Origin of the sequence: Xenorhabdus aichiensis (assembly GCF_028598775.1) — a bacterium.
Classification (GTDB): Bacteria; Pseudomonadota; Gammaproteobacteria; order Enterobacterales; family Enterobacteriaceae; genus Xenorhabdus; species Xenorhabdus bovienii.
In genome coordinates this window covers 1-115,343 of sequence record NZ_JAQRFO010000007.1, presented here as the reverse complement: position 1 = coordinate 115,343, position 115,343 = coordinate 1, and the positions used below count along the sequence as shown (strand labels likewise).

Sequence of the window (115,343 nt, the reverse complement as noted above, 5' to 3'; positions counted from 1 at the left end):
GGACAAATCTGATGCAAAGCATTGCACCATCATCCATTCACTGAGTAAAAACGGCTGGACGGCATTTGCTGAGGAATTCGGGTTAGATGGTGATGACATTCCCTCATTTCAAAGTCCCAATACATGGACGTTCCCGTGGTTCACGCAGAACACTATTCATGTAGCGGAATACTACGAGGTAGAGGAGAAGAAAGAACTCGTATTCATCTATCAAGACCCGTTATCTGGCGAACCTGTCAGCTATTTCAAGCGCGAAATCAAAGACGTGATCGATGAACTGGCTGATAAAGGGATGGTCAAGATAGGTGAGCGCAAGGTTAAACGTCGCCGTGTCTATAAAACCATTCTGTCATGCTCCGCTGTACTGAAAGATCGTGAACTCATTGCAGGTGAGCATATACCCATTGTTCCGGTATTCGGTGAATGGGGCTTCGTAGATGATAAAGAAGTCTATGAAGGTGTAGTCAGGCTGACAAAAGACGGTCAACGCTTGCGCAACATGATCATGTCATTCAATGCTGACATCGTAGCCCGAACGCCGAAGAAGAAACCGATATTCTGGCCTGAGCAAATCGCTGGTTATGAGCATATGTACAGTGGTACGGATGATTATCCGTATTACCTAGTGAACAAAACGGATGAAAATAACGGAGATCTGCCTACTCAACCGATCGCTTACATGGATAACCCAGAAGTACCACAGGCTAATGCCTATATGCTGGAAGCGGCGACTAATGCAGTGAAATCCGTTGCTACAGTGGGTGTTGATTCTGAAGCGGTGAACGGTAATCAGGTAGCATTCGATACCATCAATCAGCTAAATATGCGGTCAGACCTAGAAACCTATGTGTTTCAGGACAATCTATCTACCGCCATGCGCCGAGATGGTGAGATATACGCCTCAATCGTCAATGATATCTATGATGTGCCGCGCAATGTAGTGATGACATTACCAGATGGCAGCGAGAAAGATGTGCAGGTTATGTCTGAGGTCGTGGATCTAATGACGGGGCAGCGTGCAGTACTCAATGATGTTCGCGGGCGTTATGAGTGCTACACCGATGTTGGTCCATCTTTCCAGTCAATGAAAGAACAGAACCGAGCTGAAATCGGCGAGTTATTGAAATCGGTTCCCATTGAGCATCCGGCGTGGAATGTGTTGCTACTTCAATTCCTGTCATTGTTGGATGGCAAAGGTATTGATATCACAAGAGAGTACGCCACTAAACAGCTTGTTACACAAGGACTCAAGAAACCAGAGACACCGGAAGAGGAGCAATGGCTGGCTGAGGCTCAGCAACAATCTCAGCAGCAACAAGATCCAATGATGGTGGCAGCAATGGCAGAGCAAGAGAAAGCGCAAGCTGAAATCGTCAATGCTCAAACCAGAGCACAAGAGACACAAATCAAAGCATTCACCGCTCAGCAACAGGCTCAAGAATCACAAGCTAATACCGTTTATAAGTTGGCTCAGGCTAGGAACATAGATGAAAAAGCCGTGGTGGACGCTATCAAATTGCTGAATGAGGTTGCTAAACAGCAACAATCCAACATCCCTACCGCCAATACTGGCGAGATCCCTCAAACCATGTGAGAGAGTAATAAACATGAGCGATACCAACGAAATTCAGGCTACTGAAGAATTACCCCTGTCCGGCACTCAGGCGGCGGCATCCACTGAGAGCAATGTTGATAATGCCAATTCAACGGGGCAGAGCGACGGCTTTGAGATTGTCCTGAGTGACGATGAGACCCAGAAACAAGACCCGGCAACTAATGCCCATTTTGCAGCCAAGCGTATCGAACGCAAGCGCCAGCGCGAGCTGGAGCAGCAAATGGAGGCAGTGCAGCGCGGAGAGTTACCGGAGGATTTACGGGTAAAACCTGAGTTACCCACACAGCCAGATATCAATAATTATCTGTCTGATGATGCATTGGCGAAATATGACTACGACCAAAACAGGGCGCTAGCAGCATACCAACAAGCCAATCTTGAATGGCAGATGAATGCGATGGATGCTCGCAGTAATGCAGTAGCCGAGCAAGGCCGCAGGACTCAGGCGTTTACCCAGCAATCAGCACACATTGTCGAGTCAGCAAGGAAACACTATGACGCCGCAGAAAAACTTAACCTGCCTGATTATCAGGAAAAAGAGGACGCTTTCCGCCAAGTCGTACCGCCCGGTATTGATACGGAAATTATGCATCTCTTCCCTGAGAAGTCGGCTGCGATCATGTATCACCTGGGCGCAAATCCAGAGAAAGCGCGGCAACTGCTGACACTCGGATCACAGCAAGCGTTAATCGAACTTACGCGCCTTGCTGACAAGTTAACTATCAAACCTCGCGGTAAGCAAATCTCTGCCGCTCCTCCGGCTGATACACCATTAAGTGGCGATGTTACTGCCGCTAATCGTGACGCCATTCAGAAACAGATGGATGCAGCAGCAAGCAAGGGTGACACGGGGCTTTATCGCAAGCTAAAACAACAGTTGAAAGGAATTTGAAATGGCTTTAAACGAAGGTCAAGTAATCACATACATGGTCGATGAAATTATCGAGACCGTGGAAAACCTTACGCCAATGGCGCAGCGCGTAGATAAGTATGCACCGCCTGCGGGTGATATGCAGCGTTCACAGAATACCGTGTGGATGCCGTTGGAACAGGAAGCGCCTACCCAGCAGGGTTGGGATCTCACCAACAAAGAAACGGGTATCTTGGAGTTGTCCGTTAAGTGCAACATGGGCGTGCCTGATAACGACTTTTTCCAGCTTCGTGCGGATGATCTGCGTGATGAGCGTTCCATACGTCGCCGTATCAAAGCATCCGGTCAGAAACTGGCGAATAACGTTGAGATGGCCATCGCTAAGCAGGCCGTTGAGATGGGTTCTCTGGTAGTGGCAAGCCCTGAACAAATTGGCTCAGCTAAAACGGGCTGGGATTTCATTTCTGAGGCTGAGGCACTCATTTTCTCCCGCGAGTTGAATCGCAGCGCGGGTCTGTCTTTCTTCTTCAACCCGACAGATTACCGTGGGGCGGGTCAGGATCTGGCAGGTAAGGATTTCTTCGGACGTATTCCAGAAGAGGCGTATAAGGCTGGCACTATCCAGAAACAAGTGGCCGGATTCAATGACGTTCTGCGCTCTCCGAAAATGCCCTCTCTGCCAGCGTCAACCGCCACAGGCCTCACCGTCTCTGGTGCGCAGAAATTCAAGCCGCAAGCGTGGATTACTGATGCTGATGGAAACCACGAGAACGTAGATAATCGTACCGCTGTCGTTAAGTTGAGCGGCGCTGGTTTGAAACGCGGCGATAAGATTTCTTTCGCTGGTGTGAAATATCTGTCTCAGATGGCGAAGAACATTCTGACACAAGATGCAACGTTCTCCGTTGTGGCTATAAACGGAAATGATGTCACTATCACACCAAAGCCTGTTGCACTCAGCGACGACAAGTTAACACCGGAAGAACGCGCCTATGCCAACGTGAATATCTCGCTGGCTGATGGGATGGCGGTCAATGTGTTGAACATCAAGACAACGCAAGCCAACATTTTCTGGGCTGATGATTCTATCCGTCTGGTGTCCCAACCGATCCCAGTCAATCATGATCTGTTCTCAGGCATGAAGACAGAATCATTTTCAATCCCTAACGTGGGGCTGAATGGTGTCGTGGCCTACCAAGGGGATATCGGCACATTGTCCGGTAAGTGCCGTATTGCGCTGTGGTACTCCGCGTGTGCGGTTCGTCCAGAGGCTATCGGTGTCGGGTTGGCAGGTCAGAAATAATCACAAGGGGGCTTCGGCTCCCTTTTTATTTTGAGGTAAATCATGCAAAAGATGCTCTACAAATCAGGCGGCGACGTCAATGTCTGGGGAATGATGCTGCAAATCACGGTCATTGAACCAGAGGAATTGGACGAATATTTGGCTGATGGCTGGGTTGAAAATCCCATGGATACGTTGAAACCTGAGCCAGTGAATCTCGGCAAAGGTAAGGTAGGTGAAAATGGGGCTGACAACAAAGGGTGATTTGGTTAATGCGGCATTAAGAAAACTGGGCGTTGCCTCTAATGCCACGCTGACTGATATCGAACCGCAATCAATGGAAGATGCGATTAATGATTTAGAGTTGATGATGGCGGAATGGTATCAGGACGGCGCAGGTATTGATGCTGGTTATCGATTTGCAGAGGGTAATAATTTACCCGCTGACGGTGACGAGCACGGCATGAAAAGTAGCGCTATCAGTGCCGTTATTCATAACCTCGCTGTGCGGATTGCCCCAGATTACGCCATTGAGCCATCAATAAAGATCATCAACACCGCCAGATATGGCAAAGAGCTTTTGTATAAGCAATCTGCCATATCTCGCGCCCAGAAATCACGCTCTGATTATCCAGCACGAATGCCTATTGGTTCAGGTAATCACTGGGCGACTGTTAACGGCTGGCATTTTTATCCGGGAGGCAAACCACATGCCGATTCAACAACTCCCCCTGATGAAGGGGACGGGTAAAGACTACAAAAGCGCTGATTACGTTGATTTGCTCCCTGTCAACATGCTGGCGACACCGAAAGAAATATTGAGCGCATCTGGCTATCTCCGCTCCTTTCCCAGCATCACAAAACGCGCTGATGTTACTGGTATCTCACGAGGTGCCGAGTTCAATACTAAACAGTCGGCTGTTTATCGTGTGTTGGGTAATAAGCTGTATAGGGGGGCAAATGCTATTGGTGATGTCTCCGGCTCCGGTCGGATCAGCATGGCACACAGTTACAATAGTCAGGCGGTAGCGGCCAATGGTGTAATGTCACTTTATCGCTATGACGGTGCGGTCAAACGTCTGGAGAACTGGCCTGCCTCGTCTAAATTCAAACAATATGAAATTGGCTCTGTGCGTGATATTTGTCGCTCTCGTGGGCGCTACATTTGGGCTAAAGATGGCACTGATACGTTTGGTGTAACCGATTTGGATGATGAATCACATCCAGACCGTTATCGTGCATTGTACAGGGCTGAATCACAACCAGATGGTATCATCGGCATTGATACATGGCGCGATTTCGTGGTGTGTTTTGGTTCATCAACGATTGAGTATTTCTCTCTGACGGGTGCGACTGATACACAGGCCGCTATCTATGTTGCTCAGCCCTCATTAATGGTACAGAAAGGTATTGCCGGCACTCACTGTAAAACTGTATTTGGTGACTCCCACGCTATTATTAGTAATCAGGCAACGGGCGCACCTTCAGTCTATATTATCCAGCAGGGACAGGCATCTCCGATAGCTACAGCATCCATAGAGAAAATTCTTCGGGATTACACCGCTGATGAATTGGCAGCAGGCATTATGGAAACTCTGCGGTTCGATGCACACGAATTATTGATTATCCACCTACCGCGTCATGTTTTGTGCTACGACGCCTCAGCCAGTCAGAGTGGTGTGCAATGGTGCATCCTGAAAACTGGCCTGTTTGATGATGTCTATCGCGGCATTGATTTCATGTTCGAGGGTAATCAGATAACGGTTGGTGATAAATGCGAGCCTATGACCGGACAGCTTAATTTCTCTGCATCTGACCAGTACGGGCAGCAGCAGGAGCATTTGCTGTATACGCCAATGTTCAAAGCCGACAACGCACGGGTATTCGATTTCGAGCTGGAAGCCTCTACTGGTGTATCTCAATACGCTGACAGGTTATTTCTCTCTGCAACGGCTGATGGTATCAATTACGGGCGCGAGCAGATGATCGAACAGAACGCACCATTTATCTATGACAAACGGGTATTGTGGCGACGTGTTGGTCGTATCCGTAAAAACATCGGATTTAAAGTGCGAGTAATCACCAGATCTCCTGTCACTCTCTCCGGCTGTCAAATCAGGTTGGAATAATTATGGCTGATAATAATCTCAAAAATCCTGTAGAGATACAGGCGACTCGAATAGATGCAACACTGCTCCCCAGTAATTTCTCCCAGCCCTATTTTCTGTATGTTGTTCAACAGGGAGCTGATTTAGGGAATGTGGCAAATAAGGCTAATCAGGCGGGTGACGGTGCTTATGATGCTCAGGTTAAAAACGATGAGCAAGATATTATCCTGGATGATCATGGAAAAAGAATAACTCGGGCAGAAGAAACGCTAGAAGACCACGAAGTCAGAATCACCAAAGCAGAGGAAGACTTAGCAAAACTTGAAGTTAGGGTTTTGAATATCGAGCATGACGTTGATGGTCTTAAGATAAAGATACAAGACATAGATGGTCAGGTATCTGAAATAAAAGTTGACTATGTATCCAAGAAGGCAACAGCAACTCAAGTTATCTCGTCACCCATCGATGTAAAAAACAACTACCTAATAAATGGCCTTAATGTTGTTGGTCAAAGGATTACTGGCTTTACTGCAATGACAGGATCGGCAAATAAAGGGGCAATTGATGCCAACCAGTCATGGACAGCAGAAGAAACGTATACACGGTCAACAATTCAATCCCTGATGAATCAGGTCACATTATTGGCGCAACGCTCCAAAGGATACGACGACGCACTTCGAGCTCACGGACTCATCGACTAATGACAAAAATAGACACTATCACTGGTTCACAACTCATGCGGCTGTGGGGCGTTTCGTCGTGGGTGGATTATCCGGCTGATTATTATCTCTGGCAGGGGTGTGGTGTATTTGTGGTGATTGAGCGAGGCGAACATGTTGAATTGCATATGGCAATGAAGAAAGGTGAAAGGCATCGCTCCAGTGATGCAGCCAGCGACATTCTTTCACTGATTGGCAATAGGGTTATCCATGCGCCGATCCTTTCAGCATCGAAGCACGTCTGTAATTTGGCGAGAAAATTTGGCTTTCACCTGCAATCAGATGATGTCGTTGAACTCATTGATGGACGCAGAGAACAATTATTTTTAATGGTTAGGAGTTAATTATGGGTGGAATAGTTAGCGGTATCGGTAGTGCTGTAGGCGGGATAATTGGGGGTATTGGGGCGAGCAAAGGTGCCAAAGAGCAGGCTCGTTCGAATGACCGTGCAATGGATAACCAAATGGCTATGTATGAAAAGCAGCTTGAGTTGCTTGAGCCATTTAGGAAAGCAGGTGTATCTGGGTTAGAGGGTTTGCAAGGCATGGCAGGTAAACCCATTGATAGAAATGCTTTAACAGCAGAGTATTTAAAAAGTCCTGAATATCAGATGATGGCAGACCAAGCAAGATACCAACAATTAGCGTCGGCAGAGGCCACTGGCGGTCTTGGGTCATCATCAAACGGTAATGCGCTTGCTGCTATAACGCCTCAGCTTGTTCAGCAGTATCTCGGTAATATGCAAGGGCAACAGCAAGATATGTATAACCAGTTGATGGGCTTAACTAACGTTGGCTTGTCTGGTGCGGGCGCTCAGTCTGCTGCTTCGGCTGGAAATGCTAATGCTATGGGAGCTTTATATGGTCAACAAGGGGCAATAAATGCAGGGAGGAAAGCGCTTCCGTGGCAGATTGCAGCAGGGGCAAACAACAGCATCAATAACGGTGCATCGCAGGATATTAATCAGTTCGGTGGCATGGTTGGCAAAATGTTTGGCGGGATGATGGGGGGCGCGTTCTGATGACTCAACCAATTAACTATTATGAATCTCTCATGCCTGATCTGGCAGGTCAGGCACTAAAGGAGACACAAAATAGGCTCGGTCAATCTCAGTTGACAGGGCTAAACCTGCAAAACCAGCAAATGCAGCAGCAGATGAGCGAACAGCAGGCATTTAGACAGGCGTTACCCGGTGCAATCAATGATCCGCAAAAGTTGCGAGAACTGGCGGTTCAATACCCCTCTCAGTTACAAAATATTCAGGCTCAATTGGGGTTCAGAAGCGCACAAGATGTTGCAGCACTAGATAGCACGGTAAATCAATTGCAATTAGCGATATCGACAGGCGATCCGCGCAATGTGGCGGCAGCTATTGTGCAGAATGCTGAGGTTATTCAGTCTAAAGGTGTTGAGCCTCAGCAGCTAATGGCGATGTATGCAAATAATCCTGAGCAGCTTAATGAAGTTCTCTCGACCGTTAAGCTAGGGACGCTGAGTGCTAAAGACCAGTTTGAAGTGTTGGATAAACGCGAAGGCCGAGAGGTTGACCGTGGGAAGTTAACTGAAACCATGCGGAGTAATCGTGCGTCTGAGTCGCTACAGGCCAGAAATCAAGATATCCAAGTTCGCGGGCAGGATATTAGTCGAGCTAATGCTCTTACTTCTGCCTATGCCCCGACATCAGCAATGCAGAACTACCAACAGTATGCAAACATGCTAAAAGCTGATCCTGAAGGGGCTAAAACATTTGCTCAGGCCGCTGGAATAAATCCATCTGAGAAGAAGTTATTTAAAGTAGAAACTATGCCGGATGGTTCGGTAATGAAATATTATTCAAACGGAGAAGAGGAAAAAGGGAAAATTACCGATCCGATTAAAGACGCTAATATGCGTAAGCCCCTATCCGTGCGGGAGGCTGACGGCATATTACAGAAAGCCAGTGAAGGTTCCAAATCTGCGGCTGGCTTTGCTATGCGCATTGAAGATGGGTTATCAGGCATGGATCAATTAATGAAGTCCAGTCAGATTTCGCCACAAAGAGCGGCATTTATTTCTGCCCGTCTGGGTGATGGAATGATTGCAAATACTGCGTTAAGCCCATCTGAACAAGCCTATTTACTTCATGCCAGAGATACAGTTAATGCCATCTTGCGCAAAGATACTGGAGCGGCCATAACCGATGCAGAGACGAAAGAATATGGTAGGTTATATCTTCCTCAGCCCGGAGAAAGTAACAAAGCTTTAGATGTGAAGAACAAAAAGCTGGAAGCTAGATTCAAAACATTTCGCGGTGAATCTGGGTTGGCTTATGAAGCAATGAAAGTATCGTCAAAAGCGTATGATGCTCAAGAACAGACTGTTGCCGATACCCAACAATCATCTTCATCTGGCGGGGTTAGTGAGGGAGCAACAGCAACCAATCCAAACACAGGACAAAAAATAATATTTAGAGGTGGCAAATGGCAACCAATGTAGTATTACCTGATGGTTTTGTTTTGGATAGCGACAATTCAGTAAATTCAGCTCCCTCACTTCCTGATGGCTTTGTTCTTGATAGCCAGCAACAAGCGCCACAGCAATCTGAACGCGGACTTTTCGGTGATGTTGCAGCCGGAATTGCTGAAACAGGGAAATCACTAGCTCAGGCGGGTGTAAATGTTGCAAATATTATCCCTGATGTTGGTGATGCAGTTGTTAGTGCTGGTGCGTGGGCGGGTGAAAAGATCGGCTTAGGTGATGGAACATACACGCCCGCTACACGATTCGAATTACCCGACAATCTCAAGCCAACAACAACCGAGGGTAAGGTGCTTTCACAGGCTCTGCCATTCTTGGTAAACCCCGCGGGGACTGCATCTCGTGGCGCGGCATTAACCGAAAAGGCCGCCCGGCTTGCTGCTGAGAACGCAGTCGGTGTACTGGCTGAAAATGCAGGAAAAGGCGAAAACGGGAACCTAGCAACAGATTTAATGACGGCCACGGCACTAAGCGCCGCCACGAAGGGATTGTTTAACTTAGCCGGGGCTGGATATAGAGGCATCAAAGGAGCGATGACACCAGAGGCTCAACAAGCGGTACAATTTGCCGAGCGCAACAATGTTCCATTGATGACTACTGATGTTGTCCAGCCAGCGACATTTGCAGGGCGATCAGCTCAAGCTCTTGGTGAGAAAATTCCAATCACAGGAACAGGTGCCCCCAGAAGAGCGCAGCAGCAAGCCAGAGAAGGCCTGATTGAGAATTTCTCTCGTCGTTACGGAGTGTCAAATCCAGAAGCGGTAATGGCTAGTCTGAATAGAAAGTCTGGTTCTGGCGGATATATCAGAGAAGCGGCTGGAAATAGATTGAATGCTATATCTACGGACATGGCGGTAGTTGGTGAAATACCCACAGCCAGATCATTGCAAGCCATTGATAAAGAGGTGGCTTACTTAGGCAGGCTGGGTGATGTTTCAGACCAGGCAACCATCAATCAATTACAAAACTATAGGAACGAAATAGCCAAGGGAGCAGACTTTCAGCACCTAAGAGACCTGAGAACTCAGTTTAGGCAGGATGTTAGAGGGGAAAGAGCTGTCTGGCCGTCTCAATCTGAGGCGGCAGTTAACCGGGCATATAAGGCTATGACCGAAGATATTGATGCAGCAGTGAGGCAAAATCTAGGTAATGAAGCTGTACGCAGGTATCAGCAAGCCACTGAGATATATGCCAGAGAGGCTGTCAGCGTAAATAACACACGGCTTAAAAACGTATTGCAGAAGGGCGAATTGACGCCAGAAGTAGCTAATAACTTGCTTTTCAGTAATAAGCGGAGTGAGGTTGCCAGATTGTATCGTTCTCTGGATGAACATGGACGTCAATCGGCAAGGGCTGCCATTATCGGCAAGGCTTTTGAATCATCCGGTGGAAGCCCTGATAAATTCCTAAACGCAGTCAACCGACTTGGAAATCAAACGGGTATATTCTTTCGAGGTCAAGAACGGCAATATCTCAATGGATTAACTCGCTATCTTGATTCAACCAGAAGGGCAGCAAGAGCCGGAGCAGTAACGCCCACAGGACAAGAGTTGCTACAAGTGGGTGTGCCAGCAGGTATAGCAACTGATGTTGTTGGAACCGGTGGTATGGGGACGGCGGCTTTTGGGTCTTATGGGGCATTAGCCAGAGTTTATGAAAACCCTCGCGTCAGAAACTTTATGTTGCGACTGGCTAACACACCAAGAGGCAGTACCGCAGCCGATGCAATAATAGAGCGAACTCAATCACTGGTTAATTCTATTTTGCAAGGAGAAAGAGCCGAACTGACTAATAAGAATTAACTGATTGTTATTTTAGGAAATCACCTATTTTCACAGCGCCGCTTAACTGCGTTTTTACATCCAAATTTAATACACACAGCAAATCTGCTGGGATTTCGCACGTCTGGAGAACATAAATGTCAGAAATAATACCTAATGTTGTCGTCTCAATGCCGTCTCAGTTATTTACTATGGCACGCTCTTTCAAGGCGTGCTCTAACGGTAAGATTTACATCGGCAAGATAGACACAGACCCAACCATACCAGAGAACCAGATTCAGGTTTATATGGAACGTGAGAATGGTGATTTGGTTCCAGCACCACAGCCTATCATTATCAATGCTGCTGGTTATCCGGTTTATGCCGGACAGATTGCTAAGTTCGTGACCGTTGAAGGTCACTCTATGGCTGTTTATGACAGTTATGGCGCTCAACAGTTTTATTTTCCTAACATTTTGAAATATGAACCTGACAGGTTAAAACAGCAATTATCATCAGATACTGGATATCAGTTAGTGGGAGGATTAAGCGCAAATTATATGCGTGTATATGATACTGTTGCAGATATGCGATCTGACACTGGGTTAATGGTTGACTACCTAGTTAAAACCAGAGGGTTCTATGCTCGTAATGATGGTGGTGAGGCTATTTACCTAATCACCAATAATACATCTGATGATTTGGTTAACCTGAAATTAGATAATGGTCTAACGGCCTCGCTGGAATCAAAAACTAATGTCAATATTTTAAGTGTTGGTGCTAAAGCTGATACGGACATAGGTGGTATTTTATCTAAGCTACAAGATATTGCAGAGGTTAATACTATCCTTATTCCGGCACAGAGCTTTGATTGCAACACAAAGATTAATGTTAAAAAGAATTTTAAGTTTTCAAATGGTGCGCAAATTATCAATAGAACATTGCGTGATGATATGTTTGTTTTTGAGATAGATCATATTGAATTTAGTACGGAAGGATATGGAAATAAGGCCAGAATCGCAGTGGACACCGTACTTACAGGGTGGGATCATGCAGTTTGTTTGGTATTAGGGAAAAATAATTTACGCAATATAACTATTTGCAATTTAAATTTAGTTGGGTGCAAAGGTGATAAATCAGGCACGTCTCTTATGTTACGGGCAGATTTAAGTGGGGATGGTGGGCAGTACGTCGATGAACGCCGTAGATGGAATAGTATTTGCTGGGGTCGATTCAATAATCTTACATTAGGCTTTGGTAAATACGCCTTGCAGATACTAGCAGTTCAACCAAAAAAAGAGGATGTAGTAGCTGAGGGCATGGCAGGTTCAGATGGCGGCTCTTGGATTACATCGTGTCAGTTTAAAAACTTACATATTGAAGGTGCTCAGCATGGCTTCATTTTAAAATGTGTACCTATAGTGCAAGGCCAGTATCCGTACAATACTCAGATAGCAGAGATACAATCTGATTTTGTTCAGCAGTGGGGCGGAGACGCGGTACACGCTGTTTACATTGATGGAGCAGGGCAAAATAAGATAAATTTCTTTGCTTGGGATTATGATGGATACCCTACAAAACCAGAGAAAATGGTCGTAGTTAAAGGTATTGATGGCGGCGATAATATAATTAGTGGGAATGCATCACTCAATTATGTCGAAATGCAATCATATGTCCATAACGTATACAAGTTGGAATATGAAGCGGAAGATTACACCGCCACACTGCACCGTAGAATTTGCTGTTTGAAAAGTATGGGGTCGAAAGGTCTTGTTATAGATAATTCATATTATACATCAGTTGGAATATATTCAGTTGAAAGCTACCCTCAAGATGATTATGCATTTAAATTGAAGTTTAGACCAGGATATTCTTCATTTCAGAGGCCATATGTCATGTGCACAAGCTGTAATAATGCGGATGGAATAACATTGAAGCCACTTTACAATAACCCATCTTCCAGTGTTGGCGAGTCTTATTTTTATTTAATGAAAGCTAATGGGGAGTTAATAAAGCCAAACCAACTAAGTGAAGGCATGATGTTTTTTGTTGAAATAATATGCGTTTAATAAAACATAAAGGCCGAATATCGGCCTTTTTTTATTAGTTACACTCTATTTTTCCTAAATGGTATAGAATGCCATCGTTAAATTTAATTATTGAATATGTACCATTATAATTTTTTACAATATCAATACAATTAATGCTACTTGGAATATCATCATAATATCCTTTAAACTCAAAAAGAGGAAATATTTTACTCATATAGTTTGTTAGACTGCCAATTCGACTACCAACAATGCCTTTAAGAAATGGTATCTTTTGTAATATTTGGTCGGTTATATAAGGTGGTTGCAGGTAACCATAGACATACACCGGACTATCTATGTTTAGGTTTCTGTAATCATAGTACATTGACCTAATTACATCTTTTTCATACTCAACATATGCCTTGCTTGCATTTATATAATTTGTTGATATAGAGAAGAATAATAATACAGGTGGTATTATAGATATAGAAGCAAGTAAGTTTATATATTTATTATTACTTTCTGTCGTCACTAAAATGCAAATAAGCATTATAAGTGCATTTACTCCGATCATTATTCTAGGTTCGTATACTGGTTTTTTTAACAAAAAGAATATGATAAAGGATGAAATGAAAGACAAAGAAAAAAACAAGAAAAACAATACATTTGTTTTTTTTATTTTGCTTAAAAAAATAAATCTTATCAATTTAATAACTAATAAAATAATGATAACGGAGAATATAATTGCAAATTCATGGTTAATTAATATTGTTAAAGTGTCGTACAAATTTGAAAAATTTAATTTTATTGAACTGATTATGCTATCAGATGAAATGCTGATTGATTCAGCCCTATACTTTGCATATCCACCACCAACATAGAATGGTGACACTATAAAATAGTATATAAATAAAGATAAACCACCAGATATAACTCTGGCAATGTTAGTTATTCCACTGCTACTATTACATAGGTAAGATAATAAAATTAAAGCATAGAATACTGGCAGGGATGCCTGATATGTTGTTAATAAGCACATAACAGACAACATCGAAACTATACAATGTACATATAATTTTGCTCTTTCATTAATAATAAAAGGTAATGTAGCGAATAATATTGATAGCGCCATTGTTACAACATCGAAATGATATAGTAGGTTTTGTATATAAAATGGGCTTAAAAACAATAATGACGATGAAATAACTACAGCTATTTTATTGCTTTTTACTATATATGTACAAATTACTCCGCATGATATTGCTGATATAATTATTGCCAATATCTGTGACATAGGTGCTATATCGGTTAACCTACCATCAAAGTTCAATAATTTTATTATTAAGTTTGTTAGTGGTCTACCGTCCAAATCCCAATCGAAATATTGAGATACAACCCTACCATTGTCATCTCTATAGTATGTGCCGAATAAAAAAATAGGCACCATATACAAACATAAAATTATAGATGAATTTTTGCAGTTAGAAATAAAAGAGTTCATCTTACTTCCTTCTAATAATATATTTTGGTCTTTGTTTTGATTCAGTGTATATTCTACCTATGTACTCTCCCAGCACACCAATACCAATAAGCTGAATACCGCCTAAGAATAAAATTGATACTAATAATGATGGATAGCCCGGAACAGGATTATCCCATATCAATTTGTCGATAATCATCCAGATGCCATAAATAAATGAAAGTGCAGCAACACCTAATCCAATATATGTCCAAACTCTTAATGGGAAGGTAGAAAAACTGGTGATACCTTCCAGCGCTAAGTTCCACAACTTCCAGCCGTTAAATTTAGATTCTCCTGCGGAGCGTTCTGCGCGAGTGTATTCAACAACCTCAACATTGCCACCAACCCACGAAAGAATACCTTTCATGAACAAGTTGCGTTCTGGTAATTTTTTTATGTTCTCAACAGTTTCACGAGACATTAGGCGAAAGTCACCGACATTCTCTTCTATTTTTGGTGTGCTGATTTTGTTATGCAGTTTGTAGAACCATTCCGCTGATTTGCGTTTTAGCAAACCATCAGTCGAGCGATCTGTTCGTTTTGCTAATACAACGTCAGCCCCTTCTTGCCATTTCTCTATTAACTGTGGGATAACCTCTATTGGGTCTTGCAAATCAACATCAATAGGAATGACCGCATCACCAGTAGCATGATCAAGACCTGCAAATAGGGCTGGCTCCTTACCGAAGTTACGAGTAAAGCTGAGAGGGATAACTAACTGATCTGATATAGCAAGAGCATTAATTATGCTTTCTGTCAAATCTTTACTGCCATCATTAATGAATAAAATTTCAATATCATATTTTTTTAGTTCTTCATTTTCTCTGACGGTCTTATAGAAAATTGGTATTGCTTCCTCTTCATTGAAGACAGGCACGACCAGTGAGATTTTCATTATTCTTTACCCTTAAAGACGAAAAATTTTGAGTATACAAACCCTAGCACTAAGCTAATCGCAGAGAACGCAATTAATGTTGCTATAGGTTGTATGTTCATCACATCAGATAGATGTCCTGTAAGGTAGCTCAACAGCCCCATAAATGAAACAAACGCAATATATCGCCCTCCAGTGGCTTTTTTTTGGAAGGTAAATTTAGCATTTGCATAAAAAGAAAATGTTACGGCTGCGCAGAAACCAACTAAGTTACTGATTGCTTGAGTTGCACTAAATAGATACATCAGAACAGCGAACAGTAACCAATGGATTAGTGTGTTGATAACACCAATTGACACATATTTTGTGAATAACTTTATCATTTTCAATAAATTATATGAAATTTAACGCACTAGCATATCACTTTAGGGAGAATTTATCACCTACTTAGGTTATTGCAACCCCCTTATACCCTACGATCTCCGCTTTTCTTTAGGTAGTCGCAGGGTTTGATATCTCATCAATGTAGTCAGTGGGCTGGTGGGTGTGACACTGTGTCGAAACTGTGACACAAAAAAGGATGAATGACACAAAAAACGGCAAAATATGACATATCAGATATTGTTAGGCTGGCGTGTACAGTGGCTTTATTAATGATTAGAATGTGCTTATTTTTGTAATACATCAGACTGTTTTTCTGATGTCTGGAGGTTAAGTGAAATTTGAGTTACAAAAGACGGATGGGAATGCCCGCCGTGGCCGCCTGATTTTTGATCGTGGTGTTGTGGAGACGCCTGCATTTATGCCTGTGGGGACTTACGGCACAGTAAAAGGCATGACACCGGAAGAAGTTAAAGAAACGGGTGCTCAGATCCTGTTGGGGAATACTTTCCATTTATGGCTGCGTCCTGGACAGGAAATCATGAAACTGCACGGTGACTTGCATGATTTTATGCAGTGGCACGGCCCTATCCTGACGGATTCTGGCGGTTTTCAGGTCTTCAGCCTTGGTGCGATGCGTAAAATCAAAGAAGAAGGCGTTCATTTCCGTAACCCTATTAATGGGACGCCCGTTTTCCTCAGCCCGGAAAAATCCATGGAAATCCAATATGATTTGGGTTCCGATATCGTCATGATTTTTGATGAATGTACGCCATATCCCGCAGATTGGGATTATGCGAAGCGTTCCATGGAAATGTCATTACGCTGGGCGGCACGCAGTCGTCAGCGTTTTAACGAGTTAGGCAATAAAAATGCCCTGTTTGGTATTATTCAGGGCAGTGTGTACGAAGATTTGCGCGATGTTTCTGTGAAGGGACTGGTCGAAATCGGTTTTGACGGTTACGCGGTGGGTGGTCTGGCCGTGGGAGAACCAAAGGAAGATATGCATCGTATTCTGGAGCATGTTTGTCCGCAGATCCCACAGGATAAGCCACGTTATTTGATGGGCGTCGGTAAACCAGAAGATCTGGTTGAAGGTGTCCGTCGTGGTATCGATATGTTTGACTGTGTCATGCCGACCCGTAATGCTCGCAATGGCCATCTTTTTGTGACAGAGGGGGTGATCAAGATCCGCAATGCCAAACATAAAGAGGATACTTCTTCGCTGGATGAGCATTGTGATTGCTATACTTGTCGCCATTATAGCCGTGCATATCTGCATCATCTTGACCGCTGTAACGAAATTCTTGGTGCAAGGCTGAATACAATCCATAATTTAAGGTATTATCAGCGTTTGATGGCCGGAATTCGTAAAGCCATTGAAGAGAACAAACTGGAACAGTTTGTTGAAGAGTTTTATCAGCGGATCGGCAAACCCGTTCCGCCGTTAAATATATAATTTGGCGTGACTAACCAGCCTCAATATGTGTAGCATATCGGGCTGGTTTTTGATCGAGCCACTGTCGATTTTCGATAACAATATTTTCGGCAACAATGTTTTCGATAACAATGAGGGAAATTTGATGAGTTTTTTTATTTCTGAAGCTGCGGCATCTGCTGGCGCACCAGCGCAATCTCAGGGAAGCCCATATTCTCTGATTATCATGCTGGTTGTTTTCGGTTTGATTTTCTATTTCATGATCCTGCGCCCACAACAAAAACGTACCAAAGAACATAAGAAACTGATGGATTCCATCTCCAAAGGAGATGAAGTGCTGACTTCTGGTGGTTTGGTTGGTCGTGTCACTAAAGTGTCTGAAACAGGTTATGTTGTGATTGCCCTGAATGAGACCACAGAAATAACAGTCAAACGTGACTTCGTCGCCGCCGTTCTGCCGAAAGGTACAATGAAGGCTATTTAATTTTCTGATTTTCCCGAAGGGAACTGCCGTGTTGAACCGTTATCCTTTGTGGAAGTATCTGATGCTGATCGCTGCGATCCTCATCGGTTTGCTTTATGCACTTCCCAACCTATATGGTGAGGATCCGGCTGTACAAATCACTGGCGTGCGAGGCATCGCCGCCAGTGAAAAAACGCTGGACCAAGTCCGTAATGTTTTAGAAAAAGAACAAATCAAGAGTAAGTCCATTGCACTGGAAAATGGGGCAATCCTTGCTCGTTTCAATAATTCTGATGTTCAACTTCGTGCCCGTGAAGCATTGGTTTCCGCATTAGGAGAGCAATATGTTGTGGCATTGAACCTTGCGCCCGCGACACCCCTTTGGCTAAGTAAAGTGGGGGCTGAGCCGATGAAACTAGGGCTTGACCTGCGTGGAGGCGTTCACTTCCTGATGGAAGTGGATATGGAAACCGCACTGAGTAAGCTACAAGAACAGAACATTGATAGCCTGCGTTCTGAATTGCGTGATCAAGGCATCCTTTATTCCTCTGTCCGTAAGCTTGATAACTATGGAGTGGAAGTCCGTTTCCGCGATAATGATGCACGTTCCAAAGCGGAAAGTTATCTCGAACCCCGTCACCGTGATTTAGTCTTCTCCACTGGCGCGAATAGTACGCTGAAAGTCGTTATGAGTGACGATCGCCTGCGTGAAGCTCGTACCTATGCGGTACAGCAAAACATCACTATCATGCGTAACCGTGTTAACCAATTGGGTGTAGCAGAGCCGCTGGTTCAACGTCAGGGTGCAGACCGTATTGTCGTTGAGCTGCCTGGCATTCAGGATACTGCCCGTGCCAAAGAAATCCTCGGTGCAACGGCAACGCTGGAGTTCCGTCTGGTAAATAGCAATGTTGATCAGAGTGCCGCAGTATCTGGTCGGATTCCGGGTGATTCAGAACTGAAGTATTCCCGTGATGGCAATCCAGTCGTATTGTACAAGCGCGTGATCCTGACCGGTGACCATATTACGGATTCCACTTCCAGTACTGATGAATACGGTAATCCGCAGGTGAATATTTCGCTAGACAGTGCTGGCGGCAGTGCGATGTCTAACTTCACCAAAGACAACTTGCAAAAGCCTATGGCTACGCTGTTTGTAGAATATAAGGACAGTGGCAAGAAGGATGCCAAGGGCCGTGCATTATTGGTCAAGCAAGAAGAAGTGATTAACATCGCCACCATTCAGTCTCGTTTGGGCAATAGTTTCCGTATTACCGGAATTGGTAACCCGAATGAAGCCCGTCAGTTGGCGCTGCTGTTGCGTGCAGGTGCTTTGATCGCACCCATCCAGATTGTTGAAGAACGGACTATTGGGCCAACCCTTGGCTTACAGAATATCGAGCAGGGGCTTGAAGCCTGTCTGTGGGGCTTAATCTCTTCTATCCTGTTCATGGTGATTTACTACCGCAAGTTCGGGTTGATTGCGAGCAGTGCTCTGCTGGCTAACTTAGTGCTGATCGTCGGTGTTATGTCCTTGTTACCGGGGGCGACGCTGACGATGCCGGGTATTGCGGGTATCGTATTGACCCTCGCCGTGGCAGTGGATGCGAACGTTTTGATTAACGAGCGTATCAAAGAAGAGCTGCGTAACGGGCGTACGGTGCAGCAAGCGATTCATGAAGGCTACAAAGGTGCGTTCTCCAGTATCATTGACGCAAACCTGACTACGCTGATTACTGCTGTGATTCTGTATGCAGTGGGAACGGGTTCCATCAAGGGCTTCGCGATCACGACCAGCATTGGTGTGGCGACGTCGATGTTCACTGCCATTGTGGGAACACGCGCCGTCGTGAACCTGCTGTACGGCGGTAAGCGTATCAATAAGCTGTCAATTTAAGGAGCACGTTGTGGCACAGGATTACACTGTTGAACAATTAAACTATGGGCGTAAAGTCATCGACTTTATGCGCTGGGACAACGTTGCCTTTGGGATTTCGTTACTGTTGTTGGTCGCTTCCATCATTACGATGGGTGTCCGTGGGTTTAACTGGGGGCTAGATTTTACCGGTGGTACGGTAATCGAGATTAATCTGAGTAAACCCGCCGATCTGGATAAGATGCGCGAAAGCCTCACGAAAAACGGTTTTGCCGATCCGCTACTGCAAAACTTTGGCAGTAGCCGTGATGTGATGGTGCGTATGCCGCCTGTGACGGGCAATGCAGGGCAGGAACTGGGTAATAAAATTATCTCGGTTATCAACGCGAATATCGACAAAGATGCCGTCGTCAAGCGTGTTGAGTTTGTCGGGCCGAGTGTGGGAGGCGAGCTGGCGCAGACGGGAGCAATGGCTCTGCTGGCTGCGTTAATCAGTATCCTGATTTATGTCGGTTTCCGCTTTGAATGGCGTCTGGCATTGGGAGCTGTTATCGCACTGGCGCATGACGTGATCATTACACTGGGTGTATTGTCGTTATTCCACATTGAAGTTGACCTGACCATCGTGGCATCGTTGATGTCCGTTATTGGTTATTCATTGAACGACAGTATTGTGGTATCGGACCGTATCCGTGAAAACTTCCGTAAGATACGCCGTGGCACATCGTATGAAATCATGAACGTTTCCCTGACTCAGACTTTGAGCCGTACGATCATGACTTCAGCGACAACGCTGCTCGTTGTTCTGATGCTTTACATCTTTGGTGGTGAAATGCTGAAAGGTTTCTCACTGGCGATGTTAATCGGGGTTTCCATCGGTACAATATCTTCTATCTATGTTGCTTCTGCACTGGCCTTGAAACTGGGAATGAAGCGTGAGCATATGATTCAGCAGAAAGTTGAGAAAGAAGGGGCGGATCAGCCTTCCATTCTTCCTTAATAGCCTGACACGATCTAGTTCTGATATCGTTTAAACACCCTGTGAGTACTTACTTACAGGGTGTTTTTCATTATCACTTCAAGGTAAACTGTCTTCCCGTTCGGTTAACTGTCAGGAAACAATATGCATTGCCCATTTTGCGCAGCCGTTGATACTAAAGTTATTGATTCCCGTCTGGTAGGGGATGGCTCACAAGTGCGCCGTCGTCGTCAGTGTCTCGAATGTCATGAAAGATTCACCACGTTTGAAATCGCAGAACTGGTGATGCCAAGAGTGATTAAAAGTGATGACATTCGGGAGCCTTTCGACGAAGAAAAATTGCGTCGTGGCATGTTGAAGGCACTGGAAAAACGTCCTGTCAGCTCTGATGATGTGGAAACAGCGATTATCCATATTAAGTCACAAGTGAGGGCAACGGGAGAGCGAGAAATTCCATCCAAGATGATCGGGAATTTCGTGATGGATGCGTTGAAAAAACTCGATAAAGTAGCTTATATCCGTTTCGCATCTGTTTACCGCAGCTTTGAAGATGTTCGCGAATTTGGCGAAGAGATTGCCAGACTACAAGATTGAATATACTGGCTTTCGAAAATCTCAGGCTTTCAAAAAATCAGGCTTTCAAAAACTATGACTCTCGATGAAAAATATATGTCCCGTGCGCTGGAACTGGCGAATCAGGGACGTTTTACGACATCCCCAAACCCGAATGTTGGATGTGTCATTGTTCAGGGTGATCACATTGTCGGTGAAGGTTTCCATTTATGTGCCGGTGAACCTCATGCGGAGGTACATGCTCTCCGCATGGCCGGAGACAAGGCAAAAGGGGCAACGGCTTATGTCACCCTTGAGCCGTGCAGTCACCACGGTAAGACGCCTCCCTGTGCCGATGCGTTGATTGCAGCCGGTATCAGTCGTGTTGTGGCCGCTATGCAAGATCCCAATCCGCAGGTTGCAGGGCGTGGCTTGTATAAATTGCAGCAGGCAGGTATTGCTGTTGAGCATGGCGTGTTGATGGCGCAGGCGGAAGCGCTGAACAAGGGATTTCTCAAGCGTATGCGCACGGGATTCCCTTATTTGCAACTGAAAATGGGCGCGTCATTGGATGGACGGACTGCGCTGGCATCGGGTGAAAGCAAGTGGATTACGTCGCCAGAAGCCCGTCAGGATGTGCAGCAGTTGCGGGCGCAATGTAGTGCTATTCTCAGCTCCAGTGCCACGGTACTGGCAGATGATCCTTCATTGACTGTCCGCTGGCATGAATTGGAGGCTGAAATACAGGCGATTTATCCTCAAGAGCAAGTACGTCAGCCAACCCGGATCATTGTTGATAGCCAGAATCGCGTAACACCACAGCATCAAGTTGTACAGCAGGCGGGGCAATGTTGGTTAGCACGTACTCACCCCGATGAGCAGCAGTGGCCTGGCAATGTCGATCATATTGTATTGCCTGCCTACGGCGGGGGTGTTGATCTGGTTCTACTGATGATGCAATTGGGTAAACGTCAGATAAATTCGGTTTGGGCTGAATGTGGACCTGTTTTGGCGGGAGCATTGTTATCGCTGGGGCTAGTGGATGAGTTAATCCTCTATATGGCGCCAAAAGTGCTGGGAAATACTGCCCGTGGGCTGTTTACTCTCCCTGAGTTACAAAAATTATCGGATGCGCCTGAATTCACGCTGTTTGATGTTCGGCAGATTGGGCCTGATGTGCGTCTTCGCCTGCGGCCAGCGTATTGATTCAAGTTTGGACATAAATCAAGACGCAGAGAAAAAGAATGTGATAAGATCCGCGCCCCTGCGGATATGAATAAGGTATAAGGAAGGCTATGAACGTAATCAAAGGTGTTGTTGCAGCTCCAGAAGCCCGCATCGCCATTGCGATCGCCCGCTTTAACAACTTCATTAATGACAGCCTACTGGAAGGGGCCGTGGATGCGTTGGAACGCATCGGTCAGGTTTCTTCAGATAATATCACCGTAGTCTGGGTTCCAGGTGCTTATGAATTACCGTTAACGGTTAAGGCTCTGACTGAGACTCAAAAATATGATGCGGTTATCGCTTTGGGAACCGTTATCCGTGGCGGTACAGCCCATTTTGAATATGTTGCTGGTGAATGCAGCTCTGGACTGTCCAGTGTAGCGATGTCCAGTGATATTCCTGTGGCATTTGGTGTTCTGACAACCGAAAGTATTGAACAGGCGATTGAACGCGCTGGCACTAAAGCGGGCAATAAAGGCGCGGAAGCTGCCTTGACCGCATTAGAAATGATCAATGTAATCAAAGCCATTAAAGGCTGAATTTTTTAGTTTTAATTAAGGGGAATTTTGTGAAACCTGCTGCTCGTCGTCGTGCTCGTGAGTGTGCTGTTCAGGCAATTTATTCATGGCAATTATCCAAAAATGACATTGCTGATATTGAATTTCAGTTTTTGTCAGAGCAGGACGTAACCGGTGTTGATATCACCTATTTCCGTGAATTGCTGACTGGGGTAGCGGTCAATGCTGCAAAATTAGATGCTTTGATGGCTCCTTACCTTTCCCGTCAGCTTGAAGAGTTAGGTCAGGTGGAAAAAGCCATCTTGCGCGTTGCGATGTTTGAACTAAGCTTTCGTGATGATGTCCCCTATAAAGTGGCTATTAATGAAGGTATCGAACTGGCAAAAACGTTTGGTGCTGAAGATAGCCATAAATTCGTGAATGGGGTGTTGGATAAAGCTGGCCCGGCAGCACGCAAGAAAAAGTGATTGCTTGCCAGGAGTTCCCCATTATAACTCGATGATTTTACACATGAGGCCGGGAAACCGGCCTCATGTGCTCATCGTCAGTCACTTTTTGGAATTCTATTATGGCATGTGGTGAATTTGACCTCATTGCACGTTATTTCAATCGCCATGTCATCCGCCGACGTGATGTGAATCTAGGAATTGGTGATGACTGCGCGCTGATGACCGTTGCAGAGAAACAAGAATTAGCGGTGACAACCGATACGCTGGTTGCTGGTGTTCATTTCCTCCCTGACATCTCCCCGGAAGATTTGGCTTATAAGGCGCTGGCTGTCAACATCAGTGATCTGGCTGCAGTTGGGGCAGATCCGGCTTGGGCATCGCTGGCGTTAACGTTATCTGACGTCAATGAGGATTGGTTAAAACGGTTCAGTGATAGTTTGTTTGAACAACTGAACTATTATGGCATGCAGTTGATTGGTGGGGATACGACAAAAGGCCCCATGAGTCTGACGCTGACGGTACATGGCTTGGTGCCGGCTGGCAGGGCGTTACGCCGTGCTGGTGCGAAAAACGGTGACTGGATTTATGTAACCGGAACGTTGGGTGACAGTGCTGCGGGGCTTGCACTGTTGCAGGATCGCTTTACGGTGGAAGATAGCGCCATTCACAACTGGCTGGTCAAACGTCACCTTCGTCCTCAGCCCCGGGTTTTACAAGGGCAGGCACTGCGTAATCTGGCCTCTTCCGCGATTGATTTGTCCGATGGTTTGATTTCTGATCTCAGTCATATTCTGACAACCAGCCAATGTGGTGCGCGTATTAATCTGGATGCGCTGCCTTATTCGGAGGCCGTGCAGAAATATGCCACACCAGAGCAAGCATTAACATGGGCGCTGGGGGGGGGAGAAGATTATGAATTGTGCTTCACCGTACCTGAACTTAACCGTGGTGCACTAAATATGGCCTTGGCACATACTGGTGCCAGTTTCCGCTGTGTCGGGCAAATCAGGCCGGAATCAGAAGGTATCCGCTATTTCAACAACAATGAAGAAATTGAGCTGGATTTGAAAGGCTTCGACCATTTTAAGACCGAAAAAAAACCGATAGAAGACTGTCAGGCATCACAACAGGCACAGAATGATCAGACGGAGGGAACTCATGGATGATGCAAAACGTCGCTTAAGGATGCGTAATCCGTGGCATTTGCTGGCTACGGGTTTCGGTAGTGGCTTATCGCCGATTATGCCGGGTACGATGGGCTCATTGGCGGCAATTCCGTTCTGGTTGTTGTTGGTTCAGTTACCTGAATGGGGCATTTGGTTGGTTATTCTGCTGGGAACGGTGATTGGCTGCGTGATTTGTCAGAAAGCGGCCGATGCCATGCAGGTGGACGATCCGGGTTGTGTGGTCTGGGATGAATTTATCGGTATATGGATCACACTGATGGCGATTCCCGTTCTCAACTGGCAGTGGGTTTTGGTGGCTTTTGTGGTGTTCCGTATCTTCGATATGTGGAAACCGTGGCCGATTCGCTGGTTCGACCGCTATGTAAAAGGTGGAATCGGCATCATGCTGGATGACATTATTGCGGCAATTTTCGCAGTTATTGTTATTTGGTTGCTGAATTTCTACCCATTATTGCCTTTCTGAATTCTCGCTTTTATCGTTGAGATAAATGACCGATTAGCCACTGTACTCAGTGGCTAATTTATTTTTATCGCCTCGCGTCTACCTATCTTTTTTAGTGCGTAGCCCCACCTGTAACAGCAATATCTGATGTATTTTTCCAGGCTGTTTCAATGGCTGTTTTCAACGCCAGTGTCATCAATTCCAGCGTCATACTTGGTTGATTGGCATATTTTGCCGCCTGTTCTGGCAAATAAGGAACGTGAATAAACCCCCCGCGCACAGAGGGGGTATTCTGAGCCAGATAATGTAATAAGCCATACATAACATGATTACACACAAAGGTTCCGGCAGTTTGGGAAACTGACGCCGGAATACCTGCTGTATTTAATGCATTCACCATTGTCTTAATAGGCAGGCGAGAAAAATAGGCGGCAGGGCCATCAACAATAACGGGGGTATCAATCGGCTGATTGCCGGCATTATCAGGAATTCTGGCATCGTTGATATTAATGGCGACACGCTCTACGGTGATATTCGTCCTACCGCCAGCTTGCCCGACAGAAATCACCAGTTCAGGCTGGTACTTATTAATGGCTGCATAAAGGTCTTCTAAAGAAGTATCAAAAATGCAGGGAAGCTGGCAAATTTCAATATTTGCACCAGAAACTTGGCTACCTTGTAATGGTTTGATGGCTTCCCACGATGGATTGATAGCTTCACCACCGAAAGGATCAAACGCAGTGACTAAAATCGTTTTCATAATCGTTCCGCATTGTTGTTTTATAAGAACATCAGAAAATAGAGTAAAAACACATTAGTAATCAGTAAGGTGCATCCGGTGGGGATCTGAGCCTTGATTACGGCATTACGATCAGGTAATTCCAGCAGAGCGGCAGGGATGAGATTGAAATTTGCCGCCATGGGTGTCATCAGCGTACCGCAATAGCCGGAGAACATACCGATGGCGGCCATTACGGCTGGATTACCGCCATGTTGCAAGATCAAAATAGGAATACCAATACCGGCTGTCACAATAGGAAAGGCAGCGAAAGCATTTCCCATGATCATAGTCAGTAGAGCCATGCCGAGCACATAGGCTATCACCGCTATAAATCGATTATCGACAGCCAGATAATTTTCAGTCAGATGGGAAATGACGGTGCCTACACCTGCTGCTGTAAACAGTAATCCGAGGGTTGCCAGAATTTGCGGTAGAATGAACACGGAGCCGATAGAATCTAATAGACGGCGTGTTTCCTGTATCGGTTGCATGATGTTTTCTCTGGTCATGCGCAATGCGATGATTAACCCAGTCAGGCAACCGAGGGTAATGGAAAATAACGTCACCAACGTTGAATGATTGCCTGCACCGAAAACGGTTTGCTGTAGTCCCGGAATATGGTTAAACAGCAGGACACCCACCATCGTGACAACGGGAATGAGCAGGGCAGGCAAAAATAACCGATTGCCGAGGCGCTCTGCACTTTTCTGTTTTTGTTCCGTTGTAGGCTGATGGTAGTTTCCCAAACGTACTCCACCAAATCCCGCCAATAACGCTATGATGATCACCAGTACACCAACACTGATATGGACGATTTTCTGGGCTTGAGCTTCGTCGCTTATCCAGATAGCCATCAATTGGTAGCTCCAGTTTCCTATCAGGAAGATGAAACCATACAGCCCCCAGAACAGGCCTGTGGTCAAACGGCGAGGATTGGCTCGATCGCGCCACGACATCACGGCGACAATGAGCAGAATGAATCCCGCCAGATAGTAGAGATACTGTAACTGAAACATTATTTTGCGTCCTTGCTAGTCAATTTCATGTGATTCAGGGAAGTAATTTCGCGGGCAAGATGGTAATCAAGGCGATATAACCGAACCGAGTGGATCAGGAAAGCACAGATGGCGGTAGGAATGCCCCACAAGGCAATATGCAGAGGTTCAGTCTGGATACCACCAGATTCCAGCATGAAATTGTGCATGAAAATAATGGCACCGAAGGCGACAAAAATATCCTCCCCAAAGAACAGCCCGGTATTATCAGTTGCGGCGGACATGGCGCGAATACGGTGGCGAACATGATCGGGCAAATGACCATATTGGTTCTCTGCCGCCCCTTCAGCCATTGGTGCCAGTAATGGACGTACCATTTGCGGATGGCCGCCTAAGCTGGTCAGCCCTAGCGCGGCAGAAGTTTCTCGTATAAACAGATAAACAATCAGTAAACGTCCAGTTGTGGCAGTTTTGATATGGGTAATCGAGCGTTGGGCGCGTTCTTTTAAGCCATGCCTTTCCAGAAGGCCAATGATGACCAAAGGAAGCAAAATAGTCAGTGATAGATTCAAGGTATTAAGAAATCCGGAGCCGAGTTTTTCCAGAATTTCGGTGATTGGCATATGGGCGGCTAACCCTGTGACTAGCCCTGCAACCGTTACGACCAAAACAGGATTAAAACGAAGGATAAACCCGATCATAATGACGGCAATCCCGATCAGTGGCCAGAAATTGATGGCTTGCTGCATACTTTGTTTCCCCATTAAATAAACGAAATTGGGTTGTTGTATTGTTGTATTGTTGGATTAATTTGCGGTTATTGTTAATGCATTGTTTTTGTATTGTTGAACAATAGATAGATTGCGATTAAGGATTAAGCAAATTAAATTCGAATTGGATTGTAAAAATGGAATGCAGATCACTTCTTGAATGAAAAATAGTTTATTTCCCAAAAATATTTTGTTAACTGCAACTTGAAATTTATAGGGCATAGATGCTTAAGAATGAAAAACTCATATTAATGATGTGTGGGTTATATTTTTGATAAATGCTTATGTGGTATCGTGAATTTTGCTTTTAGCATTATTGGGATGTAATTTTTAACAGTATCTATTTGTCAGAATTGTGTTTTGGTGGATGTAATTATCTTCATCTTATAAAGGTAATTTGCTTTATTATAAATTTAGATGGATTCACATAATAAATGCAACATCGTTATACGCAATTGGGGATTTTACACGTATTTAATAACCTATATATTAGGCTGGCGCCGCCAGATATACTTTCTTCCTTAAATCAGTAGGCGAAAAATGGCAAGCAGGCGGGTTTGTCTATCATCATTGACAAGCTTTCTGGAAAACCAGTACCGAAAAGTAATATAGAATACTTCGGTGCTGGTTTTTAAATTGATAACTGCAATGAGGCTTACGCTTTACTTGTAGTAAAACGCCGCATCCATATTAGGATGATAACTAGCACAGTAAGTGGCAAACCGTGGAATATCAGGATCACGACGGAAGGTGGTAGCCAGACGTAAAAAGGTGCGACCAGCAACATGCCTATACCGAATCCCGTCATTTGCATCAGTGTCAGCAAACTGAAAATCGGCAAGCGTAAACTTTCCGGTTCACTTTGCGCCCGTGAAATCAGGCTGACTTCTGCTATTCCGTCTCCGATACCTGCCCAGACTGCAAACACGAGCAGCCAAAGCTGGCTGGTTTGTTGGAAAGTAAGGATAAACCCGGTTGACATTAACGCAACGCCCAGAAAAAAGAGTTTCTCCATCTTCAATAAATTGCGGTTGCGCAGCAGGTAGCTGGTCAGACGTGCCCCACTGAATTTTCCCAACGCCCATGTCGCCAGCAGTAAGCCCATTGTGGTACTGGCGTTATCTGGCGTAAGTAACTTAGAAATGACAGGAAAGCCCACGTTATGGGCGGCGCTGCCGAGGGTGTCAGCCAAACTGAGGAACAGCATTCCTGCCAGCATCGGAGCACCACGTAAGCCGCGGATTAACTCACGCCATTCGTTACCCCGTTCCCGCGATGTTTTCTGTTCAGGATGGGTGAGGAAACGCAAAGGAATAATCAAGAATGCGGCCAGCAGGTAGGTAATGATATTGACGATAAAGACTATTTCATAACCATTGCTGGCGACTAACAAACCGGATACCAAACTGCCAAGTACTGCGCCCGTGGCGGCGACGGATGTTAGCCAGGAGTTGGTTGATATGCGTTGGGAAGCGTGTACCCAGTAAGGGAGTTGGCTGTTCAGCCCGATGGCAAACATCGAGTTGCCTAAGCCAATGCCGAAAGCGATCATCGGTAAGATCAGTAACTGCTGTGAAGCTGGTATCACCAATAACAGAGATAGCAGAATGACCCGCAATAAATCGAAACAGACCAGTGGCCAGCGTCCGGCAAATCGCCTGAAGAATGGAGTACCTATCAGGCTGGCAATGATCCCGCCTGCAACACGGCAGGCCAGAAAAATACTGACGTGCATGACGCTATCACTAAGCAGGTAAACATAGGTGGATAGCGCAACCATATTCAGGAATGCACCAAAATCAGATACGAATCGTGCACTGACGATCAGCAAGGCATTTAGACCAGACCAACGCAAATTCAAACTATTTTCCTGGCTTGACATTATTAGCTCTCTTGTTGTTCAGGGCGTTGCCGGAAAGTCACCAGCAACAGATCCCGAAATGCCGTGATTGTAGGAGATATTTGTCGAACATTGCTCGCTCGATGATAAAGTTGTCTGTCATTTATTGCGAGTGTTTCTAGAAACTGTTCCATCGCGGTATGTAGCAAAGGAGGTGCTTCATCTGCGGTTGAGTGAACTTCGGAAATAACAGGTGCGATATTATGGCTTTGGATAAAATGCATAAAGATCCAATCCTGCCCGTCCTGATGAATACCTGAAGTCGTTGGGCTTTCTTTTCCCGCAAATGCCTTAACACGAAATTGATGAATATCAATCGAATAGTGGCAACCTTTTATTAATCGATCTCCTAAAATAGCAATATCCATTGAAAGAATATGCTGCATGATCGGATCGTTAATAAATATATCTTCAGCATAACTGAGTTGATTGGTGCCTTTTTTGTATTCAATGTCATAGGTTACTGATGATCGATATTCAGTATCTTGATTGAGCCGGAAGGGGGTTTCTGTGCCGGGGTGATAATGGTAGCGCAGAATACGCCTCTCCCTGTGGGTATAGTCTTTGAAATTCTGATCCAGAACCAGATTATCCCAATGGCCTTTAAACGTTTTAGTTGCTTCTGAATCACAGGGAATCAATTCACTGAAATGTGGAATATGGCAATAATGTTCGTTTATTAAATTTGCTGAGATATTCGTAATGTTCATCGTGTAGCAGCCTCATGAAATCAGATCAGATTCTGGAATAATGATGGGTTTGACATTTTCTAGCATATTGCTGTGCAACGTATGGGCATGGGATGCTCCTTCGACTTTTGCCCAGCACTTAATCAGATAATGCTCTTCAATTTCTGCGTTGATATAGCAGTCATTGGTATAAGACATACATTCGAGTATGCATGGTTGACTTTTGAGATAGTTAAAGTTCTCGATGCCTTTAAAATGACCGTTTGTATCTGGATACATAACAATCATTGAGTAGTGTTGTGTGGCTTGTTCTGCTTGTTTGCAAGCTTGGGTAAGTTGGAAATCAACTTCTTGATCTTGTATGAGGATGGAAAGATAAAGCTGATAAGGGTTCAGACCTGCAAGATCACGGAAAGCCGAGTTGACAAACAGCCCTCCGAGCCGTGGGTTTATTTCAATCACGACAGGGCCTTCGGAAGTCATACGAAATTCAAGGTGAGCAATTGCATTGTTTAAACCAACGGCGTTCAGGCAAGCTATAGCGTAGTTTTTGATTTGTTCCTGTTCTGATGGTGAAAATGACACGGGTGGAGTAATGAGTAGGTTTTCTAGCACGGTGTTGCTTTTCTCTGTCAGGATCAATTTTTCATTGATCAAGACTGGATATATAGTGTGCTGGTTAATGGCGCACTCAATCGTACCTTCTATGCCATCAATATATTCTTCCAACAGTAGGCTTTTTCCTGGAATGCTAACGTATTTTTCACCTTTAGGCGTCACGCATTCTTGTTGGTTGCCCATAAAATCGGTGTAGTTAGAGTGCGCGTAATGGGCTGTAAGTGCTTGGTAATGAGCCAGTAATTCAGCCCAGTTGTTGCATTTTTTGATAAAGACTGAACCTGCCCCGAACGGCGGTTTGGCAATTAACGGATAGCCAATCAAATTGGCTTGTGAACACAGTTCTTCTTCGTTATTACACAGTGCATGGCGTATTGATCGAATACCATGCTGCTGTAATGTCTGACGCATCAGGAATTTGTTGTTACAGGTGGCAATGGCACTGGAAGAAGCGTGCGGTAACTCTATTTCCTGACATATTTCGGCAACAATACAGCCGACTTGCCCACTGGCAGAGGCATGGCCTGCATGGCATAAAATAGCACGCAGGTTGTAGGTATGACGTAAGGTGTGGACTAGATCCCGTAAAGCATCCTGCGTCATTGATTCCACATAAAAAACTTCGTCACTATCAGCGAAAAGTCGCTCTGTATGCTGGCGTCCTTGAAGGGCTGCCGTAAGGCAAAGTAGCCCCATCTCTTTTGCTGCGGCAAAGTGCGGCTCCCGATAGGTATATCGCGTGATTTCAGCATCGTCGATGTCAACAAACAAAATGGCGTTTGGTTTCATTTGGCATCCTTAAAATAAATAAGCTTTATTCATTTTTTATAGAACAGTGAGAAAAGTGGCTAAAGCCTAGTTATCCAGCCATTCACATTGTTCGTTTTGCCAGTTGATAAAGCGGTAATAACGTTTGCCATTGAGGGTTTCAAAATAGGGCATCTCTTGCGGATGAGTGAACAGAGGAACAGTAAATTTGCCTTTCATATGCGGCAGAACGTATTCCGGTAAGGCGATATTTGAAACGCGACGTTTGAGTCTACTCATGATAGCGATGGCATCGTTGATCGAGGCTTTATATTCAGAAGAACCTGGTGAGAAAGGCATAAAGTGGTAGAGGTAGTAGGGTTTTACGCCCATGCGATACAGATCGATAAACAGCTTGTGGAGGGTTTCTTCGTTGTCATTGATACCCCGCAGGAAAGGCATGTTGGAAAAAACAATCGGTACGGCACTCTGGATGCGGCGAACGGCAGTTTGAAATTCTTCGCTGAGTTCAAATGGATGACAGACATGAACACCGAAGGCATTGATGCGGTATTTTTTTAATGTCTCTATCAGAGCATCTGTAATGCGGTAAGGGTTGAAGGTCAAGGCACGGGAATGAATGCGGATCAACAGGTCATCGCGGATTTCCCGGATGGCGGCCAATGATTCATCCAGCCTGTTATCTGTCAGCATTAAGGGATCGCCGCCGCTCAGGATCACTTCTTCTACTGAAGGCGTATTCTTGATGTATTCGAGGGATTGTTGGAAAGAGCTTCGGCCTGCATTGGATTTGCCGGAATCTACTTTCAAGGTTCGCAGAGCTTCAAAGCAGAATTGGCAGTAGGAGTTACAGGCGTTGACCATGCGCAATATGACCCGATTATCATATTTATGCTGGCAGATGGGCGTTTTCATCTCATCATTGAGCTCCCAGTTTTCTGTTTCTCCATCGTAGCCGTTCAGTTCCTCTTCACTCCAGAATGGAACCACTTGTCGCCAGAGTGGGTTTGCCGTGATGTCGTCAGATTGGCTGGTGGCTAAAATTTGACGGAGGTAGTAGGGGGTGATCTGCATTTTTTGCCCCTGTAAATTTTGTTGGATACGTAAGGCTATTTCGTCACTCCATCCACCACAGGCGGAACGTAAAGCGGCCTCATCACGTAAGGCGTTTTTTTGTTGCCAGCGCCAATCAAGCCAATTTTCATTAGGATTAAAAAGGAATTGTTGTGAATGAGGTACGGCATTGGAATTATTCATTAAATTAACCTTAATTTTTATTTTGTGTTTTTATTAATTCATGTCTCTTTGATTAATAACCATTGAAATTGCATGTGTATTGTCACATTGATTTTTATTAAAATTAATATGATGATTTCAAAAATGAGAAGACAGTCGTGAAATGGTTATATTGAAGATTGATATAACTGATTAGTTTTTTGAAAAATTTTGAGCGGGTTTATGTCAGTAGGGCATTCGAAAAGAAAAATTTGAGCAGGAAAAATTTTGAGGTTGAAAAGGAAAGAGCAGAAGAAAAAAGGATGCGTGGCTGCAAAGAACACACATCCTTTTTTGAAGATTATTTAGCCAGATATTTTTCGATAGCGTGTTGAATTCCAGTGGCATCTAACCCTAAATCAGCTCGGATCTCTTCTTGTGTTCCCTGAGGGATAAAGTGATCAGGCAAACCGAGGTTTAATACCGGAACAGGCTGACCTGTTTGCATCAGCAGTTCATTGACGCCGCTGCCTGCTCCACCCATGATGGCGTTTTCTTCCAAAGTGACCAACATATCATGGCTGGCTGCCATTTCCAGCACCAGTTGGTTATCTAGTGGTTTAATAAAGCGCATATCAACAACGGTTGCGTTCAAGGCTTCGGCGGATTGCAATGCGTCTGGCAGTAGCGTTCCGAAGTTCAGGATGGCAATGCGTTCTCCCTGACGACGAACGATGCCTTTGCCGATTGGCAATGCCTCCAGTGGCTGGAGTTCAGCACCTGTTCCGGTTCCACGAGGATAACGAACAGCCGCCGGGCCGCTCTGATAGTGATGGCCGGTATGCAGCATCTGACGGCACTCATTTTCATCACTGGGTGCCATGATCACCATATTTGGGATACAACGCAGGAATGAGAGGTCGAATGCACCTTGATGAGTCTGTCCGTCCGCGCCAACAATACCGCCACGGTCGATGGCAAACAGCACGGGCAGATTCTGGATGGCGACGTCATGGATCACCTGATCATAAGCACGTTGCAGGAAGGTGGAGTAAATTGCCACAATCGGTTTGTAACCACCAATAGCCAGCCCTGCCGCAAAAGTGACAGAGTGTTGTTCGGCAATAGCCACGTCAAAGTATTGTTCAGGGTATTCGCGGGAGAAACGAACCATACCTGAGCCTTCCCGCATGGCAGGGGTGATCGCCATCAGTTTTTTATCATGGGCAGCTTCTTCACACAGCCAGTCACCGAAGATCTTGGAAAATGTCGGGCGGGTATCTGAACTTTTCGGCAAGGAACCTGTAGCCGGATCGAATTTGGGGACAGCATGCCAACCGATGGGATCTTTTTCCGCAGGTGCATAACCACGGCCTTTTTTGGTCATGATATGCAGGAATTGCGGCCCTTTCAGCTCACGCATATTTTTCAGGGTCTGGGTCAGTGCCAATACGTCATGACCATCGACAGGGCCGATGTAGTTAAACCCTAGCTCTTCGAATAGCGTTCCGGGAACGACCATGCCTTTTAGGTGTTCTTCGGTTTTCTTCAGTAACTCTTTGATGGGAGGCAGGTTGGAAAAGACTTTTTTGCCTCCTTCACGTAGGGTTGTATACAATTTACCTGAAAGAAGATGCGCCAGGTGGTTATTCAACGCGCCAACGTTTTCAGAAATGGACATTTCATTGTCATTGAGGATAACCAGCATATCGGGATCGATATCCCCAGCATGGTTCATAGCTTCGAAAGCCATGCCAGCAGTGATAGCTCCATCACCAATGACGCAGACGGTTTTGCGGCCCTTGTCTTCATGTTTTGCCGCAATGGCCATGCCCAATCCAGCGCTAATTGAAGTGGATGAATGGCCGACACACAGGGTGTCATATTCACTTTCATCTCGCCACGGGAAGGGGTGGAGCCCATTTTTCTGACGAATAGTGTTAATGTGATCACGGCGTCCGGTCAATATTTTGTGCGGATAGGCCTGATGACCGACATCCCAAACTAAATTGTCAAACGGTGTTTTATAAACATAATGAAGTGCGACTGTTAATTCGACAGTACCGAGGCCGGAAGCAAAGTGACCGCTGGAGCGACTGACACTGTTTAGCAAAAATTGACGCAGTTCGTCGCATAACTTTGGCAAAGTGTCTTTGGGTAGCAGGCGAAGTTCTTCGGGAGTTTCCGCCAATGCCAATGTTGGATATTTCGCTATATCAATGCTCATGCTATGCCCGTTAAAATGCTATCCCGTTAGAAGTTGAATATTAAGAACCCTGTTGTTATCAGTGTGTAATTTCTGGGTTCGCCTTATGAGGCCATTTTATTGATTATTGGATTGCTGTTATAACCGATGAATAATATAACCAGTGATTAATATAACTAGTAACTAATATGATCGGTGATTGTTATGGCTCACTTTTTTAACTGTTTCTTTCGATGATAAAACCAGCCAGTTTTTTTAAGATCACGGTGTTATAGGATTGTTTTTCCAGTTCCGTGAGTGCGGCGAGCGCTTCTTCATAGAGATCCCTCGCTTTTTTCTTGGCTTGTTCCAAACCCAATAGCGCAGGATAAGTGCTTTTACCAAGTTGCTGATCGTTCCCCTGCCGCTTGCCGATAACGTCTGTATTGCCAATGACATCCAGAATATCATCATGTACCTGAAATGCGAGGCCAATGGCTTGAGCGTATTGATCCAGCAAAGGGAGTACTTCACGGCCACGTTGCCCAGCACTGTAAGCTCCAAGCCTGACGGCTGTACGTATTAATGCGCCTGTTTTATGCCGGTGGATTTGTTCTAGAGCAGCAAGGTCGATCTGTTTTCCCTCTGCTTCTAAATCCAGTGACTGCCCTCCGCACATGCCAGCAAGACCACTCGCTGTTGCCAGTTCAGCAACCATTGCAAGGCGATCGGATAAGGCAACATTTGGCATATCTTGCTTTGCCAGTATCTCAAATGCCAATGACTGTAATGCATCTCCAGCCAGAATTGCCAGACTCTCGCCAAATTTGATATGGCAGGTGGGCTGACCACGGCGTAAATCGTCGTTGTCCATTGCGGGCAAATCATCATGGATCAGTGAATAGGCATGAATGCATTCTAAGGCGAGAGCAGGGGCATCAAGACTCTCTTTGGAAAGGCCAAACATTTCGCCCACGCTGTAAACCAAAAATGGGCGCAACCGCTTGCCGCCTAGTACCGTTCCATGCAGCATTGCTGTCGCTAATGGGCTGCCCAAAAAAGGTAATGAAGAAAATGTTGCCATCAGCTTATCATTGACATGCTGCTGACAAGTGCTTAATTGCTCTTCAAAAGGAGCCTTATATTGTTCAGACATAAATTTACTCAGCGTCAGGCGAAAATTCATCAAGCGGCGATTGTGCATCATGATCCAATAAAATCTGCACTCTTTGCTCCGCCTGCTGGAGGGTTTTTTGTCCCTGCCTTGCAAGTTGAATACCGCGTTCAAACTCATTTAATGCACTTTCTAAGGGGAGTTTCCCTGATTCCAAGCGGGTGACAATTTCCTCCAGCTCTTTCAGGGAAGTCTCAAATGCTGGTGTCTGTCCGATTTCTGATGTTTGATTTGCTTTAGACATAATGATTTAAGGTATGATTATTTAACGAATTACAGTCAAGCAAGTTCGCTACAGAATTGCAGAGTACCCTACTACACTGGAAGAAATAAATCATTCGTTACCGCTGTTTTTTTACAGTCGATATAGTGAGATTGGTGTTATACTCTACGCCCTATCTAACTGAACATTTAAGAACAATCATTGATATTGATTGTGATAGTTCAACATTGAATGACTACTATATCTTACTATGAAGTTTATCATTAAATTATTCCCAGAAATTACGATTAAGAGCCAGACCGTCCGGTTACGTTTTATTAAAATCCTTGCCAGCAATATCCGCAATGTGCTGAAAACATTATCAGAGGAGATTGCTGTTGTCCGCCACTGGGATAATATCGAAGTTCGAGCTAAAAATGATAACCTTGGTGGAGAAATTTGTGATGCATTAACACGTATTCCAGGTATTCACCATATACTGCAAGTAGAAGAACGAGATTTTCGTGACTTGCATCATATTTTTGAACAAACCTACGAAGCTTATGGCCATTTGCTGCATGGAAAAACATTTTGTGTGCGTGTAAAGCGTCGAGGTAAGCATAGCTTTACTTCCAATGAAGTCGAGCGATATGTCGGTGGTGGCCTGAATCAGCACATTGAATCAGCCAAAGTGAAATTAACGCATCCGGATGTAACCGTAAATTTAGAGATCGAACAGGATATACTGATTCTGGTTAAAGCTCGCCATGAAGGGATAGGTGGTTTTCCTATCGGGACACAGGAAGATGTATTGTCGTTGATTTCAGGTGGGTTTGATTCCGGTGTTTCCAGTTACATGCTGATGCGCCGTGGCTGCCGCGTACACTACTGTTTCTTTAACCTTGGCGGTTCAGCTCATGAAATTGGCGTGAAACAGGTTGCCCATTATTTGTGGAATCGGTTTGGCAGTTCCCATAAAGTCCGTTTTGTTGCTGTTGATTTCGAGCCAGTCGTCGCGGAGATCCTCGAAAAAGTGGATGACGGCCAGATGGGCGTTGTACTAAAAAGAATGATGGTCAGGGCATCTTCCAGGATTGCGGAGCGCTACGGTGTACAGGCCATTGTGACCGGAGAGGCTTTGGGGCAGGTATCCAGCCAGACTTTGACTAACTTAAGGCTGATTGATAATGCTTCTGATACGCTGATCCTCCGCCCTCTGATTTCTCACGATAAAGAGCACATCATTAAGTTGGCTCGTGAGATTGGCACGGAAGATTTTGCTCGTACCATGCCTGAATTTTGTGGCGTTATTTCAAAAAGCCCGACTGTGAAAGCGGTGAAAGCCAAAATTGAAGCGGAAGAAGCCAATTTTGATTTTGAGATTCTGGATCGCGTGGTAAGTGAAGCTCAGAATCTGGATATCCGTCAGATTGCAGAGCAGGCGTGTGAGCAGGTTGTTGAAGTGGAAACAGTCACTGAATTTTCCACCAGTGATGTGCTACTGGATATTCGTGCGCCAGATGAACAAGATGATCGCCCATTAAGTGTGGATGGAGTCGAAATTCAGTCATTGCCTTTCTATAAGTTGGGCACTCAGTTTGGTGATCTGCCAAAAGAGAAAAATTACCTGCTTTATTGTGAAAGGGGCGTGATGAGCCGTTTACAAGCCCTTTATCTGCGAGAGCAAGGTTTTGAGAACGTGAAGATTTATCGGCCTTGATCTGAAATCAGGGCAGCAGAACTGCTTACAGGAATAATATTCTGTAAGCAGCCTATGCAAATCCGGTTTTTATTGTTGATGCTGGTAATTATTGATACCAGGTGGCAATACCAGTTGTGCAGCAACTTCTGCCGCCTTCTCTTTCCCCTTCAGCAGTTCAATTAACTTCAGTGCAAAATCAAAAGTGGTAGCAGGCCCTTGACTGGTCAGCAAATTGACCCTTTCATCAAAATAGACCCGACGGTCGATCCATTTTTCCGGCGCGATTTTATCCTGCATGCTGGGATAACCTGTCATATTTCCGATAGGAAAGAGTTGATGATATTCCAGAACGATGGCAGGAGATGCACAGATTGCTGCAATGATTTTGCCTTGGTTGTGTGCTGTTCGAATTTTTTCTACCACTAACGGGCTATCACGGAAACACTCTGCTCCTTTTATTCCTCCTGGTAAGATAATGGCATCAAAATCTTCATCAACAACATTAATCAAAGGTGTATCGGCAACGATTTTGACGCCACGTGAACAGGTTAGTATGAGGGCACCATCTGTTGCGGCACTGGCTACGGTAACATCAATCTCTGCTCGAACCAGTAAATCAATAGTGATAACGGCTTCGGTTTCTTCACTGCCGTGAGCCAGGCAGATGAGGGCTGAGGCGTTCATATTCCTCCTCCTTGCGTTTAATGCATTGATAAATAATAGCGTTTTCTTTGATGGACAGCCCATAAGCACGGGCTCGGCGTAGTAAAAAACCTGTAATGTAATCTATTTCTGTATGCCGTTGTGCCCGTATATCCTGTAGCATGGATGAATAATTTTCAGAAGTCTGTTCAATCACATTCATAACATAATCAACAAGCATCTGTTTGGTCGTATGCAGATTATCGCGTTCCATCACTTGGTGAATTTCGTCGCACAGTAAATCGATTTGCGCAGTATGCTGCAATAGATTGCCATTTTTACAGTCATAAATTACTGTGAGTGGATTGATAATACAGTTGACGGCAAGCTTGAGCCAACTGATGGTGTGGATTTCATTGTGCCATGCTACATCGGGCAGCGCATAGTGTAAGACATCTGCCAGAAAACTGAATTTATCGGCGTTAGCCGTCGCGGAACCAATATGGGTAATACCTTGCGATTTGTGGTAAACAATGCCATTTTCCTGATAGGAGCCGTGAGTGGTCACACCAAGTAAAATGGGGTTGGGCAAAGGTAAAAATTCTTCCTGTGATCCCATTCCATTGTGTAGTAACAGGATCGGACAATGAGGAGAAAGTTTAGGGGCGAGGTTATTGATGGCATCAGAAACTTGCCATGCTTTTAAACAGACGAGCAACAATTCGCTTTCGGCGAGATGCTTTTCGTCATTGGCAGGAAATTGTTGATCAAATACCTTACCATTGAAATTATCGATACGAACCGAGACAAAAGGTTGTGGAACCCTTATCCATGCTTGAGTGTCGTGATTTTGCTGGGATAAGGCCACAAGCCACAGTTTACCTATAGCACCACAGCCAAGAACGGTGATTTTCATATACTTCCTTGAGATGAGAGGCGCTTTTATGGAGAACCTCGAAACAATGCTGATTTCAAACGGCCTTAAATCAAACGATCTCAAATCAAACGACCTCAAAAAGTAGCGTAAATGCCAAAAGATCGCAGAACCTCCCGAGTATAGATCTTTTGCCAATAATGGAAAGCGGTTATCATGCCAACTTATTGATAAGCAGGAGGTGACTGGTAATGCCATCATTTGATATTGTTTCAGAAGTTGATATGCAGGAAGTGCGTAACGCAGTAGAGAACGCACAGAGAGAATTAACCAATCGCTGGGATTTTCGCAACGTCAATGCGAGTTTTGAATTAAACGAGAAGAATGAATCAGTTAAGATTGCGAGTGAATCTGACTTTCAAGTCAACCAATTGGTTGACATCCTCCGTGAAAAATTTGCCAAACGTGGAATCGATGGTTCGGTGCTCAATGTTGCCGAAAATATGGTTCACAGTGGTAAAACCTATAGTGTAGAGGCAACCTTCCTGCAAGGTATCGATACACCATTGGCGAAGAAGATTGTGAAGCTGATCAAAGACAGCAAACTGAAAGTGCAGGCACAGATTCAGGGTGAACAAGTTCGGGTTACGGGCAAAGCGCGCGATGACCTGCAAAGTGTGATGACACTGGTTCGTGGTGCAGAGTTGGGGCAACCTTTCCAGTTTACTAATTTCCGTGACTAACTTTCGGTAATCGACGGATTTGTTTTTTTGGATTGGCCAAAATATTTAAGGGAAGCAGAGTAATTTCAGTAATTACTAATGCCTCCCTTAATAAATTTCCCATCAAATAAACTTGATTATTTTTATTTAAAATGATTTCCGAGTAGATTTTTATTTTTTTATAGAATGCTATTCATAATATAATACTAATAAATGATGAGGTATAAAGTTAAAAATGCGTGAGTTAGGATGATGACCGAAGTTATATAGTTAGACATGTAATTCTAATTTTAAAAAAGGAGAGTTTATGTCAAAGTTAACTCAGTTGGATTCTCTCAGTGAAGAATCTTACCGTTTAGATCATTTTATTCCGGCAACAGAAACAACAAAATTTAGTTATACATCTGGAAGAGTTGCTTTACCCGTTTATAATAAATATAACGTTAAAAACAAGCCTAAGGTTATAGGCTATTATACTGACTGGTCACAATATGATAGCCGCCTGCAAGGTAATCAAACCCCTTCAGCACGGGGACGAGGTATTGATTTACAACACTTGCTTGATAACCCTTTCGCCTATGATAAATTGATTATCGGTTTCTGTGGGATAGTAGGTGATCAAGGTGAGAAGAAAGCGTTAATTTCTCGGGCAGCACCGAAGTTTGGTCGTTACAATAATGGCGAAGTCACATTTACCGATGAATGGGGCGATTGTCAATCTTATGTAAACTGTACTTTCCCTAGGTGGCAAGACGTTCAGATGCCCAGAGATTTTAATCAGGACAAATCTATGGGAGTGCTAGGTGGGTTGGCAAAAATACAGGATGCAGCAAGGGCGCAAGGCCATGAACTGGTAATGTCATTCAGCGTCGGTGGTTGGACCATGAGTAATGGTTTTTACAATATGGTCAGGGACAGCCAATTGAAATCCAAATTTATTTCCAGTTTGATCGATATCTTTAAACGCTTCCCCATGTTCACTGAAGTAGATATTGATTGGGAATATCCTGGAGCGAAAGGAAACGATAACCCGCACAACTCGGAGGATGGTAAATATTATATTGACCTAATCCGCGATTTATCTTCTGCATTTAAGAACGCAGGACGTTCTGATATTAAAATCAGCATCGCTTGCTCTGCCGTACCAGATATTATGGAAAAATCCAAAATACCTGAATTATTAAAGGTTGGATTATATGGCATCAATGTCATGACCTATGATTTCTTTGGTACTCCGTGGGCTGATAAGTTAAGGCACCATACTAATTTGCGCCGTTATCCTGGCAGTGAAAATAGTGTGGAAAAAGCGGTTGAGTATTTACTTAGTGTTGGTGTGCCATCTCAAGCTATCAATATTGGTTATGCCGGATATTCTCGTAATGCTAAAAATACCAATATTACCAGTTATTCGCCATTATCGGGCAGTTATAGTCCTTTAACGGGTACGACTACTGGAACATTTGAATCCGGCTCAACAGAATGGTATGACACGATATATAATTATCTGGATCTAGAATCTCGTAAAGATAAAAATGGTTTTACCCTTTATACAGATGAAGTTGCGGATGCAGACTATCTTTATAATCAAAACAGTAAATTGTTTATATCACTGGATACACCGCGTACAGTGAAAGCCAAAGCAAAATATGCATTGGAAAAAAATCTAGGTGGAGTCTTCACTTGGACAGCGGATCAGGATAGAGGACCATTGGTGAATGCGGCTCGTGAAGGTCTGGGGTGCCCATTGTTGATTAAGAAAATTGACATGGAGCCTTTCTATTATAAAGGCAAAACCAATAAATAAAGTGTTATGTTTAAAGTATGATATTGGGTAAATTACCCAATACAGGCATAGTACGGTGCTAGGGTATTATTTCCATGCACCGTACTGTTTTATTACAAACAGCGGTGGTTATTTATGAGACAGAACAAGCTGTTCTAATTGTTCTCGGTTGGTCTGTTTTGTATCAACTTTGACATACGCACTGAGTTCTTCTAGTGCGATGACAATATCTTTTACACCCGCCTGTGACAATATTTTCTTTTCTAAGATATCAGGATTATTCAATTGCTCAGGTAAGACAATCCTGATGCTGCTGACATAAGGTGGTTGACGTAGTGTCAGGCTGATAATAAACCAGAGTGCGGTTAGCACAATACCCCCCATAAATACCAATGATGCGCCTTGCAGTTCATAGAGCATTCCACCGAGGAAGCCTCCCAATGCGACACCGAGGAATTGGCTGGTAGAGTAAACACCCATCGCCGTACCTTTGTAACCAGCGGGGGCTTCTTTACTGATGAGTGATGGTAAAATAGCTTCCATAATATTAAAAGCGAGAAAGAACACCTGAATACCTGCAAAAATTCCCCAAAGGTGTGAACCCACTGACCATAAAACTAATTCGGCGATGAATAACAGTCCGATGCAAAGTAAAAATACCTGTTTCATACGGCGTTTTTTCTCTGCGTAGATAATGAAGGGTAAAACAGCAATAAAAGAAATGAGTGTGGTAATTAAGTAAACTTTCCAGTGTTGCTGTGGTGGAAAGCCGGCTTTTTCCATGATGAGGGGGAGGGCAATAAAACTCGACATCAATAAAATATGCAGGCTGAGAATGCCAAAATTGAGTTTTAGTAGCTGAGGGTCAGAGAGTACGCGCCGAAAACTGCCACGGGCAATTCCAGACTCGCGATTCAGTATGTGTTTATGCGCAGACGGTACAGCAAACAAGGTGATCAAGATACCACAACTGGCCAGGATCGCTATTGCTCCAAACAGACCATTTAACCCTATTTGGTGTGTGATGATAGGGCCGACAACAATAGCAAAGGCGAAGGTAATACCAAAGCTAATGCCAATGAATGCCATAGCTTTTGTACGATTCTGTTCGCGGGTAAGATCAGAAAGTAATGCCATGATTGCAGCAGATATTGCACCAGCACCCTGTAAGGCTCTGCCGATAATAATGCCCCAAATAGAGTCGCTCAAAGCTGCAATGATACTGCCTAGTACAAAGATGAGCAGCCCACCGATGATTAGGGGTTTTCTACCGATTCTGTCTGAAAGCAACCCGAATGGGATTTGAAATATTGCCTGTGTTAAGCCGTAGATGCCAATAGCAATCCCGATCAGGGCTTCGCTGGATCCCCGTAACTCCAAGCCGTAGGTCGTTAAAACAGGTAGAACCATGAACATACCTAACATGCGTAGAGAGAAAATGGAACCTAAGCCCCACGTTGCTCGAAGTTCAAGCGGAGTCATTTTATTATCGTTCATGGATACCTCAAAAAATTCGATATGACATTTCACTTAAATGGGAATATGCCACCGTAAAATGCTAATTATCTTATTAGTAATTAAATCATATGGATAAAAAGTAACGTTTATAAATAAACAAGTTGTAAATGAATAAAGAGATAAGGGAAAGGAAAAGAGGGCAGGGGTAGACCTTGCCCTCTTGATATTACCGAACGTAAGTCAACAGAGTTTCTGGAGATGCTGTTGAATCGACAGACATCATGACGCTCAAAGACATGATAGCGACAATAGAAAACATAAATAACTTACGAGCCCAGATACGATCATTAGCAGTTTTATAACCCGATAATGCCATACCTAGCCACCAGATACTCACTGCGGCTGCTACGATGAGGTATTTGTAACCTGCGTAGCCGCTGATTGTCAGCATCAAGGTGGCAACCATAAAGGCCAGGATATACAGGGTGATGTGGTTTTTCGCCACAGAAATACCCTTAATTACTGGCAATACTGGAATGTTGGCGGCCTGATAATCTTTGAACCGAAAAATAGCAATGGCGTAAGAGTGGGGCATTTGCCATAAACTGAAGATTAACAACAGTATCAATGCCCCTGTGTCAAACTGCCCCGTTACTGCACAATAACCAATAACTGGAGGTGCCGCACCTGACAAGCTACCAACCAGCGTGCCGTAAACAGATTTTCTTTTCATGTAGAGGCTATAAACCCCAACATAAATCAAAAACCCGATGAGGGCTAACTGCATTGCTAAGGCATTGGCTGCTACATAGAGCAGCACTATGCCAGCAATACCTAACACTGAAGCGTAAATCAGGCTGATTTTCGGATCGATAAGCCCTTTAACAAGGACCCTGTTTTTCGTTCTCTCCATGATTCGGTCAATATCGCGGTCGATATAGTTGTTAAATACACAACCAGATGCAACTACTAGCGATACCCCGAGCATCGTAGCAAAGAACAATGGGTAATCTATTACGCCCTTGGAAGCGAGTAGAAAACCTCCAACCACAGAAATTAGATTTCCGAAAATAATTCCTGGTTTGGTCACTTGCAGGTATTGCTTAATCATTCAAGTCAACTCTTTAATCAACCATCATATTGATGTTCAGGTTGTACATAATCCACAGAGAGCCGACAACAACGATAGCGATGACGAGCAATGTGAATATCAAAGCGACGAGGTTCCAACGTTCTTCAGACGATGTGTTCATGTGCAGGAAATAGATAAAATGCACGAAGATCTGAATCACAGCCATGCCGATAACTGTAAGTAGGATTGTGCTTTGGGAAGCACTGCCATCCATCACCATCCAGAATGGAATTACGGTCAGTATGACTGACAGGATAAAACCAATCATATAGGTTTTGAAACTGCCGTGGTTGGCACCGGAATGAGAAGTATTTGGATGACTCATTACATAGCTCCCATCAGATAAACGACAGTAAATACACAAATCCATACTACGTCGAGGAAGTGCCAGAACAGGCTCAGACAACTCAGACGAGTACGATTCACTTCAGTCAGACCACGGCGTGCAACCTGAACCATCATAATAATAATCCAGATCAAACCACAAGTGACGTGGATACCGTGAGTGGCAACTAAAGCAAAAAAGGATGACAGGAATGCACTGCGATCAGGGCCAAAACCTTCTGAAATCAGTTTATGGAATTCATAGATTTCCATCGAAACGAAGCCGAGGCCGAACAAGAAGGTAATGAACAGCCACAGGTTAACTTGACCAGCTTTACCTTTGTTCATGCTCAGCATGGCGAAACCATAGGTGATACTGCTGAACAGTAGCAGGAAGGTTTCGACCAGAACAAATGGCAATTCAAAAATATCTTTACCGGATGGGCCACCTGCCGTGCCGTTGGCCAGTACTGCATAAGTGGCGAACAGGCTTGCAAACAGAACCAAGTCACTCATCAGGTAGATCCAGAAGCCAAATATCTTCATGGAGCCTGCGTCATGGTGCCCATGATGCTCATGGGCGGCTGTGTTGTTAAGGGTTTGAGTCGACATTATTTCACACCTGCCTTTCTCAGTTCTTCATAATGCTGATTTTCAGTTTTTTCGACTTCAGCTACAGGAACGTAGTAATCAACATCTTCGTCAAAGCTTTTCACGATCCAAGTGATGATAGTACCGGCGAAACTTGCGATAGCCAGCCACCAGATATCCCAGATCATGGCAAAGCCGAAGACCAAGAGGAACGCACTGATAATGATGCCCGCGCTTGTGTTTTTAGGCATATGAATTTCTTCATATTTAGCCGGACGTTTATGAGCAGTGTCTTTCTCCTTCATATCCCACCATGCGTCGCGAGTCTGGATATGAGGAACTTCAGCAAAGTTATAGAATGGAGGCGGAGATGAAGTTGACCATTCCAGAGTACGGCCACCCCATGGGTCACCAGTCAGATCACGGTTTTGTTCACGGTCACGGATACTGACGTAGAATTGGATAACCTGACACAGAATACCAAGAGCGATTAAGACAACGCCACCCGCTGCAACAACCAGCATAGTGTGGAATGCAGGGTCGATATCTTGACTCAGACGACGGGTCATGCCCATGAAGCCCAACGCGTACAGTGGCATAAAGGCTACGAAGAAACCGGTGATCCAGAACCAGAATGCACGGATACCCCATTTTTCGTTCAGTGTGAAACCAAACGCTTTCGGGAACCAGTAAGCAGTACCTGCGAAGCAGCCGAATACCACACCACCAATAATAACGTTATGGAAGTGAGCAATCAGGAACAAACTGTTATGCAGAACGAAGTTCGCGCCAGGTACGGCCAGCAGAACACCTGTCATACCACCAATGGAGAAAGTGACGAGGAAGCCAACAGTCCACAGCATTGGGGTTTTAAATTCGATACGACCACGGTACATGGTGAACAGCCAGTTGAAGATCTTAACCCCAGTTGGGATAGAGATAATCATCGTGGCGATACCAAAGAAGGCGTTGACGTTCGCGCCAGAGCCCATCGTAAAGAAGTGGTGCAGCCATACAATGAACGACAGAATGGTAATAACAATCGTCGCCCATACCAGTGAGGTATAACCAAACAGGCGTTTTTTCGCGAAGGTTGCTGTGACTTCAGAGAAGATACCAAAGACAGGCAGAACCAGAATGTAAACTTCTGGATGACCCCAAGCCCAGATCAGGTTGATGTACATCATCATATTGCCGCCCATATCATTGGTGAAGAAATGGGTGCCCATATAACGATCCAGAGTTAACAGTGCAACAGTGACTGTCAGGATTGGGAATGCTGCAATAATCAGTACGTTAGTACACAGTACGGTCCATGAGAAGACTGGCATTTTCATCATAGACATCCCTGGCGCACGCATACGCAGGATAGTCACGAAGAAGTTAACGCCCGTCAGTAATGTACCGATACCGGAGAGCTGGAGACTCCATATCCAATAATCAACACCAACCCCAGGGTTGTATAATTTACCTGATAGAGGAGGGTAGGCCAGCCAGCCTGTCTGTGCGAACTCACCTACACCGAGGGAGAGGTTGATCAGTACGACACCGACAACGAATAACCAGAAACTCAGTGAGTTCAGGAATGGGAAAGCAACGTCACGCGCCCCGATTTGCAGGGGAACTACGATGTTCATCAGTCCGACAACGAACGGCATTGCCATGAAGAAGATCATGATAACGCCGTGGGCGGTAAAGATTTGATCATAATGGTGCGGGGGCAGGAAGCCGGCTTCACCTGCGGAAGCAAGAGCTTGCTGTCCTCGCATCATGATGGCGTCAGCGAAACCGCGAACCATCATGACCATGGCAACGACGATATACATGATACCGATTTTTTTATGGTCAACGCTGGTTAACCATTCGCTCCAGAGCCATTTCCATTTACGGAAATAAGTTAAGGTACCGACAACCGCCAGTCCCCCGAGAAGGATTGCAATCAGAGTCACCACAATAATGGGTTCATGTAGTGGGATTGCATCCAGTGTTAATTTTCCCCACATGCCTTTATTCCTCAACACCTGCATGAGCCGGCTGACTCATATGCATATTATGATCCGCAGCTTCACCATGTTCTGTTTTGCCGTGACCTGCCGTACCAAACATACCACCATGTTTCATGTCACCCATGAATTTGGTGATAGTTTCTTGGAACAGCTTTGGTTTCACGCTTGAGAAGTATTCAACAGGATTATTTTGGCTTTTTTCAGCTAAGTCATTAAACGCCTGCACAGTATCCAGGGTTTTAGGTGATGCCTTAACTTTCTGCACCCACTGTTCAAAACTTTCACGATCAGGCGTTGCTGTTGCAGTAAATTTCATGCCAGAGAAGCCTTCGCCACTATAGCTTGCTGAGAACCCCTTGTATGTATCCGGTGTGTTGGCAATCAAGTGCAGTTTTGTCTGCATGCCTGCCATCGCATAAATCTGACCGCCTAACTGTGGGATGAAAAAGGAGTTCATCACAGAGTCTGACGTGATTTTGAAGTTCACGGGAACATTGGTAGGGAATGCAATTTCGTTTACTGTTGCAATGCCTTGTTCTGGGTAGATAAATAGCCACTTCCAGTCAAGGGAAATAACTTCAATCGTTACCGGTTTTTCTTCATAGTCCAATGGCTTATATGGATCGAGTTCCTGAGTCGTTTTCCATGTAATGGTTGCCAAGACGATGATAATCAGAATAGGCACAGTCCAGACGACAAGCTCAATTTTATTTGAGTGTGCCCAGTTTGGACGGTAAGTAGCAGATTTATTGGCTTCCCGGTAACGTAAAGCAAAAATGATTGCCATTACGATAGCCGGAATAACAACGATCAGCATCAGGCCAAACGCTGTCAGTATCAGCGTTTTTTGCTCAACGCCGATCGCCCCTTTGGGATTCATCAATACCATATCACAACCGTTTAGCATTAAAGTGGCTGCGAGTAATGACGACAACCCAATAGTTTTTTTGTATTTCATAAGTCTCATTGAGCGACCCCAGATAACAAAAGCTTTATTGTCGTTTCATCAGTGCGGGCATTCTACGGTAAGGTCACCGGAGTGTAAACAATTGTAATGGAAGCAAGATAGCTTGTAGGCTTTTTATGTTAGAGGGATCACATGTGATGTGAAATTTAACAAAAAGTTAACTTCGGATGGTTATTTTAACCAAGAGTTCAAAATAAGTATTTATTTTAAAATAATTTTCTATTTTCAAAAAGAAAAAATTGACGAAAGTCAAAGAAAATAGGGCTAAAAAAGTGTTTTTCACAATATGATAATCGTTATTTATCGGTGTTGATGAGCAGCTTGTTGCTGCTCATCAGTTAAATTTATTTTAGAAGTTATATTTTATACTGTAAACAATACCATCCTGCAAGAAATCTTCGCCTAATTTGTTATCCGCATAACGGTATTGAATCCCAGTAGTAAAGGAAGGATGTGGAGTCCACCATAATCCGACAGCACCATTGATACCCTCGCGGCCACCGTTGCCGTAGCGCTGATTACGGTTCAACTCAATTTCATTCCAGTTCGTAATACTGAATTTTTCTTGCCAGAGTTGGAAATCGTACCCTGCAACCCAGCCTACGACATAACCGTTATTACCTGAGTAGAAAGTTTGGTCAACATAGTGAAGTGCGACAAAAGGTTTGAACCAAACACCAGCAAGTGTGGTGTTATAGCCCAATCCATAGAGAGTATTTACTTCATGGAAATTGCCACCGTTAGCTTTGCCTGGCAGTGAATAGGTACCATAAACATGGCCATAAAGGTTGAAACCAGTATCGCCGAGATAGAAACGACTTGTGGTTTTGAAAGTGTAGCGCTGGTTATCACCGGGTTGTGCAGTTTTGCTGTTAAATGGATTTTCTAAATCAAGGAAACCATATAGTTCGCCCCAACTGAACCCTGCTCCACCTTCTAGTTCCAAATAAGCAAAGTCATCTTTATGTGAGGTCTGCCCTGTTTTTTGAGTGGTGTGTTTGGTCCAGTCAAGGTAGTTCATGCTGACATTGGCAAAACCCCACTGGTATTCCGCGCTGGCTGATGCAGAAACCAAGGCAGTAGCAACTGCGGTGAGTGTCAAAATATGTCTTTTCATAAATTCCCTTTATATGGTTTTAGGATAAACAAAGATGTCTTGAATGGTTCGGAATAAAATACATTCGGATAATAATATTTGTTAGTGTGAATATAAATGTTCCGCTCTTAAAAAAGACGTTTTCCAAGTCACATAATGGCTGTTTTTTATTTTTATTGTGAAGTTTATCACTAAAATAAGGCAGCCAAAGGTTGAACCCTGCCAACCTTTGGTTTTTAAGAAAATGCATCTAAGATGCTGTAGTGGGTGTTCTGGGAGAACACATTAAGCGAGTTTGGTTTTCCTCAAAGCTAAATAATCCAGCACTCCCCCCAATAGAAGTCCTACAGTACCCATTGCGATACTGAATGAGAATACGGGTGAAATTGCTTTTTGAAGCCCATCGAGGACGATAAAATGAGTGATACTACTGATGATAATTATCAGGCAGCTACAGATTAACCAAATTATAAATATGGAAGCGGCGAGCAGCATGATAATGAAGGCAATCCGATAATAGCTCTTGAATAATGTGCGGGAAATGAAATTATCGTTTTTTTCGGTATAAGTCAGTGTCTTACGGCAGATAAACAAAAGCCACAGACCCGGTAATCCGATGAAAATGGAGAACAGATAAAACATAGGCCAGCCATGAGATTCAGCGAACCACCCTGCAACCGGGCCGACATAAACCCGTCCAATTGCGGCTAATGCAGAAAGCAGAGCAAATTGTGTCGCTGAAAATGATTTATTGCATAAGGTCATTAACAGGGCGACAAACGCTGCTGTTCCCATGCCACCACAGATATTTTCCAGAAAAACAGTGGCCCCCATCACGTAGATGTCTTTGGGAGTGACGGCAAGTATCCAATAACCCAAATTTGAAACGGTCTGGAGAATGCCAAATATCATCAGAGCGCGAAACAGGCTCCATTTATGCATCAAATAGCCGCCATATAGAGCGCCTACAATGGTAGCAGCCAGACCGAGGGTTTTATTGATCATACCGACTTCAGCAGCAGTGAAGCCAACACCACGTATAAGGAACGTTGTACTGAGAGAGAGCGCAAACGCATCAGCAAGCTTATACAGTACAATTAATAGCAGGATAAGCCAGGCATTGTTTCGGCTAAAGAAATCAGATAAGGGTTCGAATACTGCCTGATGTAATGTTTTTGGTGGCGCTGTATTAATTTTTGGTTCTTTGGCAGTAAGTGTGGCATAAACACCAATGAGCATCATACCTGCCATTATCAAGTACATATTCTGCCAGCCAATATAGGTGGTCAGCCACAACGCCAAACCACCGGAAACCAACATGGCTATCCGATATCCCAGAACGGAAATTGCAGCACCTGAACCGCGCTCTTCCTGTGAAAGTAAGTCGGTTTTATAGGCATCAAAGATAATATCTTGGGAAGCGGAAAAAAATGCGACAGAGACGGCTAATGCTGCGAGCCACCATAAATGTTCAGATGGTTTGAGGAAAGCCATTGTGGCAATACTGACGATAAGCAGGAGCTGAGTCACCAGCATCCATCCCCGCCGCCGCCCTAAAAATGAGGGCGAATATCTGTCCATTGCCGGAGCCCAGAGGAATTTAAAGACATAGGCTTGACCAACCAAAGTGAAAAAACCGATGGTTTTGATATCCAGATTTTCAACTGTCATCCATGCCTGTAATGTTCCTCCCGTGAGTGCTAGGGGTAGACCAGAGGCAAAACCTAGTAAAAGAAGGATGTAATAATTGCGTAGTGTGGATAGCTTATTGAGATAATGATTAGTCATGAGCCTCCCAAGAAAACTTTCTGCACATTACCTAACTGGGCAGAGTTTGGCAGAAAGTTTTTTCATCTCCTGTTAGCGAACGTTTTGTTTGATGAAGGTGCTGACTGACAAATCTTGGGCCATGTCTGCGATCACGTCAGATAAGACTGTGTTTACGGCATCAGCAATTTTCGCATTTGTTGCACTTAATGGCCCTTGAACATTGTAGCTAGTGCGATAGTTTTTGATCTGCTGACTGCCATCTTGGGCATAAACAATAATGGAGATTTCTGCTTTTGTAGAAATATCGTGGCGTAGACTCCCTTCCTTAACATTGGCATAAAGCTGATTCACAACGACTTGCAAGTTGGCATTGGCAGGGGAACCAATCATATAGCCGCGGGCTACCATTTGCTTTTCCAGTGCTTCTTGGAGTAAAAACCGTAAATCACGGGAAGGTGTCAGGGTAACCAGTCTGGCATCGCGATTAACTTGGGCCAGTGCTTGAGATTGACGATGATCGACCCCACTAATACTGATTGTGATCGCTTTCATTGTCGGATCTACGGGTGGCAGGGTAATTTTTGGTTGAATTGCCAATGTATTGCCGGAGTTTGCACAACCAGCTAAAAAGAAAAGTGCAAGCAATGAAGTAAATATTTTTTTTAGCATGTAGGTTTTCTCATTCAGTATACGGATACGCGATATATTAATACAGGTAGTATAAACAGTCGCAATCATAGCATTGCCATTGGTAGCGGCATATCCCTAATGAATGCTTGAAACATAGGGAGAAATACCCCAAGTAAATTCTGTTAAAGATATTTGGCTACCCTGATGTTATAACTCACGGGAAATAAACTAGAATCAATTATATGGTTGATAAATAACCTTTGGTGATGAAGGAGAATGGGATGGTTCGTCAGGAAATAGAAATAAAGTTACAGGCGGCATTTAAGCCTTCTCATCTGGAAGTGATCGATGAAAGTTATCGTCATAATGTGCCAGCAGGTTCTGAAAGCCATTTTAAAATAATTGTGATCAGTAATGAATTTGTCGATCAGAGAATGCTTAGCCGCCATCGCTCAGTATATAGTGTCTTAGCTAAAGAGTTGGAAGAAGGCGTACATGCTTTAGCGCTTCATACTTATACGGAAAAAGAGTGGGCAGAATTGGGAGACACTGTTCTAGCTTCGCCTGCATGCCGGGGAGGAAGTACGACGACGTCAGGTTTGTGATTTTTCCGGGTTAGACTATATATCCTGCTTAATTTTTTATTTTATTAATCTGATTTTAATTTTAGACTGCAGCCTTCGGGCTGTATTTTTGTATATATTCACACCGGATAGACGATATCGTGATGCAGTCATTGAGCCATGTTTATCACAGAAGTCAACGAATATTGCCTGCTTTTGTCTGCAATTCTCGACTCATACTGTCTGCGTCGCTATAATGCTGCGTCTGAATTTTTAGAATGGTTTCGGGACGCTTCTGATCACAGGGATTCTCGGTTTTTAAATACGACCGCCCCGGTTCTTGATGAGTGTTGTAATCAGCCAGTTTTTCAGGCACTACGACATTCTGAAGTTGACCGAGCACTATGATTTTTTTGAGGTAACAAGATGCAAGTTTCTGTTGAAACCACTCAAGGCCTTGGGCGTCGTGTATCAATCACCGTTCCTGCTGCCGACATTGAAAAAGCAATTAGCAGTGAATTGGTTAATGTAGCGAAAAAAGTCCGTATCGACGGTTTCCGTAAAGGCAAAGTGCCTATGAATATCGTCAAACAGCGTTATGGCGCTTCCGTTCTGCAGGATGTTCTTGGTGATCTGATGCAACGCAATTTCGTCAATGCGATCATTGAGAATAAAATTAATCCAGCAGGTGCGCCAAGCTATAAACCAGAGCAGTTTAAAGATGGTGAAGACTTCATTTATGCTGTTGAGTTTGAAGTTTATCCAGAGATCGAACTGAAAGGTCTGGAAGAGATCGAAGTTGAAAAACCGGTTGTTGAAGTTAAAGATGCAGACGTTGACGCGATGCTGGAAACTTTGCGTAAACAGCAGGCAGATTGGAAAGAAATTGATGAAGCAGCGGCTGCGGAAGATCGCGTAACTGTTGACTTCACTGGTTCTGTTGATGGCGAAGAGTTCGAAGGCGGCAAATCAACTGATTTCGTTCTGGCAATGGGTCAGGGCCGTATGATCCCTGGTTTTGAAGAGGGCGTCGTTGGCCACAAAGCGGGTGAAGAATTTACCCTCGATGTGACTTTCCCAGAAGATTATCATGCAGAAAACCTGAAAGGGAAAGCTGCGACGTTTGCTATCAATCTGAAGAAAGTTGAACAGCGTGAACTGCCAGAACTGACCGAAGAGTTTATCAAGCGTTTTGGTATTGCTGACGGCACTGTTGATGGTCTGCGTGCTGAAGTGCGCAAAAATATGGAACGTGAACTGAAGAACGCGGTTCGTAGCCGTATCAAGACTCAGGTCCTTGATGGTCTGGTTAATGCGAACGAAATTGAAGTTCCAGCAGCGGTTATCGATGGCGAAATTGATGTGTTGCGCCGTCAGGCTGCTCAGCGTTTCGGCGGCAATGAAAAACAAGCTCTGGAACTGCCACGTGAACTGTTCGAAGAGCAGGCAAAACGCCGCGTTGTTGTTGGTTTGCTGTTAGGTGAAGTCATTAGCAGCAATGAGCTGAAAGTTGATGAAGATCGCGTTAATGTGCTGATCGAAGAGATGGCTTCTGCTTATGAAGATCCAAAAGAAGTGATCGAATACTACAGCAAAAATAAAGAAATGCTGAACAACGTCCGCAACATTGCTCTGGAAGAACAGGCTGTTGAATTTGTTCTGAATAAAGCAAAAGTTTCTGAAAAAGAAGCCGGCTTTAATGATCTTATGAACCAAAATCAACTGGCATAAGTTTCATTTATTGATTACCTGAGATAATGAAATTTCTCTCAGTAATGCAAACCCGCAGGCTATGCTTGCGGGTTTTTTTATTGTCCTTGAAAAAAACAGATTTAACCTCATATCCTTTCTTACTATTATGTAAGGGCTTACTACTTTTTAGGGGGAGAAAGCCCTCTGTTAGTTAACTTTGGATCATGGTCATCATCGCTTATCTCAAGTAGAATCAGTTATGAATGGCACCAGCGTGAGTTCTATTAGGAGACGGAAATGTCATACAGTGGCAAGCAAGATCAATATGCACCTAACATGTCTTTGGTGCCGATGGTGGTTGAACAAACTGCACGTGGAGAACGTGCATTCGATATTTACTCCCGTTTATTAAAAGATCGAATTATTTTTCTGACTGGGCCAGTTGAAGATCATACGGCGAACTTAATTGTCGCCCAAATGTTATTCCTGGAAGCAGAAAACCCAGAAAAAGATATTAACTTATATATCAACTCTCCGGGTGGGGTTATTACAGCGGGTATGTCTATTTATGACACGATGCAATTTATCAAGCCGGATGTGAGTACTATTTGTATGGGGCAAGCCTGTTCAATGGGTGCATTCCTGTTGACAGCTGGAGCAAAAGGTAAGCGTTTCTGTCTGCCAAATTCTAGAGTCATGATTCACCAGCCATTAGGTGGTTTCCAAGGGCAGGCGACAGATATTGAAATTCATGCGCAGGAGATACTCAAGGTTAAAGCTCGCATGAATGAGTTGATGGCGAAACATACTGGCAAACCACTTGAGAAGATCGTCGAAGATACAGAACGCGACCGTTTCTTATCAGCTGCAGAATCCGTAGAATACGGTTTGGTTGATAGTATATTTACCCAGCGCAACTAATTTATTGACAATTACTTTATTACTCCGGCGCTATAATTTTAAGGGCGTTTTTTTTGTTGGCGCCTTACTCGGCGGAGTAATGACAGCGTATTTTCTGTTATGCCAGATAAACTGGGATAACAGCCCATAAAGTGAGGTTGACTGATGACAGATAAGCGCAAAGACGGTTCAGGAAAGCTGCTGTATTGCTCTTTCTGCGGGAAAAGCCAACATGAAGTTCGGAAATTAATAGCTGGCCCGTCAGTGTATATCTGCGACGAATGTGTCGATTTATGTAACGATATCATTCGCGAAGAAATTAAAGAACTAGTACCACACCGTGAGCGTAGCGCCTTGCCTACCCCTCATGAAATTCGTCAACATCTGGATGATTATGTTATCGGTCAGGAAACGGCGAAGAAAGTGTTAGCAGTCGCTGTTTATAACCATTACAAGAGACTGCGTAATGGGGACACTAATAACGGTGTGGAATTAGGAAAGAGTAATATTCTGCTGATTGGCCCAACAGGTAGTGGTAAAACCCTGCTTGCTGAGACACTCGCCCGTTATTTAGATGTGCCTTTTACTATGGCTGATGCTACGACACTGACTGAAGCGGGTTATGTCGGTGAAGATGTAGAAAATATTATCCAGAAACTGCTGCAAAAGTGTGACTACGATGTGCAGAAAGCGCAGCGTGGGATTGTGTATATTGATGAAATAGATAAGATTTCTCGCAAATCTGATAATCCGTCAATTACTCGTGATGTCTCGGGAGAGGGCGTTCAGCAGGCACTTTTGAAGCTGATTGAAGGTACAGTGGCAGCGGTTCCACCTCAAGGTGGCCGTAAACATCCACAGCAGGAATTTCTTCAGGTTGATACCTCTAAGATCTTGTTTATCTGTGGTGGTGCATTTGCAGGATTGGACAAAGTTATTAGCCAGCGTTTGAATGTCAGCTCGGGTATCGGTTTTAGTGCTACAGTTAAAGGCGAGTCAGAGAAAGCAACAGAAGGCGAATTGCTTGCTCAGGCTGAACCGGAAGATTTGATCAAATTTGGGTTAATTCCTGAATTCATTGGCCGTCTGCCAGTTGTGGCAACATTGACTGAACTGAGTGAAGAAGCACTGATTCAGATCCTGCAAGAGCCGAAAAATGCGTTGACCAAACAGTATCAGGCTCTGTTTAATCTGGAAGGTGCTGAACTTGAGTTCAGAAAAGAAGCACTGACAGCGATTGCGAAGAAGGCTATGGCGCGTAAGACTGGTGCACGCGGTCTTCGTTCAATCGTAGAAGGTGTTTTGTTGGATACGATGTATGACCTGCCATCAATGGAACATGTAGAAAAAGTTGTCGTTGATGAAGCGGTTGTTGAAGAGAAATCAGCGCCATTATTGATATATAGTAAGCCGGATGCCCAAGTTTCTGGTGAGTGATGAAAATAGGGTAGGAAGTACCGATTATCAATATGTATTGAAAAAATAAAAATGAGGGATTCTCCCTCATTTTGCTTTTTGCAGGCATAGGCTATTGAATGTGAGATTCCTGTCCCCATATATTTTGTATTCTTTGAAGTGAAACTCGTGAAAACCGTGTTTCACGAGATTCCTAAAAACTGGCGAAAGCTAAACGAAGAGAGAGCTCTATGAACCCTGAGCGTTCCGAACGCATAGAAATCCCTGTATTGCCTTTGCGCGATGTAGTGGTTTACCCACATATGGTGATCCCTCTGTTTGTTGGGCGTGAGAAGTCGATTCATTGCCTGGAAGCAGCAATGGATCATGACAAACAGGTCATGTTGGTCGCGCAAAAAGAAGCATCCACTGATGAGCCGGGAGTCAATGATCTTTTCTCCGTAGGTACAGTGGCTTCTGTGTTACAGATGTTGAAACTGCCAGACGGCACAGTAAAAGTTCTCGTTGAGGGTTTGCAGCGTGCCCGTATTACAACATTGACGGATAATGGTGAGTACTTCTATGCGCAGGTTGAATATCTTGAATCCCCTGTCATTGATGAACGTGAGCAAGAAGTTCTGGTAAGAACCGCCATCAATCAGTTTGAAGGTTATGTCAAACTAAACAAGAAGATCCCGCCGGAAGTATTGACATCATTACACAGCATTGAAGATTTAGCAAAACTGGCAGATACCATTGCTGCCCATATGCCTTTAAAAATCAACGATAAACAGACTGTTTTAGAAATGTCTGATGTTGTTGAGCGTATTGAATATCTGATCGCAATGATGGAATCAGAAATCGATTTGTTACAGGTAGAAAAACGTATCCGCAATCGCGTCAAAAAACAGATGGAAAAAAGCCAGCGAGAGTACTACCTGAATGAACAAATGAAAGCGATCCAGAAAGAATTAGGTGAGATGGATGATGCACCTGATGAATATGAAACGCTGAGACGTAAGATCGAAGACGCTAAAATGCCGAAAGAGGCACGCGAAAAGGTCGAAGCCGAGCTGCAGAAATTAAAAATGATGTCTCCAATGTCAGCGGAAGCGACGGTGGTACGTAGCTACATTGACTGGATGGTACAAGTTCCTTGGGTTGCTCGCAGCAAGGTGAAAAAAGATTTGGTCAAGGCGCAGGAAGTGCTGGATATAGATCATTATGGTCTGGAACGCGTCAAAGAGCGTATCCTTGAGTATCTGGCAGTACAAAGCCGTGTCAGCAAAATCAAAGGGCCGATTCTGTGCTTGGTAGGGCCTCCTGGCGTAGGTAAAACCTCACTGGGCCGTTCTATTGCGCGTGCAACTGGCCGTAAATATGTTCGCATGGCACTGGGTGGCGTACGTGATGAAGCAGAAATCCGTGGTCATCGCCGTACTTATATTGGTTCGATGCCGGGTAAACTGGTTCAGAAGATGTCCAAAATTGGGGTCAAAAATCCACTGTTCCTGTTGGATGAAATTGACAAAATGTCATCTGACATGCGTGGCGATCCGGCTTCTGCATTGCTGGAGGTTCTTGATCCTGAACAAAATGTGACATTTAATGATCACTACCTTGAAGTGGATTACGATTTGTCTGATGTTATGTTTGTGGCAACGTCCAATTCGATGAACATTCCGGCGCCACTGCTTGATCGTATGGAGGTTATTCGTCTGTCGGGTTATACCGAAGACGAAAAATTGAACATTGCCAAGCGGCATTTACTGCCAAAGCAGATTGAGCGCAATGCTTTGAAAAAAGGTGAATTGGCCATTGATGACGGTGCGATTCTCGGTATTATCCGTTACTACACCCGTGAAGCTGGTGTACGTAATCTAGAACGTGAAATTTCCAAATTGTGCCGTAAAGCTGTTAAGGCATTGTTGATGGATAAGCAGCTTAAGCACATCGAAATCAATGCGGATAATCTGAAAAATTATCTGGGTGTTCAACGTGTGGATTATGGTCGTGCAGATACTGAGAACCGTGTTGGTCAGGTGACTGGCCTTGCATGGACCGAAGTGGGTGGTGAACTGTTAACGATTGAAACAGCCAGCGTGCCAGGTAAAGGAAAACTAACCTATACGGGGTCGTTGGGTGAAGTGATGCAAGAATCCATTCAGGCAGCCTTGACTGTGGTTCGGGCTCGTGCCGATAAACTGGGTATCAGCTCTGATTTCCATGAAAAACGTGATATTCATGTCCACGTACCTGAAGGTGCGACACCAAAAGATGGCCCAAGCGCGGGTATTGCAATGTGTACTGCGTTGGTTTCCTGCCTGACAGGTAATCCAGTTCGTGCCGATGTTGCTATGACAGGCGAAATCACTCTGCGTGGTTTAGTACTGCCTATTGGTGGTTTGAAAGAAAAACTGCTGGCAGCTCATCGTGGAGGGATTAAAACCGTCTTGATTCCAGATGAAAATAAACGAGATCTGGAAGAGATCCCTCAGAATATTATTCAAGATTTGGAGATCCATCCTGTTAAGCGCATAGAAGATGTTTTGTCTATTGCTTTACAGTCTCCTGCGTTTGGAGCAGAAGCAGTATCACTAAAGTAGTACGAAAATAGTGAGCTAACTCAAGAAGTTTGTATAAAATTTAGGTTGGCGAGTATATTAAGGCTTGCCAGCCTTTTTTTGTCTCATTAAGTTAGTTTAATCCAAATATCCGATTAAATATTTTGCTGTTCCATGATTTTTTGCTAATACTGGAAGGGATTGATATAACGGCACGGCTGTCGCGTTATCCGTTAGAGATCGGTATTTGTTACGATAGTAAAACTAAATGGGGATGATAAGAGTGAACAAGTCACAACTGATCGACAAAATTGCTGCTGATGTAAATATTTCCAAAGCAGCTGCCGGGCGTGTAGTAGATGCATTCATTTCTTCAGTATCTGATGCATTGAAAGACGGTGATGATGTCGTTTTGGTAGGGTTCGGTACTTTTACTGTACGTGAGCGTGCTGCTCGTACAGGGCGTAACCCCCAGACAGGCAAAGAAATCAAAATCGCAGCAGCAAAAGTACCCGCTTTCCGCGCAGGAAAGGGACTGAAAGATGCTGTTAATGAGTAATGAATATGAAACATCCTCCCTCGCTTTGGCCATTACAGTTAAACTTAAACTGACGGGGCGGGGTTGATAGGTTAGAATATAAGCGCATCAACCAATTGGTTGATGCGCTTTTTTTCTCTTAGCGTTTGAATTAGCGTAATATGGTAGTTTCTTTTTCACTAAAGCGGAGTTTTACGTCTTTATGATGGACAACCTACGCACGGCGGCAAACGGTCCTGTGCTTAAAATTGTATTGGCTCTAATTATCCTGACCTTTGTTTTGACAGGTGTAACAGGCTACCTGTCAAGTGAAGGTGGTAATTATGCTGCCAAAGTGAATGGTCAAACCATTAGTCGTGCTCAATTAGAGCAAGCATTTCAGCAAGACAAAATTGCGTTGCAGGATAGACTGGGAGATCAATTCTCAACTCTGTTAAGTGATGAGCAAAAAGTACAACAAATTCGACGCAATTCACTGGATCGCCTCATCACTGTTGTTCTATCAGATCAATATGCACGTAAGCTGGGCTTGTCAGCAAGCGATGAGCAGGTTAAGGAAGAGATCCGTAACCTACCTTTTTTCCAGACAGATGGTAAATTTGATAACAATAAATATCTGACCTTGCTTACCGGTGCAAACAGAAGCCCAGATAGCTTTGCTGAACAGGTTCGTCAAGATCTGATTAACCGTCAATTGATGTCGATATTGACGGGTTCAGAAATTGCTTTGCCGACAGAGATCAAACAGGAAACAGCGCTGGCCTTTCAAGAAAGAACGGTTCGTTTCGCTACACTTGAGCTGAAATCTATTGAAGCACAGCAAAAAGTGACAGATAAAGAGCTGAAAAACTACTATGACGTTAATAGCAAGAGTTTCACCGTGCCAGAAAAGGTGAAAGTCAGCTACATCAAGATGGATGCTGCGGATGAGTTGAAAAGTGTCACCGTATCTGATGCCGATATTGAAAAATATTATAAAAACAATTTGCCACAGTATACGCAGATCGAGCAAAAAAAATACAGTCTGGTTCAATTGGTGTCTGATGCTGAAGCTAAATCAGTTTTGGATGAATTAAAGAAAGGTGCTGATTTCAGCAAATTGGCGGCAGAAAAATCGACAGATAAATTTTCTGCTCAAAAGGAGGGAGATCTGGGTTGGATGGAAGAAAGCTCTCTACCTGATGAGATTAAGTCAGCTAATTTGATAGAAAAAGGGCAGCTTTCTGGCGTCATCAAGCTATCTGGTGGATATGCTATTTTCCGTTTAGATGATATTAAACCTCAGATAGTAAAATCACTGGTCGATGTGCGTTCGGAAATAGAAAAAATCGTTAAACAGGAAAAAGCGGTTGATGCATTCTATGCATTGCAGAGAAAAGTAAGTGATGCCGCTACCAATGATAACGAATCTTTGGCTGCGGCAGAAAAGGCAGCTGGTTATAAGGCTGTGACGACTGACTGGTTTGATCGTGACCACATTCCTGCTGAAATAAATTTCGGTTCGGTGGTTCAGACTATTTTCTCTGGAAATCTGATTGATGATAAAGGGGCATCAGGAACTAACTCCGATGTTATTTCTGTGGATGGTGACAGAGCCTTTATTGTTCGTGTTGATGATGCCAAGCCAGAAACTATCCAGCCTTACGAGCAGGCCAAAACTCAGATTACCGAATTATTAAAACGCCAGAAAGCTGAAAAGCAGTTGCAGCTTGAAAGTGAAAAACTGCTGGTTGCTTTGAAAGAAGGTAAAGGTGAGCAGGCATTGAAAGCAGCTGGGATTCAGTTTGGTGCCTCCACTGTGATCAAAAATTTATCACAAACTAATCAGGCTACTAATGTAGCATTTACTTTGCCTCATCCTAAAGATGGCAAGTCTGAGTATGGTTTAGCCCAAGATGGGCTTGGTAACGCTGTGCTTATCCAATTGGATAAAGTCGTTCCAGGTTCTGTTTCAGAAGAACAGGTTAAACAATACATAGCGGAGTATCAGTATCAAATCGGTACTTTCATGCTGGAATCATTGATGATTAATTTGCGTGATGATGCCGAGATTAAGATGGGGCAGATTGAATAAAATTGCGAAGCTTCTCGCAACTATTTTTGCAAAACAACAATTGAAAAAGGCCACTTTTGTGGCCTTTCGCATATTTGAACCTTTCTTCTTGTCCAGAAATTCTGTTATGGCAAGCTTTCCTCCGTCAACAAAACACGGAGGAATTTATATGAAATATTTAAGGACACTATTTAATTCACTTGTTATGGTTTTTTGTATCAGTATTCCGTTATCTCATGCAATTGCAGCGGATGAATCACCTGATAAAGCTGTGAAACAATCTACTAATCAACACAAAGCTGCTATTGAAAAAAGTGATGTGAAAGAGGGGAAAGAATTAGTCTCAGAAAAGGAAATACAGGGAAAAGGAAGCATCAATATCAATACGGCGAATGCTGAACAATTAGTGAAGGAACTCAATGGTGTTGGCGCCAAAAAGGCTCAGGCGATTATTGAATACCGTGAAAAATATGGCCAATTTACGGCAATTGAGCAGTTGCAGGAAGTTCAGGGCATTGGCCCTGCTTTAATAGAAAAAAATCGGGATAAATTAACCTATTGATCATCAAGCCCTCTTGGTGAATACCATGCTAATCGCATCAAGAGTCAAGAGGGCTGTGATATTGATCAAGAATAATTCATTAAATACTATTGTAATTAAAATGTTTTGCTATTGTTAACTATTTGGTCGGATGAGTTAAAAGGGGAAAATAGCAATGCGTACAATTATTAAGGTCAGGGGCTATCATATTGATCTTTTCCAGCATGTGAATAATGCTCGTTATTTGGAATTCATGGAAGAAGCTCGCTGGGATTTGCTGACAGAAAGTGACACACTGACGTGGTTAAAAACTAATAATGTTGGCTTTGCCGTAGTTAATATTAACATCAATTACCGCCTGCCGGCAGTGTTCGGAGATGAGTTGGAAGTGAGGTCTAGCCTCAAGGAATTACGTAATAAAAGTGGTGTATTTTTTCAGGAGATTATACGCAGAAGTGATAATAAAGTACTCACCGATGCTTTGACCACATTTGCCTGTATTGATTTGAAGACTCAGAAGGCATTAACTTTAGAGGGGGATATACAGGAAAGATTAGAAGCATTTAAAGTTTAAAATAGTGAGAGGCTTAGCAGCCTCTCAATGATAGCGATTATTGCGTAAAATTAATTGGTTAGCTCAGATGCGTTTTGGATTTCATATCTTCCATAGTGGATTGAGTATTATTTAAATAAAGGTTTAATCCATTAGCCCGAAGGTGGCAGGCTGCACACTCACTACAGCCATCGCCTTGGATACCGTTATAACATGTGAGAGTCTGGGTACGGACGAAGTTCAATTTTTGATAATAATCAGCCAATGCCCAAGTTTCCGCTTTGTTCAACCACATCAAGGGAGTCTCAAAACGGATATCACGGGCAATGCCAAGGCAAACTGCTTTATTCAGGGCTTTGACAAATTCATCGCGACAGTCTGGGTAGCCAGAAAAATCGGTTTCACAAACACCGGTGATAACGGCTTCAGCCTCAACTTGGTAGGCATAAATAGCCGCTAGAGTTAAAAACAAAATGTTGCGGCCAGGAACAAATGTATTTGGGAGGCCACTTTTTTCACTTTCACTGAAATCCGGCACGGGAATGTTGTCTCGGGTCAGGCTGCTGATTGCAAGCTCACTCAATAAAGTAACATCAAGTACTTTGTGGGCAGCGGCACCCAGTTCTTTGCTAATACGACAAGCCACGTCAATTTCAGCGCGGTGACGTTGACCATAATCAAAAGTGACACAGTGAACTTCATCGTATTGACGGAGTGCCTGAATTAAACAAGTGGTGGAATCTTGACCACCACTGAATACAACAACGGCTCGTTTCATAATACCTACCTATTTAAATTGAAGGAGATATGTTACTCATAACCGTCTAGCTTGGGTAGTTGCGTGAGATACAGTGTGATGTCACCGATATTATTGCGAACCCATTCTGGATTGTAATAGGTATCAAGATAGCGTTCGCCGCTATCACACAGCAATGTCACGATTGCACCCTGCTGGTTGTTCTCATGCATCTGTTTGGCTAGCTGTAAAGCTCCCCAAACGTTGGTTCCTGTTGATGCGCCAGTTTTTCTGCCAATTAATTTTTCAAGCCAATAAATGGTGGCGATAGTGGCACAATCAGGGACTTGCAGCATGTCATTGATAACATTTGGGATAAAGGATGGTTCTGCACGTGGGCGGCCAATTCCTTCGATTTTACTGCTGGTGATTCCGCGGATATCACGGCGATTTTGGTGATAACAATCGTAGAAAACAGAGTTTTCAGGATCAACAACAATCAGTTTGGTGTTATATCCCTGATAACGGATATAGCGACCGAGCGTTGCTGATGTTCCGCCAGTTCCTGCGCTCATGACAATGTAAGTTGGTTCAGGAAATGGCTCCAGTTGCATTTGACGGAAAATGCTTTCTGCGATGTTATTGTTTCCACGCCAGTCAGTAGCTCGTTCGGCGTAAGTAAATTGATCCATATAATGGCCATTCAGCTTTTTTGCCAGACGTTCTGACTCTTCATAAATAAGGGCTGAGTGTTCCACAAAGTGGCATTTACCACCGTAGAATTCGATTTCTTGAACCTTGCGTTTAGCTGTACAGGAGGGCATCACGGCGATAAAAGGTAAGCCAAGCAAGCGGGCAAAATAGGCTTCAGAAACGGCGGTACTGCCGGATGAGGCTTCAATGATTGGGGTTCCTTCCTTGATCCAGCCATTACTGAGTGCATAGAGGAATAGGGAACGAGCAAGCCGATGTTTCAGGCTGCCTGTCGGATGAGTGCTTTCATCTTTGAGATAAAGGTGAATCCCTGGAAACACGGGGAGATTGAGGCGAATCAGGTGTGTATCAGCACTTCGTTGATAATCAGCTTGGATGGCTTTAATGGCATTTGTAGCCCATGAAGACGACATAAATTGATCCTGAATAACAATACTTTAGTGATATATAGATTACTTTTATATTAGGGGAAATAGATTGTTATTTTTCTACATTTATTATTTGGTTTTGGGAAAATTTTCTACAGGATTTGGATATGTTAGATAAAATAGACCGCAAGCTACTAGATCTGCTCCAACAGGACTGTAGCCGATCCTTGAATGCACTGGCCGAAGCCGTTAATTTGACCTCCACACCTTGTTGGAAACGGCTAAAACGGCTTGAAGATGATGGGTACATTGTCGGAAAAGTTGCATTGCTAAATGGCACTAAACTTGGGCTTAGTCTGACCGTGATTGTGATGATCAAAACTCAACAGCATAGTAGTGAATGGTATGAACAGTTTGTGGCTTTTATAAAAGAGATGCCAGAGGTTTTAACATTTTATCGAATGGCTGGGGAATATGATTACTTGATGCATGTAGAAGTTGTTGATATGAAAAGTTATGATCGGTTCTACAAACGTATGGTTAATGGCGTTTCTGGTTTGATTGATGTCACCTCTAACTTTGCAATGGAAAAAATAAAATATACAACGGCGTTACCAATACCGGATTAGATAATGCAAAAATCTTTCTGATGGAGTTAATGCTAATTCTTTCATTTTTTACTTCGGGAATAGGTTTGTGAGATTATTTTCTCAATTAAGTTGGTATTTTCTCAGCGAATGGCGTCGTTATTTTGGTGCCATTATTTTCCTTGTTATGATTGCGATGCTGCAATTAATTCCTCCCCGTTTGGTCGGAATTATCGTTGATGGCATCAGTGCAAAAACGATGTCATCCAGTCAATTATTGATGTGGCTAGGCATCATGCTGCTCATTGCGCTGGCGATATACGGTCTGCGGTATGTTTGGCGCGTATGGCTATTCGGGGCGTCTTATCGGCTGGCTGTTAAACTACGTAGTGATTTCTACCAGAAATTGAGCAGCCAGAACCCTGAATTTTATTTGCGCCACAGAACCGGTGACTTAATGGCTCGTGCAACCAATGATGTTGATAGGGTTGTTTTTGCTGCGGGTGAGGGGGTGCTAACTTTAGTCGATTCCTTAGTGATGGGATGTGCTGTTCTTATCATGATGAGTGTGGAAATCAGTTGGCAGTTAACGTTGTTATCACTGTTACCGATGCCCATTATGGCGTTGGTGATTAAACGATATGGCGAACAGCTTCACCATCGTTTCAAGTCTGCACAAGGAGCATTCTCTGCTCTTAATAACCATGCTCAGGAAAGTCTTACCAGCATCCGTATGATCAAAGCGTTTGGTCTGGAAGATCTGCAATCCAGCCAATTTGAAGAGGTCGCTACTGATGCTGGACGTAAAAATATGCACGTTGCGCGCGTGGATGCACGTTTTGATCCTACCATTTTCATTGCTATTGGCGTTGCAAACCTATTAGCGATTGGTGGAGGGAGTTGGATGGTCGTGCATGGCTCTATGACACTGGGTGAATTGACTAGCTTTGTTATGTATCTGGGATTGATGATCTGGCCAATGTTGGCATTGGCATGGATGTTTAACATTGTTGAGCGTGGCAGTGCGGCATATACACGGATCCGCAGCTTGTTACAGGAGCCACTGGTGATTGATGATGGTTCTCAGTCCTTATTAGTTGAGCGCGGTACATTACAGGCAAATATCAATACCTTCATTTATCCCGCAAATGATAGACCTGTTTTACATGATGTCCGTTTTCAATTATCACCAGGTCAGTTATTGGGGGTTTGTGGTCCAACTGGTGCAGGAAAAAGCACTTTGCTTGCCTTGTTACAGCGGCAATTTGATGTCACCGACGGTGAAATTCTTTTTCAGTCACGGCACGTTTCTACACTTAGATTGGAAGAATGGCGATCACGATTGGCTATTGTTAATCAGACTCCTTTCCTGTTTTCGGATACAGTCGCTGGCAATATCGCGCTAGGCCGGCCTGATGCAACTCAAGAACAAATTGAAGAAGTTGCTCGTCTGGCGAATGTGCATGATGATATTTTGCGGTTACCGCAGGGCTACCAAACGGAAGTGGGAGAACGTGGCGTAATGCTTTCTGGCGGACAGAAGCAACGTATTTCCATTGCACGTGCTCTGTTATTGGATACGGAAATTTTGATTTTGGACGATGCACTTTCTGCCGTAGATGGTCAGACAGAACATCAAATCATGAAAAATCTCAGCCAGTGGCGGCGGCAGCGTACCGTTATTATCAGCGCCCACCGACTGTCCGCTTTAACGGAAGCTGATAACATTTTGGTTATTCAGCATGGCACGGTTGTGCAGCAAGGCCCGCACAAACAACTTATTGTACAATCCGGTTGGTATTCTGATATGTACCATTATCAGCAACTTGAAGCCGCATTGGATGGTGAACATGACTAATAATGATATGCGTAAGCCCAGTGTACGCAAGCTATGGCCATCATTAAAGCGCTTGTTGTCTTACAGTAAGAATTATCGCAAGCCAATTTTGCTGGCTGTATTGATGTCATGGGTTGCTGCGTTAGCAGAAGTCAGTGGGCCACTGCTTGTGAGCTATTTCATTGACAATATGGTAGCAACGGGCAATCTTCCGCTTGATGTTGTCAGTGGGCTTGCGGTTATTTTTTTGGTATTGCAGTTTGTTGCTGCTGCCTTGCACTACTTTCAGTTCCTATTATTCAATCAGGCATCAGTGGGGGTAGTTCAGAAGCTTCGTACTGATGTTATGAATTCGGCATTGCGCCAGCCGTTGAGCACCTTCGATAATCAGCCCGTTGGGCAGCTAATATCCCGCGTGACGAATGATACTGAAGCCATTAAAGATCTGTTTGTGAATGTGATCCCTACAGTGTTTCGCTGCATTTCGTTGATCGGGGCAATGCTGATAGCTATGTTTATTTTAGATTGGCGTATGGCATGTGTTGCTTTGACAATATTTCCAGCAGTTTTGCTGGTAATGATAATTTATCAGCATTTCAGTACTCCAATTATTAGACGGGTTCGTAGTTATCTGGCTGATATTAATGACGGCTTTAATGAAACCATTAATGGTATGACAGTGATTCAGCAATTTCGCCAGCAAGCTCGTTTTGGTGAGAAAATGCTGGCGACTAATCGTGAACATTATCAGTCTCGCATGCAAGCGTTGCGGTTAGATGGCATTTTGCTGAGGCCGTTACTGAGTTTGTTTTCTGCTGCCGTGCTGTGTGGCCTGCTGTTGTTATTTGGCTTCAAAGGCACGGAAGTAATTGGCGTGGGTGTACTATACGCATTCGTCAACTATCTTGGACGCCTGAATGAACCTCTGATTGAACTGACAGCTCAACAATCTTTACTGCAACAGGCGGTAGTTTCAGGGGAGCGGGTTTTTGAGTTAATGGATAGCCCACAGCAGCAATATGGCATTGATCAGCAGGCGCTGACGAGTGGTAGAATTGATATTGAAAATTTAACTTTTGCTTATCGTAATGACAAAGTCGTGCTGAGTGACATCAATCTGCATGTTCCTACACATGGGTTTGTGGCTTTGGTTGGTCATACGGGAAGTGGTAAAAGTACTCTGACTAATTTGATTATGGGATATTATCCGTGGCAAGACGGTGAAATTTATCTTGATGGTCGTCCCGTATCTTCCCTTTCTCATGCGGTTCTGCGTAATGGCGTAGCAATGGTACAGCAAGATCCTGTAGTGCTTGCAGCCTCATTTTTCGACAATATCACATTGGGGCGGGATATCAGTGAAGATAAAATTTGGCAGGTATTGGAGATGGTTCAATTGGCTGAATTGGTCCGCCGCTTACCAGATGGTTTGAATTCAGTACTGGGAGAGCAGGGGAATACCCTTTCCGCAGGGCAAAAACAGCTTTTGGCAATGGCTCGGGTTCTGGTGCAAACGCCGCAGATTCTTATCTTGGATGAAGCAACGGCGAATATTGATTCGGGAACGGAGCAATCAGTACAGCAGGCATTGCGGATGATCCGTAAACAGACGACTTTGGTGGTCATCGCCCATCGCCTTTCAACTATTGTTGAAGCGGATTCCATATTAGTGCTACATCGCGGTGCAATAGTGGAGCAAGGGCAGCATCAACAGCTACTGGCTAAGCGTGGGCGCTATTATCAGATGTATCAACTCCAACAGGTCGGTGAGACTTTGAATGAATCTATGCACGCTTAGTGTGCATAAGAGGAGTGGCTGCTCTAGTCACTCCTTTTTTACTTTCCTTTCCCAGCTATGTTCTCTGATAACAAATTGATTACAGATACTTTTTAATTCTTGGCATATCCCTTGCAACACTTCTCGCGCAAATGTTCCTTGCAAACACAGCAAAAAGCGGGGGAAGTATGAAACTGATTACTACCATCATAAAACCATTTAAGTTAGAAGAAGTGCGTGAAGCGCTTTCCGATATTGGTATACAAGGAATGACGGTTACAGAAGTAAAGGGATTTGGACGCCAAAAGGGGCACTCAGAACTTTATCGGGGAGCTGAATACAGCGTTAATTTTTTACCCAAAGTTAAAATTGATATTGCTACCCATGATGAGCGAGTAGAAGAAGTTATCCATGTCATACAGCAATCTGCATTCACTGGCAAAATGGGGGATGGCAAGATTTTTATCTTTGAGTTACAGCATGCTGTCCGTATCAGAACGGGTGAAACGAATGATGCAGCATTGTAAATGGGGGGATGGAAAATGAAAAAACAACTTTTATCCATAACCAGCATCATTGCGGGGATTATCGCTAGTGCACCTTCTTTTGCGTTTGCTGCGGGAAGTACTTTCGATAAAGCTGATACTGTATTCATGCTGGTAAATACGGTACTTGTGCTCTTTATGACTATACCTGGCATAGCCCTGTTTTATGGGGGATTGCTGCGTCGTAAGAATGTTTTGTCATTAATGTCACAGGTGATTGTTAGCTTTTCCTTAGTCTGTGTACTTTGGGTAGTTTACGGTTATAGCATGACTTTTGGAACGGGTAATCGTTTTTGGGGTGGGTTTGAGCAGGTCATGCTGAAAAATATATCGATAACTGATTTGAATGGCAGTTTTTATCAACTGATTCATGTCGTTTTTCAGGGGGCATTTGCCTGTATCACCGTAGCTTTGGTTGTCGGGGCTTTATGCGAAAGAGTTCGTTTTTCTGCACTGTTAATTTTTAGTGTGTTATGGCTGACAGCTTCCTATATTCCTATGGCGCATATGGTGTGGGGAGGAGGCTGGCTTGCTCAGGATGGTGCATTGGATTTTGCTGGAGGAACTGTCGTTCATATTAACGCAGCGGTTGCAGGATTGGTCGGTGCTTATTTACTTGGAAGGCGCTCAGGATTTGGTAAGGAAGCTTTTAAACCTCATAACTTACCAATGACTTTTATTGGCACTGCGATCCTTTACATTGGCTGGTTTGGTTTTAATGTTGGTTCTGCTGGTGCTGTAAATGCCATCGCAGCACTAGCCCTTATAAATACGATGGCGGCAACAGCAGGCGCGGTATTGTCATGGGTTTTTTCTGAATGGCTATTCCGTGATAAGCCTTCTCTTTTGGGAGCATGTTCTGGTTGTATTGCGGGTTTGGTGGCAATTACACCCGCAGCGGCAACAGTTGGTATCGGTGGTGCGCTTATCATTGGACTGATTGCGGGGGTTGCCGGTTTATGGGGCGTGGTGGTATTAAAACGCTGGTTACGTGTTGATGATGTCTGTGATGTTTTTGGAGTACATGGCGTATGTGGCATTGTTGGGTGTTTATTAACGAGTATTTTCACTGCATCCGCTTTAGGGGGCACTGGATTTCCAGAAGATATGACAATGCTAAGACAGATCGGCGTGCAGATCATTAGTATATTGGTTTGTATTGTCTGGTCAGCTGTGGCTGCTTATCTGTCATTCAAGATTGCTGATCTGGTGGTTGGGTTGCGTATTAGCGTTGAATCTGAAAGGGAAGGCTTGGATATTACTTCTCATGGCGAAAGTGCTTATAACTGATCATATCTTCCATTTTTGAAACTGTCGTGTGCCGTAGATATAGTACGGCACACAATATTATTTTCGTTTGCGGATCACCCCTTCCTGAACGGCAGACGCGATGAGTACTCCTTCACGGGTATAGATATGCCCACGAACAAAACCACGCGCTCCTGATGCTGATGGGCTTTCTATGGAATAGAGTAGCCAGTCATCCATTTTGAATGGACGGTGATACCACATAGAGTGGTCAATTGTGGCGATCTGAATATCTTTTTCCATGAACCCAATACCATGAGGCTGTAATGACGTAGGCAGGAAATTAAGGTCTGAAGCATAGCCCAGTAGGCAATGATGAATGAACGGATCCTCCGGCATTTTTCCATTACTGCGGAACCAGACATAACGAACGGGCTCTTCTGGTGACTTATTGAAAGGACTATAGAATTTAATAGGTTTCACTTCCAGAGGAGGTAGAACTGAAAAAGCATCTTTTAGCTTACTGGGGAGTAGATGAAAGATATTTTTAGCAATTTCTTGCTGAGATGCTAACTCTTCAGGAGGAGGTACTTCAGGCATGGAACACTGGTGTTCAAAACTTTCTTCAGGAGTTTGAAAAGAGGCTGTCATGTAGAAAATAGGCTTACCATTCTGTATTGCACTGACTCGGCGAGCGCTGAAACTTCTCCCATCACGTAATATTTCAACATCATAAATAATCGGTTTATGGCTATCCCCTGGACGCAGAAAATAGCTGTGGAAGGAATTAAGCATTCGATCATCGGTAACAGTTTGTTTTGCTGCATATAGCGCCTGACCAATCACTTGTCCGCCGAAAACTTGAGGAAATCCTAAATCTTCACTCTGTCCTCGGTAAATTCCTTCTTCGATTTTTTCTAGATGTATCAGGTTAATTAAATTTTGTAATGCCTGACTCATAATGTGCCTTTGCTTTGGTAATAGCGGTTAAAAACGTATAAAACAACAACAGTACATTAAGGAACAATAATAAATTTTCATTTATTAGTAAATAAATAGATTGAATTGTAAATAAAATTTATCTTTATGTTTTTATTGTGAAATCGAATTATCACTATTAATTTTTTCAATGCTTATCAAATAATGCGAATGATATTGTTATTGTTTTTTGTCATTGATTTTTATGCTTATTTTTTGTTTTTGTGGTTCATGGAAGGACGACTTTATGATTTATATGTGTTGGTTTTTTAGATTTAATAAAAATTTATATATGATTGAAGAATTATTTCTTTTGATTATTTAGTATATTTATTTATATTTTTGCCTATTGATGGTTCGTATGCTATGTGTCTGATTTGCCATAGTAGCAGGATTGTCGTGGGTTCTTAACGAGGTTGAAGAAATCGAATATAACACTGATAAGCAGAAAAACAACATTTTACTTAGAAAAGATATTTGATTGTGGGAAAATAAAAGGCTTTGAGTTTGTGTCAATTCTAGTTAGTCAGTGACATTTTTGATGTTTTTTACATCTATATGGGCAATAAATCAGCATCTGAATGGCGCGGCCTTGCTATTTCGCGATATATGAAAGATAATGCCCACCGCTTTGAAGTTTGAAGCTAATTTCAATGGGGGCTCTGTTGGTTCTCCCGCAACGCTAACTTGTTAACTTGGTCAGATCTGGAAAGAAGCAGCCATAGCAGGGGATGTGTGTGCCGGGATGTCGCTGGCAGAGCCCTCACCCGTTTTGAATTCATAATCTGTTTATATAGTGAGCCGATAATGGTTACCGGCTTTAATTACTTCCTATCTGATCACGACAACTTAGCGGACAAATTTCCAAACAGATGATGGGATCTTATCATAAAGCTTATTCATAGTGAGTTCAGCTAAGCGGTGGTCAGCAGCGGAGTAGAACAATTCAAGTTCATCATCCGAAAGCTCATATTTATTTTTTTCAATTACACGTTCCAGTGTTTCAATAGAAGTGCATTTTCTCAAACGCATCAGATAGTCAGTTTTAGTCATGGTCGCCTTATCTTATTTGGTATAAAAAATAGTTAGAAATATATTTATCAGGTTTTGCTTAAACAGGCATTCAAATCATGCAACAGAATGTTAGTTAAGTGTTCGTTTGTTTTTTGCCATTTTGTAAGTTCAAAAAAGCTTATCTTATCACTCCCGAACAAATTATATGTTTCATCCAGATATTCATCAATTAAGGTACTGAGATTGTAGTTATCTGCGTATTTAATTTTAAAACTCCAGACGAACGCTGCAATGTGCTCGATCAATTCGTTTAGTTTTAAGCTTTTTTCGGAAGTTAGATCGTTAATCCAATGATTATCAGCGCGATTTAGCACTGAAAATGCCTCGTGAATTAAATTTTCACATAAGTATTTTAATTCAACAATATCATGTCTTCTTGGTGAATATTCATCCATAATCACCCCTGTAACAACGCACGGCTTATTTGGATTAAGGATTATACATAACAATTATTATAGCCATTCTTTTAGAATATGGCCTATCAAAACATGATTATTATTTATTAATATTAAAGACCTATTTCTAGCATCTGCCAAGTGAGTTTTTAACGATGACTAACTTACACTTAGTTCTGGCAAAAGGCTAGCACTCTACTAAAAAGGATAGCGATATTCACATATGTCATTAAACATATTGGATTATACTAATATAGTAGACGTTGTAGCAATAGCACTGGGATCATTATAGGTGATTGTATTGCGACTTTCAAAATCAATATAATGCTATTATTACATATGTCACCATCAAGATGGAACACTTTTTACCATTAAAGGTGTAATCAGAAGAAAAATATGGCAAGTTACTAATTTATCTTCTATTTATTATAAAAAACAGAAAGATATTACTTTTAAACGCAGGGTATCTTTCATAAGTATTTATTTTAATTAGATTATAAGGTTGTCGTTGTAGATATTGAGAGATTGATTATTTGTTGTCTGAAGAGATTTAGGCCCATTTAAAAGGCCACATCAGTGGCCTTTGGTTAAATTTTTGAATTTAGTGATGGGTCGAAATATGTTCGACATCCTCACTTTTTTTACTGAAACGGCGTTTGATGACAACGAAGAATACTGGGACAAAATAGATTGCTAACGATGTAGCTGCAATCATACCGCCCAATACGCCTGTCCCTACGGCGTTTTGTGCACCAGAGCCAGCACCATTGCTCAATACTAGAGGCATAACTCCAAGCATAAAGGCTAAAGAAGTCATCAGAATTGGGCGTAAACGCATTTTGACAGCATCTAGAGTTGCTTCTATCAGCCCTTTGCCTTCTTTCTCTATCAGATCCTTGGCGAATTCTACGATAAGTATGGCGTTTTTCGCTGACAGACCTATTGTTGTCAACAGACCAACTTTAAAGTAGACGTCATTGTCCAATCCACGAATTGACGTTGCCAGCAATGCACCAACAATTCCCAGCGGGACAACTAATATGACAGAGAATGGAATGGACCAGCTTTCATACAGAGCTGCCAGACAGAGGAACACGACAATCAATGACAGCGTATATAGGGCTGGAGCCTGATTGCCGGATAGACGCTCTTGATAAGACATGCCAGTCCAGTCATAGCCAATGCCGCTTGGTAGTTGTGACGCAAGTTGCTCCATGAAAGCCATTGCATCACCGGTACTTTTCCCTTTAGCAGCTTCACCCACGATTTCCATTGATGGCAAACCGTTATAGCGTTCCAAACGCGGTGAACCATAAACCCACGGATCTTTGGATATGTCTATGAATGCAGAGAATGGAACCATTTCACCATGGTGGTTACGGACATATAACTTACTGATATCGCCTGGCAACATACGGTGAAGTGCATCAGACTGAATATAGACTTTTTTGACGCGGCCACGGTCAATAAAGTCATTGACATAAGCTCCACCAAACATCGTACTTAGTGTTGAGTTGATGTTTTCGGTGGAAACGCCCAGTGCTTCCGCTTTTTCTTTATCGATATGGATACGGTATTGAGGCGTATCATTCTGACCATTAGGGCGGACACTCGTGAGCATATCAGGGTGGCTTTGAACCATGCCAAGCAACTGGTTACGTGCTTGGGTTAATGCTTCATGCCCAAGGTTCCCTTTATCAATCAACTGGAAGTCAAAACCACTGGCAGACCCTAACTCTACAATCGAAGGAATATTAAACGCAAATACGATACCTTCCTTGATTTGTGAGAAATGTGCATTCGCACGGCCAACAATGGCTGGCACCTTGTTTTTGTAGTCTTTGCGCTCATCCCAGTCTTTTAAGCTGACAAAGACTAAACCTGAATTCTGCCCCTGGCCACTGAAACTAAAACCGTTAATGGTGAATACAGATTTAACAATTTCCGTTTCTTTGGTATGGAAGTAATCATTGATTTCATCCAATACTTTTTGTGTTTGATCCTGAGTTGAACCAGGTGGTAGCTGAACCATCGCAAGCAATACACCCTGATCTTCTTCTGGCAGGAAGGAAGATGGCATACGGGTAAACATAAAGGCCATACCTGCGATCAATACAATATAGATCAACAAGTAGCGTCCAGTACCACGCAGCATGCGGCCTACACTATCGGTATAATGGTGGGTGCTCTTTTCAAACAGGCGGTTAAACCAGCCAAAGAAACCCGTTTGAATACCATGGCTACCTTTAGCAACGGGTTTGAGCATTGTGGCACACAGTGCGGGAGTCAAGATTAACGCCACCAGTACAGACAGTACCATCGCTGAGACAATGGTGATCGAGAACTGACGATAAATTGCGCCTGTTGCTCCACCGAAGAATGCCATTGGCACAAAAACCGCAGAAAGTACCAACGCGATACCGACCAGAGCGCTCTGAATCTGTCCCATTGATTTTCTGGTGGCTTCTTTTGGTGGTAACCCTTCCTCCTGCATGACGCGTTCGACGTTCTCCACGACAACAATGGCATCATCCACCAGCAGACCGATGGCAAGTACCATGGCAAACATGGTTAATGTATTGATGGAGTAACCAAATGCGGCAAGGATGGCAAATGTACCCAGCAATACAACCGGAACCGCGATAGTTGGGATTAAAGTGGCGCGGAAGTTTTGCAGGAACAGGTACATGACGACAAACACCAGCAGGATGGCTTCTGCTAACGTTTTCACCACTTCGAAAATAGAAATTTTAACGAATGGCGTAGTGTCGTACGGATACACGACAGTCAACCCATGTGGGAAGAATGGTGCCATCTCAGCCAGTGCTTTTTTGACGGCTTTTGAGGTATCTAACGCGTTGGCGCCGGTAGCCAGTTTGATACCGATCCCTGCTGCTGAGTTACCATTGAACCGACCAATGATGCTGTAGCTTTCAGCTCCAAGTTCAACGACAGCGACATCTTTCAGGCGAATGTGTGAACCATCGCGCTTCATGCGCAGCAGAATATTGCTGAATTCTTCAGGAGAGTTCAGACGGGTCTGAGCAATAATCGAGGCATTTAAACGCTGTCCAGGAACAGGTGGGGTTCCTCCTAACTGCCCGGCTGCAACTTGGTTGTTTTGAGCTTTAATGGCAGTGATGACATCCTGTGTGGTCATTTTATAGTTGAGCAGCTTGTCAGGATCGAGCCAAATACGCATAGCATACTGGTTACCAAACAACATCGTTTCACCCACACCACTGACGCGGCTCAATGGGTCTTTGACACTGGCTCCAACATAATCGGCGATATCATCCTGAGTCATGGAACCATCTTCAGAAATGAAACCTGCCACCATTAAGAATGAGTTGGTTGTTTTATCAACACTAATACCTTGTTGTTGAACTTCCCGAGGCAATAGGGGCATTGCCAATTGCAGTTTATTCTGTACCTGTACTTGGGCGATATCTGGATCTGTGTTCGCTTCAAAAGTTAACGTAATACTCATACGCCCAGCAGAATCACTGTTGGAAGCCATATATACCAGATTATCGATGCCGTTCATATTCTGTTCAATAACCTGGGTTACCGTATTCTGTACCGTTGTTGCGTCAGCTCCTGGATAAACCGCAGAAATGGAAATAGAAGGTGGTGCAATTGCAGGGTATTGCTCCACGGGTAATTTCATTATCGCCAATAGACCAGAAAGCATGGTGATAATCGCAATTACCCACGCAAAGATTGGTCGATCTATAAAAAACTTAGGCATGAATCACCAACTCCTTTATTGAGGCTTTTTAGCAGGCTCAGTTTGATTGGCTGTGAGCTTAGCATCCAGATCAGTTTCCGTTGGTTTAACGGTGACTCCCGGAGCAATTTTCTGCAATCCTGTGACTATTACTCTATCTCCGGCTTTCAAACCTTCTGTGACCAGCCACTTATTACCGATTGCCTGAACAGCATTGATATTGCGTAATTCTACTTTGTTATCCTTATCGACAATCAGCGTAGTTGCCTGGCCACGAGGTGTTCTGGTAATTGCTTGCTGAGGAACCAAAATCGCATTTTGTCGCACGCCTTCTTCCAGTTTGGTACGGACAAACATGCCAGGAAGCAGCTCTTCATTGGGGTTTGGGAAAACAGCACGCATAGTGATAGAGCCTGTTGTTTCATCAACTGTGATATCTGAAAACTCAAGGTAGCCTTCCTGACTGTACTCTTTACCTGTATCAGTGATTAGGCGAGTTTTGGTTTTACCACCTTCTTTATGAACTGTTCCTTTGGCTATTTCATTTTTAAGACGTAAATAGTCATCGCTTGACTGGGTAATATCAACATAGATAGGATCCAGTTGTTGAACCGTTGTCAGGGCGGTTGGCTGCCCGCCAGAAACCAAAGCTCCTTCAGTGACAGTGGATTTACCCGCACGCCCAGAAATAGGTGAGGTCACTTTGGTATACGCTAGATTGATTTTGGTACTTTCCAGCGCAGCTTTGGTAGACAGCACTTCTGCGGCTGCTTGAGCATGCTCAGAATTTGCTTTATCAAATTCCTGCTTACTCACATATTGTGTACCCAGTAATGATTTATAACGGTCAACGGTTGAACGAGACACTTTCTCATTGGCTTGTACCCTGGATAAATTTGCCAAGGCTTTGTTGTAGTCTGCCTGATAGGTTGCTGGATCTATCTGGTATAACGACTCACCTGCGGTAATATCACTGCCTTCTTTATAGTTACGTTTCAGAATGATGCCACTGACTTGGGGACGAACTTCCGCAACACGATAAGCAGAAGTCCGCCCAGGTAATTCTGTGATCACAGTCAGAGGTTCTGCTTTCAGCGTTACAATACCCACTTCAGAAGCTTGCTCGCCAGCAGCCCCTTGCTGAGAATTTTTGTTGTCATTACATCCTGAGAGAATGAAGCTGCCTGAAAGTACCAGTAGTGTGGCCAGAGGCAAAACCCCTCTGTTTTTTCGCATAAGTAAACCTCAATTTTTCAATGTAGACGCTTTAAATCTAGCTAGTGCTAACGAGTGAAATTATTACTTTATTGATTGAGAGTGCTATAGTACAAACATACATGAATGTATGTAAATCAGCCTCAAGTCAAAAACAAAGTTTATGGCACGAAAATGGCACGAAAAACTAAACAACAAGCAAAAGAAACCCGCCAACAGATTATAGAAGCCGCGATAAAGGTATTTTCTGAACGTGGTGTTTCTGCTACTTCATTGTCAGATATCGCGATTGCAGCCGGTGTGACGCGTGGCGCAATTTATTGGCATTTCAAAAACAAAATCGATCTGCTTTCTGCTGTTTGTAAAATGCACGAAAATAAAATCGACGAGTTAGAGAAAGAGTATCAAGCAAAATACCCGAATAATCCACTCCTTGCATTGAGATCTCTGTTGATTTTTCTGTTAAAAATGATGATTGATGATTTCAGGAATCGACTGTTGATGGAAATTTTTTTCCATAAATGTGAGTTTGTTGGAGAAATGATTTTATTGGCTGAGAAGCTTAGAGGATTATGTATTTCCGATTATAAAAAAATTGAAAATATTTTGGAGGCTTGCATTCAATCGGGAGAATTGCCTCATGATCTTGATCTCAGGCGTTCTGCCATCATGCTGAAAGCGTTGGTGACAGGAGTATTGGAAAACTGGTCATTCGCACCGGACAGTTTTAATATTCAGGAACAATCGACGCATCTGGTGGATGGTTTCATTGATACACTCAAATATAGCCGTCACTTGCGATGCAACGAGGAAAATAAGTTTTAAATCACAGGAGCAAATGTCGATGGAATCTATTCTTAGTGTTATTATTTTAAAATTGACACTATCAGGAAGGTCTGAACCATAAACTCGGTCATAACCTCCTGATATTCAGTACTATCATTCCATTATCTGCAAATGATGAGTAGATGAATTCATGGTTCCATTTAACCGATACTTGGGTATTTTGCTCAATAAGTGGGTCTTATGCGATAAAAGACCCGATTCATTACATTTTCGTTTTGTTTTCATGGCGAGCCTGTTTTTCCTTCTGTTGTTTTTCTTTTCCCCTGCAATGGCAGCATTTAGCAGTGAAACACCAACCCGCAATGATATTCAAAATCAGCTTAAGATCCTGACAGAGCGTAAGGAACACACGGTTGAGGAGAAAACATCGATAGCTGATTTGGAAAAGACGCTCTATTTCTTTGACAAAATAGATCAAGTTAAGCTGGATTCCGATTTACTTAAAAAAAACTTACAAGATTCTCCGCAGAAATCACGTCAAATCACGGCCGGATTGGAAAACCTGAAAAATAACGCCCAGCAGGATGAGAATGATTATAAACAAACGCTGGAAACGTTGTCGCTGAAGCAACTTGAATCCAAACTGAACAGCACACTGAATAGCTTGCAACGAGCTCAGGAAAACCTTGCTAGCTACAATAGCCAGTTAATTGGGCTGCAAACTCAGCCGGAACGGGCGCAAAATCTACTGTTCCACAATGTGCAAAGATTGCAGCAAATCCGTAATCAACTCAATAATGAGCTGACAGAACAGCCGGAATCACGTTACTCCCAGCTTGATTTACTGCGGGTAGAACAATCTTTTCTGATGCAGCAAAATGAGTTGCAAAGGGCATCTCTACAGGCAAACACACAACTACAGACGCTTTTGCAACAGCAACGCGATTACACTTCTTTCCAAATTGAACAGTTGGAACGTTATGTTCAATTTATTCAAAATGTAGTGAGCGGAAAGCGTTTGATTGTTTCTGAAGAAACAGCAAAAGAAGCGCAGAATTCAGACGATACTAATTCTCATATTCAGGCTAACCCGTTGGTTAAGGATGAAATCCAGACCAATCGCGAACTCAGTGAGCGGCTGATTGCTGAAACGCGGGAGAGTAACCAACTGGTACAGAAAAACATCCGCGTTAAGAACTTTTTGGATAGAGCTATCCAATCTGAACGTAATCTTAAAGAGCAGGTTAAAGTATTACGTGGCAGTTTATTATTGTCGCGCATTCTGTTTCAGGAACAGCTCAAGGTGCCGCAAAATGTTTTGATAAAGGATTTACCGATAAAAATTGCTGATCTGCGTTTGGAGCAATTTGAAATTAACCAGCAACGCGATAAGCTTTACCAGCTTAATGATTATACCAATCAGTTATTGAACCTGCATTTAGATGAGATAAAACATGAATCTAAAGAAGCAGTGGTTGAAATTCGTAATGCTATCGAACAAATTCTGGAAATTCGCCGTGAGCTTTTGAATCAACTCAATAACCAGCTGGGAAATCAAATTACACATGCCATCAATTTACAGATGGATCAGCAACAATTGCTGGATGTCACCCAATCGCTGGAACAGACGCTTGTCCAACAGATCTTCTGGGTCAATAGCAATAAACCAATGAACCTGGCCTGGTTGAAATCTTTGCCTGATTTAATTCAGGAAGAACTGAGCCATCTGAATGTTCATTTGACTCTTAGCGGTCTTGCCACGGGGTTAAAGAATTCCATTCATTTTGTCATTCCCCTTTTGCTGGTCGGCCTGTTTTTACGCTGGCAGACAAAAGGCATTAACGAACAGTTGAAGAAAATTTCTGATGAGGTGGGGCAACTGCGTCGGGACAGTCAGTTGCACACTCCATTAGCATTAATTCTGACACTGATAAAAACATTGCCACTTGCTCTTATGATTTTGGCGATAGGCTACTGGTATTCGAAATCAGGGGATGATTTAGGCGATTTGATATGGAGCTTCTCGCGGCAATTGGCGCTGTTCTGGATTATGTATAGATGTAGTTACCAAATCCTCGCCAAAGATGGAATAGGAGAGCACCATTTTTCATTGAACAGAGCGGGTTACACTCTGTTCCGCAAAAATCTTGTGCGATTGTCGATTGTATTGCTGCCGATACTGTTTTGGATAACCTTAGGGGTCAAACACCCGTTACGTTTGTCTGATGATGTGATTGGTCAGTGCACGGTATTAATTTGCCTGCTCTTCGTTTTCATTTTTATTTTTCCATTCTGCCGTCAGGTATGGCGTGTGAAAAGTTCACACATGATCCGAACCATGGTGGTGACGACATTGACTTTTGCACCTCTGGTTCTGATGGTGCTTATGGTATCCGGTTATTTCTATACAACCCTGCGTTTGGCTGAACGTTGGCTCTATAGCCTTTACCTGCTGTTCCTCTGGCATATTTGTTATCAGGCTTGTTTACGGGGATTGGGAATTGCCGCCCGCCGTATTGCCTATCGCCGAGCAATTGCCCGTCGTCAGGCTCAGGCGAAAGAAGGGGCAGAAGGAGACGTGGTGGAAGAACCGCCAATGGAGTTGGAGCGCATTAACCTGCAATCATTGCGTTTGACCACGATGGTGCTGTTTTTGATTTTTTTTGGCGCGTTTTACTGGATTTGGTCTGATTTGGTGACAGTATTCTCCTACCTTGATGGGATTAATCTGTGGCAGTACAGCACGACAACAGAGCTGGGGAATGTCCTGCAACAGGTTACCTTGAAAGATCTGGGGCTTTCTATGGCAATGCTGGTGATTTCATGGGTTATGATGAGAAACTTGCCGGGTTTATTGGAAGTATTGGTACTGTCTCGTTTGCAGCTACAGCAGGGTTCCTCTTACGCGATTAAGACGACTCTGACTTACCTGATCATTGGTGTCGGCGGGATCAGTGCATTGGGAACATTGGGGCTTTCGTGGAATAAGTTACAGTGGCTGGCGGCGGCTCTTTCAGTCGGTTTAGGTTTTGGTTTACAGGAAATTTTTGCCAATTTTGTATCAGGTTTGATCATTTTGTTCGAACGTCCTGTTCGTATTGGGGATACTGTGACGATAGGCACTTATTCTGGCTCAGTCAGTAAGATCCGCATCAGGGCGACGACAATTACAGATTTTGACCGTAAAGAAGTGATTATCCCCAATCGTGCTTTTGTCACGGAGCGTCTGATCAACTGGACACTTTCTGACACTATCACTCGTATTATCATTAAAGTTGGCGTTGCATATGGCTCTGATCTGGATAAGGTAAAAGAAGTTCTGCTTAAAGCGGCCAAAGATAATCCTCGTGTTATGAATGAACCGATACCACAGGTTTATTTTATGAGTTTTGGTGCCAGTACATTGGATCATGAATTGAGGCTATATGTGAAAGAGTTGGGCGATCGTAGCCATACTGTGGATGAAGTTAACCGCAATATTGATAAGCTATGTCGGGAAAATGATATCAATATCGCATTCAATCAGTTGGAAGTGTATTTGCACAATGGGCAAGGCAATAGTTTGCAAGAGGTGCAGAGGGCATTGAACGGTGGCAACCACCATTCAGATGGGAAGGTATCTCCTGGCGATCAGCCACTTTTACCTTAAAAGACATGTCTGATGGGATAAGCATTAATCCTGCTTATTCCTCAGGCTGCTGAGCCTGTTTTTTCAGTTTTCCTTGAAAATCGTCTTTGACGATCTCTAACGCAGCCAATGCGATATCGGGAGAAATTTCATTGCATTCGAGTAGATAAATAAGGTCTACTGCGAGTTGCACTTCAGGTGGTGCTTGTTCGAGATCCATAATCGGTTATTTCCCTAATGACTAATCTGAATTTTCTTGCTTCTCTATTGCTCTTTCAATACGCATCAATGCTTGGCGACAGCGAGCGAGCCTTCCTGCTAGCGCTGCGATTTCTTTTTGCAGTTTATATTGGTTTGTCAGTATCACTTGTTTATTTAACTGTAATTCCCGATCATTTATCATTGCCATTAAACGGCGCTCATAATCCTGATGTTCGGCCAGACGATGGTAAAAATCCCGTTCTTGTGACTGACGTTCAAATTTATCTTCTTGCTTTCTCAGTGACTGTGTTGATATTTCGCGTTTCAGTGCTTCAATTTGCGTCACTAAACGTTCAGAAAGAAATCTGACTTGCTCGGTACGATTATCTTTCACACAAGTCTTTAATTGTGACATATTTTTTTTAATTTCATTAAGATATCCACCAAGTTTGTTGCTGTGTTGGTGGAATAATGCTTGATCAAAACGGGCGATTGAAAAAGGTGTCTTGGGGAGTGACTCAAGCTCTGTTTCCAGCATACTGATCTGTTTTTCAAGTGCGCCTAATAAATTTTGTATGCTCATCAGCATCCCGTTATCGTTAATAATCTCTTCGTTAAAACCTACTTCATCATGCTTAACTATTTTGTAACAATAATGCTTGATGTGATAGGTGCCAAGCTTGACCAAAATCAACAAAAACAGGCTGCAATTTGCTTTGCGGTTGCTTTTTTCCGATAGTTTGAATAGATTTTAGCGTTTTCGTTTTTTATAACTGGCTGGCATCGATTATGACCGCTAATGCGCAAAAACTGCAATTTATTAAAGATAGTATCGAAACGATCCCTGATTACCCAAAAGTCGGGGTACTTTTTCGTGACATCACCACGCTGCTGGATAATCCCGTTGCCTACCAAGCTACGATTGATCTATTGGTAGAACATTACCAAGAAAAAGGCATCACCAAAATCGTTGGTACAGAAGCTCGTGGTTTCTTGTTTGGCGCCCCTGTTGCACTACGTCTGGGAGTTGGTTTCATTCCCGTTCGCAAGAAAGGCAAATTACCTCGCGCGACGTTAAGTGAAACTTACGATCTGGAATATGGTACTGATACCTTGGAAATCCATAAAAACAGTATCAAAGAAGGGGATAAGGTTCTGGTGGTTGATGATCTTCTCGCAACAGGCGGTACCATTGAGGCGACCGTAAGTTTGATTCGACGTCTGGGTGGAGAGGTTTCTGAAGCGGCATTCATCATTGGTCTGCCTGATTTAGGCGGTACCGAGCGTTTGAAAAAACAGGGTATTGAGAGCTACACGCTCATAGAGTTCCCTGGTCACTGATTACTCCCATTTTTGCATAATTGATACATCAGCCTCGCCGTTCATGGTGAGGCTGTGCTAGCATGATACACAGTCATGTTCAATTTCCTCGGTATTCATGAGCTATCAGGTACTCGCCCGTAAGTGGCGCCCACAAATATTTTCTGATGTGATTGGTCAGCAACATGTGCTGACTGCACTGGCGAATGGTCTTGAGCACCAGCGCCTTCATCATGCCTATCTTTTTTCTGGCACCCGTGGTGTGGGAAAAACCACCATCGCGCGTCTGTTGGCAAAGGGGCTGAACTGTGAAACGGGAATCACGAAGACCCCATGTGGTCAATGTGCGAACTGTCTTGAAATTGAGCAGGGGCGTTTTGTCGATCTGATCGAAATCGATGCCGCCTCTCGAACAAAAGTAGAAGATACCCGTGAATTACTGGACAACGTGCAGTATGCACCTGCCCGTGGCCGTTTCAAAGTTTATCTCATTGACGAAGTTCACATGCTTTCGCGCCATAGTTTCAATGCGTTACTCAAGACATTGGAAGAGCCGCCAGAACATGTGAAATTCTTGCTGGCGACGACAGATCCACAAAAACTACCCGTGACGATCCTTTCACGCTGTTTACAATTCCATCTGAAGGCATTGAACGTCGATCAAATCAGTGGTCAGTTGGAACATGTCCTTAATGCAGAGCAAATAGAGAGCGACTCCCGTGCGCGCCATCTTCTGGCGCGTGCTGCGGATGGCAGTATGCGTGATGCCCTGAGCCTGACCGATCAGGCGATTGCCCTCGGTGGAGGTAAACTGACCGCCGATATCGTTAGCCAGATGTTGGGCACGTTGGATAATGATCAGCCTTTAGAAATGATTGAATGGCTGGTTCGTGCAGATGGGCAGCAGCTTATGGCACTGGTTGAGCAAATCGCATCCCGTGGCGTGGATTGGGAACATTTGTTGGTCGAAATGTTGTCATTGCTGCATCGCATTGCCATGCTCCAGTTGTTGCCTCAGCAACCTGATAGTGATCCCTCTTCAACGGAAGGGCGCTTGCGGTTGCTGGCAAGATCAATTTCTCCTGCCGATCTACAACTTTTTTATCAGGCATTGCTGGTCGGACGCAAAGATCTCCCTTATGCACCAGAGCGCCGAATGGGCGTTGAAATGGCATTATTACGCGCTTTGGCGTTCCACCCCAAAACTATCATTGAAGAAACGCCAGCGTCAGGTGGAGAAATCCCGGTAGCACCGCAGATACCTGCACCTGCACAGCGCCATCCGGTTTCACCTGTGCAAAACCATGTGGCTGGTGAACGCTCTGAGAAAGGTTCTGAACACAGTTCTCCGCAATCAATGGATACAGAGCCTGTAGTCAGTAGTCCAACGGCAAAATTGCTGCAAGCGAGGCATTCGCTTACTCGGCAAGGGAATACGCCCCCAAAAAAGTCTGAGCCGGCAGAGCCTATGAGGGCGAAGTCGGCAAGCTCGGCGCTGGAACGATTAGCAGCCGTGGCCGAACAGCGGCCACAATCTTATATTCCCAAAGCCCGGGAGCCAATGCCCATAAAGCAAGAAGCTTACCGCTGGCGGACAACGAATACGAGTGTTGAGGAAAAGCAGGTTTGTGTCACGACTCCAAAAGCGATAAAAGCGGCACTTGAGCACGAAAAGACACCGGAACTGGCGGAAAAATTGGCGGTTGAATCGAAACAGAGAGATTCATGGTCAGCGGAAATTGATAAACTGAATATTCCAAAACTGGTTCAGCAGGTTGCATTGAATGCGTTTAAAGAACAGATTGATGAAAGTCGGCTTTGTCTTCATCTGCGTTCAAAACAACGTCACCTTAATTCAGCATCGGCACAGCAAACGTTGTCCGAAGCCCTAAGTGAATTGCATGGAAAACCGATTGAACTCCGTATTATTGAAGATGATAATCCTGCGGTAAAAACTCCGTTGGAGTGGCGGCAAGCCATTTATGAAGAAAAATTGGCACAAGCACGCCAATCCATTATTTCGGATAGAACGATTCAAACACTTCAGCAGCTGTTTGATGCAGAATTGGATGAAGAAAGTATCCGGCCTGTTTAACCGCTACAGTGTATATTTAAACTGTGGCTATAGCGAAGAGAGATAATTATGTTTGGTAAAGGTGGTTTGGGCAATTTGATGAAACAGGCCCAGCAGATGCAAGAAAAAATGCAGAAAGTGCAGGAAGAAATTGCAAATCTGGAAGTGACAGGTGAATCTGGTGCGGGTCTGGTGAAAGTGACTATTAATGGGGCACACAACTGTCGTCGTGTTGAAATCGATCCAAGCTTGATGGACGATGACAAAGATATGCTGGAAGACCTGATTGCCGCTGCGTTCAATGATGCAGCCCGTCGCATTGAAGAAACCCAGAAAGAAAAAATGGCCGGTGTTTCCAACGGCATGCAATTACCGCCTGGCTTTAAGATGCCATTCTGATGCAAACCAGCCCTCTTCTTGAATCCCTGATGGAGTCATTACGCTGTTTACCCGGCGTAGGCCCCAAATCAGCCCAGCGAATGGCATTTCATCTGTTGCAACGGGATCGCAGTGGTGGCATGAGGCTTGCTCAGGCATTGACTCGTGCTATGTCTGAAATTGGTCACTGTCAGGGCTGTCGGACATTTACTGAACAGGAACAATGCACGATTTGTGGCAATCCCCGTCGTCAACAGAATGGTCAGATCTGTGTGGTGGAAACGCCTGCGGATATTCACGCCATTGAACAGACCGGCCAGTTTGCCGGTCGTTATTTTGTCCTGATGGGGCACTTATCGCCGCTGGATGGTATCGGGCCAATGGATATTGGTTTGGATCGTTTGGAAGAACGGCTATCTTCCGAAACGCTGTCAGAAATCATTCTGGCAACCAACCCGACTGTTGAAGGAGAGGCAACGGCAAACTATATCGCGGAAATGTGTTCGCAGTATGGTGTGATAGCCAGTCGTATTGCTCATGGTGTTCCCGTGGGGGGTGAACTTGAAATGGTGGATGGCACAACGCTGTCCCATTCACTTGCGGGTCGCCAAAGAATCACTGATTTGTGATCGATTACCCAATTTCAAATGGGAAATTCCAATGGATGGTGCTGCGGATAACGCCACCATCCACAGCTGATCTGTACATTCATCAAACCAATTTTATATTCTTCTGATTTCCCTAACTTGAAATTGTTGGGAGTTATCCCCATTTGATTACCATCGTCCGATTTTACATATCTGAACTGGATTTAGATTGAGGTAATAAATGAGTATGAAAGGTCAGGAAACCCGTGGATTTCAGTCTGAAGTCAAACAATTATTGCAGTTGATGATCCATTCTCTCTATTCCAATAAAGAAATTTTTCTCCGTGAGTTGATTTCAAACGCATCAGATGCTGCGGATAAATTACGCTTCCGTGCATTGTCAAAACCTGAATTGTATGAAAATGATGGTGAGTTACGTGTTCGTCTTGCTTTTGATAACGAGCATAAAACCATCACTATCAGTGATAATGGTATCGGCATGTCCCGTGATGAAGTTATTGATAATCTGGGAACGATTGCAAAATCCGGTACTAAATCATTCCTTGAATCAGTTGGTTCTGATCAGGTAAAAGACAGTCAGTTGATTGGGCAATTCGGCGTTGGTTTTTACTCTGCCTTTATCGTGGCGGATAAAGTGACGGTGCGTACCCGTGCGGCAGGTACCGCGGCCGATCAAGGTGTTTTCTGGGAATCAACAGGTGAAGGTGATTACACCATTGCTGATCTTGAAAAAACTGAGCGTGGTACAGAAATCACTTTGCATCTGCGTGAAGGGGAAGATGAATTCCTTAACGACTGGCGTCTGCGTTCTATCATCGGCAAATATTCTGATCACATTGCGTTGCCAGTTGAAATTGAAACCAAAAACGAAGAAGACGATACCGTCACATGGGAAAAAATCAATAAAGCTCAAGCGCTGTGGACACGTGGTAAAGCCGAAATCAGTGATGAAGAGTACCAAGAGTTTTATAAACACATTTCCCATGATTTCGCTGATCCTCTGAGCTGGAGCCACAATCGCGTTGAAGGTAAACAGGAATACACCAGCTTGTTGTATATCCCTGCTCAGGCACCGTGGGATATGTGGAACCGTGAACATAAACATGGGCTGAAACTGTATGTACAACGCGTATTCATCATGGATGATGCCGAACAGTTCATGCCAAATTATCTGCGTTTTATGCGTGGTCTGATCGATTCCAATGACTTGCCGCTGAACGTTTCCCGTGAAATCCTGCAAGACAGTACAATTACCCGCAATTTGCGTAATGCGTTGACCAAACGTGTATTGCAGATGCTGGATAAACTGGCAAAAGACGATGCGGAAAAATACCAGACCTTCTGGCAGCAGTTTGGCTTGGTACTGAAAGAAGGGCCTGCTGAAGACGGTTCAAACAAAGAAGCTATCGCTAAATTACTGCGATTCGCAACCACTCATAATGACGGCTCGGCACAAACTGTTTCTCTGGAAGATTACCTCAGCCGCATGACTGAAGGTCAGGAGAAGATTTATTACATTACTGCCGACAGCTATGCCGCAGCGAAAAATAGCCCACATCTGGAGCTGTTCCGCAAGAAAGGCATTGAAGTTCTGTTGCTGTCTGACCGTATCGATGAATGGATGATGAGCTACCTGACCGAGTTTGATGGCAAGTCATTCCAGTCTGTCAGCAAGACGGATGAATCTCTTGACAAACTGGCTGATGAAAACAAGGCCGAGCAGGAAGAAGAAGATAAAAAACTGGAGCCGTTTATTGAGCGTGTGAAAACGCTGCTTGGTGACCGCGTGAAAGAAGTTAAGCTGACCCACCGACTGACTGATACACCCGCGATAGTGACAACGAATGCCAATGAAATGAGCACCCAAATGGCGAAACTATTTGCGGCAGCAGGCCAGTCTGCGCCAGAAGTGAGTTATAACTTTGAACTGAACCCAGAGCACAATCTAGTGAAAAAAGCGGCTGATATTCATGATGAAGCCCAGTTTGCGGATTGGATAGAACTGTTACTGGAACAGGCATTGTTTGCTGAACGCGGCACATTAGATGATCCAAACCAATTCATTCGCCGGATGAATCAATTATTATTGGCTGAAAAAGCTTAATATCATTGAAATCATGACAATAGACCACGCTTCAACGGAAAATTGGGCGTGGTTTATTTTTAGGTCAATACGAAAACGTTTACCTGTTTTCTTGAGCCATACCCCATTCAAATGGTATGGTGGTTCGTTTTATTTAAAATACGAAAAGCAAATAGCAAGGGGATTTACGCGATGCGTATTATTTTGCTGGGCGCGCCAGGCGCCGGTAAGGGGACTCAGGCGCAATTTATCATGGAGAAATATGGGATCCCTCAGATTTCGACAGGTGATATGTTGCGTGCCGCAGTAAAAGCAGGCAGCGAGTTGGGTTTGAAAGCAAAAGAACTGATGGACAACGGTAAGCTGGTGACTGATGAACTGGTCATTGCTTTGGTCAAAGAGCGTATCAAACAAGATGACTGCCGTAGTGGATTCTTGTTGGATGGGTTCCCACGTACCATTCCTCAGGCTGATGCGATGAAAGAAGCGGGTATCAAGGTTGATTATGTTCTGGAATTCGCTGTTCCTGATGAAATCATCGTTGAACGCATTATTGGCCGTCGTGTACATACGCCATCGGGTCGTGTTTATCACATCAAATTTAATCAGCCCAAAGTAGAAAATCGGGATGATGTGACTGGCGAAGAACTGAGTATTCGTAAAGATGATCAGGAAGATACAGTGCGTAAACGTCTGGTTGAATACCACGCACAGACTGCACCTTTGGTTTCTTACTATCAGAACGAAGCTCAGGCAGGGAACACAAAGTACTTCAAACTTGATGGTACACGTCAGGTAGCTGAAGTCAGCGAAGAATTGGTCGGCATTCTGGGCTAATGATTTGGTATGTTCTTGAATTATTAAATCTTGAACGGCTAGAGCAGGCGGTGTTAATAACCGCCTGACTTTTTTGAATGTCACTCCATGAAATGTTAGATGTGACTATAACTCATGTTTATACTAGGTTATTAGTTATTTTAGTGGAGTACTGAGGGATGAGTAGCAACAAGTATGGTGTCTTACTGGTGAATCTTGGGACACCGGATGAGCCAACACCTGTAGCAATAAGGCGTTACCTGGCGAAATTTCTGAGTGACCGAAGAGTTGTGGATATCCCTCCGTTTATCTGGAAGCCGCTGTTGTACGGCATTATTCTTCCTTTCCGTTCTTCTCGTGTTGCTAAACTGTACCAAGATATTTGGACAGAAGAGGGATCACCTTTGCTGGTTTATAGTCAGCGCCAGCAGAAATTGCTAAATGAAAGACTGACGGATATCCCCGTCGTTTTGGGAATGAGTTACGGTTTCCCTTCCTTGCCTCAAGCTGTAGGTAATCTGCTGCAACAAGGTATTGACCACCTGATTGTGCTTCCTCTTTATCCTCAGTATTCCAGTACGACATCGGCCGCGGTATTTGATAGCATCAGCAAAATATTGAAGGGATATCGCACCATACCCCATCTGCATTTCATCCGTAGTTATGCTACACACCCTGCTTATATTGCTGCCTTAAAAGCAACAATCGAGCAAAGTTTTGAAAAACATGGTTTGCCTGATCGTTTGCTCCTTTCCTACCACGGTATTCCAGAACGGTTGGCAACGATAGGGGATATTTATCCGCAGGATTGCAGGGCAACTACGGAGCTTTTGATACAGGCATTGGACTATCCCGCAGATAAAATTATGATGACTTTTCAATCTCGTTTTGGTCGTTTGCCGTGGTTAACGCCCTATACGGATAAGACAATGGCATTATTGCCAGAACAAGGTGTGGAACATGTTCAGGTACTGTGTCCGGGATTTTCATCAGACTGTTTGGAAACATTGGAAGAAATCCAACAGCAAAATCAAGCGATTTTCTTGCATGCCGGGGGTAAAAAGTTCGAATATATTTCTGCACTTAATGATAATGAGGAACATATTTCATTGCTTGAACAATTGGTAAATAACGCCATGAAATAATGGATTATTGCCTGTTATGAGATGTTATTTTACATTTTGACTGGCGAGTATTGGTAGCTACAGGTATTTTGGTGGTATATTTATCAGCATATGTTTTGGTTTTGGTGATCGTGTGATTTTTAAGGGTATTACTTTTAAATCAATGAGTACTATGAGTAAGAAAAACAACTTGAGTCTTAATGAAAAGCAAAATTATTTGGATTGGGCATAGAGATAATGAGTAATAAACCGATTAAACACCCCGATTTTTATGAAGAGAATTCAAACTATTATCATCCTAAGCAGGAAGATGAGATTGATTTGTTTGAATTATTCTCCGTAATTTTCCGATCAAAATATTTAATTATCGCAATATCCTTTGTTTTTGCGGTGATTGGCTTCGGTATTGCGTCATTTTTACCACAGAAATGGACAAGTACAGCAGCCGTAGTGAAGCCGACATTGGAACAATTTCAGCCATTGAAAAATGCACTAACGGATTTGCAAGTTTTGAGCCTTGATCCGAAAGTGACAGAAGCATCGTTATATCAGCGTTTTGTCGAAAACTATAATTCGCGTGTATTGCGTGAAGACTATTTGGTCAGCACTGACTACTTCAAGGCGTTGCTTGCTAAGATGGATGATGGTGCGATACAGGGAAAACGAAAGCTGATTGAGCAGGTTGTAAATAAAAATATCTCCATTTCTTTACCTAAAAAAGATAATGAAGGAGATGATGAAAGTGTACTTTCTTTCAGTGCGGGTACTGCGGAAGATTCTTACAACTTGTTGACTGGGTATATCAATTTTGTCTCTTCCGTTGTTCGTGATCAGGTGAAAGATGAATTGAATGATATGGTGCATCAGAAACTGGTCTTTTCACAAAAGTCGTATGATATTGATCTGGCTCGTATTCGCAATATGCGTGGTGTTGATATCGAACGCTTGAAGTATGCGATCTCCATTGCTAACTCTGCGGGTGTTAAAAAACCTGTTTCCAATGGTGGCGCTATGATCAAGGATGACCCGGATTATTCGATTGCGCTGGGTGCGGATGCACTGCAACGTAAATTACAGATTACCGAAGAGATTACCGATCCGACCCAGATAGATGCAGATCTTCGTAACAGACTATTATATATAGAAAATTTAAAAGCAGTGAATATTGATAAGATTGATTTCGAGCCATTCAGGTATATGCAGCAACCTTATGAACCTACAGCGAAAGATTCACCTAAACGTCTGTTGATTCTGATTGGTGCTGGTTTTATCGGCTTTATCTTATCTGTTATGTTTGTTCTGGTTCGCCATATGGCACGCAGCCGTCAGAAACAAGAAGCTTAAATCTTTTATCGTCAGCGCTTTGCTCGTTAACGTTTGACAGCCAATGCTGCAATAGCATTGGCTGTTGTTCGTTAAGGTGCTACGTTTTTTGTTTTGCCACGGTATTGTGCTAACATGCCGCATATTTTGGCTCTATAGCATCAATCAATTATGAAATTCCCTGGTAAACGTAAATCTAAACACTATTTTCCTGTCAGCCTGAGAGATCCTCTGCTCCAGCCCATCAAAGAAATGATAGATACTGAAAATAACCGAGCCTATATCGTTGGTATTGATCAAACACTGGTAGACATTGAAGCTAAGGTTGATGAGAGTTTTATCCAGCGTTATAACTTAAGCCAGGGGCATTCACTCGTCATTGAAGATGATGTTGCCGAGGCACTCTACAAAGAACTGACAGACAATAATTTGATTAGTCACGAATTTGCGGGTGGAACTATCGGTAATACTCTGCATAATTATTCTGTTTTAGCTGACGATAAGTCCGTATTGCTTGGCACTATGTGTAATAACATCCAGATAGGGAGTTATGCATATTGTTATCTTTGCAATACATCCAGCCGCATGGATTTGAATCATCTTCAGGGGGTTGATGGCCCAATTGGCCGCTGTTTTACCCTAGTGACTGAAAACGGTGAAAGGACATTCGCTATCAGTCCGGGATTAATGAACCAACTCCGTCCGGAAAATATCCCTGAACATATTATTGCGGAAGCATCAGCACTGGTGATTACCGCCTATCTGGTGCGTTGCAAATCGGGTGATCCGATGCCGGAAGCAACGATGAAAGCCATCGAATATGCGAAAAAGCATAATGTGCCTGTTGTACTGACATTGGGGACAAAATACGTCATTGCTGATGATCCGCAGTGGTGGCGCGATTTCTTGGCGGAAAATGTTTCTGTGGTCGCCATGAATGAAGATGAAGCCCAAGAACTGACGGGCTTTAGCGATCCTCTGCTGGCAGCAGACATGGCCTTGAATTGGGTGGATTTAGTGTTATGTACCGCAGGGCCGGCGGGACTGTATATGGCGGGCTATACTGAAGAAGAACATAAACGCCAGACTTCACATCCATTATTGCCAGGTGCGATTGCTGAATTTAATCGCTATGAATTTAGCCGAGCGCTGTGCAAAACCGATTGCCAGAACCCAATGCGAGTCTACTCCCATATTGAGCCTTATATGGGGGGGCCTGAAAAAATCATGAATACTAATGGGGCTGGCGATGGGGCATTATCTGCATTGTTACATGATATTACAGCCAATAGTTATCACCGAATGAATGTTCCCAACTCCAGTAAGCACAGGCGCTCTTATTTGACGTACTCGTCATTGGCTCAGGTATGTAAATACGCGAATAGAGTGAGTTATCAGGTATTGAGCCAGCACTCACCTCGCCTGATGCGTGGGTTGCCAGAGAAAGAAGATAGTTTGGAAGAATCTTACTGGGAACGCTGATACTACGTTAACGATGCAACAACGTTGGTATGGTTTGTTCTGGAGTATCCCCCTGAAATCAGCGGGATACTCCATATCGATAACTAACTTGCTGTCGAAAATGACGGTGGTGGCTCTATCGGGCAAGTTGGCTCATACGTAGAGAGTGCATCAGCCATCGCTCTTGCTATTTCATGTTCACCAATAATGATGTGGTTAGTACCACGTTCCATAATATAGGTCACTTCATCATCATAGTGAGCACGCGCGATGATATTGATATCTGGCCGGATCCCTCTGGCATTCGCAACTATTTCACCTGCTTCGTAGCCATTGGGGATAGTCAGAAATAACGTGCAGGCGCAATCGAGCCGTGCCAGAGCCATGATATCTTTGCTGGCAGCATTGCCCATTACAGCACTGATGCCCATTTCCCCTAATTCCTCAAATCGGGCACGTGTATCTTCAAGGACAACCAACGGGAAATTTCTTTCTTGCAACCGCTGGCAGAGAAGACGGCCGACTCGGCCATAGCCCACGATAATGGCATGGCCGCAGATATCAACCGGGATCTGCGTTTCTTCTTCCAACGTTTCTTCTAATAATTGTTCTTCAATAGTTTCTGTTTTCTCCAGATAACGATCCAGCAAACTGAATAGAATCGGATTCAACATGATTGAGACAATGGCACCGGCCAGCACAAGGTTACGTGCTTCTCCATCCAGCAATCCTAAAGTAACGCCAAGCCCTGCCAGAATAAAGGCAAATTCCCCGATTTGAGCGAGACTGACGGAAATCGTCAGGGCTGTACGTCGTGAATGACCAAACATTTTGACCAGAAGCATGGCTGCCAATGATTTGCCAATAATAATAATGACAAGGGTTCCCAGAATAGCAAGTGGCTGCTGGAACAATACCATTGGGTCAAACAACATTCCGACAGAGACAAAGAACAGAACTGCGAAAGCATCTCTTAATGGTAAGGTATCCTGTGCTGCCCGATGGCTCAGTTCTGACTCATTTAGTACCATACCAGCGAAAAATGCACCCAGAGCAAATGAGGCATCAAACAGCTTCACGGCGCCGTAAGCGACACCTAAGGCAATGGCGAGTACCGCCAGAGTAAATAACTCGCGGGAACCTGTGCTGGCTGTTTTTGCCAAAATCCAGGGGATCAGACGCCGACCGACAAAAACCATCAATAAAATGAAGGCCACAACTTTGCCAATGGTCATAGCAAGTTCTAACAGCAATTGACCGATGTTGGCATTCTGACTATCCAGTATACCTGCGGCTGCGGGCAGTAATACCAGCGCCAGTACCATAGCCAGGTCTTCAACGATCAACCAACCAATAGCAATTTGCCCCCGCTGGCTATCAATGAGCTGCCGCTCTTCCAGCGCTCTGAGCAGAACGACTGTACTTGCGGTGGATAGACAGAGGCCAAAGACGATCCCGCTAAACAGCCCCCAGCCAAGCAGCGTTGATAGTCCCACACCCAATAAGGTTGCGACTGCAATTTGAGCGATGGCACCTGGAATGGCTATTGATTTGACGGCTAACAAATCTTTAAGGGAAAAATGCAGACCGACACCAAACATCAGTAAGATCACGCCAATTTCTGAAAGTTCGGGTGCCAGCGAGGTATCGGCAACAAAACCTGGGGTAAAAGGCCCAGCAAGTACACCTGCCGCAAGGTATCCTACCAGAGGTGAGATTTTCAGGCGTTGGGCAAGCATGCCAAGCAGATAGGCGAGTACAAAACCGCCAACAATGGTCGTGATAAGAGGTGTCGAATGCTCCATCAAGGCTCCTTCTGGGTTAGGCAATAATATCGATTGTAGGGTTAGGTGAGGTAATAATGTATTGTATAAATCATTTAAAACAAAGCTGATAAAAAATATATTTATAGGTAAAAATGTAGATAATCTACATAAATGGTATTTTAATGGTATTTTATGTAGATCTTGTCATTATTTACGCTTGTTTACAAAGAAAAATGTCATTTGGATGATGACGTTATTATGTTGGTTTTCATGGTTTTTCATGTGGTTTTCTTTCTATATTTGGCAGGAATAGAGTGAAAATGCCAAGAAGTGGTAGAAAAGCACAGATTTTGTAAACTAATTCTATACTGGTTTTATCCGCGACATAACCGAGCACGGCTGCACCGATACCTCCCATGCCGAACGCCAGCCCAAAGAACAAACCTGCAATCATTCCCGTTTTGCCAGGAATGAGTTCTTGAGCGTAGACCAGGATAGCAGAAAATGCAGATGCTAATATCAGGCCAATGACTACGGTAAGGGGCCCCGTCCAGAATAGTGATGTATAAGGTAAAAGCAGAGTGAAAGGCGCAACGCCAAGAATTGATCCCCATATGACATATTTCCGGCCTATTTTATCCCCGATAGGCCCCCCAATCATGGTACCTGCAGCTACAGCAAATAAAAAAATGAACAGATGGAGCTGGGCATTTTGTACTGAAAGGCCGAACTTCTGGATCAGGTAAAAAGTGTAGTAGCTGCTGATACTGGTGAGATAGAAATATTTTGAGAAAATCAGGAGCAGCAGAATGGCAAAAGAACGCACAATCATTTTTCTGGGGAAATTCGGCTGAGAAATATGAGTGGATGATAGAGACTTAGAAGCTCGGTGCTGCATCTTATACCATTGACTGACTTGCAACAAAATGACGATTGCCAGCAGTGCTGCCAGAGAAAACCACCCGATATTTCCCTTGCCATAAGGAGCGATGAAAATTGCAGCCAGCAGAGGCCCCAGTGAGCTTCCCAGATTGCCGCCTACCTGAAACAGGGATTGTGCCAGTCCATGACGTCCTCCGGAGGCCATTCTCGCAACCCGTGATGACTCAGGATGAAAGACGGATGATCCTGTACCGACCAGTGCAGCGGCCAGTAAAATGATAGGAAAACTTTCGGCATAAGCCAGCAGAAGCAGTCCAGACAGGGTGAATCCCATCCCGATGGGCAATGAGTAGGGCTGTGGATGTTTATCCGTATACAGACCAATGAGGGGTTGTAGCAGGGATGCGGTTACCTGATAAACTAGTGTAATCATCCCAACTTGAATGAAACTTAGGGTAAATTCAGATTGCAATAATGGATAAATAGCCAAAATCAGCGATTGAATCATATCATTAAGCAGATGAGATAAGCTGATTGCACCGAGAATTGAAAAAACAGTCTGATGTGTTTTTCTTGATGAATCAGGCAATTGTTCTGTGTTGCTTTGTTCACTCATATTGGTTGTCTCATCAATCCAGCCTGTGTTGTATGGCGTTGAATTGTTGTTTAATTGTTACACTTTAATACATATTAGACCGCTAATAAAATTTTTACTTACCTTGATATAATTTGATACTTATCCCATAAAAATGAAATAAAACCCTAATTAATGACACAATTCTGTAATCTTGATTGGAAAATATATCCTAGCACCTAGGTACCATCATTCTATTCTGGTGTTGGATTCGAGCCTGTTCCGGCAGAGGCACTGTTGTATAAACATTGCTGTCGAAAAGTAGCATGGCTTAATGGGATAGGTTTATAATTTTCATAAAACTAATAATTGTTACATAACAGATAATATTTAAGGAACATGGAGATACCCATGAAATTTTCGTTCAAAACACCAGCATGTGCCCTTGTCGTTTCTTTATCATTATTGCCGATAAGTGCAACTGCTTGGGAAAAGAATAAAATTTACGATATTACAATCCTGCATACTAACGATCATCATGGCCACTTCTGGCAGAACGATCATGGTGAGTATGGCCTGGCAGCTCAGAAAACACTGGTAGATTCTATCCGTCAGGAAGTTGCCACAAAAGGAGGCAGTGTGTTGTTGTTATCGGGAGGTGACATCAATACTGGCGTACCCGAATCGGACATGCAGGATGCTGAGCCAGATTTTAAAGGAATGAATTTAGTGGGTTATGACGCAATGGCGTTGGGGAATCATGAGTTTGATAAACCTTTAAACGTGTTGCATCAGCAGGAAAAATGGGCCAATTTCCCATTTCTGTCTGCTAACATTTATCAAACCAGTACTGGCAAGCGTTTATTTAAGCCGTATGTGATGTTTGATGAGCAAGGCGTGAAAATTGCGGTGATTGGTTTGACCACCGATGATACGGCAAAAGTAGGCAATCCAGCCAACTTCCCTGATGTCGAATTCCGAGTGCCGGCTGAAGAAGCGAAAAAAGTAATTGATGAGCTGAAAAAGAACGAAAAACCGGATGTGATCATTGCCGCAACCCATATGGGGCATTATAACGATGGGCATCATGGCAGCAATGCGCCGGGGGATGTTGAAATGGCACACAGTTTACCTGCGGGTTATTTAAATATGATTGTAGGGGGGCATTCACAAGATCCGGTCTGTATGTCAACAGAAAATAAAAACTACAAACAAATGGATTATGTACCGGGAACGCCTTGCTCACCAGATCGCCAAAATGGAACATGGATTGTGCAGGCACATGAATGGGGCAAGTATGTCGGCCGTGCTGATTTCCAATTTCGTAATGGTGAATTCAAATTAGTTCACTATCAATTGATCCCCATTAACTTACAGAAAAAAGTAAAAAACGAAGATGGCAGCACAGGGAGTGCTTATTACACTCATCAAATTACTCAGCATCCTGAAATGCTGAAACTGTTGACACCCTATCAGGATAAAGGCAGCCGGAAATTAAATGTCCAAGTGGGCGCAGTAGATGGAAAATTGGAAGGTGATCGCAGTAAAGTGCGTTTCGTCCAGACCAACATGGCGCATCTTGTACTGGCAGCTCAGATGGAACGGACAAATGCTGATTTTGCCGTGATGAGTGGAGGGGGTATTCGTGATTCTATCGAAGCAGGGGATATTACTTACAAAGATGTCCTGAAAGTTCATCCATTTGCTAACCAACTGGTTTATGTGGATTTCAAAGGTAGAGAAGTCTTGCCATATTTGACGGCTGCGGCAAATATGGAAACGGATTCAGGGGCTTACGGGCAGTTTTATAATGTCAGTTTTGTGGTTGATGGCAAAAAAATCAGTGATGTGAAAATTGGCGGCAAGCCGTTAGATCCTAATAAAACTTATCGTATGGCTACCCTGAACTTTAACGCTATCGGAGGTGATGGCTATCCACGTGTCGATAACTTACCTGGGTACGTGGATACCGGTTTCGTTGATGCTGAAGTGTTGAAAGACTATATCGAGAAGCACTCTCCATTGAAAGCTGCCGATTATGAGCCGAAAGGTGAAATCGCTCATCAGTGATCAGGGGCAGTAATTGAGAGCTAATTGTTAGCTGTCTGTATAAAAAGACCACCTGTAAGATAGGTGGTCTTTACTTATTATGCTGAGTGATTTTAAGTTATCTAAAATAGGAACGGTTGAAACTAAATAATAATCTAATGATTAAAAATCATAGTGATTAATGGATTGCTATCTCCTTTTGTTGGTAATTTTTCAAGCCCATGTTTTTCATATAAAGCAATAAGTTGAGGGTTATCCTGACATTCTAAAATTGTTATTCTTCCTCCAATTAATTTCTGTGCCTTTTCAATAATAAAATCGATGGAAATTAAAATGTCTTTAAGTGTTATTGGGTTGTGATTTAATGAGAAATTTTTAGCTATTTGGCCAATTAAGTAAACTTTTAGCGAATTTGCATTTTTACTGATCCCATTAAGTTTTTTCATTCTCGTTTTTGAAATAGCAAGATTATATGTCGGTAGCTCCTTAAATGTTAATGAGAAGTAGGCTAGGATAAAGCCTTTTTCATCTAAGATTAAGTGAGTTCTTGTTGCATTAGCTCGTTCAAATCTAATTGATTTTAAATGTAAAAATGATTCTACATCACGGTTTGATGGGCAGGAAAAAGAATGCAAATACTCTTTTGTTCTGTCATCGCCAAGAGATTCTAATAATTTCCTTAGATTGAGAATTTTCGTTTTAATATTTCTATTGCCTCGCGCTCTTGTTCTTCAAAGTTTATACTTTCAAATTTTTTTGTTTGCGGTTTTTTATTGGCTTTTCTCAGCATTTTTATTGCTTTTGGATCGGTGATAACAATTTGTCTGAAAAATGATGAAGTGGCCATTTTTATCTCCTTTTATTTTAATTTATTAAATTACATAAATAAGTTATACGAAATAGTAAATAACATGACTTCTGGTTTGAGGATAGTATATCGGCATTCTAGAATAGAACAATATAGGACTAAGCTCTGCTTTCAAGAAAACAGAGCCAGCTCGAAAAATTCAATGGTAATTGCAGTTTGTTTTCAGACTTTAGCAATATCGGCAAAGGAACAATTAAGTAGTTGGCATAAATCGGTTGGTACCAATTCAATATCTAACCCTCGCTTGCCTCCAGAAATAAATAGGGTTGGTAAGGTTTGAGCCTGACTATCGATAACGGTGGGCAATCGTTTTTTTTGCCCTAGTGGGCTAATGCCGCCTACCAGATAGCCAGTCACTTTTTGTGCCAGTTGGGGATCTGCCATCTCTGCTTTCTTAGCCTTGAACACTTTGGCGACTTTTTTCAAATCCAACTGTCCTGCAACAGGCGTGACGGCGACAGCGAGGTTTTTGGGATCACCATTCAATGAAACCAAGAGTGTCTTAAAAACCTGTTTAGCATCCAAACCGAGTTTTTTAACGACTTCATCACCGAAGCTATGTTCATTCGTATCATGTTCATAAGGATGAAGCCTAAAGTTAATCTGGTGTTTTTCCAGTAAAATAACGGCGGGAGTCATACTATTTTCCTGTAAGTTTTTCCTGTAAAAATGAGATGAGTGAGCGAGTTTTTATCCTTGTGGTTTTTCCATCATCTGTAGCAGATTGTTTTCACCATGAAGATGCAGAGCCCCTACGGCAACCAGATACTTGCCTGCCGGCAAAGCATGTAATTGCTCACTCCATTGATGGTTGCGTCCGGCCATCAATGTCTGATGAATCTCTTCACAGAAGGTCTGCGGCAGCGTTTGGTTTGGTTGTGCAGGTTTGTAATTCATCCACCAACTAATCATCGTCTGTAAAGCACGCGCATTGGTATGCCAATGGGTCACTGTATCTTCCAACAGTGAAATACCCCCGTTTGGCAGGCTGGCGAGTAAGTTAACCTGAGTATCTGTTCCTTCCAGCTCGATAATGGTCTTATCGATGGCTTTTGCGCTATCCAGCAATTGGCAGTCAATGCCATATTGAGGGCGTAATCCCAAATATTGGGCTTGAGCTGCCTGCAATATTAAAGCGACTTGCCATGAGGGTAATGCATCCAGTGGCTCTAGAGGATGCTGGATTTCATGGCAGTAATGCGTTAAACGGTCAAAATGTTCAGGTGATAAACGCAGTGATAGCGCAACTTGTTCTGGAAATTTTTCTTTGAAGGGAGATCCGGGTTGCGTGATGTCCGCTTCAACGATGAGGGCATCACACTGTTCCAGTTGCTCCAGTAGTATCTCAGAAAGTGGAAACATGTTTTCTGTGCCCATGTGAATGCTACCCACGATGTGCAAACGCCTATTTTGTGGCAGGGTGATGTCAAAAGCAGGATAGGGGTAATGCCGTTGGGAATTCAGTCCTAATACATTGTTGAGATATGTCATCAATTTCCCCATGTTACAGACTCCAATAGTTGGCACTCATCGATATGCTAACGTGTTAAAGGTTAACAAGAAAGTGGGAAGATTGTTATAGACGAAACGCTAAACTTCGTTCTGTTTAGCGTTTTGTGGGCTGGATAATAAGCTTTTGTCGACTTTATTCTGAAATTCAATGCTTGGGTTTGAAACGCAATAACCGATTAGCGTTACTGACGACCGTAATTGAAGACAACGCCATTGCTGCCCCGGCAACCACAGGATTTAGCAAGGTTCCTGTGAAGGGATACAGGATACCCGCCGCAATTGGGATGCCTAATGTATTGTAGACAAATGCGCCAAACAGGTTCTGCTTCATATTGCGCAATGTTCCTCTGGAAAGCGCAACAGCATCAGCAACGCCGTGGAGGCTATGGCGCATCAGGGTAATTGCCGCCGTTTCAATGGCGATATCACTGCCACCCCCCATTGCGATGCCTACATCTGCTTGCGCCAGTGCAGGTGCGTCGTTGATACCATCACCGATCATGGCGACTTTCCGGCCTTCAGATTGCAGTGTTTGAATGGCTGCCGCTTTACCATCAGGTAAAACACCGGCAATGACCTGATCAATCCCTGCTTCTTTAGCGATAGCATTGGCCGTTACCGGATTATCCCCCGTCAGCATGACTAAACGATAACCTTGATGATGCAAGCGTTGCAGGGCAGAAAGGGTATCTTGACGCAGAGGATCACGAATGGAAAACAGGGCAGCGATTTTCCCATCGGCCGCCAGAATGACGGGCGTTATGCCTTTTTCCGCCTGTGCCGACATCAAGGTTTTTAATTCCGCCGTTTCAACCTGATTTTGCTCAAGCAAGCCCTGATTCCCCAGTAGTAGTGCTGTATCTCCGACCTCCCCGCGGATCCCCGATCCTGCCAATGTGCGGAATTGCTGTACTTCTGGTAACTTCTGTCCTTCCACTTTCAGCGCAATGGCTTTTGCCAGAGGATGATTTGAACCACTCTCCAATGCACCCGCCCATAACAATACCTGTTCTTCGGTGAAACCGTTAAAAGTATGGATTTCAGTGATTTGTGGCATACCTTCTGTCAACGTACCGGTTTTGTCGAAAACAAGGGTGTCCAGTTGACTGGCTTGTTGCAGGGCATCGGCATCACGCACCAACACTCCTAACTCTGCCGCTCGTCCCACGCCAGAAATAATGGACATCGGTGTCGCCAATCCAAGGGCGCAGGGGCAGGCGATAATCAGGATGGTAGTGATGATAACCAGCGAGTACATAATTTGTGGTGCAGGGCCGATGAAATACCAGATAGCACCAGCAACCAACGCGATGGCAACGACGACGGGAACAAATATTGATGATATTTTGTCTGCTAATTGGCCGATTTCCGGTTTACTGCTTTGTGCCTGACGCACCAGTTTGATGATCCGAGCCAGTGTCGTCTGGCTGCCAACCGCAGCAGCTCTGAACAACACCGTTCCATCCTGAACGACTGTTCCTGCATGAACGCCATCGCCGGTTGATTTCTGTTGAGGGATCGGTTCGCCTGTCAGCATGGCTTCATCCAGCCAGACGGTGCCCTGAATAATTTCACCATCGACAGGTACGCGATCACCGGTGGTCAGACGCAGTATCATGTTGGGTTTCACATCCGCCAATGACAGCGTTTTCTCACCTTTTTCGGTGATCACCCGTGCAGTCGGAGGCGTTAAGTCCAGCAACCGTTCAAGCGCCTTGGAAGAGCGTTGGCGGGCGCGTTGTTCTAGAGCATGGCCGAGGTTGATTAAACCGATAATCATCGCGCTGGCTTCATAATAAAGGTGACGGGCTTGAGGTGGAAAAATCTCCGGCCATAAATTGACGCTGATAGAATAGAGCCAGGCTACGCCTGTACCCAGAGCGACCAGCGTATCCATGGTTGCACTGCCATTTTTCAGGCTTTGCCATGCATTGCGATAAAAATGGCCGCCTGCCAATACCATGACAACCAGTGTCACCAAACCAATCGTCAGCCAAATAGCGTGATTTGAGGGAGTGAGCACCATATTGTCACCCAACATACCCCAAACCATGACCGGAACCCCGACGACCAAGGCAAAAGCTGATTGCCAGCGGAAACGGCGCATATTGGCCTGTGCAACTTGCTGCTGACGCTCGCGGCGTTCGGTTTCATCCTGAATCACTTCCGCGCCATAACCTGCTTTGATGACTGCGTCAACTAACGCATTGGGGGATACCGTACCTGTGACTAATGCACTTCTTTCTGCAAGGTTCACTCTGGCATTTTCTACACCCTCGACGGATTGCAGCGCTTTTTGTACCTTGCTGACACAACTTGCACAGGTCATGCCATCCAGCAGAAGCTGAATACTGTCATTGTCATCATTGTGAGTATCATAACTAACGGTATTTTCGGGATTTTTGACCGGAGTTGAGTTTTCTGCCGCTGCTAAAAACTCCGGTACTGGTGAGGCAGATATTGTCAGCGGCTCAGTTTTTGGGAAGCTTGTACCTGCCGCCAACTCGGCGTGATATCCGGCTTGCTCGACGGCCTTAATTAAAGCGTTGCTCACTACTTTGCCGTAAATTTTCGCGGTCTGGGTATCGACTTTGGCCGTAATAACCCCTTCTACCGCTTCCAGCGCTTTTTGGGTTTTGCCAGCACATTTCATGCAATTTAAGCCTGAAAGTTGTAACTCAATATCGGGCTGAGTGGCGACAACGGCTTCATAACCCGCATCGGTAATCGCGGTAATTAAGACCGTGGGGGATACATTTCCGATAACTTTGGCATAATCAAGGGTAACATCAGTCTGTTCAACACCGGATACATTTTCCAATGCTTTTTTGACACTGCCGACACAGTGCATACAGGTTAACCCCTGAAGTGTAAGAATGGTTGTTGTGGACATAACAAAATCTCCTTCCTGATACAGAGTGATATACTTATCTTTATCTAATTACCGTGATAAAAAGATAGTGATATTGATAACTCAAGAAAAATAGCGGCTATATCATTAAGGCTAAACCTTCCTGCAAGGGGAGGGTCAAGGGGAAATTATGAATATCAGCGAAATTGCTCAGAAGACCGGTTTAACCAGCAAAGCTATCCGGTTTTATGAAGAAAAAGATCTGATCTCCGCGCCGAAGCGCGGAGATAATGGCTATCGTTATTACCAGCACAAGCATATTGATGAACTGACCCTGTTGCGTCAGGCGAAAGAAGTGGGGTTTACGCTTGAAGAATGCCGAGAGTTATTACGGTTGTTTCATAATCCTCGTCGCCATAGTGCAGATGTGAAAACAGCGACCCTGCAAAAAGTGGCTGAAATAGAAAACACTATGGTGAAATTGCAGAAAATAAGGGAGAAGCTGCTAGCATTGGCGGCGGAGTGTCCGGGAGATGATGGGGCAGATTGCCCCATCATTGAGCAATTATCCGGCGGTTGTACGCATCACGGTTGATTTGCGACGGGTTTCACTTTCAACGTGATCCCGTCGACGGCGATCACTTCCACTTCCGTATTGGCTGGAAGTTCCCTGTCACAGTGAACACGCCAACTGCCATCGGCTAGTTTGACCCGGCCATAGCCGTTTTCGGTAGCGCTGGTTAAGCGGGCATGAAGCCCAATTAACTGCTGGTTTTTTTGATTGAGCATCTCATCGCTATTTTTGCGTGGACGATAGCGTAGCCAGCTACGCCACGCAATGGCAGACAGCAATGTCAGAACCGCAAACAGAATGCCTTGCAGTTTCCAGCTCATCTCTGGGAAAACCCATGTGATCAAGGCGACAACGACGGCCGCTGTTCCCGTCCACAGGAGATATCCCCCCGTTCCCAGCAATTCTGCAATCAGCAGCAGGCCACCAAAACAGAGCCAGAACCAGACGGGTTGAGTGGCAATCTGTTCAATCATGGCTATTTATCCTGTTTGCTCTTCTTGCTTTCGCCAATCAATTCCGCAATACCACCGATAGCGCCCATCAAGTTGCTGGCCTCCAGCGGCATCATGATGACTTTACTGTTATCGGCTGCCCCAATACGGGTGAGGGCATCGGTATATTTCTGGGCAACGAAGTAGTTAATTGCCTGTATATTACCGTCAGAGATAGCGTCAGATACCATTTTTGTTGCGCGCGCTTCTGCTTCTGCGGCACGTTCACGGGCTTCAGCTTGCAGGAACGCAGATTGACGCTCACCTTCCGCTTTCAGGATCTGTGACTGTTTTTCCCCTTCCGCTTTCAGAATGGCAGCCTGACGAACACCTTCCGCTTCAAGAATATCTGCACGCTTGGTACGCTCGGCTTTCATCTGAGCGTTCATCGCAGAGACCAGCTCTTTCGGTGGACGTACATCGCGGATCTCAATACGGGTGATCTTCACACCCCATGGGTTAGTGGCTTCATCGACGATAGTCAGCAGACGGCTGTTGATTAAATCGCGCTGAGACAGCATTTCGTCCAGTTCCATTGCCCCCAGCACGGTACGGAAGTTGGTCATGGTCAGATTAATGATGGCCAGTTCCAGATTGCTGACTTCATAGGCCGCCCGCACGGGATCGACAACCTGAATAAAGCAGACGGCATCAATGGTGACGTTGGCGTTGTCACGGGAAATCACTTCCTGTGACGGAATATCCAGAACCTGTTCCATCACATTGATTTTACGGCCGATACGATCAACAAATGGCATGATGATATGCAGCCCTGGCGTCAATGTACGGGTATAGCGCCCGAAGCGTTCTACCGTCCACTGATAGCCCTGTGAAACAGTCTTTACACAAGTAAAGACGATGACAACTGCAATAATGATAAGAATGGGTACAGTACCCAAAGAGAGTAAATCCATAACGATTCCTTTATTAGCTAATTATGGAATATATAAGTATTACTTAATCAATAGAGTAAAGAGTATACATGACGACGGTATTTAGATGCTAGTGTATCTCCGGTTTCGAGAGCGGAAATAATATCCATCAGCGTTTTTTTCACTGCACCATCAGCAGCAGAAAGATCTTTTTTCAGAAAACTGAATAGCAGTTCCAGTGCTTCTTCATTGCGGCCAACTTCGTGCAGTTTCGTGGCAAGTTGAACAGCAAGTTCAGCATTTTCTGGCTGAATTTCTAACGCTTGCTGAAGTTGTTGAATCTCAGGAGAATTTGCCGCCTGCTTCTGTGACTCAAGGATTGCCAGCAAATCATTGTAGCGTTGATCTTGTTTTTCTAATGGAAGGGTATCCAAGATGTTTTGGGCGTCTTCAAGGTGATTGAGCGCAATATATACCTGAGCTAATAGTAATGTAATCTCAATCTCTTTTGGCTCGGCCTGATGCGCTTCTTTCAGTAAAGACAAGGCTTCCTGATTTTTCCCTTCCGCAAGTCGTTCATTTGCTTGCTCTAACAGTGATTTTTTTTGTTGAGTCAGAAATTGAGAAAACATTTTTCTGACAGTTTCGTCTGTCTGAATTCCTTCAAAACCGTGAACAGGGCGGGCTTCTTGTACGAAAATCACAGTTGGCGCAGTACGTACACCAAATTGCGCAGCGATATTAGGTAATTGGTCACAATCGACTTTGGCCAGCGCAAATTGCCCGGCATACTCATGCGCCAGCTTATCAAGGGTCTCTTCCAATTCATGGCAATGCAGGTTCTGTGGAGACCAAAAATAGAACACGACAAGCTGAGTGAGTGAATGCTGAATCATTGGGGCAATATTAGATTCATTGATATGAATGATATGGGCAGTATGGCTATTAGTGTTCGTTATCGATTCCATGGGACGTTTCTCTTAAGTTCGTTATAAGGCGATGACATGAATAAATAAGGTTAATCAGTGGGATTTGCAATCTTAATCAGCTTTGCCACTTCACGATTTTATCAATTAATCTCGCGGGTAATAGGCGCCGCAGAATTGTCATGGCATGGGACAATAATGTTACCGGATAACGTATTTTAGGGTTGGGGGCTTCCAGAGCGTGAATCAACTTCGTGACCACATCCTCAGGGGTGAGTCTGAAACGGTTTGCAAGACTTGGATTTTCGACAGGGTGATCGCGCTGTGTTTGGTTCACATTTTCTGTAAAACGCGTCGTGATTGGGCCGGGCTCTATTAGGCTGACTTTAATTCCCGTGTCTGCCAGTTCTATTCTCAACGCATCTGACCATGCTTCAAGGGCGAATTTACTGGCTGCGTATGCCCCACGGCCTGGCGTAGAGATTAATCCCAATACGGAGCTGGTCTGAACAATTCTCCCTTTACCATAAGCGCGTATGGCGGGCAATAATAGGGAGGTCAATTGATGAGTACCAAATAAATTAGTTGAAAACTGTTTTTCCATCAGTTCGCGGGAAACGCTCTCTAATGGGCCATAAACGCCAAATCCGCCATTATTAAACAACCCGAACAAACGTCCATGGGTTAATTGAATAACTTGTTCGGCGGCGCGTTCAACGCTTTCTTTATCATCCAGATCCAATTCTATGGGTTCCAATCCCAATTCGCGCATATGTGCTAAATCAGCGGGTTTGCGACAAGCGGCAAATACTCGGTAGCCACGTTGATGAAGAATTTTGGCGGCGACCAGCCCGATTCCGCTGGAGCATCCGGTAATAAGAACCGCTTTTTGCATAACTTTACCTGCTTGTTTACATCAATTTATTGAAATAAATGATTTACTATTAATAAATATTTTTACTTAAAGGGAATGTATGCCGACAGTTGGTCAGACATCCAATGGGTAATAAAAGGTTGTGCGAGTTGGTTGGGATGCAGGCCATCATCTTGTAGCCATTCAGGCTTGATAGCAACGTGTTCCATGAAAAAGGGTAGCAGCGGGATCTGATTACGCTCCGATAATGAAGGATAAATCTTAGCGAAAGATTGGGTGTAGCGTTTTCCATAATTTGGCGAAATACGAATCTGCATTAATAAAGGCTGAGCGTCTGCCTGTTTGATTAACGTAATGATCTTTTGCAGATCTTGTTCTATTTGTTGAACGGAAAAACCCCGCAATCCATCGTTACCACCGAGTTCAACCAGAACCCACTTGGGGTTGTGCTGTTTCAACAATTCAGGCAGGCGTTCAAGACTCTGTGCAGTGGTATTGCCGCTGATACTGCCGTTCACGATAGCCGTTTTATTGCCGGATTGCTGCCATTCTTTTGCCATGAGAGTCGGCCATGATTGCTCAACGGGCAGGCGATAGCCGGCGCTAAGGCTATCACCCAAGATAAGCAGGGTATCCGCTGCGGTTGCTCTGGCGCTGCATAGCACTAACAATAAAAGGAAACATACATGGCTGTAGAAAGTATTCTTAAAGTTCATCATCTCACTAAACAGGTTGGTCAGGGGGAACAGGTAATTAATATATTGCAAGGTGTTGAGCTGGTTGTCGAGCCTGCGCAGACAATTGCCTTGATTGGAGAATCGGGGTCAGGGAAATCGACCCTTCTGAGTATTATTGCAGGGCTGGATGATGGCAGCGGCGGTGAAGTCCACTTATTGGGGCAAAATATCAGCCGTATGAACGAAGAACAAAGGGCGCAGTTGCGAGCGAAAAATGTGGGTTTTGTTTTCCAGTCATTTATGTTGATCCCAACTTTAAACGCGCTGGAAAACGTTCAGCTACCCGCACTGCTTCGTGGTGAATCAGAAAATCAGAGTCGTCAGAATGCCATTGAACTACTTAAACAGTTGGGATTGGGGCAACGCCTGAAACACATGCCAGCCCAACTTTCGGGAGGAGAGCAGCAGCGAGTTGCCTTGGCACGGGCATTCAGTACTCGTCCAAAAATCCTGTTTGCCGATGAGCCGACCGGCAATCTTGATCGCCAAACGGGTGATCGCATCGCGGATCTCTTATTTTCCCTCAATCACGATTACGCCACCACGTTAATTTTGGTAACCCATGACAGCCAGCTTGCTGCCCGTTGCCAGCGTCGTTTACGTCTGGTGGATGGAACATTGCGGGAGGAAGTATGATCTGGCGCTGGTTTTGGCGTGAATGGCGTACACCATCGCTATTAATTGTCTGGCTGTCCCTGACGTTGGCCGTGGCCTGTGTATTGGCATTAGGGAGCATCAGCGATCGGATTGACCAGAGCGTTCATTACCAGAGCCGTGATTTTCTGGCGGGTGACCTGGTATTGCAGGCTTCTTATCCCGTTGATGAATCCTGGCTGAAACAGGCACAGGAACGAGGGTTGACATTGAGCCGCCAGATCTCATTTTCGACCATGACCTATGCGGGAGACGTTCCGCAACTGGCTCAGGTGAAAGCGGCTGATGAACATTATCCGCTGTATGGTGAATTAGAGACCAGTCCACAGGGATTGAAACCGGAAAAAGGTTCGGTGCTGGTCGCTCCCCGTTTACTGGTGTTAATGGGGATTAAAGTAGGGGATAGCCTTGACGTGGGCGATGCGGTATTGAAGATCCGTGGTGAGCTGCTTCAGGAACCTGATAGCGGCTTCAATCCATTCCAGCTTTCTCCGCGTATCTTAATCAATATTGAAGATGCCAAAGCGACAGGTGCGATCCAACCGGGAAGCCGCCTGACTTATCGCTATATGTTTTCCGGCTCATCAGAGTCCATACAATCATTCCAGCAATTGATCGACCCACAGTTAAAAGCGGATCAACGTTGGCTCACATTGAAACAGGACAGCGGTGCCCTGGCTCAGTCCATTGATCGCGCCCAGCAATTTTTGCTGCTGTCGGCACTGTTAACGTTGTTGCTTGCGGCGGCGGCGGTAGCCGTTTCGATGACACACTATTGCCGTAGTCGTCATAACCTGGTTGCGATCTTGAAAACACTGGGGGCAGGGCGTTGGGCGTTGCGTCAGTGGATCGTCGGGCAGTGGCTGGTGATATTGCTCGCTGCCATTGTTGTCGGCTCCATTTTAGGTTTGATTTTTGAGTCCGCTTTGATTCAGGTTCTGGCTGCGATGTTGCCCAAAATGTTACCGGAAGCGGGCATGTGGCCGTGGATGTGGGCGATAGGTTCGCTGTTGGGTATTGCCCTGCTGGTGGGAATTCGCCCTTATCGTCAGCTAATGGCGACGCAGCCATCACGGGTATTGCGCAGTGATGTCACTGCAGCGATCTGGCCGTTGCGTTACTACCTGCCCACCGTGGCGCTGATTATGACGGGGGGATTGGCATTACTGGCGGGTACTAAGCCGCTCTTATGGTCATTGCTGGCGGGAGTGCCGATGGTCGCTTTGCTGCTGGCAATATTGGGCTGGAGCGGCTTATGGCTGCTGCGTCGCATGACATTTCGCCAGCTCAGTTTACGTTTGGCGGTCAATCGGCTGTTGTGCCGTCCGTTCCAGACCATGACGCAACTGGCCGCATTTTCGCTGTCATTCATGTTACTGGCATTACTCGTGATGGCTCGGGGAGATTTATTAAGCCGATGGCAGCAGCAATTGCCACCGGATAGCCCGAATTATTTCCTGATCAACATGACTCAGGCGCAAATTCCACCAGTGAATGACTTACTGGCGAAATATCAAGTGAAGCCGACTGAGTTCTATCCTGTGGTTTTGGCGCGTTTGACGGAAGTGAATGGGCAGTCGGCGATTGAATGGGCTGACGAAAGGCATCCCAAGAGCACAACAGTGCGTCGCGAACTCAATCTGACATGGAAGGCCGAATTACCCCCATTTAATACTCTTGTGGAAGGAACGTGGCCACCGAAACCGAAGGAAGTTTCTATTGAGCAGGGCGTAGCAGAACAGCTGCACATTAATGTGGGAGATAAACTGACATTTACGGGTAATACACAGACATTTCAGGTCAGTGTGAGCAGTATTCGTAAGGTAGATTGGGAAAGCTTGCATCCGAACTTCTTCTTTATCTTTTCCAAAGAGACGCTGGATAATCAGCCTCAGACATGGTTGACCAGTTTTCATTATGAAGGAGATGGACAGCTTCTCACGGAAATAAATCGTCATTTCCCGACCATTAGTATGCTGGACGTGGGGACTATGCTTAAACAGATACAGGGGATCTTGCAGCAAATCAGTCAGGCGCTGGAAATTATGGTTGTTCTGGTAATGATTTGTGGTGCGCTGCTTCTGCTGGCACAGATTCAGGTAGGCATGAGCCAACGCCAGCTTGAGCTGGTGGTTTATCGTACCTTGGGGGCGAGCAAGAAACTGCTGCGGCGCACATTGTGGAGCGAATTTGCCCTGCTGGGTTTCATGGCGGGTCTGGCTGCGGCATTTGGTGCGGAAGTGGCACTCTGGTTGTTGCAGACAAAAGTGTTTGAGTTCCCGTGGCAACCGCAATGGCAGATGTGGCTCCTGCTTCCCATCATCAGTAGCCTGCTGCTTTCATTGTGCGGTAGTTGGTTAGGGATTCGATTGCTGCGGGGTAAAGGGCTGCACCGACGTTTGCCGGAATAAATCGACCACTAGTGCACTAACGGTAATAAATGGGGAAGCTTTACAGAAAGGTCTCCCCATGTTTCAAAGCAAGCGTGATTGATTAAATAAATCAGGTCAATCAGCCAAACTCAGCCCTTAATTTGGGCAGGATCTGATCGCCGAATATTTTCAATCCCTTAATATAATCAGGGAAGATTAACATCACGCCATCCAGTTCACAGGTGCGTAGTAAATCTGACAGTTGCTTGTAGCAGGTATCTGGCGTACCAATGGCGGTATGGGTCATGAAAGCATTTTGTGATCGTTCAACCATGGCATTGTTTTTGCCATCTACATCGACACCAAAACTGTGCATCATATTTCTGACTGCTTCCACATCCAGACCTTGGCGATAATACTGAGCGAGGGTTTCAGCATAGGCATCGGTTTCGGCACAAATGACCGTACACATGCAGAAAGTTTTGGTGGTTGTGTTGCACTCTGATGCAATGCGCTTAGCGGTTAAGCTAATTTTGCGGGTTTCTGCCTCATCCTTGCCCCCGATAAAACAGACATCAGTATGACGCACACTGAAATGGAGGCCACGTTCAGATTGGCCGGCACAAACCAGATAAGGGCGGGGCAGTGAAAGAGGTTTGGGTTCAGAAACACATTGCTTCAGGTGAAAATAGGTTCCTTCATGATCAACGTGTTTTTCACGCCAGAGCCTTTTGATCAGTTGTGTCCACTCTTCGGTCATGGCGTAGCGCTGGTCATGATCCAGGCTGCCATCCCACTCGCCCATCTGTTCAAACTCATCTTTGAAAGAGCCGGAAACAATATTCAGCCCTGCACGTCCCTGACTGATATGATCCAGCGTGGCGATCATTTTGGCCGTCACTGCGGGATTGTGCAGCCCCGCATGAACCGTGGCGATCAACTTGGCGCGGTGAGTGACCTCAGCAATGCCGGCCATCATCGTGACAGATTCGAGCGAGCTACCCCAATGGTCTGTTTCCCCGCCAAACCCGCGCCATTTACCCATGGACATAATGAAATCAAGGCCAATCTGATCGGCCAGAATGGCAGCCTCCCGGTTTTGTTGGTAAGACGCATCCAGTGGCGGCGTGTTTTTGGAGATGATCCACCCACCTTTAGCGATGGGCAGGAATACACCGAACTCTTTCTTTGACATCACTATTTCCTTGTTTGTGCACTGTTTCAGTTCGTCTATTACCCTATTCGGTGAATGGGGAATTGTCGACTAAACGCTTTTTCATTTTTTGAGCAGGCGGTTTCATCATCAATGTTACGACAAGAACAACACATACGGGGATGGCAATAATAAGGAAAGCCGAAGTAAAACTACCTGAATAATCTTTAATCGCCCCGGCAAAAAAAGGCGCCAGACAAGCCAGAGTAGAAATCAGGTTCATGACCGAAAACAACTCCAGATAAGGCTTACGTCCAAAATAGTTGGCCAGCAGGACACTGGAAGCGAGGAAAGTCATCCCATAGCCCATACCGACAAATAGCGTGAATCCAATCAAGAAAGGCCATGAAGACGCGATACTCAATGCGATCAAACCAATAATGATGACCGTCAGGCTGCCAATCAGCAATTTTTTCGGATCAAGCCACTCGCCTACCGCGCCTCCGGCCAGTCTTGAAAAAGCATTGATAAAGGCCATTGAACTCAGTAGCCCTGCGGCGATAGCTTCACTGAAACCATTCTCGATAATGTGCGCAACGGCAAAACTGTTAACTGTAATACCACACCATAAAAACGCGGTGTAAGTGGCGGCAATGGCATAGAATTGCCATGTACGCAGCGCTCTCCGTGCAGTCCAGCGCTGTTTAGTGCGATAAATTTTCAGGGGGTTCTGGCTATTGTGCTTTTGATTAACGGCTTTGGCATGGGCAACTTCCCGTTTGCCTTCTTGCAGGATAAAAATAGTCAGAAGTACGAATACGGTCAGAACAATGGCGGAAATCATCCAGTGCATACGCCACGTTCCCCAGACACGGGTGGCCAGAAAATAGATCCACGGGCCAATGACGCCCCCCAGCCCACCGATGGTGAAATAGAAACCAAAGGCAAGGGACTGTTTTTCATATAACCGTGAAATGACATAAGTGCCGGGAACCGTGGCTAAAAAGGTAAAACCGACACCCAATAAGGCCGTTCCGATAAAATAAGATGAAATGACATGGGTGTTATACAGATGGTAGAAACCGGCAAGAAAAATCAGCAGACCAATGAATAGGGTGAAGCGGACACCAATCTTGCGGATGAACAATGTTGGCAGAAAACTGGAAAGCCCACAAGTTAGGCCAAGCAGAGAGAATCCCAAACCCGCACTCGTCCAGTTCCAGCCCAGCTCGTTGATCATGCTGGGCAGAACAACACCCAATGACGTAAAGGTTGTTGCTGTGGATAAAAAATATACCATACCTAAAAGTACCAGCAAAAACCACTGATAAGTACGCCCGAATTTGTCGTGTTGAATGGACATTGTGACCCCATAAAGGCTATAAACCACTAAAAACAGCACTATTTTATGTGTTTATCAGAAAAAGCTGTATCGAATAAACACGCCATAGCTGAATTGGTTCGTGCGATAGTACGGTGTATCTTTTATTTTGTACTTATTCTTGGTTGTATTCAGAACAACGCCTGTCCATAAATGCCCTGATTGATAGCCCAGTTTTTTCCCCAAGTCATAATGCAATTCTGGCTTGAACTCCAGCATTTCAGGATTATCGTGTAACCCAAGCGTATAATCTAACGTCCCTACGATCCGAAAATCCCCCAATTGATTATTGAAAGGAATGGCATAATCAATATGAATTCGTTGATCGTTCCAATTTCCTTTTGCATTATTTTCAAAATAAAACAGGGTACGCAGCCAGCTAAACCCAGGGACTTGCCAGTCAAGGCTGATACCGGGGAAATAATCGTATTTTACGTTTTTGGTTTTGGCAATCCACTGGGCAAACAGCACATCTTTTAATGGGCCATAGGAAAGATCATACCCTGCTATTTTGCTGGCGCTGAGTCTGGGGACGAATTTATAGTAATAGGTGCTTTTATCGCCTTGATAGTCATGTTGCAGCGAATTTTGCCAAATGCTGTAAACATACATATCGCCAATCTTGTAATCACCAAATGCTTCTACGATGGGAGAAATCGTTTTCTGGGGGGCAACTTTATTTTCGAATTGCAGGTAAAGGCTGGTGTCAATGGATTGAAAATTGACGAAATCGCTTGCTTGAGCGGGAACGGTAAAAAAGAAGAATAAAGAGATTGCAGATAAACCGACCGTTGTTGCTGTCATCGGCTTTAGAATGTTGTTTGCTTCCCGTTTCCTTAAGAATGGCACTTATTGTCTCCTTGTTATCTCATTGGCAATTTTGTGCAAAATAGTAACATTTATTTAATTATACGATAATGTCAAATGATTATTGTTCATATTATGGTAGAGAAATTAAATAGGCAATATTTCATTCTATTATGTGTGTTATTATTATAAAAATTGCTGGATGAAATACCAGTACTTTATCAATGATTTTACTAAGGTTATTTAGCAACGTAGGCTTCTGTATTTTATATTGGGTATTATTTACTTTTATATTTTATTCAGGGTATTTATTATAATATATTTAATTAAAATTGATATTAACAATATAATTAAATTGAAATATTTTTATATTTTATGATTATTTATTTGA

At 44.1% G+C, this 115,343-nt stretch carries 103 protein-coding genes and 1 other RNA gene (1 of these 104 running past the window's edge); 55 read left to right on the top strand and 49 right to left on the bottom strand.

The window, feature by feature from the left end; all coding sequences use genetic code 11:
- The 12 genes from PSI22_RS05385 to PSI22_RS05330 all read left to right on the top strand — a co-directional run.
- Window positions 1-1,594, top strand: partial view of a portal protein gene (locus PSI22_RS05385; protein WP_273578884.1) — the 3' portion only. The gene continues 494 nt to the left of window position 1, outside the view; the window shows 1,594 of its 2,088 coding nt (coding positions 495-2,088); its start codon lies off the left edge, out of view; the stop codon is at window positions 1,592-1,594.
- Between the two features lie 13 nt (window positions 1,595-1,607).
- A complete protein-coding gene (locus PSI22_RS05380) occupies window positions 1,608-2,507 on the top strand; it encodes a scaffolding protein (RefSeq protein ID WP_273578883.1) in 900 nt (299 codons plus the stop codon).
- 1 nt (window position 2,508) lies between these two features.
- Complete coding sequence (locus tag PSI22_RS05375) at window positions 2,509-3,789, top strand: P22 phage major capsid protein family protein (protein WP_273578882.1); 1,281 nt, start codon at window positions 2,509-2,511, stop codon at window positions 3,787-3,789.
- Window positions 3,790-3,831: 42 nt separating this feature from the next.
- Window positions 3,832-4,032: a hypothetical protein gene (locus PSI22_RS05370; protein ID WP_273578881.1), complete on the top strand. Its 201-nt coding sequence runs from the start codon at window positions 3,832-3,834 to the stop codon at window positions 4,030-4,032.
- Window positions 4,010-4,519 carry a packaged DNA stabilization gp4 family protein gene (locus PSI22_RS05365; RefSeq protein ID WP_273578880.1) on the top strand — a complete coding sequence of 170 codons (510 nt, stop codon included), beginning with the start codon at window positions 4,010-4,012 and terminating at the stop codon, window positions 4,517-4,519. The genes PSI22_RS05370 and PSI22_RS05365 overlap by 23 nt, the downstream gene beginning before the upstream one ends.
- The gene (locus PSI22_RS05360; protein ID WP_273578879.1) at window positions 4,479-5,897 is read left to right on the top strand and encodes a packaged DNA stabilization protein; all 1,419 of its coding nucleotides are present in this window, start codon (window positions 4,479-4,481) and stop codon (window positions 5,895-5,897) included. The genes PSI22_RS05365 and PSI22_RS05360 overlap by 41 nt, the downstream gene beginning before the upstream one ends.
- 2 nt (window positions 5,898-5,899) lie before the next feature.
- Entirely contained in the window at window positions 5,900-6,577 is a 678-nt protein-coding gene (locus tag PSI22_RS05355) for a phage tail protein (RefSeq protein ID WP_273578878.1), read from the top strand.
- The gene (locus PSI22_RS05350) at window positions 6,577-6,939 is read left to right on the top strand and encodes a hypothetical protein (RefSeq protein ID WP_273578877.1); all 363 of its coding nucleotides are present in this window, start codon (window positions 6,577-6,579) and stop codon (window positions 6,937-6,939) included. Before PSI22_RS05355 ends, PSI22_RS05350 begins: the two co-directional genes overlap by 1 nt.
- A 2-nt stretch (window positions 6,940-6,941) precedes the next feature.
- Window positions 6,942-7,616, top strand: a complete 675-nt coding sequence (locus PSI22_RS05345) for a P22-gp17 family phage DNA ejection protein (RefSeq protein WP_273578876.1) — start codon at window positions 6,942-6,944, stop codon at window positions 7,614-7,616.
- Complete coding sequence (locus tag PSI22_RS05340; RefSeq protein WP_273578875.1) at window positions 7,616-9,070, top strand: phage DNA ejection protein; 1,455 nt, start codon at window positions 7,616-7,618, stop codon at window positions 9,068-9,070. Before PSI22_RS05345 ends, PSI22_RS05340 begins: the two co-directional genes overlap by 1 nt.
- Window positions 9,055-10,914, top strand: coding sequence for a P22-gp16 family phage DNA ejection protein (locus PSI22_RS05335; protein ID WP_273578874.1), 1,860 nt, complete (start codon window positions 9,055-9,057; stop codon window positions 10,912-10,914). Before PSI22_RS05340 ends, PSI22_RS05335 begins: the two co-directional genes overlap by 16 nt.
- A gap of 116 nt (window positions 10,915-11,030) precedes the next feature.
- Window positions 11,031-12,941 carry a phage head-binding domain-containing protein gene (locus tag PSI22_RS05330; protein ID WP_273578873.1) on the top strand — a complete coding sequence of 637 codons (1,911 nt, stop codon included), beginning with the start codon at window positions 11,031-11,033 and terminating at the stop codon, window positions 12,939-12,941.
- A 34-nt stretch (window positions 12,942-12,975) separates the two neighbouring features.
- Here PSI22_RS05330 and PSI22_RS05325 read toward each other — a convergent pair whose 3' ends face one another.
- Genes PSI22_RS05325 through PSI22_RS05315 form a run of 3 tightly spaced genes read right to left on the bottom strand, consistent with a single transcriptional unit; the run spans window position 12,976 to window position 15,681 of the window.
- Window positions 12,976-14,403 carry a glucosyltransferase domain-containing protein gene (locus tag PSI22_RS05325; protein ID WP_273578872.1) on the bottom strand — a complete coding sequence of 476 codons (1,428 nt, stop codon included), beginning with the start codon at window positions 14,401-14,403 and terminating at the stop codon, window positions 12,976-12,978.
- 1 nt (window position 14,404) lies between these two features.
- Window positions 14,405-15,319 (bottom strand): glycosyltransferase family 2 protein, encoded by a 915-nt coding sequence (locus PSI22_RS05320; protein WP_273578871.1) that lies wholly within the window; start codon window positions 15,317-15,319, stop codon window positions 14,405-14,407.
- On the bottom strand, window positions 15,319-15,681 hold the full coding sequence (locus tag PSI22_RS05315) for a GtrA family protein (protein WP_273578870.1): 363 nt from the start codon (window positions 15,679-15,681) through the stop codon (window positions 15,319-15,321). The genes PSI22_RS05320 and PSI22_RS05315 overlap by 1 nt, the downstream gene beginning before the upstream one ends.
- A 332-nt stretch (window positions 15,682-16,013) precedes the next feature.
- Between PSI22_RS05315 and tgt the strand changes: the two genes are divergently transcribed.
- The 10 genes from tgt to pgpA all read left to right on the top strand — a co-directional run bounded on the left by tgt (window position 16,014) and on the right by pgpA (window position 24,831).
- Window positions 16,014-17,138: a tRNA guanosine(34) transglycosylase Tgt gene (gene tgt / locus PSI22_RS05310; protein WP_273578869.1), complete on the top strand. Its 1,125-nt coding sequence runs from the start codon at window positions 16,014-16,016 to the stop codon at window positions 17,136-17,138.
- Between the two features lie 124 nt (window positions 17,139-17,262).
- Window positions 17,263-17,601 carry a preprotein translocase subunit YajC gene (yajC, locus tag PSI22_RS05305; RefSeq protein ID WP_273578868.1) on the top strand — a complete coding sequence of 113 codons (339 nt, stop codon included), beginning with the start codon at window positions 17,263-17,265 and terminating at the stop codon, window positions 17,599-17,601.
- 28 nt (window positions 17,602-17,629) lie between these two features.
- Window positions 17,630-19,477: a protein translocase subunit SecD gene (gene secD / locus PSI22_RS05300; RefSeq protein ID WP_273578867.1), complete on the top strand. Its 1,848-nt coding sequence runs from the start codon at window positions 17,630-17,632 to the stop codon at window positions 19,475-19,477.
- Between the two features lie 10 nt (window positions 19,478-19,487).
- On the top strand, window positions 19,488-20,456 hold the full coding sequence (secF, locus tag PSI22_RS05295) for a protein translocase subunit SecF (RefSeq protein WP_038187448.1): 969 nt from the start codon (window positions 19,488-19,490) through the stop codon (window positions 20,454-20,456).
- A 123-nt stretch (window positions 20,457-20,579) separates the two neighbouring features.
- Window positions 20,580-21,029 carry a transcriptional regulator NrdR gene (nrdR, locus tag PSI22_RS05290; protein WP_012988175.1) on the top strand — a complete coding sequence of 150 codons (450 nt, stop codon included), beginning with the start codon at window positions 20,580-20,582 and terminating at the stop codon, window positions 21,027-21,029.
- Between the two features lie 54 nt (window positions 21,030-21,083).
- Complete coding sequence (ribD, locus tag PSI22_RS05285; protein ID WP_273578866.1) at window positions 21,084-22,193, top strand: bifunctional diaminohydroxyphosphoribosylaminopyrimidine deaminase/5-amino-6-(5-phosphoribosylamino)uracil reductase RibD; 1,110 nt, start codon at window positions 21,084-21,086, stop codon at window positions 22,191-22,193.
- An 89-nt stretch (window positions 22,194-22,282) separates the two neighbouring features.
- Window positions 22,283-22,753, top strand: coding sequence for a 6,7-dimethyl-8-ribityllumazine synthase (gene ribH, locus PSI22_RS05280; protein WP_038187454.1), 471 nt, complete (start codon window positions 22,283-22,285; stop codon window positions 22,751-22,753).
- A gap of 29 nt (window positions 22,754-22,782) precedes the next feature.
- Complete coding sequence (gene nusB, locus PSI22_RS05275; protein WP_038187458.1) at window positions 22,783-23,199, top strand: transcription antitermination factor NusB; 417 nt, start codon at window positions 22,783-22,785, stop codon at window positions 23,197-23,199.
- Window positions 23,200-23,300: 101 nt separating this feature from the next.
- Window positions 23,301-24,347: a thiamine-phosphate kinase gene (gene thiL / locus PSI22_RS05270; RefSeq protein WP_273578865.1), complete on the top strand. Its 1,047-nt coding sequence runs from the start codon at window positions 23,301-23,303 to the stop codon at window positions 24,345-24,347.
- Complete coding sequence (gene pgpA, locus PSI22_RS05265; RefSeq protein WP_273578864.1) at window positions 24,340-24,831, top strand: phosphatidylglycerophosphatase A; 492 nt, start codon at window positions 24,340-24,342, stop codon at window positions 24,829-24,831. Before thiL ends, pgpA begins: the two co-directional genes overlap by 8 nt.
- Before the next feature lie 91 nt (window positions 24,832-24,922).
- Here pgpA and pcp read toward each other — a convergent pair whose 3' ends face one another.
- From pcp to xseB, 10 genes are all read right to left on the bottom strand, one after another.
- Window positions 24,923-25,570, bottom strand: coding sequence for a pyroglutamyl-peptidase I (pcp, locus tag PSI22_RS05260; RefSeq protein WP_273578863.1), 648 nt, complete (start codon window positions 25,568-25,570; stop codon window positions 24,923-24,925).
- Window positions 25,571-25,590: 20 nt separating this feature from the next.
- On the bottom strand, window positions 25,591-26,610 hold the full coding sequence (locus PSI22_RS05255; protein ID WP_273578890.1) for a DUF979 domain-containing protein: 1,020 nt from the start codon (window positions 26,608-26,610) through the stop codon (window positions 25,591-25,593).
- Window positions 26,607-27,335, bottom strand: coding sequence for a DUF969 domain-containing protein (locus PSI22_RS05250; protein ID WP_273578862.1), 729 nt, complete (start codon window positions 27,333-27,335; stop codon window positions 26,607-26,609). The genes PSI22_RS05255 and PSI22_RS05250 overlap by 4 nt, the downstream gene beginning before the upstream one ends.
- A gap of 676 nt (window positions 27,336-28,011) precedes the next feature.
- Entirely contained in the window at window positions 28,012-29,238 is a 1,227-nt protein-coding gene (locus PSI22_RS05245; RefSeq protein WP_273578861.1) for an MFS transporter, read from the bottom strand.
- Between the two features lie 2 nt (window positions 29,239-29,240).
- A complete protein-coding gene (locus PSI22_RS05240) occupies window positions 29,241-29,966 on the bottom strand; it encodes a 2OG-Fe dioxygenase family protein (RefSeq protein WP_273578860.1) in 726 nt (241 codons plus the stop codon).
- 12 nt (window positions 29,967-29,978) lie between these two features.
- Window positions 29,979-31,352 carry an ATP-grasp domain-containing protein gene (locus PSI22_RS05235; protein ID WP_273578859.1) on the bottom strand — a complete coding sequence of 458 codons (1,374 nt, stop codon included), beginning with the start codon at window positions 31,350-31,352 and terminating at the stop codon, window positions 29,979-29,981.
- Window positions 31,353-31,418: 66 nt separating this feature from the next.
- A complete protein-coding gene (locus PSI22_RS05230) occupies window positions 31,419-32,588 on the bottom strand; it encodes a KamA family radical SAM protein (RefSeq protein ID WP_273578858.1) in 1,170 nt (389 codons plus the stop codon).
- 319 nt (window positions 32,589-32,907) lie between these two features.
- Entirely contained in the window at window positions 32,908-34,773 is a 1,866-nt protein-coding gene (dxs, locus tag PSI22_RS05225; RefSeq protein ID WP_273578857.1) for a 1-deoxy-D-xylulose-5-phosphate synthase, read from the bottom strand.
- 196 nt (window positions 34,774-34,969) lie between these two features.
- Window positions 34,970-35,887, bottom strand: coding sequence for a (2E,6E)-farnesyl diphosphate synthase (ispA, locus tag PSI22_RS05220; RefSeq protein ID WP_273578856.1), 918 nt, complete (start codon window positions 35,885-35,887; stop codon window positions 34,970-34,972).
- Window positions 35,888-35,891: 4 nt separating this feature from the next.
- Window positions 35,892-36,149 carry an exodeoxyribonuclease VII small subunit gene (gene xseB, locus PSI22_RS05215; protein ID WP_273578855.1) on the bottom strand — a complete coding sequence of 86 codons (258 nt, stop codon included), beginning with the start codon at window positions 36,147-36,149 and terminating at the stop codon, window positions 35,892-35,894.
- 229 nt (window positions 36,150-36,378) lie between these two features.
- Between xseB and thiI the strand changes: the two genes are divergently transcribed.
- Window positions 36,379-37,827: a tRNA uracil 4-sulfurtransferase ThiI gene (gene thiI, locus PSI22_RS05210; protein ID WP_273578854.1), complete on the top strand. Its 1,449-nt coding sequence runs from the start codon at window positions 36,379-36,381 to the stop codon at window positions 37,825-37,827.
- Window positions 37,828-37,896: 69 nt separating this feature from the next.
- On the opposite strand, the gene yajL is transcribed toward thiI, so the two are convergent.
- Both yajL and panE read right to left on the bottom strand, forming a co-directional pair.
- Window positions 37,897-38,493 (bottom strand): protein deglycase YajL, encoded by a 597-nt coding sequence (gene yajL, locus PSI22_RS05205; protein ID WP_273578853.1) that lies wholly within the window; start codon window positions 38,491-38,493, stop codon window positions 37,897-37,899.
- Window positions 38,453-39,367, bottom strand: a complete 915-nt coding sequence (gene panE, locus PSI22_RS05200) for a 2-dehydropantoate 2-reductase (protein WP_273578852.1) — start codon at window positions 39,365-39,367, stop codon at window positions 38,453-38,455. The genes yajL and panE overlap by 41 nt, the downstream gene beginning before the upstream one ends.
- 209 nt (window positions 39,368-39,576) lie before the next feature.
- Between panE and PSI22_RS05195 the strand changes: the two genes are divergently transcribed.
- Together PSI22_RS05195 and PSI22_RS05190 are read left to right on the top strand one after the other, a co-directional pair.
- Complete coding sequence (locus PSI22_RS05195) at window positions 39,577-40,068, top strand: YajQ family cyclic di-GMP-binding protein (RefSeq protein WP_038205477.1); 492 nt, start codon at window positions 39,577-39,579, stop codon at window positions 40,066-40,068.
- Between the two features lie 286 nt (window positions 40,069-40,354).
- A complete protein-coding gene (locus tag PSI22_RS05190) occupies window positions 40,355-41,851 on the top strand; it encodes a glycoside hydrolase family 18 protein (RefSeq protein ID WP_273578851.1) in 1,497 nt (498 codons plus the stop codon).
- A gap of 108 nt (window positions 41,852-41,959) precedes the next feature.
- Here PSI22_RS05190 and PSI22_RS05185 read toward each other — a convergent pair whose 3' ends face one another.
- From PSI22_RS05185 to PSI22_RS05145, 9 genes are all read right to left on the bottom strand, one after another.
- On the bottom strand, window positions 41,960-43,327 hold the full coding sequence (locus tag PSI22_RS05185) for an MFS transporter (protein ID WP_273578850.1): 1,368 nt from the start codon (window positions 43,325-43,327) through the stop codon (window positions 41,960-41,962).
- A gap of 187 nt (window positions 43,328-43,514) precedes the next feature.
- Entirely contained in the window at window positions 43,515-44,399 is an 885-nt protein-coding gene (gene cyoE / locus PSI22_RS05180) for a heme o synthase (RefSeq protein WP_038187514.1), read from the bottom strand.
- Window positions 44,400-44,412: 13 nt separating this feature from the next.
- Window positions 44,413-44,745: a cytochrome o ubiquinol oxidase subunit IV gene (locus PSI22_RS05175; protein WP_273578849.1), complete on the bottom strand. Its 333-nt coding sequence runs from the start codon at window positions 44,743-44,745 to the stop codon at window positions 44,413-44,415.
- Entirely contained in the window at window positions 44,745-45,356 is a 612-nt protein-coding gene (locus tag PSI22_RS05170) for a cytochrome o ubiquinol oxidase subunit III (protein ID WP_273578848.1), read from the bottom strand. The genes PSI22_RS05175 and PSI22_RS05170 overlap by 1 nt, the downstream gene beginning before the upstream one ends.
- Window positions 45,356-47,338 carry a cytochrome o ubiquinol oxidase subunit I gene (gene cyoB / locus PSI22_RS05165; protein WP_273578847.1) on the bottom strand — a complete coding sequence of 661 codons (1,983 nt, stop codon included), beginning with the start codon at window positions 47,336-47,338 and terminating at the stop codon, window positions 45,356-45,358. Before cyoB ends, PSI22_RS05170 begins: the two co-directional genes overlap by 1 nt.
- A gap of 4 nt (window positions 47,339-47,342) precedes the next feature.
- Window positions 47,343-48,308: a cytochrome o ubiquinol oxidase subunit II gene (gene cyoA, locus PSI22_RS05160; RefSeq protein WP_273578846.1), complete on the bottom strand. Its 966-nt coding sequence runs from the start codon at window positions 48,306-48,308 to the stop codon at window positions 47,343-47,345.
- A gap of 349 nt (window positions 48,309-48,657) precedes the next feature.
- Entirely contained in the window at window positions 48,658-49,425 is a 768-nt protein-coding gene (locus tag PSI22_RS05155) for a nucleoside-specific channel-forming Tsx family protein (RefSeq protein ID WP_273578845.1), read from the bottom strand.
- A gap of 264 nt (window positions 49,426-49,689) precedes the next feature.
- Window positions 49,690-51,192 (bottom strand): muropeptide MFS transporter AmpG, encoded by a 1,503-nt coding sequence (gene ampG, locus PSI22_RS05150; RefSeq protein WP_273578844.1) that lies wholly within the window; start codon window positions 51,190-51,192, stop codon window positions 49,690-49,692.
- Between the two features lie 72 nt (window positions 51,193-51,264).
- On the bottom strand, window positions 51,265-51,843 hold the full coding sequence (locus tag PSI22_RS05145) for a lipoprotein (RefSeq protein WP_012988143.1): 579 nt from the start codon (window positions 51,841-51,843) through the stop codon (window positions 51,265-51,267).
- A gap of 242 nt (window positions 51,844-52,085) precedes the next feature.
- Here PSI22_RS05145 and bolA point away from each other — a divergent pair, with 242 nt between their 5' ends.
- Window positions 52,086-52,409 carry a transcriptional regulator BolA gene (gene bolA / locus PSI22_RS05140; RefSeq protein ID WP_238098965.1) on the top strand — a complete coding sequence of 108 codons (324 nt, stop codon included), beginning with the start codon at window positions 52,086-52,088 and terminating at the stop codon, window positions 52,407-52,409.
- 154 nt (window positions 52,410-52,563) lie between these two features.
- On the opposite strand, the gene PSI22_RS05135 is transcribed toward bolA, so the two are convergent.
- Complete coding sequence (locus PSI22_RS05135) at window positions 52,564-52,770, bottom strand: hypothetical protein (RefSeq protein ID WP_273578843.1); 207 nt, start codon at window positions 52,768-52,770, stop codon at window positions 52,564-52,566.
- 23 nt (window positions 52,771-52,793) lie between these two features.
- Here PSI22_RS05135 and tig point away from each other — a divergent pair, with 23 nt between their 5' ends.
- The 8 genes from tig to PSI22_RS05095 all read left to right on the top strand — a co-directional run bounded on the left by tig (window position 52,794) and on the right by PSI22_RS05095 (window position 62,624).
- Entirely contained in the window at window positions 52,794-54,098 is a 1,305-nt protein-coding gene (gene tig, locus PSI22_RS05130; RefSeq protein WP_273578842.1) for a trigger factor, read from the top strand.
- A 258-nt stretch (window positions 54,099-54,356) separates the two neighbouring features.
- The gene (gene clpP / locus PSI22_RS05125) at window positions 54,357-54,980 is read left to right on the top strand and encodes an ATP-dependent Clp endopeptidase proteolytic subunit ClpP (RefSeq protein WP_273578841.1); all 624 of its coding nucleotides are present in this window, start codon (window positions 54,357-54,359) and stop codon (window positions 54,978-54,980) included.
- Between the two features lie 144 nt (window positions 54,981-55,124).
- The gene (clpX, locus tag PSI22_RS05120; protein WP_038187542.1) at window positions 55,125-56,396 is read left to right on the top strand and encodes an ATP-dependent protease ATP-binding subunit ClpX; all 1,272 of its coding nucleotides are present in this window, start codon (window positions 55,125-55,127) and stop codon (window positions 56,394-56,396) included.
- Window positions 56,397-56,605: 209 nt separating this feature from the next.
- A complete protein-coding gene (lon, locus tag PSI22_RS05115) occupies window positions 56,606-58,960 on the top strand; it encodes an endopeptidase La (RefSeq protein ID WP_273578840.1) in 2,355 nt (784 codons plus the stop codon).
- A 241-nt stretch (window positions 58,961-59,201) separates the two neighbouring features.
- Window positions 59,202-59,477 carry a nucleoid-associated protein HU-beta gene (hupB, locus tag PSI22_RS05110; RefSeq protein WP_049778807.1) on the top strand — a complete coding sequence of 92 codons (276 nt, stop codon included), beginning with the start codon at window positions 59,202-59,204 and terminating at the stop codon, window positions 59,475-59,477.
- Between the two features lie 181 nt (window positions 59,478-59,658).
- The gene (gene ppiD, locus PSI22_RS05105) at window positions 59,659-61,530 is read left to right on the top strand and encodes a peptidylprolyl isomerase (protein ID WP_273578839.1); all 1,872 of its coding nucleotides are present in this window, start codon (window positions 59,659-59,661) and stop codon (window positions 61,528-61,530) included.
- Window positions 61,523-62,071: a ComEA family DNA-binding protein gene (locus tag PSI22_RS05100; protein WP_370689002.1), complete on the top strand. Its 549-nt coding sequence runs from the start codon at window positions 61,523-61,525 to the stop codon at window positions 62,069-62,071. Before ppiD ends, PSI22_RS05100 begins: the two co-directional genes overlap by 8 nt.
- A 154-nt stretch (window positions 62,072-62,225) precedes the next feature.
- A complete protein-coding gene (locus PSI22_RS05095; RefSeq protein ID WP_038201152.1) occupies window positions 62,226-62,624 on the top strand; it encodes an acyl-CoA thioesterase in 399 nt (132 codons plus the stop codon).
- A gap of 58 nt (window positions 62,625-62,682) precedes the next feature.
- On the opposite strand, the gene queC is transcribed toward PSI22_RS05095, so the two are convergent.
- A complete protein-coding gene (queC, locus tag PSI22_RS05090) occupies window positions 62,683-63,381 on the bottom strand; it encodes a 7-cyano-7-deazaguanine synthase QueC (RefSeq protein WP_038191946.1) in 699 nt (232 codons plus the stop codon).
- A 32-nt stretch (window positions 63,382-63,413) separates the two neighbouring features.
- Complete coding sequence (locus PSI22_RS05085) at window positions 63,414-64,466, bottom strand: PLP-dependent cysteine synthase family protein (RefSeq protein WP_273578838.1); 1,053 nt, start codon at window positions 64,464-64,466, stop codon at window positions 63,414-63,416.
- A gap of 122 nt (window positions 64,467-64,588) precedes the next feature.
- Here PSI22_RS05085 and PSI22_RS05080 point away from each other — a divergent pair, with 122 nt between their 5' ends.
- From PSI22_RS05080 to amtB, 5 genes are all read left to right on the top strand, one after another.
- A complete protein-coding gene (locus PSI22_RS05080; RefSeq protein ID WP_038187558.1) occupies window positions 64,589-65,050 on the top strand; it encodes an Lrp/AsnC family transcriptional regulator in 462 nt (153 codons plus the stop codon).
- Window positions 65,051-65,117: 67 nt separating this feature from the next.
- The gene (locus PSI22_RS05075; RefSeq protein WP_273578837.1) at window positions 65,118-66,866 is read left to right on the top strand and encodes a SmdA family multidrug ABC transporter permease/ATP-binding protein; all 1,749 of its coding nucleotides are present in this window, start codon (window positions 65,118-65,120) and stop codon (window positions 66,864-66,866) included.
- Entirely contained in the window at window positions 66,859-68,643 is a 1,785-nt protein-coding gene (locus PSI22_RS05070) for a SmdB family multidrug efflux ABC transporter permease/ATP-binding protein (RefSeq protein ID WP_370689001.1), read from the top strand. The genes PSI22_RS05075 and PSI22_RS05070 overlap by 8 nt, the downstream gene beginning before the upstream one ends.
- A gap of 167 nt (window positions 68,644-68,810) precedes the next feature.
- Window positions 68,811-69,149, top strand: coding sequence for a P-II family nitrogen regulator (glnK, locus tag PSI22_RS05065; RefSeq protein ID WP_038191938.1), 339 nt, complete (start codon window positions 68,811-68,813; stop codon window positions 69,147-69,149).
- A 15-nt stretch (window positions 69,150-69,164) separates the two neighbouring features.
- On the top strand, window positions 69,165-70,457 hold the full coding sequence (gene amtB, locus PSI22_RS05060) for an ammonium transporter AmtB (RefSeq protein WP_038221977.1): 1,293 nt from the start codon (window positions 69,165-69,167) through the stop codon (window positions 70,455-70,457).
- A 57-nt stretch (window positions 70,458-70,514) separates the two neighbouring features.
- Here the strand turns inward: amtB and tesB are convergent, their stop codons facing one another.
- A complete protein-coding gene (gene tesB / locus PSI22_RS05055) occupies window positions 70,515-71,375 on the bottom strand; it encodes an acyl-CoA thioesterase II (protein WP_038221975.1) in 861 nt (286 codons plus the stop codon).
- 681 nt (window positions 71,376-72,056) lie between these two features.
- On the opposite strand from tesB, the gene ffs reads away from it, so the two are divergent.
- Window positions 72,057-72,153: signal recognition particle sRNA small type (gene ffs, locus PSI22_RS05050), an RNA gene on the top strand.
- 89 nt (window positions 72,154-72,242) lie between these two features.
- Here ffs and hha read toward each other — a convergent pair.
- From hha to PSI22_RS05030, 4 genes are all read right to left on the bottom strand, one after another.
- A complete protein-coding gene (hha, locus tag PSI22_RS05045) occupies window positions 72,243-72,446 on the bottom strand; it encodes a hemolysin expression-modulating protein Hha (protein WP_010845060.1) in 204 nt (67 codons plus the stop codon).
- A gap of 47 nt (window positions 72,447-72,493) precedes the next feature.
- The gene (gene tomB, locus PSI22_RS05040) at window positions 72,494-72,862 is read right to left on the bottom strand and encodes an Hha toxicity modulator TomB (protein WP_038191932.1); all 369 of its coding nucleotides are present in this window, start codon (window positions 72,860-72,862) and stop codon (window positions 72,494-72,496) included.
- 601 nt (window positions 72,863-73,463) lie between these two features.
- Complete coding sequence (locus PSI22_RS05035) at window positions 73,464-76,613, bottom strand: efflux RND transporter permease subunit (protein ID WP_038223868.1); 3,150 nt, start codon at window positions 76,611-76,613, stop codon at window positions 73,464-73,466.
- Between the two features lie 15 nt (window positions 76,614-76,628).
- On the bottom strand, window positions 76,629-77,828 hold the full coding sequence (locus PSI22_RS05030) for an efflux RND transporter periplasmic adaptor subunit (RefSeq protein WP_273578836.1): 1,200 nt from the start codon (window positions 77,826-77,828) through the stop codon (window positions 76,629-76,631).
- Between the two features lie 153 nt (window positions 77,829-77,981).
- Here PSI22_RS05030 and acrR point away from each other — a divergent pair, with 153 nt between their 5' ends.
- Together acrR and mscK are read left to right on the top strand one after the other, a co-directional pair.
- On the top strand, window positions 77,982-78,632 hold the full coding sequence (gene acrR / locus PSI22_RS05025) for a multidrug efflux transporter transcriptional repressor AcrR (RefSeq protein WP_273578835.1): 651 nt from the start codon (window positions 77,982-77,984) through the stop codon (window positions 78,630-78,632).
- 244 nt (window positions 78,633-78,876) lie between these two features.
- Entirely contained in the window at window positions 78,877-82,242 is a 3,366-nt protein-coding gene (gene mscK / locus PSI22_RS05020; protein WP_370689003.1) for a mechanosensitive channel MscK, read from the top strand.
- A 34-nt stretch (window positions 82,243-82,276) separates the two neighbouring features.
- Here the strand turns inward: mscK and rsmS are convergent, their stop codons facing one another.
- Both rsmS and priC read right to left on the bottom strand, forming a co-directional pair.
- Window positions 82,277-82,441, bottom strand: coding sequence for a pleiotropic regulatory protein RsmS (gene rsmS / locus PSI22_RS05015; RefSeq protein ID WP_071824320.1), 165 nt, complete (start codon window positions 82,439-82,441; stop codon window positions 82,277-82,279).
- 21 nt (window positions 82,442-82,462) lie between these two features.
- Window positions 82,463-83,005 carry a primosomal replication protein PriC gene (gene priC / locus PSI22_RS05010; RefSeq protein ID WP_038187629.1) on the bottom strand — a complete coding sequence of 181 codons (543 nt, stop codon included), beginning with the start codon at window positions 83,003-83,005 and terminating at the stop codon, window positions 82,463-82,465.
- A 206-nt stretch (window positions 83,006-83,211) separates the two neighbouring features.
- Here priC and apt point away from each other — a divergent pair, with 206 nt between their 5' ends.
- The 9 genes from apt to PSI22_RS04965 all read left to right on the top strand — a co-directional run bounded on the left by apt (window position 83,212) and on the right by PSI22_RS04965 (window position 93,630).
- On the top strand, window positions 83,212-83,763 hold the full coding sequence (gene apt, locus PSI22_RS05005; RefSeq protein WP_038201134.1) for an adenine phosphoribosyltransferase: 552 nt from the start codon (window positions 83,212-83,214) through the stop codon (window positions 83,761-83,763).
- Between the two features lie 97 nt (window positions 83,764-83,860).
- Window positions 83,861-85,837, top strand: a complete 1,977-nt coding sequence (gene dnaX, locus PSI22_RS05000) for a DNA polymerase III subunit gamma/tau (RefSeq protein ID WP_273578833.1) — start codon at window positions 83,861-83,863, stop codon at window positions 85,835-85,837.
- Between the two features lie 48 nt (window positions 85,838-85,885).
- Window positions 85,886-86,215, top strand: coding sequence for a YbaB/EbfC family nucleoid-associated protein (locus PSI22_RS04995; RefSeq protein WP_273578832.1), 330 nt, complete (start codon window positions 85,886-85,888; stop codon window positions 86,213-86,215).
- Window positions 86,215-86,823, top strand: a complete 609-nt coding sequence (gene recR / locus PSI22_RS04990; RefSeq protein WP_273578831.1) for a recombination mediator RecR — start codon at window positions 86,215-86,217, stop codon at window positions 86,821-86,823. Before PSI22_RS04995 ends, recR begins: the two co-directional genes overlap by 1 nt.
- A gap of 205 nt (window positions 86,824-87,028) precedes the next feature.
- Window positions 87,029-88,906, top strand: a complete 1,878-nt coding sequence (htpG, locus tag PSI22_RS04985) for a molecular chaperone HtpG (RefSeq protein WP_273578887.1) — start codon at window positions 87,029-87,031, stop codon at window positions 88,904-88,906.
- A gap of 171 nt (window positions 88,907-89,077) precedes the next feature.
- The gene (adk, locus tag PSI22_RS04980) at window positions 89,078-89,722 is read left to right on the top strand and encodes an adenylate kinase (RefSeq protein ID WP_273578830.1); all 645 of its coding nucleotides are present in this window, start codon (window positions 89,078-89,080) and stop codon (window positions 89,720-89,722) included.
- Between the two features lie 158 nt (window positions 89,723-89,880).
- Window positions 89,881-90,846, top strand: a complete 966-nt coding sequence (hemH, locus tag PSI22_RS04975; protein WP_273578829.1) for a ferrochelatase — start codon at window positions 89,881-89,883, stop codon at window positions 90,844-90,846.
- Between the two features lie 216 nt (window positions 90,847-91,062).
- The gene (gene wzz(fepE) / locus PSI22_RS04970) at window positions 91,063-92,169 is read left to right on the top strand and encodes an LPS O-antigen length regulator Wzz(fepE) (protein ID WP_273578828.1); all 1,107 of its coding nucleotides are present in this window, start codon (window positions 91,063-91,065) and stop codon (window positions 92,167-92,169) included.
- Window positions 92,170-92,319: 150 nt separating this feature from the next.
- The gene (locus PSI22_RS04965; RefSeq protein ID WP_273578827.1) at window positions 92,320-93,630 is read left to right on the top strand and encodes an inosine/guanosine kinase; all 1,311 of its coding nucleotides are present in this window, start codon (window positions 92,320-92,322) and stop codon (window positions 93,628-93,630) included.
- An 83-nt stretch (window positions 93,631-93,713) separates the two neighbouring features.
- Here the strand turns inward: PSI22_RS04965 and ybaL are convergent, their stop codons facing one another.
- Window positions 93,714-95,414 (bottom strand): YbaL family putative K(+) efflux transporter, encoded by a 1,701-nt coding sequence (ybaL, locus tag PSI22_RS04960; protein ID WP_273578826.1) that lies wholly within the window; start codon window positions 95,412-95,414, stop codon window positions 93,714-93,716.
- A 229-nt stretch (window positions 95,415-95,643) separates the two neighbouring features.
- Window positions 95,644-96,873, bottom strand: coding sequence for an MFS transporter (locus PSI22_RS04955; RefSeq protein WP_273578825.1), 1,230 nt, complete (start codon window positions 96,871-96,873; stop codon window positions 95,644-95,646).
- Between the two features lie 369 nt (window positions 96,874-97,242).
- Between PSI22_RS04955 and ushA the strand changes: the two genes are divergently transcribed.
- Entirely contained in the window at window positions 97,243-98,901 is a 1,659-nt protein-coding gene (gene ushA, locus PSI22_RS04950) for a bifunctional UDP-sugar hydrolase/5'-nucleotidase UshA (protein ID WP_273578824.1), read from the top strand.
- 134 nt (window positions 98,902-99,035) lie between these two features.
- Here the strand turns inward: ushA and PSI22_RS04945 are convergent, their stop codons facing one another.
- The 5 genes from PSI22_RS04945 to copA all read right to left on the bottom strand — a co-directional run bounded on the left by PSI22_RS04945 (window position 99,036) and on the right by copA (window position 104,153).
- Window positions 99,036-99,515: an acetyltransferase gene (locus tag PSI22_RS04945; protein ID WP_273578823.1), complete on the bottom strand. Its 480-nt coding sequence runs from the start codon at window positions 99,513-99,515 to the stop codon at window positions 99,036-99,038.
- 44 nt (window positions 99,516-99,559) lie between these two features.
- Entirely contained in the window at window positions 99,560-99,727 is a 168-nt protein-coding gene (locus tag PSI22_RS04940; protein WP_196245099.1) for a hypothetical protein, read from the bottom strand.
- A 183-nt stretch (window positions 99,728-99,910) separates the two neighbouring features.
- Entirely contained in the window at window positions 99,911-100,387 is a 477-nt protein-coding gene (ybaK, locus tag PSI22_RS04935) for a Cys-tRNA(Pro)/Cys-tRNA(Cys) deacylase YbaK (RefSeq protein ID WP_038191901.1), read from the bottom strand.
- A 51-nt stretch (window positions 100,388-100,438) separates the two neighbouring features.
- Window positions 100,439-101,251, bottom strand: coding sequence for a TraB/GumN family protein (locus tag PSI22_RS04930; RefSeq protein WP_273578822.1), 813 nt, complete (start codon window positions 101,249-101,251; stop codon window positions 100,439-100,441).
- A 154-nt stretch (window positions 101,252-101,405) separates the two neighbouring features.
- Complete coding sequence (copA, locus tag PSI22_RS04925; RefSeq protein ID WP_273578821.1) at window positions 101,406-104,153, bottom strand: copper-exporting P-type ATPase CopA; 2,748 nt, start codon at window positions 104,151-104,153, stop codon at window positions 101,406-101,408.
- Between the two features lie 148 nt (window positions 104,154-104,301).
- Between copA and cueR the strand changes: the two genes are divergently transcribed.
- Window positions 104,302-104,706, top strand: a complete 405-nt coding sequence (gene cueR, locus PSI22_RS04920) for a Cu(I)-responsive transcriptional regulator (protein WP_273578820.1) — start codon at window positions 104,302-104,304, stop codon at window positions 104,704-104,706.
- Here cueR and PSI22_RS04915 read toward each other — a convergent pair.
- The 5 genes from PSI22_RS04915 to tesA all read right to left on the bottom strand — a co-directional run bounded on the left by PSI22_RS04915 (window position 104,697) and on the right by tesA (window position 108,564).
- Window positions 104,697-105,158 (bottom strand): NfeD family protein, encoded by a 462-nt coding sequence (locus tag PSI22_RS04915; RefSeq protein WP_273578819.1) that lies wholly within the window; start codon window positions 105,156-105,158, stop codon window positions 104,697-104,699. The genes cueR and PSI22_RS04915 overlap by 10 nt on opposite strands.
- A 2-nt stretch (window positions 105,159-105,160) precedes the next feature.
- Window positions 105,161-106,090, bottom strand: coding sequence for an SPFH domain-containing protein (locus PSI22_RS04910; RefSeq protein WP_038205575.1), 930 nt, complete (start codon window positions 106,088-106,090; stop codon window positions 105,161-105,163).
- A 47-nt stretch (window positions 106,091-106,137) separates the two neighbouring features.
- Window positions 106,138-107,016 carry a thioredoxin family protein gene (locus PSI22_RS04905; RefSeq protein WP_273578818.1) on the bottom strand — a complete coding sequence of 293 codons (879 nt, stop codon included), beginning with the start codon at window positions 107,014-107,016 and terminating at the stop codon, window positions 106,138-106,140.
- A 76-nt stretch (window positions 107,017-107,092) separates the two neighbouring features.
- Entirely contained in the window at window positions 107,093-107,869 is a 777-nt protein-coding gene (locus PSI22_RS04900) for an SDR family oxidoreductase (protein WP_273578817.1), read from the bottom strand.
- A gap of 62 nt (window positions 107,870-107,931) precedes the next feature.
- Window positions 107,932-108,564 (bottom strand): multifunctional acyl-CoA thioesterase I/protease I/lysophospholipase L1, encoded by a 633-nt coding sequence (gene tesA, locus PSI22_RS04895; RefSeq protein WP_273578816.1) that lies wholly within the window; start codon window positions 108,562-108,564, stop codon window positions 107,932-107,934.
- Here tesA and ybbA point away from each other — a divergent pair.
- Window positions 108,535-109,221 carry a putative ABC transporter ATP-binding protein YbbA gene (gene ybbA, locus PSI22_RS04890; RefSeq protein ID WP_273578815.1) on the top strand — a complete coding sequence of 229 codons (687 nt, stop codon included), beginning with the start codon at window positions 108,535-108,537 and terminating at the stop codon, window positions 109,219-109,221. The two genes, tesA and ybbA, sit on opposite strands and share 30 nt — an antisense overlap.
- The gene (ybbP, locus tag PSI22_RS04885) at window positions 109,218-111,650 is read left to right on the top strand and encodes a putative ABC transporter permease subunit YbbP (RefSeq protein WP_273578814.1); all 2,433 of its coding nucleotides are present in this window, start codon (window positions 109,218-109,220) and stop codon (window positions 111,648-111,650) included. Before ybbA ends, ybbP begins: the two co-directional genes overlap by 4 nt.
- Before the next feature lie 100 nt (window positions 111,651-111,750).
- On the opposite strand, the gene PSI22_RS04880 is transcribed toward ybbP, so the two are convergent.
- Genes PSI22_RS04880 through PSI22_RS04870 form a run of 3 tightly spaced genes read right to left on the bottom strand, consistent with a single transcriptional unit; the run spans window position 111,751 to window position 114,994 of the window.
- On the bottom strand, window positions 111,751-112,806 hold the full coding sequence (locus PSI22_RS04880) for an LLM class flavin-dependent oxidoreductase (protein ID WP_273578813.1): 1,056 nt from the start codon (window positions 112,804-112,806) through the stop codon (window positions 111,751-111,753).
- A gap of 43 nt (window positions 112,807-112,849) precedes the next feature.
- Window positions 112,850-114,127 carry an MFS transporter gene (locus PSI22_RS04875; protein ID WP_038216750.1) on the bottom strand — a complete coding sequence of 426 codons (1,278 nt, stop codon included), beginning with the start codon at window positions 114,125-114,127 and terminating at the stop codon, window positions 112,850-112,852.
- A gap of 54 nt (window positions 114,128-114,181) precedes the next feature.
- On the bottom strand, window positions 114,182-114,994 hold the full coding sequence (locus PSI22_RS04870; RefSeq protein ID WP_273578812.1) for an outer membrane protein OmpK: 813 nt from the start codon (window positions 114,992-114,994) through the stop codon (window positions 114,182-114,184).
- Between the last annotated feature and the right edge of the window lie 349 nt (window positions 114,995-115,343).

Bases quoted from the DNA above. Each gene is read 5' to 3' on its own strand.
- PSI22_RS04955 (WP_273578825.1), bottom strand. From the start codon at position 96,873: ATGAGTGAACAAAGCAACACAGAACAATTGCCTGATTCATCAAGAAAA.
- pcp (WP_273578863.1), bottom strand. From the start codon at position 25,570: ATGAAAACGATTTTAGTCACTGCGTTTGATCCTTTCGGTGGTGAAGCT.
- PSI22_RS05355 (WP_273578878.1), top strand. From the start codon at position 5,900: ATGGCTGATAATAATCTCAAAAATCCTGTAGAGATACAGGCGACTCGA.
- cyoE (WP_038187514.1), bottom strand. From the start codon at position 44,399: ATGATTAAGCAATACCTGCAAGTGACCAAACCAGGAATTATTTTCGGA.
- PSI22_RS04900 (WP_273578817.1), bottom strand. From the start codon at position 107,869: ATGCAAAAAGCGGTTCTTATTACCGGATGCTCCAGCGGAATCGGGCTG.
- cueR (WP_273578820.1), top strand. From the start codon at position 104,302: ATGAATATCAGCGAAATTGCTCAGAAGACCGGTTTAACCAGCAAAGCT.
- PSI22_RS05185 (WP_273578850.1), bottom strand. From the start codon at position 43,327: ATGAACGATAATAAAATGACTCCGCTTGAACTTCGAGCAACGTGGGGC.
- PSI22_RS05030 (WP_273578836.1), bottom strand. From the start codon at position 77,828: ATGCGAAAAAACAGAGGGGTTTTGCCTCTGGCCACACTACTGGTACTT.
- PSI22_RS05170 (WP_273578848.1), bottom strand. From the start codon at position 45,356: ATGTCGACTCAAACCCTTAACAACACAGCCGCCCATGAGCATCATGGG.
- PSI22_RS04875 (WP_038216750.1), bottom strand. From the start codon at position 114,127: ATGTCCATTCAACACGACAAATTCGGGCGTACTTATCAGTGGTTTTTG.
- cyoB (WP_273578847.1), bottom strand. From the start codon at position 47,338: ATGTGGGGAAAATTAACACTGGATGCAATCCCACTACATGAACCCATT.
- tomB (WP_038191932.1), bottom strand. From the start codon at position 72,862: ATGGATGAATATTCACCAAGAAGACATGATATTGTTGAATTAAAATAC.
- hemH (WP_273578829.1), top strand. From the start codon at position 89,881: ATGAGTAGCAACAAGTATGGTGTCTTACTGGTGAATCTTGGGACACCG.
- PSI22_RS04915 (WP_273578819.1), bottom strand. From the start codon at position 105,158: ATGATTGAACAGATTGCCACTCAACCCGTCTGGTTCTGGCTCTGTTTT.
- PSI22_RS05080 (WP_038187558.1), top strand. From the start codon at position 64,589: ATGTTAGATAAAATAGACCGCAAGCTACTAGATCTGCTCCAACAGGAC.
- queC (WP_038191946.1), bottom strand. From the start codon at position 63,381: ATGAAACGAGCCGTTGTTGTATTCAGTGGTGGTCAAGATTCCACCACT.
- ribD (WP_273578866.1), top strand. From the start codon at position 21,084: ATGACTCTCGATGAAAAATATATGTCCCGTGCGCTGGAACTGGCGAAT.
- amtB (WP_038221977.1), top strand. From the start codon at position 69,165: ATGAAAAAACAACTTTTATCCATAACCAGCATCATTGCGGGGATTATC.
- mscK (WP_370689003.1), top strand. From the start codon at position 78,877: ATGGCGAGCCTGTTTTTCCTTCTGTTGTTTTTCTTTTCCCCTGCAATG.
- PSI22_RS05315 (WP_273578870.1), bottom strand. From the start codon at position 15,681: ATGATAAAGTTATTCACAAAATATGTGTCAATTGGTGTTATCAACACA.
- PSI22_RS04930 (WP_273578822.1), bottom strand. From the start codon at position 101,251: ATGGGGAAATTGATGACATATCTCAACAATGTATTAGGACTGAATTCC.
- ushA (WP_273578824.1), top strand. From the start codon at position 97,243: ATGAAATTTTCGTTCAAAACACCAGCATGTGCCCTTGTCGTTTCTTTA.
- rsmS (WP_071824320.1), bottom strand. From the start codon at position 82,441: ATGGATCTCGAACAAGCACCACCTGAAGTGCAACTCGCAGTAGACCTT.
- PSI22_RS05235 (WP_273578859.1), bottom strand. From the start codon at position 31,352: ATGAAACCAAACGCCATTTTGTTTGTTGACATCGACGATGCTGAAATC.
- acrR (WP_273578835.1), top strand. From the start codon at position 77,982: ATGGCACGAAAAACTAAACAACAAGCAAAAGAAACCCGCCAACAGATT.
- PSI22_RS05340 (WP_273578875.1), top strand. From the start codon at position 7,616: ATGACTCAACCAATTAACTATTATGAATCTCTCATGCCTGATCTGGCA.
- ybbA (WP_273578815.1), top strand. From the start codon at position 108,535: ATGGCTGTAGAAAGTATTCTTAAAGTTCATCATCTCACTAAACAGGTT.
- ybaK (WP_038191901.1), bottom strand. From the start codon at position 100,387: ATGACTCCCGCCGTTATTTTACTGGAAAAACACCAGATTAACTTTAGG.
- PSI22_RS05330 (WP_273578873.1), top strand. From the start codon at position 11,031: ATGTCAGAAATAATACCTAATGTTGTCGTCTCAATGCCGTCTCAGTTA.
- tesB (WP_038221975.1), bottom strand. From the start codon at position 71,375: ATGAGTCAGGCATTACAAAATTTAATTAACCTGATACATCTAGAAAAA.
- PSI22_RS05155 (WP_273578845.1), bottom strand. From the start codon at position 49,425: ATGAAAAGACATATTTTGACACTCACCGCAGTTGCTACTGCCTTGGTT.
- clpP (WP_273578841.1), top strand. From the start codon at position 54,357: ATGTCATACAGTGGCAAGCAAGATCAATATGCACCTAACATGTCTTTG.
- hha (WP_010845060.1), bottom strand. From the start codon at position 72,446: ATGACTAAAACTGACTATCTGATGCGTTTGAGAAAATGCACTTCTATT.
- dxs (WP_273578857.1), bottom strand. From the start codon at position 34,773: ATGAGCATTGATATAGCGAAATATCCAACATTGGCATTGGCGGAAACT.
- PSI22_RS05175 (WP_273578849.1), bottom strand. From the start codon at position 44,745: ATGAGTCATCCAAATACTTCTCATTCCGGTGCCAACCACGGCAGTTTC.
- yajL (WP_273578853.1), bottom strand. From the start codon at position 38,493: ATGAACGCCTCAGCCCTCATCTGCCTGGCTCACGGCAGTGAAGAAACC.
- clpX (WP_038187542.1), top strand. From the start codon at position 55,125: ATGACAGATAAGCGCAAAGACGGTTCAGGAAAGCTGCTGTATTGCTCT.
- panE (WP_273578852.1), bottom strand. From the start codon at position 39,367: ATGAAAATCACCGTTCTTGGCTGTGGTGCTATAGGTAAACTGTGGCTT.
- PSI22_RS05190 (WP_273578851.1), top strand. From the start codon at position 40,355: ATGTCAAAGTTAACTCAGTTGGATTCTCTCAGTGAAGAATCTTACCGT.
- PSI22_RS05085 (WP_273578838.1), bottom strand. From the start codon at position 64,466: ATGTCGTCTTCATGGGCTACAAATGCCATTAAAGCCATCCAAGCTGAT.
- PSI22_RS05070 (WP_370689001.1), top strand. From the start codon at position 66,859: ATGACTAATAATGATATGCGTAAGCCCAGTGTACGCAAGCTATGGCCA.
- pgpA (WP_273578864.1), top strand. From the start codon at position 24,340: ATGGATGATGCAAAACGTCGCTTAAGGATGCGTAATCCGTGGCATTTG.
- PSI22_RS05230 (WP_273578858.1), bottom strand. From the start codon at position 32,588: ATGAATAATTCCAATGCCGTACCTCATTCACAACAATTCCTTTTTAAT.
- PSI22_RS04965 (WP_273578827.1), top strand. From the start codon at position 92,320: ATGAAATTCCCTGGTAAACGTAAATCTAAACACTATTTTCCTGTCAGC.
- ppiD (WP_273578839.1), top strand. From the start codon at position 59,659: ATGATGGACAACCTACGCACGGCGGCAAACGGTCCTGTGCTTAAAATT.
- apt (WP_038201134.1), top strand. From the start codon at position 83,212: ATGACCGCTAATGCGCAAAAACTGCAATTTATTAAAGATAGTATCGAA.
- thiI (WP_273578854.1), top strand. From the start codon at position 36,379: ATGAAGTTTATCATTAAATTATTCCCAGAAATTACGATTAAGAGCCAG.
- bolA (WP_238098965.1), top strand. From the start codon at position 52,086: ATGGTTCGTCAGGAAATAGAAATAAAGTTACAGGCGGCATTTAAGCCT.
- ribH (WP_038187454.1), top strand. From the start codon at position 22,283: ATGAACGTAATCAAAGGTGTTGTTGCAGCTCCAGAAGCCCGCATCGCC.
- ampG (WP_273578844.1), bottom strand. From the start codon at position 51,192: ATGACTAATCATTATCTCAATAAGCTATCCACACTACGCAATTATTAC.
- priC (WP_038187629.1), bottom strand. From the start codon at position 83,005: ATGAGCATACAAAATTTATTAGGCGCACTTGAAAAACAGATCAGTATG.
- yajC (WP_273578868.1), top strand. From the start codon at position 17,263: ATGAGTTTTTTTATTTCTGAAGCTGCGGCATCTGCTGGCGCACCAGCG.
- thiL (WP_273578865.1), top strand. From the start codon at position 23,301: ATGGCATGTGGTGAATTTGACCTCATTGCACGTTATTTCAATCGCCAT.
- PSI22_RS05145 (WP_012988143.1), bottom strand. From the start codon at position 51,843: ATGCTAAAAAAAATATTTACTTCATTGCTTGCACTTTTCTTTTTAGCT.
- nrdR (WP_012988175.1), top strand. From the start codon at position 20,580: ATGCATTGCCCATTTTGCGCAGCCGTTGATACTAAAGTTATTGATTCC.
- PSI22_RS05380 (WP_273578883.1), top strand. From the start codon at position 1,608: ATGAGCGATACCAACGAAATTCAGGCTACTGAAGAATTACCCCTGTCC.
- cyoA (WP_273578846.1), bottom strand. From the start codon at position 48,308: ATGAGACTTATGAAATACAAAAAAACTATTGGGTTGTCGTCATTACTC.
- xseB (WP_273578855.1), bottom strand. From the start codon at position 36,149: ATGTCTAAAGCAAATCAAACATCAGAAATCGGACAGACACCAGCATTT.
- PSI22_RS04995 (WP_273578832.1), top strand. From the start codon at position 85,886: ATGTTTGGTAAAGGTGGTTTGGGCAATTTGATGAAACAGGCCCAGCAG.
- adk (WP_273578830.1), top strand. From the start codon at position 89,078: ATGCGTATTATTTTGCTGGGCGCGCCAGGCGCCGGTAAGGGGACTCAG.
- PSI22_RS05320 (WP_273578871.1), bottom strand. From the start codon at position 15,319: ATGAAAATCTCACTGGTCGTGCCTGTCTTCAATGAAGAGGAAGCAATA.
- dnaX (WP_273578833.1), top strand. From the start codon at position 83,861: ATGAGCTATCAGGTACTCGCCCGTAAGTGGCGCCCACAAATATTTTCT.
- PSI22_RS05345 (WP_273578876.1), top strand. From the start codon at position 6,942: ATGGGTGGAATAGTTAGCGGTATCGGTAGTGCTGTAGGCGGGATAATT.
- lon (WP_273578840.1), top strand. From the start codon at position 56,606: ATGAACCCTGAGCGTTCCGAACGCATAGAAATCCCTGTATTGCCTTTG.
- tesA (WP_273578816.1), bottom strand. From the start codon at position 108,564: ATGAACTTTAAGAATACTTTCTACAGCCATGTATGTTTCCTTTTATTG.
- PSI22_RS05035 (WP_038223868.1), bottom strand. From the start codon at position 76,613: ATGCCTAAGTTTTTTATAGATCGACCAATCTTTGCGTGGGTAATTGCG.
- PSI22_RS05245 (WP_273578861.1), bottom strand. From the start codon at position 29,238: ATGTCAAGCCAGGAAAATAGTTTGAATTTGCGTTGGTCTGGTCTAAAT.
- PSI22_RS04880 (WP_273578813.1), bottom strand. From the start codon at position 112,806: ATGTCAAAGAAAGAGTTCGGTGTATTCCTGCCCATCGCTAAAGGTGGG.
- PSI22_RS04910 (WP_038205575.1), bottom strand. From the start codon at position 106,090: ATGGATTTACTCTCTTTGGGTACTGTACCCATTCTTATCATTATTGCA.
- copA (WP_273578821.1), bottom strand. From the start codon at position 104,153: ATGTCCACAACAACCATTCTTACACTTCAGGGGTTAACCTGTATGCAC.
- PSI22_RS05350 (WP_273578877.1), top strand. From the start codon at position 6,577: ATGACAAAAATAGACACTATCACTGGTTCACAACTCATGCGGCTGTGG.
- PSI22_RS05375 (WP_273578882.1), top strand. From the start codon at position 2,509: ATGGCTTTAAACGAAGGTCAAGTAATCACATACATGGTCGATGAAATT.
- PSI22_RS05195 (WP_038205477.1), top strand. From the start codon at position 39,577: ATGCCATCATTTGATATTGTTTCAGAAGTTGATATGCAGGAAGTGCGT.
- ispA (WP_273578856.1), bottom strand. From the start codon at position 35,887: ATGTCTGAACAATATAAGGCTCCTTTTGAAGAGCAATTAAGCACTTGT.
- PSI22_RS04940 (WP_196245099.1), bottom strand. From the start codon at position 99,727: ATGGCCACTTCATCATTTTTCAGACAAATTGTTATCACCGATCCAAAA.
- PSI22_RS05250 (WP_273578862.1), bottom strand. From the start codon at position 27,335: ATGCAGCAAGCCATCAATTTCTGGCCACTGATCGGGATTGCCGTCATT.
- htpG (WP_273578887.1), top strand. From the start codon at position 87,029: ATGAAAGGTCAGGAAACCCGTGGATTTCAGTCTGAAGTCAAACAATTA.
- PSI22_RS05240 (WP_273578860.1), bottom strand. From the start codon at position 29,966: ATGAACATTACGAATATCTCAGCAAATTTAATAAACGAACATTATTGC.
- ybaL (WP_273578826.1), bottom strand. From the start codon at position 95,414: ATGGAGCATTCGACACCTCTTATCACGACCATTGTTGGCGGTTTTGTA.
- glnK (WP_038191938.1), top strand. From the start codon at position 68,811: ATGAAACTGATTACTACCATCATAAAACCATTTAAGTTAGAAGAAGTG.
- recR (WP_273578831.1), top strand. From the start codon at position 86,215: ATGCAAACCAGCCCTCTTCTTGAATCCCTGATGGAGTCATTACGCTGT.
- PSI22_RS04905 (WP_273578818.1), bottom strand. From the start codon at position 107,016: ATGGAATCGATAACGAACACTAATAGCCATACTGCCCATATCATTCAT.
- PSI22_RS05095 (WP_038201152.1), top strand. From the start codon at position 62,226: ATGCGTACAATTATTAAGGTCAGGGGCTATCATATTGATCTTTTCCAG.
- PSI22_RS05360 (WP_273578879.1), top strand. From the start codon at position 4,479: ATGCCGATTCAACAACTCCCCCTGATGAAGGGGACGGGTAAAGACTAC.
- PSI22_RS05365 (WP_273578880.1), top strand. From the start codon at position 4,010: ATGGGGCTGACAACAAAGGGTGATTTGGTTAATGCGGCATTAAGAAAA.
- PSI22_RS05335 (WP_273578874.1), top strand. From the start codon at position 9,055: ATGGCAACCAATGTAGTATTACCTGATGGTTTTGTTTTGGATAGCGAC.
- PSI22_RS05325 (WP_273578872.1), bottom strand. From the start codon at position 14,403: ATGAACTCTTTTATTTCTAACTGCAAAAATTCATCTATAATTTTATGT.
- tig (WP_273578842.1), top strand. From the start codon at position 52,794: ATGCAAGTTTCTGTTGAAACCACTCAAGGCCTTGGGCGTCGTGTATCA.
- PSI22_RS05370 (WP_273578881.1), top strand. From the start codon at position 3,832: ATGCAAAAGATGCTCTACAAATCAGGCGGCGACGTCAATGTCTGGGGA.
- ybbP (WP_273578814.1), top strand. From the start codon at position 109,218: ATGATCTGGCGCTGGTTTTGGCGTGAATGGCGTACACCATCGCTATTA.